The sequence below is a fragment of the Variovorax palleresanus genome (assembly GCF_051144945.1).
GTDB lineage: Bacteria > Pseudomonadota > Gammaproteobacteria > Burkholderiales > Burkholderiaceae_C > Variovorax > Variovorax paradoxus_S.
This window is the reverse complement of the sequence record NZ_JBJNVP010000002.1, coordinates 445,139-557,398: the sequence shown is the minus strand read 5'-3', so window position 1 is coordinate 557,398 and position 112,260 is coordinate 445,139. Positions and strand designations below refer to the sequence as shown.

General features: G+C 67.4%; 96 protein-coding genes, 1 tRNA gene and 2 pseudogenes (2 of these 99 only partly in view). 42 read left to right on the top strand and 57 right to left on the bottom strand.

Features of this window, described 5'->3' with window-relative positions:
- From ACJ7Z0_RS06385 to ACJ7Z0_RS06355, 7 genes are all read left to right on the top strand, one after another.
- Positions 1-1,640, top strand: partial view of a DNA repair ATPase gene (locus ACJ7Z0_RS06385; RefSeq protein WP_434789156.1) — the 3' end only. 3,610 nt of this gene lie to the left of the window's left edge; 1,640 of the gene's 5,250 nt are visible here — the last part of the coding sequence; the start codon falls outside the window, past its left edge; its stop codon occupies positions 1,638-1,640.
- Between the two features lie 6 nt (positions 1,641-1,646).
- Positions 1,647-2,378 carry a phospholipase D-like domain-containing protein gene (locus ACJ7Z0_RS06380; protein WP_434789155.1) on the top strand — a complete coding sequence of 244 codons (732 nt, stop codon included), beginning with the start codon at positions 1,647-1,649 and terminating at the stop codon, positions 2,376-2,378.
- Positions 2,378-3,151, top strand: coding sequence for a magnesium transporter CorA family protein (locus ACJ7Z0_RS06375; RefSeq protein WP_434789154.1), 774 nt, complete (start codon positions 2,378-2,380; stop codon positions 3,149-3,151). Before ACJ7Z0_RS06380 ends, ACJ7Z0_RS06375 begins: the two co-directional genes overlap by 1 nt.
- Before the next feature lie 105 nt (positions 3,152-3,256).
- Entirely contained in the window at positions 3,257-4,432 is a 1,176-nt protein-coding gene (locus ACJ7Z0_RS06370) for a CaiB/BaiF CoA transferase family protein (protein ID WP_434789153.1), read from the top strand.
- Positions 4,433-4,434: 2 nt separating this feature from the next.
- Positions 4,435-5,418, top strand: coding sequence for a hydroxymethylglutaryl-CoA lyase (locus ACJ7Z0_RS06365; protein WP_434792618.1), 984 nt, complete (start codon positions 4,435-4,437; stop codon positions 5,416-5,418).
- The gene (locus ACJ7Z0_RS06360; protein ID WP_431130482.1) at positions 5,415-5,795 is read left to right on the top strand and encodes a VOC family protein; all 381 of its coding nucleotides are present in this window, start codon (positions 5,415-5,417) and stop codon (positions 5,793-5,795) included. The genes ACJ7Z0_RS06365 and ACJ7Z0_RS06360 overlap by 4 nt, the downstream gene beginning before the upstream one ends.
- 47 nt (positions 5,796-5,842) lie before the next feature.
- On the top strand, positions 5,843-6,838 hold the full coding sequence (locus tag ACJ7Z0_RS06355) for a Bug family tripartite tricarboxylate transporter substrate binding protein (protein ID WP_434789152.1): 996 nt from the start codon (positions 5,843-5,845) through the stop codon (positions 6,836-6,838).
- Between the two features lie 20 nt (positions 6,839-6,858).
- On the opposite strand, the gene ACJ7Z0_RS06350 is transcribed toward ACJ7Z0_RS06355, so the two are convergent.
- Both ACJ7Z0_RS06350 and ACJ7Z0_RS06345 read right to left on the bottom strand, forming a co-directional pair.
- On the bottom strand, positions 6,859-7,005 hold the full coding sequence (locus tag ACJ7Z0_RS06350) for a hypothetical protein (RefSeq protein WP_434789151.1): 147 nt from the start codon (positions 7,003-7,005) through the stop codon (positions 6,859-6,861).
- Positions 7,006-7,153: 148 nt separating this feature from the next.
- The gene (locus tag ACJ7Z0_RS06345) at positions 7,154-7,720 is read right to left on the bottom strand and encodes a LuxR C-terminal-related transcriptional regulator (RefSeq protein ID WP_307576419.1); all 567 of its coding nucleotides are present in this window, start codon (positions 7,718-7,720) and stop codon (positions 7,154-7,156) included.
- A 102-nt stretch (positions 7,721-7,822) separates the two neighbouring features.
- On the opposite strand from ACJ7Z0_RS06345, the gene ACJ7Z0_RS06340 reads away from it, so the two are divergent.
- Together ACJ7Z0_RS06340 and ACJ7Z0_RS06335 are read left to right on the top strand one after the other, a co-directional pair.
- On the top strand, positions 7,823-8,626 hold the full coding sequence (locus ACJ7Z0_RS06340) for a CoA transferase subunit A (protein WP_434789150.1): 804 nt from the start codon (positions 7,823-7,825) through the stop codon (positions 8,624-8,626).
- Position 8,627: 1 nt separating this feature from the next.
- Positions 8,628-9,266 (top strand): 3-oxoacid CoA-transferase subunit B, encoded by a 639-nt coding sequence (locus ACJ7Z0_RS06335; RefSeq protein WP_055805780.1) that lies wholly within the window; start codon positions 8,628-8,630, stop codon positions 9,264-9,266.
- An 84-nt stretch (positions 9,267-9,350) separates the two neighbouring features.
- Here the strand turns inward: ACJ7Z0_RS06335 and ACJ7Z0_RS06330 are convergent, their stop codons facing one another.
- Entirely contained in the window at positions 9,351-10,517 is a 1,167-nt protein-coding gene (locus tag ACJ7Z0_RS06330; protein WP_434789149.1) for a pyridoxal phosphate-dependent aminotransferase, read from the bottom strand.
- 15 nt (positions 10,518-10,532) lie between these two features.
- The gene (locus ACJ7Z0_RS06325; RefSeq protein WP_434789148.1) at positions 10,533-11,495 is read right to left on the bottom strand and encodes a LysR family transcriptional regulator; all 963 of its coding nucleotides are present in this window, start codon (positions 11,493-11,495) and stop codon (positions 10,533-10,535) included.
- 139 nt (positions 11,496-11,634) lie between these two features.
- Here ACJ7Z0_RS06325 and ACJ7Z0_RS06320 point away from each other — a divergent pair, with 139 nt between their 5' ends.
- The 4 genes from ACJ7Z0_RS06320 to mmsB are packed head-to-tail and all read left to right on the top strand — an operon-like array spanning position 11,635 to position 16,401.
- Complete coding sequence (locus ACJ7Z0_RS06320) at positions 11,635-13,158, top strand: CoA-acylating methylmalonate-semialdehyde dehydrogenase (RefSeq protein WP_307576426.1); 1,524 nt, start codon at positions 11,635-11,637, stop codon at positions 13,156-13,158.
- Positions 13,159-13,171: 13 nt separating this feature from the next.
- Positions 13,172-14,326, top strand: a complete 1,155-nt coding sequence (locus ACJ7Z0_RS06315) for an acyl-CoA dehydrogenase family protein (RefSeq protein ID WP_434789147.1) — start codon at positions 13,172-13,174, stop codon at positions 14,324-14,326.
- Positions 14,327-14,354: 28 nt separating this feature from the next.
- Positions 14,355-15,470 carry an enoyl-CoA hydratase/isomerase family protein gene (locus ACJ7Z0_RS06310; RefSeq protein WP_434789146.1) on the top strand — a complete coding sequence of 372 codons (1,116 nt, stop codon included), beginning with the start codon at positions 14,355-14,357 and terminating at the stop codon, positions 15,468-15,470.
- A gap of 31 nt (positions 15,471-15,501) precedes the next feature.
- Positions 15,502-16,401 (top strand): 3-hydroxyisobutyrate dehydrogenase, encoded by a 900-nt coding sequence (mmsB, locus tag ACJ7Z0_RS06305; RefSeq protein WP_434789145.1) that lies wholly within the window; start codon positions 15,502-15,504, stop codon positions 16,399-16,401.
- A gap of 12 nt (positions 16,402-16,413) precedes the next feature.
- Here mmsB and ACJ7Z0_RS06300 read toward each other — a convergent pair whose 3' ends face one another.
- Both ACJ7Z0_RS06300 and ACJ7Z0_RS06295 read right to left on the bottom strand, forming a co-directional pair.
- On the bottom strand, positions 16,414-16,569 hold the full coding sequence (locus ACJ7Z0_RS06300) for a hypothetical protein (protein ID WP_434789144.1): 156 nt from the start codon (positions 16,567-16,569) through the stop codon (positions 16,414-16,416).
- Between the two features lie 33 nt (positions 16,570-16,602).
- The gene (locus tag ACJ7Z0_RS06295; protein ID WP_434789143.1) at positions 16,603-17,529 is read right to left on the bottom strand and encodes a LysR family transcriptional regulator; all 927 of its coding nucleotides are present in this window, start codon (positions 17,527-17,529) and stop codon (positions 16,603-16,605) included.
- A gap of 101 nt (positions 17,530-17,630) precedes the next feature.
- Between ACJ7Z0_RS06295 and metE the strand changes: the two genes are divergently transcribed.
- The 4 genes from metE (at position 17,631) to ACJ7Z0_RS06275 (ending at position 22,017) form a co-directional block, all read left to right on the top strand.
- Positions 17,631-19,985 carry a 5-methyltetrahydropteroyltriglutamate--homocysteine S-methyltransferase gene (metE, locus tag ACJ7Z0_RS06290; protein WP_434789142.1) on the top strand — a complete coding sequence of 785 codons (2,355 nt, stop codon included), beginning with the start codon at positions 17,631-17,633 and terminating at the stop codon, positions 19,983-19,985.
- 117 nt (positions 19,986-20,102) lie between these two features.
- Positions 20,103-20,903 carry a hypothetical protein gene (locus ACJ7Z0_RS06285; protein ID WP_434789141.1) on the top strand — a complete coding sequence of 267 codons (801 nt, stop codon included), beginning with the start codon at positions 20,103-20,105 and terminating at the stop codon, positions 20,901-20,903.
- 285 nt (positions 20,904-21,188) lie between these two features.
- Positions 21,189-21,527, top strand: coding sequence for an alpha/beta hydrolase (locus ACJ7Z0_RS06280; protein WP_434789140.1), 339 nt, complete (start codon positions 21,189-21,191; stop codon positions 21,525-21,527).
- 214 nt (positions 21,528-21,741) lie between these two features.
- The gene (locus ACJ7Z0_RS06275; protein ID WP_431130538.1) at positions 21,742-22,017 is read left to right on the top strand and encodes a DUF4242 domain-containing protein; all 276 of its coding nucleotides are present in this window, start codon (positions 21,742-21,744) and stop codon (positions 22,015-22,017) included.
- Positions 22,018-22,058: 41 nt separating this feature from the next.
- On the opposite strand, the gene ACJ7Z0_RS06270 is transcribed toward ACJ7Z0_RS06275, so the two are convergent.
- The 3 genes from ACJ7Z0_RS06270 to ACJ7Z0_RS06260 form a co-directional block, all read right to left on the bottom strand.
- Positions 22,059-22,529, bottom strand: a complete 471-nt coding sequence (locus ACJ7Z0_RS06270; protein WP_434789139.1) for a cupin domain-containing protein — start codon at positions 22,527-22,529, stop codon at positions 22,059-22,061.
- A gap of 63 nt (positions 22,530-22,592) precedes the next feature.
- Positions 22,593-22,952: a group I truncated hemoglobin gene (locus ACJ7Z0_RS06265; protein WP_434789138.1), complete on the bottom strand. Its 360-nt coding sequence runs from the start codon at positions 22,950-22,952 to the stop codon at positions 22,593-22,595.
- A gap of 118 nt (positions 22,953-23,070) precedes the next feature.
- Positions 23,071-26,148 (bottom strand): helix-turn-helix transcriptional regulator, encoded by a 3,078-nt coding sequence (locus ACJ7Z0_RS06260; protein WP_434789137.1) that lies wholly within the window; start codon positions 26,146-26,148, stop codon positions 23,071-23,073.
- A gap of 254 nt (positions 26,149-26,402) precedes the next feature.
- Here ACJ7Z0_RS06260 and ACJ7Z0_RS06255 point away from each other — a divergent pair, with 254 nt between their 5' ends.
- Genes ACJ7Z0_RS06255 through ACJ7Z0_RS06240 form a run of 4 tightly spaced genes read left to right on the top strand, consistent with a single transcriptional unit; the run spans position 26,403 to position 30,450 of the window.
- On the top strand, positions 26,403-27,062 hold the full coding sequence (locus tag ACJ7Z0_RS06255; protein ID WP_434789136.1) for a DUF3348 domain-containing protein: 660 nt from the start codon (positions 26,403-26,405) through the stop codon (positions 27,060-27,062).
- Entirely contained in the window at positions 27,055-29,145 is a 2,091-nt protein-coding gene (locus tag ACJ7Z0_RS06250; protein ID WP_434789135.1) for a DUF802 domain-containing protein, read from the top strand. Before ACJ7Z0_RS06255 ends, ACJ7Z0_RS06250 begins: the two co-directional genes overlap by 8 nt.
- A complete protein-coding gene (locus tag ACJ7Z0_RS06245) occupies positions 29,145-29,804 on the top strand; it encodes an OmpA family protein (RefSeq protein ID WP_431130550.1) in 660 nt (219 codons plus the stop codon). Before ACJ7Z0_RS06250 ends, ACJ7Z0_RS06245 begins: the two co-directional genes overlap by 1 nt.
- Positions 29,805-29,808: 4 nt before the next feature.
- Positions 29,809-30,450: a DUF2894 domain-containing protein gene (locus ACJ7Z0_RS06240; protein WP_434789134.1), complete on the top strand. Its 642-nt coding sequence runs from the start codon at positions 29,809-29,811 to the stop codon at positions 30,448-30,450.
- A gap of 11 nt (positions 30,451-30,461) precedes the next feature.
- On the opposite strand, the gene ACJ7Z0_RS06235 is transcribed toward ACJ7Z0_RS06240, so the two are convergent.
- The 7 genes from ACJ7Z0_RS06235 to ACJ7Z0_RS06205 form a co-directional block, all read right to left on the bottom strand.
- Positions 30,462-30,773: a chaperone modulator CbpM gene (locus ACJ7Z0_RS06235; protein ID WP_431130554.1), complete on the bottom strand. Its 312-nt coding sequence runs from the start codon at positions 30,771-30,773 to the stop codon at positions 30,462-30,464.
- A 2-nt stretch (positions 30,774-30,775) separates the two neighbouring features.
- A complete protein-coding gene (locus ACJ7Z0_RS06230; RefSeq protein ID WP_434789133.1) occupies positions 30,776-31,738 on the bottom strand; it encodes a DnaJ C-terminal domain-containing protein in 963 nt (320 codons plus the stop codon).
- Positions 31,739-31,786: 48 nt separating this feature from the next.
- Positions 31,787-32,428, bottom strand: coding sequence for a histidine phosphatase family protein (locus ACJ7Z0_RS06225; protein WP_434789132.1), 642 nt, complete (start codon positions 32,426-32,428; stop codon positions 31,787-31,789).
- A gap of 11 nt (positions 32,429-32,439) precedes the next feature.
- Entirely contained in the window at positions 32,440-33,015 is a 576-nt protein-coding gene (locus ACJ7Z0_RS06220; RefSeq protein ID WP_434789131.1) for a glutathione S-transferase family protein, read from the bottom strand.
- Between the two features lie 39 nt (positions 33,016-33,054).
- Entirely contained in the window at positions 33,055-33,693 is a 639-nt protein-coding gene (locus ACJ7Z0_RS06215) for a CDP-alcohol phosphatidyltransferase family protein (protein WP_431130562.1), read from the bottom strand.
- A gap of 108 nt (positions 33,694-33,801) precedes the next feature.
- A complete protein-coding gene (locus ACJ7Z0_RS06210) occupies positions 33,802-34,338 on the bottom strand; it encodes an SRPBCC family protein (RefSeq protein ID WP_434789130.1) in 537 nt (178 codons plus the stop codon).
- A 37-nt stretch (positions 34,339-34,375) separates the two neighbouring features.
- Entirely contained in the window at positions 34,376-34,714 is a 339-nt protein-coding gene (locus tag ACJ7Z0_RS06205) for an ArsR/SmtB family transcription factor (protein WP_434789129.1), read from the bottom strand.
- Between the two features lie 168 nt (positions 34,715-34,882).
- On the opposite strand from ACJ7Z0_RS06205, the gene bla reads away from it, so the two are divergent.
- Positions 34,883-35,776: a class A beta-lactamase gene (bla, locus tag ACJ7Z0_RS06200; RefSeq protein WP_434789128.1), complete on the top strand. Its 894-nt coding sequence runs from the start codon at positions 34,883-34,885 to the stop codon at positions 35,774-35,776.
- Positions 35,777-35,788: 12 nt separating this feature from the next.
- Here the strand turns inward: bla and ACJ7Z0_RS06195 are convergent, their stop codons facing one another.
- The 6 genes from ACJ7Z0_RS06195 to ACJ7Z0_RS06170 form a co-directional block, all read right to left on the bottom strand.
- A complete protein-coding gene (locus ACJ7Z0_RS06195) occupies positions 35,789-37,090 on the bottom strand; it encodes a UDP-N-acetylglucosamine 1-carboxyvinyltransferase (protein ID WP_434789127.1) in 1,302 nt (433 codons plus the stop codon).
- A gap of 26 nt (positions 37,091-37,116) precedes the next feature.
- Positions 37,117-37,557 carry a helix-turn-helix domain-containing protein gene (locus ACJ7Z0_RS06190; protein ID WP_431130572.1) on the bottom strand — a complete coding sequence of 147 codons (441 nt, stop codon included), beginning with the start codon at positions 37,555-37,557 and terminating at the stop codon, positions 37,117-37,119.
- A gap of 94 nt (positions 37,558-37,651) precedes the next feature.
- Positions 37,652-38,272: a PAQR family membrane homeostasis protein TrhA gene (trhA, locus tag ACJ7Z0_RS06185; RefSeq protein WP_434789126.1), complete on the bottom strand. Its 621-nt coding sequence runs from the start codon at positions 38,270-38,272 to the stop codon at positions 37,652-37,654.
- Positions 38,273-38,399: 127 nt separating this feature from the next.
- Positions 38,400-39,812 carry a GTPase/DUF3482 domain-containing protein gene (locus ACJ7Z0_RS06180; protein WP_434789125.1) on the bottom strand — a complete coding sequence of 471 codons (1,413 nt, stop codon included), beginning with the start codon at positions 39,810-39,812 and terminating at the stop codon, positions 38,400-38,402.
- Entirely contained in the window at positions 39,809-41,230 is a 1,422-nt protein-coding gene (locus ACJ7Z0_RS06175) for a DUF2868 domain-containing protein (RefSeq protein WP_434789124.1), read from the bottom strand. The genes ACJ7Z0_RS06180 and ACJ7Z0_RS06175 overlap by 4 nt, the downstream gene beginning before the upstream one ends.
- Positions 41,231-41,656: 426 nt before the next feature.
- Positions 41,657-42,277 (bottom strand): TetR/AcrR family transcriptional regulator, encoded by a 621-nt coding sequence (locus tag ACJ7Z0_RS06170; RefSeq protein WP_434789123.1) that lies wholly within the window; start codon positions 42,275-42,277, stop codon positions 41,657-41,659.
- 73 nt (positions 42,278-42,350) lie between these two features.
- On the opposite strand from ACJ7Z0_RS06170, the gene ACJ7Z0_RS06165 reads away from it, so the two are divergent.
- Positions 42,351-42,779, top strand: a complete 429-nt coding sequence (locus ACJ7Z0_RS06165) for a VOC family protein (protein WP_434789122.1) — start codon at positions 42,351-42,353, stop codon at positions 42,777-42,779.
- Between the two features lie 275 nt (positions 42,780-43,054).
- Here the strand turns inward: ACJ7Z0_RS06165 and ACJ7Z0_RS06160 are convergent, their stop codons facing one another.
- Positions 43,055-44,911: an ABC transporter ATP-binding protein gene (locus ACJ7Z0_RS06160; RefSeq protein ID WP_434789121.1), complete on the bottom strand. Its 1,857-nt coding sequence runs from the start codon at positions 44,909-44,911 to the stop codon at positions 43,055-43,057.
- Positions 44,912-44,941: 30 nt separating this feature from the next.
- Positions 44,942-45,883 (bottom strand): LysR family transcriptional regulator, encoded by a 942-nt coding sequence (locus ACJ7Z0_RS06155; RefSeq protein ID WP_434789120.1) that lies wholly within the window; start codon positions 45,881-45,883, stop codon positions 44,942-44,944.
- 100 nt (positions 45,884-45,983) lie between these two features.
- Between ACJ7Z0_RS06155 and ACJ7Z0_RS06150 the strand changes: the two genes are divergently transcribed.
- Both ACJ7Z0_RS06150 and ACJ7Z0_RS06145 read left to right on the top strand, forming a co-directional pair.
- Positions 45,984-46,814: a DODA-type extradiol aromatic ring-opening family dioxygenase gene (locus ACJ7Z0_RS06150; RefSeq protein ID WP_434789119.1), complete on the top strand. Its 831-nt coding sequence runs from the start codon at positions 45,984-45,986 to the stop codon at positions 46,812-46,814.
- A gap of 28 nt (positions 46,815-46,842) precedes the next feature.
- Entirely contained in the window at positions 46,843-47,730 is an 888-nt protein-coding gene (locus ACJ7Z0_RS06145; protein WP_434789118.1) for an alpha/beta fold hydrolase, read from the top strand.
- Between the two features lie 34 nt (positions 47,731-47,764).
- Here ACJ7Z0_RS06145 and ACJ7Z0_RS06140 read toward each other — a convergent pair whose 3' ends face one another.
- A complete protein-coding gene (locus ACJ7Z0_RS06140; RefSeq protein WP_434789117.1) occupies positions 47,765-48,784 on the bottom strand; it encodes a Bug family tripartite tricarboxylate transporter substrate binding protein in 1,020 nt (339 codons plus the stop codon).
- On the bottom strand, positions 48,781-49,779 hold the full coding sequence (locus ACJ7Z0_RS06135; protein ID WP_434789116.1) for a Bug family tripartite tricarboxylate transporter substrate binding protein: 999 nt from the start codon (positions 49,777-49,779) through the stop codon (positions 48,781-48,783). The genes ACJ7Z0_RS06140 and ACJ7Z0_RS06135 overlap by 4 nt, the downstream gene beginning before the upstream one ends.
- Before the next feature lie 166 nt (positions 49,780-49,945).
- Here ACJ7Z0_RS06135 and ACJ7Z0_RS06130 point away from each other — a divergent pair, with 166 nt between their 5' ends.
- The 7 genes from ACJ7Z0_RS06130 (at position 49,946) to ACJ7Z0_RS06100 (ending at position 58,247) form a co-directional block, all read left to right on the top strand.
- Positions 49,946-51,397 (top strand): FAD-dependent oxidoreductase, encoded by a 1,452-nt coding sequence (locus ACJ7Z0_RS06130; RefSeq protein WP_434789115.1) that lies wholly within the window; start codon positions 49,946-49,948, stop codon positions 51,395-51,397.
- Positions 51,398-51,470: 73 nt separating this feature from the next.
- Positions 51,471-52,313 (top strand): IclR family transcriptional regulator, encoded by an 843-nt coding sequence (locus ACJ7Z0_RS06125; protein WP_434789114.1) that lies wholly within the window; start codon positions 51,471-51,473, stop codon positions 52,311-52,313.
- Positions 52,314-52,356: 43 nt separating this feature from the next.
- A complete protein-coding gene (locus ACJ7Z0_RS06120) occupies positions 52,357-53,652 on the top strand; it encodes an aconitase X (protein WP_434789113.1) in 1,296 nt (431 codons plus the stop codon).
- 205 nt (positions 53,653-53,857) lie between these two features.
- Entirely contained in the window at positions 53,858-54,307 is a 450-nt protein-coding gene (locus ACJ7Z0_RS06115) for an aconitase X swivel domain-containing protein (RefSeq protein WP_434789112.1), read from the top strand.
- A complete protein-coding gene (gene ilvD / locus ACJ7Z0_RS06110; protein WP_434789111.1) occupies positions 54,304-56,004 on the top strand; it encodes a dihydroxy-acid dehydratase in 1,701 nt (566 codons plus the stop codon). Before ACJ7Z0_RS06115 ends, ilvD begins: the two co-directional genes overlap by 4 nt.
- 117 nt (positions 56,005-56,121) lie before the next feature.
- Positions 56,122-57,255, top strand: a complete 1,134-nt coding sequence (locus ACJ7Z0_RS06105; RefSeq protein WP_434789110.1) for a porin — start codon at positions 56,122-56,124, stop codon at positions 57,253-57,255.
- A 14-nt stretch (positions 57,256-57,269) separates the two neighbouring features.
- Positions 57,270-58,247 (top strand): Bug family tripartite tricarboxylate transporter substrate binding protein, encoded by a 978-nt coding sequence (locus tag ACJ7Z0_RS06100; protein WP_434789109.1) that lies wholly within the window; start codon positions 57,270-57,272, stop codon positions 58,245-58,247.
- Between the two features lie 14 nt (positions 58,248-58,261).
- On the opposite strand, the gene ACJ7Z0_RS06095 is transcribed toward ACJ7Z0_RS06100, so the two are convergent.
- Complete coding sequence (locus ACJ7Z0_RS06095) at positions 58,262-59,221, bottom strand: aldo/keto reductase (RefSeq protein ID WP_434789108.1); 960 nt, start codon at positions 59,219-59,221, stop codon at positions 58,262-58,264.
- An 89-nt stretch (positions 59,222-59,310) separates the two neighbouring features.
- Positions 59,311-60,657: a M20 metallopeptidase family protein gene (locus tag ACJ7Z0_RS06090; RefSeq protein WP_434789107.1), complete on the bottom strand. Its 1,347-nt coding sequence runs from the start codon at positions 60,655-60,657 to the stop codon at positions 59,311-59,313.
- 126 nt (positions 60,658-60,783) lie between these two features.
- Here ACJ7Z0_RS06090 and ACJ7Z0_RS06085 point away from each other — a divergent pair, with 126 nt between their 5' ends.
- Positions 60,784-61,683, top strand: a complete 900-nt coding sequence (locus tag ACJ7Z0_RS06085; RefSeq protein ID WP_434789106.1) for a LysR family transcriptional regulator — start codon at positions 60,784-60,786, stop codon at positions 61,681-61,683.
- Between the two features lie 6 nt (positions 61,684-61,689).
- Here ACJ7Z0_RS06085 and ACJ7Z0_RS06080 read toward each other — a convergent pair whose 3' ends face one another.
- Positions 61,690-62,814, bottom strand: a complete 1,125-nt coding sequence (locus ACJ7Z0_RS06080) for an ABC transporter substrate-binding protein (RefSeq protein WP_434789105.1) — start codon at positions 62,812-62,814, stop codon at positions 61,690-61,692.
- A 124-nt stretch (positions 62,815-62,938) separates the two neighbouring features.
- On the opposite strand from ACJ7Z0_RS06080, the gene imuA reads away from it, so the two are divergent.
- The 4 genes from imuA (at position 62,939) to ACJ7Z0_RS06060 (ending at position 69,441) form a co-directional block, all read left to right on the top strand.
- Positions 62,939-63,754, top strand: a complete 816-nt coding sequence (imuA, locus tag ACJ7Z0_RS06075) for a translesion DNA synthesis-associated protein ImuA (protein ID WP_434789104.1) — start codon at positions 62,939-62,941, stop codon at positions 63,752-63,754.
- The gene (locus tag ACJ7Z0_RS06070) at positions 63,723-65,072 is read left to right on the top strand and encodes a Y-family DNA polymerase (protein WP_434789103.1); all 1,350 of its coding nucleotides are present in this window, start codon (positions 63,723-63,725) and stop codon (positions 65,070-65,072) included. The genes imuA and ACJ7Z0_RS06070 overlap by 32 nt, the downstream gene beginning before the upstream one ends.
- Positions 65,065-68,427 carry an error-prone DNA polymerase gene (locus ACJ7Z0_RS06065; protein ID WP_434789102.1) on the top strand — a complete coding sequence of 1,121 codons (3,363 nt, stop codon included), beginning with the start codon at positions 65,065-65,067 and terminating at the stop codon, positions 68,425-68,427. Before ACJ7Z0_RS06070 ends, ACJ7Z0_RS06065 begins: the two co-directional genes overlap by 8 nt.
- 75 nt (positions 68,428-68,502) lie before the next feature.
- The gene (locus ACJ7Z0_RS06060; protein ID WP_434789101.1) at positions 68,503-69,441 is read left to right on the top strand and encodes a hypothetical protein; all 939 of its coding nucleotides are present in this window, start codon (positions 68,503-68,505) and stop codon (positions 69,439-69,441) included.
- Here ACJ7Z0_RS06060 and ACJ7Z0_RS06055 read toward each other — a convergent pair.
- The 21 genes from ACJ7Z0_RS06055 to ACJ7Z0_RS05955 all read right to left on the bottom strand — a co-directional run bounded on the left by ACJ7Z0_RS06055 (position 69,438) and on the right by ACJ7Z0_RS05955 (position 100,801).
- The gene (locus ACJ7Z0_RS06055; protein WP_434789100.1) at positions 69,438-69,974 is read right to left on the bottom strand and encodes a 2'-5' RNA ligase family protein; all 537 of its coding nucleotides are present in this window, start codon (positions 69,972-69,974) and stop codon (positions 69,438-69,440) included. The two genes, ACJ7Z0_RS06060 and ACJ7Z0_RS06055, sit on opposite strands and share 4 nt — an antisense overlap.
- Positions 69,975-69,983: 9 nt before the next feature.
- Positions 69,984-70,193: a hypothetical protein gene (locus ACJ7Z0_RS06050; protein WP_434789099.1), complete on the bottom strand. Its 210-nt coding sequence runs from the start codon at positions 70,191-70,193 to the stop codon at positions 69,984-69,986.
- Positions 70,194-70,275: 82 nt separating this feature from the next.
- On the bottom strand, positions 70,276-70,878 hold the full coding sequence (locus ACJ7Z0_RS06045) for a hypothetical protein (protein WP_434789098.1): 603 nt from the start codon (positions 70,876-70,878) through the stop codon (positions 70,276-70,278).
- A 35-nt stretch (positions 70,879-70,913) separates the two neighbouring features.
- The gene (locus ACJ7Z0_RS06040) at positions 70,914-71,198 is read right to left on the bottom strand and encodes a hypothetical protein (protein ID WP_434789097.1); all 285 of its coding nucleotides are present in this window, start codon (positions 71,196-71,198) and stop codon (positions 70,914-70,916) included.
- Positions 71,195-72,745 carry a mannose-1-phosphate guanylyltransferase/mannose-6-phosphate isomerase gene (locus ACJ7Z0_RS06035; protein WP_434789096.1) on the bottom strand — a complete coding sequence of 517 codons (1,551 nt, stop codon included), beginning with the start codon at positions 72,743-72,745 and terminating at the stop codon, positions 71,195-71,197. The genes ACJ7Z0_RS06040 and ACJ7Z0_RS06035 overlap by 4 nt, the downstream gene beginning before the upstream one ends.
- 49 nt (positions 72,746-72,794) lie before the next feature.
- Complete coding sequence (locus ACJ7Z0_RS06030; protein ID WP_434789095.1) at positions 72,795-73,586, bottom strand: LuxR C-terminal-related transcriptional regulator; 792 nt, start codon at positions 73,584-73,586, stop codon at positions 72,795-72,797.
- 82 nt (positions 73,587-73,668) lie between these two features.
- Complete coding sequence (locus ACJ7Z0_RS06025; protein WP_434789094.1) at positions 73,669-74,916, bottom strand: glycosyltransferase WbuB; 1,248 nt, start codon at positions 74,914-74,916, stop codon at positions 73,669-73,671.
- Complete coding sequence (locus ACJ7Z0_RS06020; protein ID WP_434789093.1) at positions 74,913-76,178, bottom strand: lipopolysaccharide biosynthesis protein; 1,266 nt, start codon at positions 76,176-76,178, stop codon at positions 74,913-74,915. Before ACJ7Z0_RS06020 ends, ACJ7Z0_RS06025 begins: the two co-directional genes overlap by 4 nt.
- 33 nt (positions 76,179-76,211) lie before the next feature.
- Positions 76,212-77,144, bottom strand: a complete 933-nt coding sequence (locus ACJ7Z0_RS06015) for a hypothetical protein (protein ID WP_434789092.1) — start codon at positions 77,142-77,144, stop codon at positions 76,212-76,214.
- Between the two features lie 2 nt (positions 77,145-77,146).
- Complete coding sequence (locus tag ACJ7Z0_RS06010) at positions 77,147-78,127, bottom strand: hypothetical protein (RefSeq protein WP_434789091.1); 981 nt, start codon at positions 78,125-78,127, stop codon at positions 77,147-77,149.
- Positions 78,124-79,248 carry a glycosyltransferase gene (locus ACJ7Z0_RS06005; protein WP_434789090.1) on the bottom strand — a complete coding sequence of 375 codons (1,125 nt, stop codon included), beginning with the start codon at positions 79,246-79,248 and terminating at the stop codon, positions 78,124-78,126. Before ACJ7Z0_RS06005 ends, ACJ7Z0_RS06010 begins: the two co-directional genes overlap by 4 nt.
- 8 nt (positions 79,249-79,256) lie before the next feature.
- Positions 79,257-80,588, bottom strand: coding sequence for a hypothetical protein (locus ACJ7Z0_RS06000; RefSeq protein WP_434789089.1), 1,332 nt, complete (start codon positions 80,586-80,588; stop codon positions 79,257-79,259).
- A 45-nt stretch (positions 80,589-80,633) separates the two neighbouring features.
- Positions 80,634-81,611 carry a GDP-L-fucose synthase family protein gene (locus ACJ7Z0_RS05995; RefSeq protein WP_434789088.1) on the bottom strand — a complete coding sequence of 326 codons (978 nt, stop codon included), beginning with the start codon at positions 81,609-81,611 and terminating at the stop codon, positions 80,634-80,636.
- A gap of 63 nt (positions 81,612-81,674) precedes the next feature.
- Entirely contained in the window at positions 81,675-82,337 is a 663-nt protein-coding gene (locus ACJ7Z0_RS05990; protein WP_434789087.1) for a sugar transferase, read from the bottom strand.
- A complete protein-coding gene (locus ACJ7Z0_RS05985) occupies positions 82,334-84,622 on the bottom strand; it encodes a polysaccharide biosynthesis tyrosine autokinase (protein WP_434789086.1) in 2,289 nt (762 codons plus the stop codon). Before ACJ7Z0_RS05985 ends, ACJ7Z0_RS05990 begins: the two co-directional genes overlap by 4 nt.
- Before the next feature lie 61 nt (positions 84,623-84,683).
- Positions 84,684-85,871, bottom strand: coding sequence for a polysaccharide biosynthesis/export family protein (locus ACJ7Z0_RS05980; RefSeq protein ID WP_434789085.1), 1,188 nt, complete (start codon positions 85,869-85,871; stop codon positions 84,684-84,686).
- Between the two features lie 33 nt (positions 85,872-85,904).
- A complete protein-coding gene (locus tag ACJ7Z0_RS05975; protein WP_434789084.1) occupies positions 85,905-86,849 on the bottom strand; it encodes an alpha/beta hydrolase family protein in 945 nt (314 codons plus the stop codon).
- Positions 86,842-87,660 carry a serine aminopeptidase domain-containing protein gene (locus ACJ7Z0_RS05970; RefSeq protein ID WP_434789083.1) on the bottom strand — a complete coding sequence of 273 codons (819 nt, stop codon included), beginning with the start codon at positions 87,658-87,660 and terminating at the stop codon, positions 86,842-86,844. Before ACJ7Z0_RS05970 ends, ACJ7Z0_RS05975 begins: the two co-directional genes overlap by 8 nt.
- The gene (locus tag ACJ7Z0_RS05965; protein ID WP_434789082.1) at positions 87,657-88,376 is read right to left on the bottom strand and encodes a 4'-phosphopantetheinyl transferase family protein; all 720 of its coding nucleotides are present in this window, start codon (positions 88,374-88,376) and stop codon (positions 87,657-87,659) included. The genes ACJ7Z0_RS05970 and ACJ7Z0_RS05965 overlap by 4 nt, the downstream gene beginning before the upstream one ends.
- Before the next feature lie 6 nt (positions 88,377-88,382).
- Positions 88,383-93,383, bottom strand: a complete 5,001-nt coding sequence (locus ACJ7Z0_RS05960) for an amino acid adenylation domain-containing protein (RefSeq protein ID WP_434789081.1) — start codon at positions 93,381-93,383, stop codon at positions 88,383-88,385.
- On the bottom strand, positions 93,380-100,801 hold the full coding sequence (locus ACJ7Z0_RS05955; RefSeq protein WP_434789080.1) for an amino acid adenylation domain-containing protein: 7,422 nt from the start codon (positions 100,799-100,801) through the stop codon (positions 93,380-93,382). Before ACJ7Z0_RS05955 ends, ACJ7Z0_RS05960 begins: the two co-directional genes overlap by 4 nt.
- Positions 100,802-102,019: 1,218 nt before the next feature.
- On the opposite strand from ACJ7Z0_RS05955, the pseudogene ACJ7Z0_RS05950 reads away from it, so the two are divergent.
- Positions 102,020-102,286: pseudogene (locus ACJ7Z0_RS05950) on the top strand (integrase core domain-containing protein); the annotation flags it as partial.
- Positions 102,287-102,518: 232 nt separating this feature from the next.
- Positions 102,519-103,289 carry a TIGR04325 family methyltransferase gene (locus ACJ7Z0_RS05945; protein ID WP_434789079.1) on the top strand — a complete coding sequence of 257 codons (771 nt, stop codon included), beginning with the start codon at positions 102,519-102,521 and terminating at the stop codon, positions 103,287-103,289.
- A gap of 490 nt (positions 103,290-103,779) precedes the next feature.
- On the opposite strand, the gene ACJ7Z0_RS05940 is transcribed toward ACJ7Z0_RS05945, so the two are convergent.
- From ACJ7Z0_RS05940 to ACJ7Z0_RS05910, 7 genes and pseudogenes are all read right to left on the bottom strand, one after another.
- Positions 103,780-104,592 (bottom strand): methyltransferase, TIGR04325 family, encoded by an 813-nt coding sequence (locus ACJ7Z0_RS05940; RefSeq protein ID WP_434789078.1) that lies wholly within the window; start codon positions 104,590-104,592, stop codon positions 103,780-103,782.
- A 44-nt stretch (positions 104,593-104,636) separates the two neighbouring features.
- Positions 104,637-104,897, bottom strand: a complete 261-nt coding sequence (locus ACJ7Z0_RS05935; protein WP_434792617.1) for a copper-binding protein — start codon at positions 104,895-104,897, stop codon at positions 104,637-104,639.
- 169 nt (positions 104,898-105,066) lie between these two features.
- Positions 105,067-105,357: pseudogene (locus ACJ7Z0_RS05930) on the bottom strand (tyrosine-type recombinase/integrase); the annotation flags it as partial.
- Positions 105,358-105,416: 59 nt separating this feature from the next.
- Positions 105,417-105,836: an integrase arm-type DNA-binding domain-containing protein gene (locus ACJ7Z0_RS05925; protein WP_434789077.1), complete on the bottom strand. Its 420-nt coding sequence runs from the start codon at positions 105,834-105,836 to the stop codon at positions 105,417-105,419.
- A gap of 221 nt (positions 105,837-106,057) precedes the next feature.
- Positions 106,058-106,131: transfer RNA gene (locus ACJ7Z0_RS05920), tRNA-Gly, on the bottom strand.
- 464 nt (positions 106,132-106,595) lie between these two features.
- Entirely contained in the window at positions 106,596-106,871 is a 276-nt protein-coding gene (locus ACJ7Z0_RS05915; protein ID WP_431130664.1) for a hypothetical protein, read from the bottom strand.
- 169 nt (positions 106,872-107,040) lie between these two features.
- Positions 107,041-107,862, bottom strand: coding sequence for a ferritin-like domain-containing protein (locus tag ACJ7Z0_RS05910; protein ID WP_434789076.1), 822 nt, complete (start codon positions 107,860-107,862; stop codon positions 107,041-107,043).
- Positions 107,863-108,117: 255 nt separating this feature from the next.
- Here ACJ7Z0_RS05910 and alaS point away from each other — a divergent pair, with 255 nt between their 5' ends.
- The 3 genes in view from alaS to ACJ7Z0_RS05895 are tightly spaced (at most 60 nt apart) and all read left to right on the top strand, a layout consistent with a single transcriptional unit that may run on beyond the window.
- The gene (gene alaS / locus ACJ7Z0_RS05905; protein WP_434789075.1) at positions 108,118-110,742 is read left to right on the top strand and encodes an alanine--tRNA ligase; all 2,625 of its coding nucleotides are present in this window, start codon (positions 108,118-108,120) and stop codon (positions 110,740-110,742) included.
- Complete coding sequence (locus tag ACJ7Z0_RS05900) at positions 110,742-111,773, top strand: 2-dehydropantoate 2-reductase (RefSeq protein ID WP_434789074.1); 1,032 nt, start codon at positions 110,742-110,744, stop codon at positions 111,771-111,773. The genes alaS and ACJ7Z0_RS05900 overlap by 1 nt, the downstream gene beginning before the upstream one ends.
- A gap of 60 nt (positions 111,774-111,833) precedes the next feature.
- On the top strand, positions 111,834-112,260 hold the start of the coding sequence (locus ACJ7Z0_RS05895; protein WP_434789073.1) for a D-amino acid dehydrogenase. It continues 833 nt past the right edge of the window; only the first 427 of its 1,260 coding nucleotides appear in the window; the start codon lies at positions 111,834-111,836; its stop codon lies beyond the right edge, outside the window.

Genomic DNA, 112,260 nt, shown 5'->3' with positions numbered 1-112,260 from the left:
AGCGCACCCGCGTCAATGCAGCGCTCGACCGCACGGTGGAGGGCCTTCGCGGCGAGCATCCGCGCGTGGCCGAGGGCCGCGTGACGCTGAACCTCAACGACTTCTGGCGCCGCTTCCTGTTTCATGCCGCGCACGCCGTGCCGGGCTACGAGGCGCTGCACAGCCTGCGCCACGAACTGCTCGAACGGGAGCGGGCTCGCCTCAAGCTGAGCCAGTTCCAGGCCAAGCCGCTCTCGACCTTCGTGCGCAACCAGCTGATCGACGAGCTCTACCTGCCCATCATCGGCGACAACCTTGCCAAGCAGATCGGCTCGGCGGGCGCGGGCAGCCGCACCGACCGCATGGGCTTGCTGCTGCTGATCTCGCCGCCGGGCTATGGCAAGACCACGCTCATGGAATACGTGGCGGACCGGCTCGGCCTGATCTTCGTGCGCATCAACTGCCCGGCGCTGGGCCATGGCGTGACCGCCATCGACCCGGCCAATGCGCCCAACAGCGCCGCGCGGCAGGAGCTGGAGAAGCTCAACCTCGGCCTCGCGATGGGCAGCAACGTGATGCTGTACCTGGACGACATCCAGCACACCAGCCCCGAGTTCCTGCAGAAGTTCATCGCGCTGGCCGACGGCACGCGGCGCATCGAAGGCGTGTGGAACGGCGAGCCGCGCAGCTACGACATGCGCGGCAAGCGCTTCGCGATCGTGATGGCGGGCAACCCGTATACCGAGTCGGGCGACGTGTTCAAGATTCCGGACATGCTGGCCAACCGCGCCGACATCTACAACCTGGGCGACGTGCTTTCGGGCCGAGAGGCGGCGTTTGCGCTCTCGTACATCGAAAACAGCCTGACCTCCAACCCCACGCTGATGCCGCTGGCCTCGCGCGATCCCAAGGACGTGCAGCTGCTGGTGAAGATGGCGCAGGGGCACGAGATGCCGAGCAGCGCGCTCTCGCATGCCTACAGCGCGGTCGAACTGGAAGAAATCAAGGCGCTGCTGCAGCGACTCTTCCGTGCGCGCGACCTGCTGCTCAAGGTCAATCTCGCCTACATCGAATCGGCCGCGCAGCAGGAGGCCTACCGCACCGCGCCGCCGTTCAAGCTGCAGGGCAGCTACCGCAACATGACCAAGCTCGCAGGCAAGATCACCGCGCTGATGCGCGACGACGAGCTCGATGCGCTGCTGCGCGACCACTACCGCGGCGAGGCGCAAACCCTGACCACCGGCGCCGAGGAAAACCTCTTGCGGCTCGCCCAGCTGCTGGGCAGCCCGACGCCCGAGGAAAGCGCGCGCTGGACGTCCATCTGCGAAGAGTTCGTGCGAAAGCGAAAGCTCGGCGGCGACGACGTCGACGGCAGCCAGCGCATCGCCAGCAGCATGCTCGACGTGGCGCGCGCGGTCGATGCGCTCAAGCCCAAGCCCGAGCCGGTTGCCGAAGGGCCGAACGAAGGCCAGCGGCTGGCCGATGCCATGCTGCAGATTGCCGTGACCTACCGCGAGCTGATCCTGCCGCTGGTGACCGCCACCGAACGCCGGCTCGAACTCGACCGTTCGATACGGCAGGACATGGAGCGCCTGGCCGCCGAGGTGCAGGCGACCCGCGCGGCGCCCAGGCGCGCGCCCAAACCCGAGCAGGACCACTGAGACAACATGCAGGCATCTTCATCTTCCGTTCTCGAGCCGCAGGCGGCGCTGCCCGAGCTGCTCGCCCAGCTCGATGCCACCATGGCCGATGCGCGCCTGAGCGACGACGAGCGCCGCGTGCTGGTCCACACCCTGCGCGAGGCCTCGCCACCCGAAGACGGCTTGCGCCAGCTGCGCAACCGTGCGTTCGACCTGGTGCGATCGCGCACCACCGACCCCGAGCAGCTGGCCCTGCTCAAATGGCTCGAAGGCGTGGTCCGCTCGATCGACACCGGCCGTTCGCCCGATTCGGTTGCAGTGCGTTCGCAGGCCTTCTTCAGTCCGGGAACGGGCTGCCTGCAGGCGATCAACCAACAGCTGAAGGCCGCGAAGCGGTCGGTCGACCTGTGTGTCTTCACGCTGTCGGACGACCGCATCACCACCGAGGTGCTGGCCGCATACCGGCGCGGGGTGGCGGTGCGCTTCATTACCGACAACGACAAGGAATTCGACCGCGGCAGCGACGTGGGCCAGCTGCGCGCGGCTGGAATCCCGGTTGCGGTGGATCGCACCGAAGCGCACATGCACCACAAGTTCGCGATCTTCGATGGCGCGAGGCTGCTCAACGGCAGCTACAACTGGACCCGCAGCGCCTGCGACTACAACGAGGAAAACCTGGTGCTGAGCAATGATCCCTCGCTCGTTCGCCGCTTTGCGGACGAGTTCGACACCTTGTGGAAAGAACTGCAGGCCGCCTGATGCCAAGAAGAATCGACTACGACTGGGAGCTGCCGCCCGAAATGCAGCAACGGCTGGGAGGCGCCAGCTACGGCGCACAGCGCGTCATCCACGAGCAGGGCCACCTGATGGTGATCCTGCACGAGCCGCCCGCCGGTGCCGGCGCGGAGCGCAAGCCCGCAGTGTTCTTGCGCAAGCCGGACGGCGCATGGTTCCACAAGGGAAACAACCCTGGCGAACGGGCCTTTGCCAAGCTGCTCGAAAGCTATCGCACGGCGCTGGGCACCTTCGAGGCCAGGCACGCGGCTGCTGAAACTTCAGAGGATCTGTTCCAGGTTCTCGGCCCGCTCATCCCGCTGACCCGCGCCGCCATGAACATGCAGGCCGCGTTGCAGGCGGCGCGCGATGCCGTCAAGGACGACCTCATGCTGATCGACCTGCGCGATCTGGCGGTAGAGATCACGCGCGGCCTGGAGCTGCTGCTGGCCGACACCCGCATGTCGCTCGACTACCGGCTCGCGCACGCAGCCGAGGCGCAGGCACGCTCGACCCGCGAAGTCAGCCGCGCGCAGCACAAGCTCAACACCATTGCCGCGCTGACCTTTCCGCTCATGGCCGTCGGCGCCGCATTCGGCATGAACCTGCACAGCGGTATGGAGAACATGCCAGTCTGGATGTACTGGGCGATCTTCGCGGGCGGTCTCTTCCTTGGCGTCTTGCTGCGCGGCTGGGTCAAGGCACCGGAGGCTCCGCCGCTGCCTGCCGCCAAGTCATCAGCGGCAAAAAGAAAATAAGTTCCCGGGCCTTCGCGTTTTGCGAAGCCTTGCTGCCGTCAGAGCAATTCCGGCGAACGCGATCTGTTCTTAGAGTTGGGGCATTCCCACAGGAGACAGACGCAGATGAACGCACTCGAAGGCCTCAAGGTGCTGGAGCTCGGCCAGCTCATCGCCGGACCGTTCGCCGGCAAGACGCTTGCGGAGTTCGGCGCCGACGTGATCAAGATCGAACCCGCGGGCGTCGGCGACCCGCTGCGCAAGTGGCGGCTGCTGCGCGAAGGCACCTCGGTGTGGTGGGAGGTGCAGTCGCGCAACAAGCGCTCGGTGTGCCTGGACCTGCGCAGCGCCGAAGGCCAGGAGGCGGTGCGCGCACTGGCGCTCGAAGCCGACGTGCTGATCGAGAACTTCAAGCCCGGCACGCTCGAAGGCTGGGGTCTGGGCTGGGAGCAGCTGCACGCGCTCAACCCCCGGCTCATCATGCTGCGCATCTCGGGCTACGGGCAGACCGGCCCCTACCGCGACAAGCCGGGCTTCGGCGTGCTCGGCGAATCGATGGGCGGGCTGCGCTACCTGAGCGGCGAGCCGGGCCGGGTGCCGGTGCGCGTGGGCGTCTCGCTCGGCGACACGCTGGCCGCACTGCATGGCGTGATCGGCGTGCTCACGGCGCTGCACCACCGCACGGCGCATGGCGGGCAAGGGCAGTTCATCGACGTGGCGCTCTACGAGTCGGTCTTCAACGTGATGGAAAGCCTGCTGCCCGAGTACGACGCCTTCGGCGCGGTACGCGAGCGTGCCGGCAGTGCGCTGCCCGGTATTGCGCCGACCAATGCCTACAAGTGCAGCGATGGCCACTACGTGCTGGTGGCCGGCAACGGCGACAGCATCTTCCGCCGGTTGATGCGGGCCATCGAGCGCACGGACCTGGAGAGCGATCCGGAACTGGTGCACAACGACGGCCGGGTGCGGCGCGTGGAAGAGATCGACGCCGCCATCGAAGCCTGGACGCTGCAGCGCAGCCGTGACGAGGTGCTGGCGGTGCTCGATGCGGCCGGCGTGCCGGTCGGGCGCATCTACACGGTGGCCGACATCGCCACCGATCCGCAATACCTGGCGCGGCAGATGATCGTGGAGACGAGCACCGCCGACGGAGAAATGCTCAAGGTGCCCGGCGTCGTGCCCAAGCTCAGCGCGACGCCAGGGCGCATCGCGCACCCCGCGCCGCGGCTCGGCGAACACACCGGCGATCTGCAGGGCGCGGGCTGGCCGGTGCGCCGTGGCCAAGAAAGCGAGGCCGTATGAGTATGAAAGAAGGCAAGGGCAAGCGGCTCTTCATCAACGAAGTAGCCACCCGCGACGGCTTTCAGATGGAAAGCCGCTTCATTCCGACCGACGACAAGATCGCGCTGGTCGACCGTTTGAGCACGCTGGGCTACGCCAAGATCGAGGTGACCTCGTTCACCTCGGCCAAGGCGATTCCGGCGCTGCGCGACGGCGAAGAGGTGATGCAGCGCATTGCGCGCCGGCCTGGCGTGGTCTACACCGCGCTGGTGCCGAACCTACGCGGGGCCGAGCGCGCACTGGAGAGCCGCATCGGCGAATTCAACGTCGTCATGTCGGTGAGCGAAACCCACAACCTCAGCAACCTGCGCATGACGCGTGAGCAGTCGTTCGCGCAGTTGGCCGAGGTCATCGCTTTGGCCAGGCAGGCCGGCGTGCCCGTGAACGTCTCGCTCTCGTGCGTGTTCGGCTGCCCCATGGAAGGCGAAGTACCGGTGGCTGCAGTGCTGGAATGGATCGACCGCTTCGCGGCGCTGCGGGTGCAGGGCATCACGCTGTGCGACACCACGGGCATGGCGTTTCCCACGCAGGTGCAGGCCCTCTGCGAGGCCGTGATGGCAAGGCACCCCGGCCTGCAATGGACCGCGCACTTTCACAACACGCGCGGCATGGGGCTGGCGAACACGGTGGCGGCGGTCGAGGCGGGCATCGAGCGGCTGGACATGTCGCTGGGCGGCATCGGCGGCTGCCCCTACGCACCCGGCGCCACCGGCAACGTGGCCACCGAGGACGTGGTGCACATGCTGCAATGCATGGGCTACGACACCGGCATGGATCTCGAAGGCCTGATCGGCGCCGCGTCGGAGCTCGAGGCCCTGGTGCAGCACGACTTGCCGAGCCAGGTCGCCCGTGCCGGACATCGGCTCACGCGGCATGCGCCGCCGCCGGATTTCAACGACATCGCGGCGCGTGCGCATGCGCGCCGCGGCAAGGAGCTGAACGCATGATCGACCATCTGGACCACCTGGTGCTGACCACCACCGACGAAGAGGCCTGCACCCGCTTCTATGTCGATGCGATGGGCATGGCGCTGGAGACTTTCGGCGCCAACCGCAAGGCCTTCCGCTTCGGCAACCAGAAGATCAACCTGCACGTGAAGGGCCACGAGTTCGAGCCCAAGGCGCAGCTGCCCACGCCGGGTTCGCTGGACCTGTGCTTCATTGCGAGCGTGCCGCTCGAGGACGTGATCGCGCGGCTGAAGGACAAGGGCGTGCCGATCCTCGAAGGCCCGGTGATGCGCACCGGCGCCACGTCGCGCATCCGCTCGGTCTATATGCGCGACCCCGACCTGAATCTCATCGAGATATCCGAGCTGGCGCCCTGACGGGCCGGCCGGGAAGACAAGCTGCAAAAAACATCGGAGACAAAACCATGAAACCCATTCATCGCATTCTGGCCACCGCAAGCCTTGGCCTCGCACTCACGGCCTCGGCTGCTTCCGCGGCCTCCGCTGCCGGCGCCGACACATGGCCCGCCAAGCCGATCACCTTCATCGTGCCCACCGCACCCGCGGGGTCCACCGACATCATTGCGCGCATGGTGGCCGACCCGCTGCAGCGCGCATTGGGCCAGCCCATCGTGGTCGACAACAAACCGGGCGCCAGCGGCAACATCGGCACCGAGGCCGTGGCGCGCGCCGCGCCCGACGGCTACACGCTGCTCATGCAGTATTCGGGCTACCACGTCGGCAACCCCGCGCTCTTTCCGCAGATCAAGTGGAACCCGACCAAGGACTTCGTGCCCGTGGCGCTGGTGATGCGCGCACCGCACGTCGTCGCGGTGAGCGGCAAGCTGCCGGTCAGCTCGATGAAGGAGCTGGTCGAATACGGCAAGAAGAAGAAAGAGGGCGGCCTGTTCTACGCCTCGTCGGGCAACGGCTCCATCCAGCACATCGCGGGCGAGCTGCTGTCGCGGCAGGCAAAGCAGCCGATGACGCACGTGCCCTACAAGGGCTCGGGTCCAGCCATCAACGACCTGATCGCGGGCAACGTCGACATGTTCATCACCACGCCGCCCTCGGTCATCGGCCACTTCGCGGGCGGGCGCATCAAGCCGCTGGCCTACACCGGCAGCAAGCGCCATCCGTCGATGCCCGACGTGCCGACCTCGGCCGAGGCCGGGCTCCCGGGCTACGAGGTCGAATCGTGGTTCGCGGTGTTCGCACCGGCAAAGACACCGCCCGACGTCGTTGCCAAGCTCAGCGCCGAGATCAAGAAAATCGTCGAGAGCGAGCCGTTCCGCAAGAAGGTGGACGAGCAGGGCGCCTTCGCCACCTACATGGACCCGGCCGCATTGGGCAAGTTCGTCGACCAGGAACTGGCGGCCTGGGCGAAGGTGATCAAGGCGGCGGACATCAAGCCAGAGTGACCCGGCTTGGCCGTAACGCGCTACGGCTTGACGCCGAGCACCGAGAGAATGATGGCTGCCAAGGTCAGCGTGACTGGCAGTCGGTGCGACGCCAGGGCTTGCACCCGCGCAATCGACAGCTTCGACGCGAGAAACAGGTTCTTTTCGGAATGAAGAGGTGTGGTCATATCGATACTCCTGAATGGCAGCGGGCGACTTGCCCGCATGCCTCAAAGATAGTCATCGCAAGGCACCGCGGCACGGGCCTTTGCGCGACACCGCGTTTCCGTTTTTGCAACGATCCCCGCGGAACCAGGTCAGAGTAGCTGCGAAGAATTAGCCGGCAATGAGCTTCTGCACCAGCTCCGCCGTGGTCGCCGCCGCGTACTTGCGCATCAGCCGCGCGCGGTGCAACTCCACCGTGCGGTGGCTGATGCCCAACGCCTTGCCGATCTCCTTGGACGTGAGCCCGCGCATCACCTGCGCCGCCACCTCGCGCTCGCGCGGCGTGAGCTCGGCTTTGACCGCGCGGCGCGATCCCAGGTCTTCGAAGGTCCAGATGCCGGCCTCGTGCGGCGCGGCCCGGTTCATGGCGTGGCCGGTGACGTGGCACCAGAAGGTTTCCCCGGCAATGGCGCCGTGCAGGCCGCCCAGGCGCTTCATCATGCGGTTGTCGGCATAGCGGCCGCTGGCGTTGAGGAAGGGCTCCATGCGCTTGCCGATACGCTCGAACTCGGCCACGCTCGGGTAGAGAATGCTGAACGAATGCCCGACCAATGCAGAGGGCGTTGCACCGAAGATCTCGCACACCCGCTCGTTGCAGGCCACGATGGTGCGGTTGCGCGAAACCACCATGCCCACGGGGGCATGTTCGAAAGCCAGGCGGTAATCGATCTCCTGCATCGGGGGTCACCATTACGAAATACTACGTATATGAGTACGTAGTATCGTTCAAGGCTCTTCAAAAGCTTTCGCCAACTCTCCACCATCCATCAAGGAGCCCGAGTGAACAAGATTTATCCCTCCGCAGACGCGGCACTCAAGGGGGTCGTGGCCGACGGGCAGACGCTCGCGGTCGGCGGCTTCGGCCTGTGCGGCATTCCCGAGGCGCTGATCGATGCGCTGCACGACTCCGGCGTCAAAGATCTCACCTGCATCTCCAACAACGCGGGCGTCGACGGCTTCGGCCTCGGCAAGCTGCTCGAGACGCGGCAGATCAAGAAGATGATCGCGTCGTACGTGGGCGAGAACAAGGAGTTCGAGCGCCAGTACCTCGCGGGCGAGCTCGCGCTGGAGTTCACGCCCCAGGGCACGCTGGCCGAAAAGCTGCGCGCGGGCGGCGCGGGCATTCCGGCCTTCTTCACCAAGACCGGCGTTGGCACGCAGGTGGCCGAGGGCAAGGAGCTGCGCGAGTTCGACGGCGAAACCTACGTGATGGAACGCTCGCTGGTGCCCGACGTGGCACTGGTCAAGGCCGACGTGGCCGACAAGTCGGGCAACCTGCGTTTTCGCCTCACGGCGCGCAATTTCAACCCCGCCGCCGCCATGGCCGGCAAGATCTGCATCGTCGAAGTCGAGAAGATCGTCGAAGTGGGTGAACTGGCCCCAGACGACATTCACTTGCCGGGCATCTACGTGCACCGCATCGTGCTGAACGCCAAGCCCGAGAAGCGCATCGAAAAGCGCACCGTGAGCGCGGCCGCCCCGACCGATGCGGCCGCCGCCAAGGTCGAAGCGCAGGCCGCCATTGCGCAGGCCGCCGCCGGCAGTGAAGTGCCCGCCCCCGTCAAGAACAACAAAGGAGCCTGAGATGCCCTGGACCCAAGACCAAATGGCCGCGCGTGCGGCGCAAGAACTCGAAGACGGCTTCTACGTGAACCTGGGCATCGGCATTCCCACGCTGGTGGCCAACTTCGTCGGCGACAAGGAAGTGTGGCTGCAAAGTGAGAACGGTATGCTGGGCATCGGCCCGTTCCCGACCGAAGACCAGGTCGACGCCGACCTGATCAACGCCGGCAAGCAGACCGTCACCACGCTGCCCGGCTCGGCCATCTTCGGCAGCCACGACAGCTTCGCGATGATCCGCGGCGGCAAGATCAACCTCTCGATCCTCGGCGCGATGCAGGTCAGCGTGCAGGGCGACCTCGCCAACTGGATGATCCCCGGCAAGATGGTGAAGGGCATGGGCGGCGCCATGGACCTGGTGGCCGGCGTGAAGCGCGTCATCGTGCTGATGGAGCACGTGGCCAAGAAGAAGGACGGCACCGAGGACCTGAAGATCCTCGAGAAGTGCACGCTGCCGCTGACCGGCGTGGGCGTGGTCGACCGCATCATCACCGACCTGGCCGTGATGGACGTGGTGCCTGAAGGCCTCAAGGTGGTCGAGCTTGCGCCGGGCGTGAGCTTCGATACGCTGCAGGCGAAGACGGGGGCCAAGCTGATCCAGTAGGCCGTACGCACTGCGACGACATCGACAAGGGCCGCTCTCGCGGCCCTTGTCGTTGGGGGAGGGCACTGTCTTTTCGCGCCGAGCTCACGCGCCCAGTGCGGCCCGCACCTTCTCGCCGAGCCCGCGCAGGCGCTCGACCGGTTCGTTGGAGAACACGAAACGCAGGTATTGCGTGCCGTGCGTTTCGCCCCAGCCTTTCATCGCGGTCGCGCACACACGTGCCTTCAACAGGCGTTCGGACAACGCCTGCCCGTCGATGCCGAAATCGCTGGTACGCAGCAGCAGCGACCAACCGCCGCCCGGCACGCCGACAGGGAGGCCCCGGAGTTCGTCGAGCACCGTGTCGCGCCGCCGTTCCAGTTCGGCCACATAGGGTGTGAGCGTGTTCGCCGACTGTTCGAGCGCCGTCGCCACCGCATCCTGCGCAATGCCCACCGGCACTACCACGTTGGCGAGCGACACAGCCACCAGGTCGGGCATGTACGCCTCGGGCGCGATGGTCCACCCGACGCGCCAGCCGATCATGCGCAGCTCCTTGGCCGACGAGCCCACTGTGATCGTGCGCTCCGCCATGCCGGGAAGACCGGCCGGATGAATCACCCGGCGGCCGTCGAACAGCAGCCGCTCCATGGCGGTGTCGAGGATGAGCGTGAGGTCGTGCCGCACGCACAGCGTGGCAATGGCGCGCCAGTCGTCTTCGCCCAAGTAGCCGCCGGTCGGCATCGAGGGCGACATCAGCAGCATCACGCGCACGCGCGGGCCGATGGCGGCCTGCAGCGCTGCGCGATCGAGCTTCCATTCACCGCCGGGCGTGAAGACGAAGGGCACGTACTTCGGCGTCCCACCTGCGAGCCGGATGCGATTGAGCAGCCCCGCGTAGGTCGGGTCGGTCACCAGCACCTCGTCGCCCACCTCGACCGTCGCGAGCAGCGCGTTGAGGATGCCCGAGAGGCCGCCCGCCGAGATCACGCAGTTGCGCGCGCTGTAGTCCACCCCCGAGAGCGCCGACACATGCCGCGCGGCAACCTCGCGCAGGCGCGACTGGCCGACGAAGGGCAGGTAGCTGTTGTCCGCATCTTCCGAAGCGGCGCGCACGGTGCGCGCGATGGCCTCGGGGTCCGGCGGAATGTCGACGTCGAGGTTTTCGAGGCGGAGAAAGGGCGGCCCGTCCGCATCGTCGGCAATGGCGCCCATGCGGTCGACGCCGATGCCTGCAATGTGTTCGAGCCTTGCGGGACGATGGCGTGGCATGCGATCTCCTGGTGGCTACAGACCCTGCTTGCGTGGGCGCGGCGACCGTGGCGGCGCGCCGTGCCTGTCTTCGGATTCTTCCGCATTCTGCGGCAACAGCAGCAGCGGCTGCTGGGCCTGCGCCGTCTCGCGCAGGAAGCTCCACACGGCCTGCATGCGCACCAGGTGCTTGGTCTCGGCCGGCATCGACATCCAGAACGTGCGCGTGAAGTTCGCCTGGCCCTCCAGCACCGGGCGCAATGCCGGGTCCCGCTCGGCCACGAAGGCCGGGAGCACCGCAATGCCGGCGCCCGCCACCACCGCCTGGTGCTGGGCGAGCACGCTGGTGCTGCGCAGCGCAAAGGCGTCGGGGCGATGCAGTTCGTCGAGGTACTGCAGTTCCTTGCTGAAGAGCAGGTCGTCCACGTAGCTGATGAAGGTGTGGCCGCGCAGGTCTTCGCGCGTCTTGATGGGCTTGTGCGCGGCCAGGTACTCCTTCGACGCGTAGAGCCGCAGCGTGTAGTCGGTGAGCTTGGTCACCACCACGGCGCCGCGTGCCGGCCGCTCCAGCGAAATCACGATGTCGGCTTCGCGGCGCGACAGATGCACCAGGCGCGGCATCGCCAGCAGGTCGATGGTGAGTTTGGGGTGCTGCTGCGCAAACCGTGCAAGCTGCGGCGCCAGCACCACGGTGCCGAAGCCTTCGGTCGCGCCGATGCGGATCAGCCCCGACAGGCCCTCCTGCGAGGCCGGCGCGGTGCTTTCCACCGCCCGGAACGCGCTCTCCATGGCCTCGACCTGCGGCTGCAGCTTGCGGCCCGCTTCGGTGAGCCGGTGGCCGCCCGCCTCACGCGAGAAAAGCGGCGCGCCCACTTCCTTTTCGAGCGCCTGGATGCGCCGCGCCACCGTGGTGTGATCCACCTCCAGCCGGCGCGCCGCGCTCATCAGCGTGCCCGAGCGGGCCAGCTCCAGAAAGTAGCGAAGGTTGTCCCAGTCCATGTGCGTGCGTCCCGTGGCGTTGGCTCTGCATTTTTGCAAAGCGATAGCGCATATTTGTCTATTGTCATGGCAAATCTGCAAAGCTAGGATGCGGCTTGAACCTGCCATCCAGGCCCGTATTCACAGGAGACAAAACCCCATGGACGCCACCACCACCCCCAAGACCCAGGTCGCCACCGTCAAGCTGTTGATCGGCGGCAAGTTCGTCGAATCGAAGACCACCGAATGGCGCGACATCGTCAACCCGGCCACGCAAGAGGTGCTGGCCCGCGTGCCCTTTGCCACGCAGGCCGAACTCGACGCCGCCGTGGCCTCCGCCAAAGACGCCTTCAAGACCTGGCGCAAGACGCCCATCGGCGCGCGCGCCCGCATCTTCCTGAAGTACCAGCAGCTCATTCGCGAGAACATGGGCGAACTGGCTGCCATCCTCACGGCCGAGCAGGGCAAGACGCTGCCGGACGCGGAGGGCGACGTGTTCCGCGGCCTCGAAGTGGTCGAGCACGCATCGAACATCGGCAACCTGCAGCTCGGCGAGCTGGCCAACAACGTGGCCAACGGGGTCGACACCTACACGCTGCTGCAGCCGCTGGGCGTGTGCGCCGGCATCACGCCGTTCAACTTCCCGGCCATGATCCCGCTGTGGATGTTCCCGATGGCCATCGTCACCGGCAACACCTTCGTGCTGAAGCCTTCGGAGCAAGACCCGATGGTGACCATGCGCCTTTGCGAGCTGGCGCTCGAAGCCGGCATTCCGCCCGGCGTGCTGAACGTGGTGCACGGCGGCGAAGCCGTGGTCAACGGCATCTGCGACCACAAGGACATCAAGGCGATCAGCTTCGTCGGCTCGACCAAGGTCGGCACGCACGTCTACAACCGCGCCACGCTGGCCGGCAAGCGCGTGCAATGCATGATGGGTGCGAAGAACCACGCCATCGTGATGCCCGACGCGAACAAGGAGCAGACCCTCAACGCACTGGCGGGCGCGAGCTTCGGTGCGGCGGGCCAGCGCTGCATGGCGGTGTCGGTGGCGGTGCTGGTGGGCGAGGCCCGCAACTGGGTGCCCGAGCTCATCGAGAAGGCCAAGACGCTGAAGATCGGTGCCGGCACCGAGAAGGGCGTGGACGTGGGCCCGCTGGTCTCGTGCGCTGCTTTTGAGCGCGTCAACGGCCTCATCGAACGCGGCGTGGCCGACGGCGCCAAGCTCGAGCTCGACGGCCGCAAGCCTACGGTGCCCGGCTACGAGAAGGGCAACTTCGTCGGCCCGACGATCTTCTCGGGCGTGAAGCCCGGCATGACGATCTATGACCAGGAGGTGTTCGGGCCCGTGCTCTGCGTGGCCGACGCCGAGAACATCGACGAGGCGATCGAGCTGATCAACAGCAACCCGAACGGCAATGGCACGGCCATCTTCACGCAGTCGGGTGCCGCGGCGCGCCGCTTCCAGGAAGACATCGACGTGGGCCAGGTCGGCATCAACGTGCCGATTCCGGTGCCGGTGCCGATGTTCTCGTTCACCGGTTCGCGTGCTTCCAAGCTCGGCGACCTGGGCCCCTACGGCAAGCAGGTCATCATGTTCTACACGCAGACCAAGACCGTGACGGCACGCTGGTTCGACGACAGCACCGTGTCCCATGGCGTGAATACGACCATCAGCCTCAAGTAAAGAAACCGGGCGAATGGACTTCGAACTTTCAGAAGAGCAGCGCGCCTTCGCGCAGAGTGCGCGGGATTTTGCACAGGCCGAATTCGCGCCGCATGCAGCGCGGTGGGATGCGGAGGCCATCTTTCCGAAAGAGGCCATCGCCAAGGCCGGCGAACTGGGCTTCTGCGGGCTCTATGCGCCCGAGCGCGTCGGCGGCCTCGGCTTGCCGCGGCTCGACGCGGCGCTGGTGTTCGAGGAGATGGCCGCGGTCGATCCGTCGACCACGGCCTTCATCACGATCCACAACATGGCCACGTGGATGCTCGGCACCTGGGCGACCGATGCGGTTGCCAAGCAGTGGGGCGAAGACTTGACGAGCGGGCGCAAGCTCGCTTCCTACTGCCTCACCGAACCGGGCGCCGGATCGGATGCGGGCTCGCTCAAGACGCGCGCCGAGCTGCAGGGAGATGAATACGTCATCAACGGCGGCAAGGCCTTCATCTCGGGTGCGGGCGCGACCGACATGCTGGTGCTCATGGCGCGCACGGGCGGCGGCGGCGCGGGCGGCATCTCGGCCTTTGCGGTGCCGGCCGACGCGCCGGGCGTGAGCTACGGCAAGAAGGAGCACAAGATGGGCTGGAACAGCCAGCCCACGCGCACCATCAACTTCGACAACGTGCGCGTGCCGGCCGAGAACCTGCTGGGCAAGGAAGGCGAGGGCTTTCGCATTGCCATGAAGGGGCTCGACGGCGGGCGCATCAACATCGCGACCTGCTCGGTGGGCGCGGCGCAGGGCGCGCTCGATGCGGCCCGCCGCTACCTGCACGAGCGCCAGCAGTTCGGCAAGCCGATCGCGAGCTTTCAGGCCTTGCAGTTCAAGCTGGCCGACATGGCAACCGAGCTGGTCGCGGCGCGGCAGATGGTGCGGCTCGCGGCAAGCAAGCTCGATGCGGGCCATGCCGATGCCAGCACCTATTGCGCCATGGCCAAGCGCTTTGCGACCGATGCAGGCTTCAACGTGTGCAACGACGCACTGCAGCTGCACGGCGGCTACGGCTACCTGAGCGAGTTCCCGCTGGAGCGGCTGGTGCGCGATACCCGCGTGCACCAGATCCTCGAAGGCACCAACGAGATCATGCGCGTGATCGTTGCGCGAAAATTGCTGGAAGGGGACAGCGACATCCGCTGAAACCCCGCATCCAGAACCTCTCAAGACAATGACCGACTCCGTAGTTCTCTTCGACGAAATCAAGACCGCCGGCGGCCAGCGCTTCGGCGTTGCCACGCTCAACGCACCGGCCTCGCTCAACGCGCTTTCCGTGGACATGGTGCGCCTGCTCACGCCCAAGCTGCGCGAATGGGCGGCCGACAATGGCATCGTCGGCGTGCTGCTGCAGGCCGCGGGCGAGAAAGCCTTCTGCGCCGGCGGCGACTTGCGCCAGCTGTATCAAACCCTGCTTGAATGCGGTCCCGCACGCAACACCTACGCCGAAGATTTCTTCCGCGAGGAGTACGAGCTCGACCACCTGATCCACACCTTTCCCAAGCCCTTCCTGTGCTGGGGCCACGGCATCGTGATGGGCGGTGGCGTGGGTCTGATGTCGGGCTGCTCGCACCGCGTGGTCACGGCGCAGAGCCGCATCGCCATGCCCGAGATCGCCATCGGCCTGTACCCCGATGTGGGCGGAAGCTGGTTCCTCCGGCGCACGCCCGGCCGCACGGGCCTCTTCCTGGCGCTGACGGCTGCGAACCTCAATGCGGCCGATGCCATCTTCTGCGGATTGGCCGACGTGCTGGTGCCGCACGAGCGCAAGGGCCAGGTGCTCGAAGCGATTGCGGCCGCACGCTGGAGTGGGGACCAGAAGACCGACCGCGCCGAACTCTCGCGCATTCTTGCGCGCGCCGGTGAGGGCGCCGCAATGCCGGCCTCGAAGGTGCGCGAGCACTACGACACCATCAACGCGCTGATGGCCGGCGACGACCTGCTCGACATCGCGAAGCGCCTGCGCAACCTGCAGAGCGACGATCCGTGGCTGCAGTCCGCGTCCAAGACCTTCATGAAGGGCGCCCCGAGCTCGGCCGCGCTGAGCTTCGAGCTTTGGCAGCGCGTGCACCGCATGTCGCTGGCCGAGGTGTTCCGGCTCGAATACTGGGCCTCGCTGGGCTTTTGCGCGCACAAGGACTTTGCCGAGGGCATCCGCGCGGTGCTGATCGACAAGGACCGCAATCCACGCTGGAACCCCGCCACCATCGAAGAGATCACGCCCGCGTTCATCGAAGACCACCTGCGTCCGCGCGGAGAGATGCCCGCGGAACTGGCTGCGCTGGCCTGAGCCTCTTCACAAATACAACGGAGACAAGCAAATGAAAATCGCATTCATCGGACTCGGCAACATGGGCGGCCCCATGGCGCTGAACCTGCGCAAGGCGGGTTACGCAGTCAAGGCCTTCGACCTCTCGGGCGAGGCCTGCAAGAAATACGCTGCCGAAGGCCTGCCCATTGCCGCATCGGCTGCCGAATCGGTGGCCGATGCAGACGTGGTCATCAGCATGCTCCCGGCCAGCGCGCACGTGGAAGGCCTGTTTCTCGGCAGCGCGGGCAAGCCGGCGCTGCTCGACAGCATTCGCGCCGGCGCGCTCGTGATCGACAGCAGCACCATCGCGGCCGCCACCTCGCGCAAGGTGGCCGAGGCGGCCGCCGCCAAGGGCATTGCAATGATCGATGCGCCGGTTTCCGGCGGCACGGGCGGCGCGATTGCCGGCACGCTGACCTTCATGGTCGGCGGCGAAACCGACGACCTCGACCGCGCGCGTCCGGTACTCGAGAAGATGGGCGCCAACATCTTCCACGCGGGCGGCATCGGCGCGGGCCAGACCGCGAAGATCTGCAACAACATGCTGCTCGGCATCCTGATGATCGGCACATCCGAGGCGCTGGCGCTGGGCGTTGCCAACGGGCTCGATCCCAAGGTGCTGTCCGAAATCATGCGGCGCAGCTCCGGCGGCAACTGGGTGCTCGAAAAGTACAACCCGATGCCCGGCGTGATGGAAACCGCGCCCGCATCGAAGAACTACGCGGGCGGATTCGGCACCGACCTGATGCTCAAGGACCTCGGCCTCGCACAGGAAAACGCCACGGCCGTGCGTGCAGCCACGCCGCTCGGCGGGCTGGCGCGCAGCCTCTATGCGGCGCACAGCCTCGCGGGCCATGGCGCGCTCGATTTCTCAAGCGTGCTGAAGCTGGTGCAGAAGTCGTCGTCCTAGCGTCTCTAGCCTCTAGCCGAACAGCGCGTCGTTGGCCCACAGAAGGGCCAGCACGCCCACGAACAGCAGCAGAAACACGACCCATGCGCGTGTGAACGCCTGGGTCTCCGTGACCTCGGCGGGAGCCGTTTCGGGCGGATTAGGGGCGCTGGGCGTGTGTGGGTTCATTCCCGACTGTACCTTGCGGTCGCGGCCGCCGCGTCAGAGCAGCTCGATGCCCGGCAAACTCTTGAAGCAGCTCTCGCGCGTGATGCGCACGAAGTCCGCCAGCCACGGCTGGCCCGAAGTGCCCTGCGTGCAGGCCATGTAGAGCCGCCCCGTCAGGCCCTTGCTGCTCACGCGCCGCGCCGTCACGTAGCCGCGGTCCAGATAGTTCTGCACTGCCCAGAGCGGCAAGGTCGCCACGCCGCGGCCGCTGGCCACCAGCTGCAGCATTGCGACCGTGAGCTCGGTCGTGCGCCGGTGCGCGGGCTCCACGCCGGCCGGTGCCAGCACCTGCCGCACGATGTCGAGCATCTCGTCCGGCACCGGGTAGGTGATGAGCGTCTGGTCGGCAAAATGGCGCGCCGTGAGATGCGTCTTGGCCGCGAGCGCATGGTCGTTGGCAAGCAGCGCGACGATCTCGAAGCGGAACAGCGCGTGGTAGTCCACCGTCTCGTCGGGGTCCTCTTCGGAGACGATCGCCACTTCGGCGCGGTTCTGCATCACCAGCGCGATCGGGTCGGGGTGAAAGCCCGAGACGATGTCGAGTTCGATCTCCGGCCAGCGCTGGCGGAAGGCGTCCATGGCCGGCATCAGCCAGTCGAAGCAGGTGTGGCACTCGACCACGATGCGCAGCTGCCCGCTGCGTCCCAAGGCAAGCCGCGCCACGTCGCGCTCGGCTTCTTCCACCAGCGGCAGCGCGGTATCGGCCAGCTGCAAGAGCCGCAGCCCGGTGGTGCTGAACTGCGGCGGGACCGACTTTCGCTCGAAGAGCTGTGCGCCGTAGCGGTCTTCGAGCAGCTTGATCTGGTGCGACAGCGCCGATTGCGTGAGGTTGAGCAATTGCGCCGCGCGCACCAGGCTGCCGGTGTCGCGCAGCGCAACGAGCGTGCGCAGGTGGCGTATCTCGAGGATCGACTGCAACATGAATGAATTTCAAGTGAAAGGGCAAAACGTTTCGTTTGAATCATATGCCCCAAAGCCCGACCATTGCGGATTCTCAAGATACAGCGACCGGATTACCTGCAATGACCACCCGCATCCACACCCTCGGCTTTCCGCGCATGGGCGCCAACCGGGAACTCAAGTTCGCACTCGAAAAGCACTGGCGCGGCGAGATCGACCGCGCCGCGCTCGAAGCCGTCGGCGAACAGCTGCGCGAACGCCACTGGCAGGCCCAGCGCGACGCGGGGCTCGACTACGTGGCCGTGGGCGACTTTGCGTACTACGACCAAGTGGCCAACCACATCCAGCTGCTCGGCTGCGAACCCGAGCGCTTCGGGTTCAAGGGCGACGAGCCCGAGTTGTCGCGCTACTTCAAGATGGCGCGCGGCGTGGAAGACGAGGCCGACCACGTGCACGATGTCAGCTGCAACCACGGCCACGAAGGCACCTTCGCGCTCGAGATGACCAAGTGGTTCGACACCAACTACCACTACCTCGTGCCGGAGTTCACCGCGGCCACGCAGTTCAAGCTCGCATCGACGCGGCTGTTCGACGAAGTGGCGCAGGCGCAGCAGGCCGGGCATGCGGTCAAGGCCGTGCTGCTCGGGCCGCTGAGTTTCCTGTACCTCGGCAAGGAAAAAGAAGCCGGCTTCGACCGCTTCTCGCTGCTCGACGCATTGCTGCCCGTGTATGAAGAGGTGCTGAACCGCCTCAAGCAGCAGGGCGTGGAGTGGGTGCAGATCGACGAGCCCATCCTCGGCCTGGACCTGCCCGATGCCTGGCGCAACGCCTTCGAGCGCGCCTACTGGCAACTGGCTCGCAGCGCGCCCAAGCTGTTGCTGGCCACGTACTTCTCGCCGCTCTCGGACAACCTGCGCCTCGCCTGCCAGCTGCCCGTGGCCGGCCTGCACGTGGACGCCGTGCGCGCGCCGCAGGATCTGACCGGCGTGGCCGACTGGCTCTCCGCACACAAGGTGCTGTCCGTCGGCATCGTCGACGGCCGCAACATCTGGCGCACCGACCCCGACGCGGCGCTGGCCACGCTGCGCCCGGTGGTCGACAAGAACCGCGGCGAGCTGTGGATTGCGCCGTCCTGCTCGCTGCTGCATGTGCCGTTCAGCCTGGCCGCCGAAAACAAGCTCGATGCGGAACTCAAGTCATGGCTCGCCTTTGCAATCGAGAAGCTCGACGAGCTGCGCGTGCTGCGTGCCGTGCTCGACGGCCGCGAAGGCTCGGTGGCCGAAGAACTCAAGGCCGCGCGCGCGGCAGTGGCCGCGCGGCGCAGCAGCCCGCGGGTGCACCGCGTCGACGTGGCACTGCGGCTGGCACGCAGCGTGGCCGGGGATGACCAGCGCACGTCCGCATTCGGTCGGCGGCAGTTGGTGCAGCGCGCGCGCTTCGCATTCCCCGCGCTGCCCACCACCACTATCGGCTCATTTCCGCAGACCAAGGAGATACGCGCCGCGCGTGCCACCTTCAAGCGCGGCGAGCTCGATGCAGCAGGCTACCGCGAGAAGATGCGCGCCGAGATTGCACTGGCCGTGCGCAAGCAGGAAGAACTGGGCATCGACGTGTTGGTGCACGGCGAAGCCGAGCGCAACGACATGGTCGAGTACTTCGGCGAACAGCTCGACGGCTTTGCCTTCACCGCCAACGGCTGGGTGCAGTCGTACGGCTCGCGCTGCGTCAAGCCGCCGGTCATCTTCGGCGACGTGGCGCGCCCCGCGCCCATGACCGTCGAGTGGACTGCTTATGCGCAGAGCCTCACCAAGCTGCCGATGAAGGGCATGCTGACCGGGCCGGTCACCATCCTGCAATGGTCCTTCGTGCGCGACGACCAGCCGCGCAGCACCACCTGCGAGCAGATTGCCTGGGCGATCCGCGACGAGGTGGTGGACCTCGAGGGTGTCGGCATCGGCATCATCCAGATCGACGAGCCCGCGATCCGAGAGGGCCTGCCGCTGCGCCGCGCCGGCTGGCCGGCCTACCTGAAGTCGGCCACGCGGGCCTTTCGCATCAGCGCCTCGGGCGTGCGCGACGAGACGCAGATCCACACCCACATGTGCTATTCGGAGTTCAACGACATCCTGCCGGAGATCGCGGCCATGGATGCCGACGTGATCACCATCGAGACCAGCCGTTCCGACATGGAGTTGCTGCGCGCGTTCGGCGGATTGGGTGGCGAGAACGATGCGGGCGGCTTCCGCTACCCGAACGAGATCGGCCCCGGTGTGTACGACATCCATTCGCCGCGCGTTCCCACGGTGGAAGAGATCGTGCGCCTGATGCGCAAGGCCTCCGGTGTGGTGCCGCTCGAGAACCTCTGGATCAATCCGGATTGCGGCCTGAAGACCCGCGGCTGGCCCGAGACGGAGGCCGCGCTGTCGAACATGGTGGCGGCTGCGAAGCTGCTGCGCAAGGAATTGGCGACCGCCTGAAGCCCGGGGCGGGAGAGGGCGGCCATGGCAAGCGCCAATCAATAATGGCGCATGGTTGCCTTTTCAGTTTCACCGAGACGCTTCTTCCTCGCACCCGTCGTTCTTCTCCTGTCGTTGTTGCTCGCACCCGTCATGGGCTGGGCGCAAGACCGTGCCCAGGCCCTGCTGCAGTTCGAGGGCGTGCAGGCGCGCTACCAGGCGGCCTATGCGCCGGGGGCAGTGTCGCGCGATGCGCGCCAGCTGCTGGAGCCCTCCGACCAGGCCATTGCCGACAAGGCGCTCCAGTCGCTGGACGCGGCTGCTGCGCGGTCGTTCGACGTGGCCGCATCCGTTGCGGCAATCCAGCAGGAAGTGGCGGCTGCCGGCAAGGGCGGCGCGGCGCCGGGCCCGCAGGTGCAGGCCGCCGTGGCCCGGTTCTCGAAGCTGCGCGCCGACTACGCCGCGATGGACGACGCGGGCAAGCTGGAGTTCTTCAACCGTGAGCGCGCGAAGCTGGCCGATCCCGCACGCACGGAACTGCTCGAGCGCATGGCCGTGGCCGACGTGCGCGAAGTCGATTTTTCGAGCCAGCTGCTGCTGAGCTCCGTCGTCAAGCAGCTGGCGCGCGGCAACGCGAGCCAGTTCACTTCCTTGCCCGACCGCACGCTCGACATGGCCGTCGACACGCTGTGGTCGCGCGGCGTCACGTCGCCGCGCCCGCGCAACCTGCTGATCGTGGCGCGCGAGTTCGAAAAGCAGGTCACGCAGGCGTTGCTCGCTGCCCTGCCGGATGCGGACGTGGCCGCCTTGCTCGCATGGCGCAACGATGCGCAGGCCGCGGCCGAGCGCGAAGCACTGGTGGGCAGCTACCGCGCCGAGGTCAAGGCAAGCGGCGCCGTGGCGATCCGGACGCTGGTGCGCGGCTGGCCCCGCTCTTGACCGCCGCGCGCGCAGTGGCGTACTTGTCAGGCGCCAAGGCATAGGGCGAACGCCGCATTGCAGGGCGCGGTGGCTGGCATGCAACGTGCATCGCTGTGCTGCGCGATACTCGTCGCCTGGACGAAGACCCATCGCTCGTGATGAGCACTTTCGCCCTCCCGTCCAGAAAGTTCCCCGTCATTGTTTCAGTTTCATGAACACTGCGATTCGATTGGCTAGGGTTTTCCCTGCTAATTGAGGCGCAAACTTCGAGGCATCCAAAGCCCGATCAAGAAGGAAATTGAAATGAAGACCTCGAACATCCTCGCCGCCGCCGCTCTCTCCCTGCTCGCCGCCGCTGGCGCCCACGCAGAAACCTACGAAGGCGTGCAGCCCCTGAGCGCCGGCTACAGCCGTGCCGACGTGGCACCGCAAGCCGCAGCCGCCGCCCGCGAAGGCAACGCCTACAGCGACGCTGCTTCGGCCGTCGTGGCTCCGGTGCTGGCTTCGGCCGACCGCGCCGAAGTTCGCAACGAAGCCGTTGCCGCCGCGCACGCACCCGGCCAGAATCTGCGCCGCGAAGCCTTCGCAGGCAGCGTGATCCCTTCGCAAGCTCGCAGCTTCACGCGCCAGGCCGGCCTGTAATCAGGGCAGGCTCGGGAACAGCGGCAGCACGCCGCTTGCCCCAGCAACAACAAAAAGCCGGACGGTGCCCAAAGCGCCGTACGGCTTTTTGCTTTTTGGCGCGAAGCATGGGTAGATGGCAGGGTAGTACGAATGGCCAGGCGGGGGAAACACATGCAACGCCTGGCGCCTGCCCGTCCTACGATGTCAGCCTCACCCGTACGAAGGAGTTGCCATGCCTCTCTATCTGATCGAACGCACCTTTGCCGATGCACTCGAGGTCTCGCCCGAGGGCGCGGCCAGCATCATGCGCATCAACGACGACGTCGGGGTCCGCTGGCTGTATTCGTTCTTGAGCGCCGACAAGAAGAAGACCTACTGCCTGTACGAGGCGCCCAGCGCAGAGATGATCCGCGAGGCGGCGCAGCGCAACGGGTTGCCGGCCGACGTGGTGATCGAGGTCGACGAGCTGCGCCCGCCTGCGGTGCAGGCCGAGGCCGTTGTGGTCTGAACCGGCAGCGAGCGGCCCTGCGCCGCTCGTTTGCTCTCCGGCTATTTCGACCGCGGGTCGTCCGCCGGATTGACGTAGGTGACGCCCCACGGGCCGGTGCCGTGAAGCTGCACCACGGTTTCCTCCTGGGTCCATGCAAAGTGCGGCGTCTTGGCCTGCAGGATCATCATGCCGCCCGTGGCCACGGGCATCGACTTTTGCATGTCGAGCTTGTCGCCCACGCCCATGTGGAAGGTGCCCGAGAGCACGGTCACCCGCTCGACGGCCGGATGCCAGTGCGGCGGAATCCGGTAGTTGGCCGGCACTTTGATGCGCACCGTGAAGGGCACGGCCTCGCTCATCGGTCCTTCGAGCACCGCGAGTTTTGCGCCCGGCGGCAGCGAGGGAACGTCGGCCCATTTCAAGTCGGCGGCCGAAATCATCCGGTGGTCAGCGGTCTGGGCCCAACTCGTCGCGATGGCCGCTATCAGGGTGGCTCCGATCGCCCAGGCAGCAAATGGTTGGCGTGTCATGGTCTTTCCTTTCCAGTTCACCGGCGAGCGCCGCCGGGGCGCGAGCGGGAGGCGGGGCTTTCTCTACAGCCGCACCACGTCGCCCTTCAATGAATAAAGAATGGCGACCACCTCGTTCTTTTCGGCCTGGTCGTAGCCGTTCTTGGACATCGCCGCCAGGATGTCGTCGATTGCGGCGACCAGTTCCTGCTCGTTGATGTTCATGCCCTTGTGCGCCGTCACCAGGTCCTTGCCGGTGTAGCACTGCGGGCCACCGCTGCCGGCGCAGAGGAACTCGACCACGTGGCGCTCCACCTCGGGGCGGTTGCTGTTCGCGAAGCGGGAACGAATCAGCGGGTTGTTGTAGTGGTTCTCGACCACGTCGGTCACGAGCCGCTGGATGCGCTCCTCGCCGCCGAGCCGTTCATAAAGGGTTGCGGGCATACGAGACACTCCTTCTGGTTTGCCGACCCGGCGGCGCCGGGCCTGGGACAGACCATAGGACGGCCGGCGCGGCCGCACATCGCCCGAATTGACCATTTGGGCCGCGCGCGGCCAGTGGCTAGCGGCCGGCAGCGGACGCCGTCGAGCCTTCGGACGCCACGCGATGGCGGTGCGCCCAGGCCGCGGCCTCGGTGCGGCTGCGGCAGTCGGTCTTGGAGAGGATGTGGCGCACGTGGTGGGCCACCGTGTGCGGGCTGATGAACAGCCGCTGCGCGATCGCCTGGTTGCTGTGGCCGGCACTGAGCAGCCGCAGCACGTCGACTTCGCGCGGGCTCAGGCCCTCGGGCGCCGCAGGTGATCGAGCGGCGCCTTCGAGTTCGCGCTGCAGCGCCTCGCAGCGACGGGCGAGGCCGGCCATGCCGAGCTCGCGACCGATCGAAAGCGCCGCTTCCAGATGCGATTTGGCGGCCGCCTCATCGCCGCCGCGCCGGGCCAGCCACCGTGCCCATTCGAAGCGGCTGTGCGCGAGCCAGGGCCGGCTGCCGCCTTGCTCGTCGAGTGCGGCCGCGGCCGCGAAATGGAGCGCGGCGCTCTCGTCGTCTCCCGCCAGTGCGGCCAGCATGCCGCGGTAACGGTCCACGGCGCCAAAGCAGGCAATGTTGGTGCCGGTGACCACGTTGCGCCCGGCATAGGGCTCGAGCAGCTGGTAAAGCGTTGCCGCGCGCGGCAGATCGCCCAGGCGGGCGCAGACCTCGGCGGCAAAGACGATGTTGGTCAGCCACATGCCGTCGCGCGCAATGCCCGCAAAGTCGTCGGCCGCCAGCGCTTCGTAAGCCTCGCGGGCGGGCTCGTGCAGTTCGAGCTCGGCGCAGATCAGCGCGAGGCCGGGCTGCCACAGGCTGTTGCGCGGCACGCGGCCGACCAGCCCGCGCAGCACCGGCAGCACCTCGCCGAGCCGGCCCTGCTGGCGTCGCAGCACGAAGATCTGCAGGCTGTAGGCACCCTGCGCATTGCCGGACAAAAAGCGCTGCCCGAGCGTGAAGGTCTCGCCGGCCAGCCGTTCGGAATCCGCGAAGCGGCCTTCGTACGCAGCAAGCAGGGTGAGGCTGGCCAGGCCCATGGCCTGCATGAAGGGCTGGCGGATCGCGTCCGCCACGCGCGCGTGCACCTGCGCCAGCGAGCGCGCTGCGTCGAGCGCGCCTTTCTCGACCAGGTCGCCAAAGTACCAGCCGGTGAGCGAGTCGACCCATTCGAGATGTCCGGCGTGTTCCGCCACGTCGAAGGCTTCGCGCGCGCAGCGCAGGCGCTCCTCGAGCTGCCCCGGATCGCCGCGCGCCGGCAGGATCGCGGCCAGGGCCTTGAACAGCGGCCGCGGCATCGCCAGTTCGCGCGCCAGTGCCACCGCGCTGCGCTGCGCCGCATTGGCCTCAGGCTGTCGGCCGCAGAAGATGCAGGCGCGGCACAGCGCGGCGAGCAGGTCGACGCGCAGCGCGGCATCGAAGCGATCGGCCGCCGCGAGCGCTTCTTCGAGCAAGGCCGCCGCCTGTTCGCCCGGACCGCTGATGCGCCAGCCGTTGTTCTCGAAGCCGAGCGCGGCCTGCGCAAACAGCCCGGCATCGCCGAGCGCGCGCGCCAGCGTGGCGGCCTCCAGAAAGGTGGCGGCGGCGGCATCGTTTTCGCCGGCATGCGTCTGCACCGCGCCAAGAGCGAGCAGCAGGGCGCCGTGCCGCGCGCGCTCGGCCGGCAGCCAGCGCTCCTGCAGCTGCAGCGCGAGCCGGTAGCAGCGCAAGGCCTCTTCGTACGCCATCACCGCGACGGCCCGCGCGGCGGCGCGCTGCGCAATGTCCAGCGCGCGCGCCGGGCTGCCCACGGGCAGTGCCGCGGCCGCGTGGTAGGCCAGCTGCGCCAGCACCGCGTCGGGATCGGCGGCATGGCGCGCCTCGAGCGACTCGGCAATGCGCCCGTGCAGCGCGACGCGCCGTGCCGCGGGCAGCTCGTCGTAAAGCACTTCGCGGATCAGCACGTGGCTGAACTGGTACTGAGGTCCGGGCGGCAATATCTCGATGATCCGGTGCGACAGCGCTTCGTCGAGCCTGGCCAGCAGCTCGGCCTCGCTGTCGGCGCCGGCCAGCTCGGCCAGGAGCGGCAGGTCGAAGGCGCGGCCGATGCAGGCGGCAATCGCGAGCAGCGCACAGCAGGGCGCCGAGAGCCGGTTGAGCCGCTGGCCGATCACCGCGCGAATGCCGCCGGGCACGGTTTCGACCAGCGCCGCGGCTGCGTGCGGGTCGGTTCCGTACGGGCCCTGCAGCAAGAAGCGCAGCGTCTCCACCAGGTACAGCGGATTGCCCTCGGTGCGGCGGTGCATGGTCGCAATCACCGCGGGCGGCGGCGTCACGGCGCTGGCCGCTGCGACCATCCGCTCGGTTTCCTCCAGGCTCAGGCCCGGGAGCGGCAGTCGGCAGAACTGCCGCGTGTTCAACAGTTCGGCCAGCGTTGCGGCCAATGGGTGCTGGCGCGACAGATCCGCCTCGCGGTAGGAGCCGAGCAGCACGATGCGGCTCTCGCCGAGCTCTTGCGCAATGAAGGCCAGGAGCCGCAGCGACGAGGCATCGGCCCAGTGCAGGTTGTCCAGGATCAGGAGCAGCGGCCGCAGCGTTGCCACCTGACGCCAGAAATGCGCCACCGCGGCAAACAGGCGAAAGCGCGCCTGGTCGCCTTCGCCGATGGCCGGCACCGCGGTGCCTGGCGGCAGACGCTCGGCGAGTTCGGGTGCAATCTCGACCGCCGCGGCGGCGTCCCGACCGAGCAGCGCCGGCAGGCGCTCGTCGCGGCAGGCCCGCAGGCAGGCCTGCATGGCGCGCGTCCAGGGCAGGAATGGCGGCGCGCCGGGTTCCTCGAGGCAGCGGCCCCACAAGGTCAGCATGCCGCGCCGCACGGCCAGCGTTGCCACCTCTTGCGCCAGCCGGGTCTTGCCGATGCCGGCCTCTCCGCTGACCATGATCACGCGGCCACGCCCGGCCAGAGCACCGCCGAGCGCATCGTGCGCCACCTGCAGTTCGCCGCGGCGTCCCACGAAGGGCTCGGTCGCGCCCGCTACCGCGGGGCTCGCCACCGGCGCGGCGCCACAGGCCGGGCATGGCGCGTCGGCGTGCAGGCAAACGCGCCCGCAGCGATGACAAGCGATCCGATCCTGCATGGCCATGCCGCTCCTCGAGCTTTTCCGGCCATGGGGCCGGCATGTAACGAGTCTGCACGCGGTAAGCGCTTGTAGGGCTTAGGACTTACGCCACGCCGCGTGGAAGACTGCTGCCGAAGCGCGGAGCCTGAACCCAAAAAACGCCTGGTTACCGACCGCTGCGTTACCTGAAGTTTCACCGGGGCAGGGGCAGCCGGGCAGAGCTTCCGGGAGGGGTGGCCAGTGTAGACTGCCAGGTTTTTCGTTCTGGCGGTATGGCGCAAGTTTCACAGCGCACAGTTTTCAACGGTTCGGCGCTCGTTCGCTTGCTTTCCCGACTGGCCGATACGGGCGTCCGCGAACCCCGGCAAGCCACCGCGGATCGATTGAGCCAGTGGTTCGGCTGGACCGATGCCATTTCGCTGTCCGCGGCGCTGGAGGGAGTTCCGGCGGCTGCTTCTTCCCGGCAACGGGCTTTCGCGAACGCCGAGGAGCGGGAATGCGCCCGTGCGCGTACCGCGCTCGCCAATGCCATCGCAGAAGACGGCGCTGCCGCGGCAGCGGCCGACTTCGCGCCGTTCCGCCGTCGCTACTTTGCACTGCAGCAGGCCATGGAGGCGGGCATCGGCCCCCTGCGCGGGCGCCTGCGGGCGACGCTGGCGGCCAGGTCGCCGGCCATGGCCCGGCTGGCCGCCGTGGACGTGGTCATGGAGCAGGTTCTGGCTGCGCGCGAGCACAGCCTGCTGGCAGGCGTGCCTGCGCTGCTCGAAAAGCATTTCACCCGCCTGGGCGTCGAACCCCAGGCCGGCGAGTGGCTGCATGTGTTCCGCAAGGACATGAAGAACGTGCTGCTCGCCGAACTGGATTTCCGATTTCAACCGATCGAAGGGCTGCTCGAAGCCCTTCGCATGAGGCAACCAGAGTGCCATGAATAGATTTCTTCACTACGCTGTTTTTGCCGCGGGCCTGGCCGTCGTGTGCTGGGTTGGCGCGGGCTACGCCGGGTCGCATCCATTGGCGCTCATCGTCACGATGATCGTCGGCGCGTTCTACGTCATGGGTGCGCTGGAGCTGCACCGGTTCCAGCAGGCGACGTCCACCTTGAGCCGCGCCGTGGCCGACCTGTCCGCCGCTCCCGCGGACCTTGGCGCATGGCTCGGCCAGCTTCATCCGTCGCTGCGCAACGCGGTGCGCCTGCGCATCGAGGGCGAGCGTGTCGGCTTGCCCGGCCCGGCGCTCACGCCCTACCTGGCCGGACTGCTGGTGCTGCTGGGCATGCTGGGCACATTCCTCGGCATGGTGGTGACGCTCAACGGCACAGGGCTGGCGCTGGAGACCGCGACCGACCTGCCGGCCATCCGTGCCTCGCTGTCGGCTCCCGTCAAGGGCCTGGGGCTGGCGTTCGGCACCTCCGTGGCCGGCGTGGCCGCCTCGGCGATGCTCGGCCTTGCCTCGGCCCTGTGCCGGCGCGAGCGGCTGCAGGCCGGACAGATGCTCGACAGCAAGATCGCGACTGCGCTGCGTGTCTACTCCGAGACGCATCGGCGAGAGGCGTCGTTCCAGTTGCTCGAGCAGCAGGCGCAGATGATGCCCCGGCTGGTCGACCAGCTGCAGGCGATGATGGCCACGATGGAGCGCCAGGCCCAGGCCTTGAACGAGCGGCTCGTCACCGGCCAGGTGCACTTCCACACCCAGGCCGAGGCCGTGTATGCCGGGCTCGCCTCGTCGGTCGACCAGTCGCTGAAGCAGAGCCTGACCGAAAGCGCCCGCATCGCGGGCGCCACCATCCAGCCGGTCGTCGAAGCCACCATGGCGGGCATTGCACGCGAGACGGCTTCCTTGCACGACACCGTCGCACGCACCGTGCAGCAGCAGCTGGACGGCCTCTCGGGCCGCTTCGAGGCCGCCACGTCCAGCGTGGCCGACACCTGGAAGGCCGCGCTCGCCGAGCACGAGCGCACTTCCGAGGCGCTGGCCAAAGACTTGCGCGCGTCGCACGACCGCTTTGCCGAAACCTTCGAACAACGTTCGGCATCGCTGGTGGAAGGCGTGTCCGCCCATCTCGAAAGCACGGTGGGCAGCGTGTCGGACACCTGGGGCAATGCGCTCGCGCAGCATCAGCGCGTGAGCGAAAAACTGTCGGAGGACGCGCACCAGTCCTTCGCGGCGGCGGCGGCAGGCTTCGAGCAGCACGCGGCATCGCTGCTGCGCACCGTGGACCAGGCGCACGTCAACCTTCAGACGCAGATCGCGGCACGCGACGAGCAGCGCCTGTCGGCCTGGACGCAGGCGCTGGCGGCCATGGCCACGTCGCTGCAGCAAGAGTGGCGGCAGGCGGGCGCGCACGCGGAGGGCCAGCAGCAACAGCTTTTCCAGACCCTCGCACAAACCGCCCGCGACATGTCGGCGCAGGCGGAAGCCCACGCGAAGACCACGGTGGCCGAAATCGCCCAGCTCCTGCAGGCCGCGTCCGACGCGCCGCGCGTGGCGGCCGAAGTGGTGGCCGAGCTGCGCCAGAAGCTTTCCGACAGCATGGCGCGCGACAACGCGATGCTGGAAGAACGCAGCCGCATCATGGAAACGCTGGGCACCCTGCTCGACGCCGTGAACCATGCCTCCACCGAGCAGCGTTCGGCGGTCGACGCGCTGGTCGGCGCGTCGGCGGATGTGCTGGAGCGAGTCGGCAGCCGCTTCACCGACAAGGTCGAGGCAGAAACCGGAAAGATGGCCGGCGTTGCCGCACAGATCACCGGCAGCGCCGTCGAAGTGGCGAGCCTCGGCGAAGCCTTCGGTCTTGCCGTGCAGCTGTTCAGCGAATCGAACGACAAGCTGGTGGCCCATCTGCAGCGCGTCGAAGGCGCGCTCGGCAAGTCCATTGCGCGCAGCGACGAGCAGTTGGCCTACTACGTGGCGCAGGCGAGGGAAGTCATCGACCTCAGCATCATGTCGCAGAAGCAGATCGTCGAGGACCTGCAGCAGATTGCCGGCCGGCAGCAGGCCGTGGCGAGCGAAGCGTGATGCGGGACGACCTCGACGCCGGCCTGGAGCCGAGCGTGCCGGTGTGGGCAGTCTTCGGCGACCTGATGTCGGGCCTGGTCGGCGCCTTCGTGCTGATTCTGGTGGGAGCGCTCGGCATGCAGCTGGACCTCGCGGCAAAGCTGCAGGCAGAGGTGCAGCAGCGCCAGGCCGAAACGCAGCGCCGGGAGGCGCTCGAGCAGGCGTTGGCAGGGCCGCTCGCGGCGGGCAGGGTCACGCTCACCAACGGACGCATCGGCATCAGCGGCAGCGTGCTGTTTGCCTTCAACTCGGCCGACCTGCAGCCCGAGGGCCGCCAGGTGCTCAAGAGCCTGGCCGCGCCCGTGGCCGCCTACCTCCGCGCGCGTGACGAGGTGCTGATGGTGAGCGGCTTCACCGACGACCGGCAGATGCGGCAGACGAAGGAAGGCAACCGGCCGTTCACGGACAACTGGGAACTCTCGGCCCAGCGCGCCTTGACGGTGACGCGCGCGTTGATCGAAGAAGGCATTCCTTCGTCCTCGGTGTTTGCCGCGGCCTTCGGCTCCGAGCAGGCGGTGGCGTCCAATGCCGATGCCGAAGGACGGGCAAAGAACCGGCGCGTCGAAATGGCCCCCACGCCCCGCCAGCAGACCGGCGCCGGCGCGAAGGCCCGTGAGTAGTTGCATGGACGACCCCATGGCGATGCTCGACGCGTGGCGTGCGCGCGGCGAGCATCGCGTGGACCCGGTGCGCTTTCGTTTCATCGAGGCGATGGCCAGGCGAGCGGCCGAGCACCAGGGCGATGCACGGCGCATCCTCGATGACAAGGTGGACAGCCTGCTCGCGGCGTATCGCGAGCGTCTTGAAAAGCGCGCGGGCGTTGTTCCCGCGGTGCCGCGAGATGCGGGCTCGAAGCAGGCCGCACCGCCTGCTCGCGGGCCGCTCGCCGAGCTCGTCGAGCACATCGCACGGCAGTCGCCGTTGCAAGCCGAAGGTCAGCCCGCAACAACCGATGCCGCGCCCGCTTCCGAACTGAAGACGCTCCGGTATTTCAGGAGCACCTGGTCGCGGCTCAGCGCAGACCGGCGGCTGACGCAGTCATTGGCGAAGGTGCCGGACAACGCCGGCCCGCTCAACTCACATCACCTCGTGCATCGGTCGCTGATGCTGATGCATGAGCTCTCGCCCGAATATCTGAACCGGTTCATGTCGTACGTCGACACGCTGTTGTGGGTCGACCAGTTGAACGGCAGCAATGCCCCGGCCGCGGCAAACACCCCGCGCGCCGAAAGCCAGAAGAAGACGGCGCGCGGCAAATCCGGCTGAGGCCGGGCCGGTCAGCGCAAGCCGTGCGCGCGGATCACCGCTTTAAGCCGCCGCACTTCGTGCTGCAAGTCGAGAATCAGCGCGGCCGCATCGAGGCCCACGCCGAAGTCGCGCTCGAGCCTGCGCGCCTCCAGGGCGCATTGCAGGTCGCTGCTCGAGAATTGCCACCGCTCGGGTGGCGCCTCGGTGGCGGTGACTTGCACGATGCCGACTTCGACGAGTTGCACCACCCATTCGGTGTCTGCGCCGCAGGCATGGGCCAGCTCGCTCGCGGCAAGCGGCTGCGACGCGCTGATGGCTGTTGTGACGGAAACGGTCGCCATGCTCACACTCCCAGATGCTGGCGTGGGTTGAACGAAGCCGACGCTTGTGCGAGCTGCTCGTAGGCCTTGCGCGTGGCCTCCGCGGTGGCGGGGGGCAAGGCAATTTCCAGCAGCAGGTACAGGTCGCCGGGCTGCTTGCCGCCAAGCCCGCGGCCCTTGAGCCTGAGCTTGAGGCCGCTGCGCGCATTGGGCGGCACGGTCACCTCGACCGCGCCCCCGGTGGGCACGGGCACCGTCACCTGCGCGCCGAGCGCGGCCTCGGTCGGTGTGACGGGCAGCGTCATGTAGATGTCGCGTTCTTCCACGCGGTAGAGCCTGTGCGGTGCGATGCGCACCTCCAGGTACAGATCGCCGGCGGGCTCGCCGCCGTGGCCGGGCATGCCCTGTCCGGCCAGCCGGATGAACTGCCCCGGATGCATGCCGGGCGGGATCTTGACGCTGAGCGTGCGCGTCTTGAACGCGGGCCGGCCGTGCGCATCGATTTCTTGCGACCGCAGCGTGATCTCGCGCTCGGCGCCGTTGAGTGCGTCTTCGAGCGAGATCTCGATGGCCGCGTGATGGTCTTCGCCGCGTGCGCGGTAGTTGTGCCTTGCCGCGCCGCGCCGTTCGGCCTCGCCGAAGAGCGATGAAAAGAACTCGCTGAAATCCGCGTGGTCGGCCGGGCCCTGGTTCGGGCCGCGGTGAAATTCGAAGCCCGTGTCCCAGCCCGGCGGCGGCTGGAAGTCGCCCTCGGGATGGCCGCCGCGCGCCACGCGGTCGGCCAGTGCGTCGTAGGCGGCGCGCTTTTCCTTGTCGCGCAGCACGTCGTTGGCTTCGTTGATGTCGCGCATGCGTTTCTCGGCGTCGGCTTCCTTGCTGACGTCGGGGTGGTACTTGCGCGCAAGCTTGCGATAGGCCTTGCGCACCTCGTCGTCGGACGCGGTGCGGTCGATGCCCAGGGCGCTGTAGTAGTCCTTGAATTCCATGGCGGTCTGTGTGGGGGTGAACGCCGAACAGTACGCGCCCGGTCTTTGTCAGGCCAGGGCTGAATCGCCGTCGGCATGCCGCAGCAGCGGTGTTACGGTCCATGTGGGGCCGCCGCGCGAAAAACGCAATGGCTGCGCATTGCCGAGCAGGTCGAGGTCGATGGGCACACCGAGCAGCGCGGCCAGCGCATAGAGCGTGCCGCCATGGGCCACCACCAGCACCGGCGCGGGCTCTGCCAGCGCCGCATCGAGCGCAAGCCGCTTGCGGGCCACGAACTGCGCAAGGGTTTCGCCGCCCTCGGGTTCGCAGGCCCAGTCGATGTTGGCCGACGAGGTTCCAATGAGCGCACCGAAGTTGCGTTCGCGCAGGGCCGCCTGGGGCGTTGGCGCGAGGCGAAGGACTGCGGCCACGGTGTGCGCCGTATCGTGCGCGCGCCGCGCGTCGCTGCAGACGATGGTGCGGATCGGCTCTCCCGCCAGCAGCTGGGCAGCGCGGGCCGCCTGCTGCAGCCCGAGCTCGCTCAGCGGTTCGTCCACGGCCTGGAAGATGCGCTGCGCATTGCGGCCGGTCTGGCCATGGCGCAGAAAGTAGAAGTGGTCGCAGGCCGGCGAGAGCGGCTGCTCGGCGGCGATGCGGACCAGCTGGTCGAGGCCGGCGGTCGCGCCGTGGGGAAAGGGTGCCTGTGACATGGGGGTGTGCTTCAACCGAACTTCATGCCCTTGGGGCGTGCCTGCAGGCGGTCGATGTAGGCATCGATCTTGGCCCGGTTGGAGCGTCCGCCGAATGCGCGGTGCCAGATGAACATGGAGCCGATCATCACGTCGGCCGCGGTGAACTGCGCGCCGAAGAGATAGGGGCCGTAGCCCAGTTCGCGCTCCACCGCGTCCTTGGCGTGCTCGAAATCGGTCCAGCCGCGCGCGCTGTTGTTGCTGTGCAGCCCGAGCAGGCTGTCGCCCATCGAAGGCTCGAGCTGCGCCGTCGAATAGACCATCAGCGACAGGTAGCGGCCACGCTCGGGCGAGCCCACGGGCGGCGCCAGCCTGGCCTCTGGAAACTTCTCGGCCACGTACATGCAGATGGCCGCATTCTCGAAGACGCGGGTGCGGCCGTCGACCAGCGCCGGCAGCTTGCCGGCGGGATTGATCTTCAGGTAACCGGGCTTCTTGTGCGCCTTCTCCCGGATGAGGGTGGGCACGATTTCGTAGTCCACGCCGGCTTCGTCGAGCATCCATTTCGCGATCTGCGCGCGGCTGTGCGGATCGAAATACAACTTCATGAGGAGGTCTCCTTTCATTGGACCGGCACCGAGGCCGGGTCAGAGCTTGGGAATGCGCAGCGTCTTGCTGATCATCAGCGTGCCCGACAACGCAAAGAGCAGCGTGAGTGGATGCAGCTGCCAGGGGCCGAGCGTCCAGGCGCCGCCCCACACCGCGTCGCCGATGCGGCCTTGCCAGGCTGCAAGGGCCAGCACGCCGACCAGCACCACGCTGGTCGGAATGGGCGTACCTTCGAAGTACTTCACCTTGTCGGCACCCGCGGAAAGCGCCTCGGCCGTGACGTTGTAGCGCGCGAGCCGGCTCACGCCGCAGCAGACGAAATAGATCAGCAGCACGCAGTCCCAGCCGCCGTCCAGGCCCGCTGCAAAGGCCAGCGCGGCGGGGGCCACGCCGAAGGAAATCACGTCGGCCAGCGAATCGAGTTCGCGTCCCAGCGCGGAGTGCGTTTGCCGCCAGCGCGCGATGCGGCCGTCGAACACGTCGAACACGAAGGCCGCCGGTGCGAGCGCCGCCGCCCAGAAGAATTGTCCGAGCGACTGGCTGGCCATGAACGCCATGGCAAGGAACACCGCCCCCACGCCGCAAGCCGCGTTGCCGAGCGTGAATACGTCGGCCAGGTGAAAGCCCCGGATCATCGAGAAATGCTTGCGGGCCGGTGCGGGGGGAGGGGTGGTCATGGGCGTGCTTCGGAGTCGGCGAATGCTCCGCACCTTAACGCAAGCCGGCCCGCTTGCCTGTAGTCGCCATCCGACTCCGCAAGCGGTCGGCCAGGCGGGTCTGGCGGCTCAGGCCGGAAGCTGGGCCTCGTAAGCCTTTTCGAGCTCTGCGTGGCGGGTCCAGAACCCCCTGGGCTTGCGCTGGTGCAGCACGTCGTCGAGCACGTCGAGGTGGGCATGCCAGCCACTGGCGACGCTGAGCGTTTCCTTGCGGTCGGGCAGGCGGCGGTGCGTGAGCACGAGGTGCGTGGCATCGCCCTCGGGCGTGAACTCGAAGCTCACTTCGGAAGCCGTGGCGCTCTCGCTGCCCCAGCTGATGGTCAGGCGCTTCAGCGGTTCGATGTGGATGACCCGCGATGTCTCGGAGATGGGGCTGCGGCAGGCACTGAAGCGGTTGGGTGCCACTTCGCCGGAAAGACGGGTGTGGTCGAAGCGCAGCTCGAAAACGCCGCCGCTCTCATGCGCCATGGTGCCGCCGGCGAGCCAAGCCGCGCGCTTGTCGGGTTCGACGAAATAGGCCCACACGCGCTCGATGGGCGCGGGCAGGGTGCGCTCCATGCGCAGTGTGCCGGGTTCGATCAGGGTTCCGAGGCCGTTCTTGGTCATTGCTTGCTCCTTGGCAGAAGGGAAGAAAGGAAGGTCTTCACTGACGGGATGCCTCGCGCCGCAGCTCGCGCTCCAGCGCGTCCAGATGGTTGTTCCAGAAGCCTTCGTAGTACCGCAGCCATGCGTTGGCCGATGCGAGTGCCGCCGGCTCCAGCCGGCAGACATGTGCGCGCCCCTGCACGGTGCGGGAAACCAGCCCGGCGCGCTCCAGCGCCTTGACGTGCTTCGATGCGCCCGCGAACGACATGCGAAACGGCGCGCCGAGTTCGCCCACGCTGCATTCGCCCTGCGCCAGCAGCTGCAGCATCGTGCGGCGCGTGCTGTCGGACAGGGCGTGGAACACGGCGTCCAGCCGTTCGTCGTCTAGTTCAACCATAAAGTTGAATATAGATGCGGCCTGTCAATTATTCAACCAGATAGTTGAATGAATTGCGCGGTTACACCCGATACAGGCGAGACGCGGTTGCATGGCCTGGCGCTGGAGCCTGCGCGATGCCGCTCCTACGATTCCTCTCGTTCCATCCACTCGCTGACAAACAAACAAATGAAATCCTTTGCCAATCGCCGCACCTTCCTCGTTGCCGCTTCCGCATTGCCCCTGGCCAGCGCCTGCACTGCCTGGTCCGCGAAAGGGCCGCAGGCCACATCGGCCGAGGCAGAGCTCGCGGCGCTCGAAAGCTCCGTGGGCGGCCGGCTCGGCGTGGCCGCGTTCGATACCGCCACCGGCGCGCGCGTGCAGCACCGGGCAACCGAACGCTTTCCGCTGTGCAGCACCTTCAAGACGATGCTGGCCGCGGCCATCCTCGAGCGCAGCGCCCGCGACAGCGGCCTGCTGGAGCGCCGCGTGAGCTACGGCAAGAGCGACATCCTGCCCAATTCGCCCATCACCGAAAAATTCCTGGGGCAGGGCATGACGGTCTCCGCGATGTGCGCCGCCACCATTCAATACAGCGACAACGCGGCGGCCAACCTGCTGATGAAAATTCTCGGCGGGCCATCGGCGGTCACTGAATACGCGCGCTCCATCGGCGACCAGGCCTTCAGGCTCGATCGCTGGGAGACCGAACTCAACAGCGCCATTCCGGGCGATCCGCGCGACACCACCACGCCCGAGGCCATGGCCGCAAGCCTGCAGCGGCTGGTGCTGGGCGACGCGCTTGGTGCAGCGAAACGCAGCCAGCTCGAAACCTGGCTGCTGGGCAACACCACCGGCGCCACGCGCATTCGCGCCGGCGTGCCGGCCGACTGGAAGGTGGGCGACAAGACCGGCGCGGGCTCGTACGGCACCGTGAACGACACGGGCGTGCTGTGGCCGCCGGCCGGCGCGCCGCTGGTGCTGGCGGTGTACCTGACGTTTCCGACACGCAAGGATGCGGAATACCGCAACGATGTAATCGCATCGGCGGCGCGCATCATCGCGAAGGCGCTGCGGGCCTGAGCCCGGCGGCGCCTACTCTTCGCTCGTCCACTCCACCTGCGCGCCCAGGCTGCGCAGGTTCTCGGCGAAGCGGGGGTGAGCCCGGCGGATGGGCGTGGCGTTGCGGATTTCGGAGCGGCCTTCGATGCTGGCCGCCACCATGAAGAGCGCAATCGCCACCCGGATGATGTAGGGGCTCTCGACCACGGCCGGCGTGAGCGGGCTGCCGCCGAAGCTGATGAGCCGGTGCGGATCCGAGGAAAAAACGTGGGCGCCGAACTTCGACAGTTCGCCGGTCCATCCCAGGGCGCCGTCGTAGACCTTGTTCCAGAACATCGCATTGCCCTCGGCACGCACGCCCAGCGCAATGAAGATGGGAAGCAGGTCGACCGGAAAGTAGGGCCAGGGCGCGGCCTCCACCTTGGTGAGCACGTTGCTGGTGAAGGGCGTCTGCACCTTCAGCGGACCGGCGCAGCTGGCGCGCGACCAGCCGTCTTCGTGCGCGATGGTGACGCCGAACTTGGCGAAGGTGCGGTCGATCAGCGGAAAATTCTCGGGCGCGCTGTTGCGCACGACCACGTCGCCGCCCGTGATGGCGCCCAGCGCCAGGAAGGTGGTGATCTCGTGGAAGTCTTCGTCGAAGCGAAACTCCCCGCCGCGCAAGGCATTGCCGCCATGCACCGTGAGCCGCGAGGTGCCGATGCCTTCGATGCGCACGCCCAGCATGACCATGAAGCGGCAGAACTCCTGCACGTGCGGCTCGGACGCCGCGTTGGTGAGCGTGGAGGTGCCTTTGGCCGCCGCAGCGCACAGCACGAAGTTCTCGGTCGTCGTGACGGAGGCGTAGTCGAGCCAGTGCTCGGTGGGTGTCAGCGGTCCGTCGCACCGAACCAGGAGCGAACCGCTGGCGCGTTCCACCTGGCCGCCGAAGCGGCGGAACACGTCCACATGGGGATCGATCTCGCGCACCCCCAGCGTGCAGCCCTTGACGTTGTCCTCGAGCCGCGCAATACCAAAGCGCGCGAGCAGCGGGGGCACCAGCATGATCGACGAGCGCATTTCCTCCGGCAGGCGGTCGCGCGCGGCGTCGAAAGCCGTTTCGCGGTGGTGCAGATCGAGCGTGCCGGTGGCGTGGTCCATGCGCGCCTCGCTGCCCAGGCTGCGAAAGATGTCGAGGATCTTGCGTACGTCGGTGATGTCCGGCACGCCATAGAGGCGCAGCGGCTCGTTCGTGAGCAGCGTGGCGCACAGCACGGGCAGCACGGCGTTCTTGTTGGCGGAAGGGGTGATGCGGCCGCGAAGCGGCGTGCCGCCGTGCACGATGAGGTTGGACATGGGGGAATGCGGGGCCTGGAGCGCTTTCAGTCCGCGCCCAGTTGCTCCGCCGCTTCACGCGGCCGCAGTCCGCGCACCGATGCCAGGCCTTCGAGCTGCGCCTTGCGGGGACGGGCCTTGCCCTGTTCCCATTTGTAGATGGTCTGGCCGGTAACACCCACCAGCTTGCCATAGGCGGCAGCCGAAAGGCCGAGCTTCTCGCGGTGCGTGGCCAGGCGGCTGGCGCTGAAGCGGCGCGCCGGTCCCGAGTCGCCTGCTTCGTCGGCATCGGCGCCGGGGGAGACGCGCGCGGACACCTTGGTGGCGCGCCGCAGTTCCTTTTCCAGTTTTTCGACCTGCCGGCGCAATGCGGCGATGGAAGCACGATGGAGCGTGGATGCTTTTTTCAGCGTTTCGATCTCTGTGCGCACCTCCTTGCGGGCAACACGGGAAATCTCGGCTTTGAGGATGGAGGCGATATTTGGCATGGGCGCATTTTGCACATCTCTTGGGACGTATTGCCTTGGGAGATACGGCAACACGTGCCTGCATCCCTTGAAAGCGCGGGCCGGCTGACTGCCGTCAGAGCACGAAGCAGCCCACGGACACGAAGTGGCTCGCGGTGCCCGCAAGCACGAACAGGTGCCAGGTGCCATGCGCATGCCTGAAGCCCCGCCGGTTCCGGTAGAACACCGTGCCCACGGTGTAGAGCACGCTGCCGGCCAGCAGCCAGGCCAGGCCGCCGCTTTCCAGCCGCGCGGCCAGCGGCACTGCGGCCAGCACGCCGAGCCAGCCCATGCCGATGTAGAGCGCCAGCGGAGGCTTGGATGCTGCGCCGTCGGCCTGCAGCAACTCGCGGCAAATGCCGAAGAGCGCGGCGCTCCATACGGCGGCAAGGAGCAGCCAGCCCCACAAGCCATGCAGCGTGACCAGTGCGAACGGAGTGTAGGTACCCCCGATCAGCAGATAGATGGCGCAGTGATCGGCCCGTTCCCAGAAGCGCTTCCGGCGCCCGCGTGTGCTGTGGAACAGCGTGGACGCCGCATACAGCACCACCGCGGAGAGCGAGAACACCAGCGCGCCGGCAATCCGGGCGGGGTCGCCGGTGGGCACGGTCTTGGCAAGCAGCAGGGCCGTGGCCAACAGAGAGAGCAACAGGCCGAGCAGATGGGTGTAGCCGTTGAGCCGTTCGCCGGGGTACATCGAGTCGGGAGTGCAGTCTTGGTTATGGAGGGCAAAGGCCAGCGGATGCTAGGTTTGCCTCATGACGGCGCGGTGACCGCAGCCCGGGCCTGCGTGCGCGACCCGCGAACGCCGAACGCCGCGGTGCTCAGGCCTCGAAGGCGTCCTGCAGCGTGCGCGCGATATCGGCCGCGAGCGCATCGCGCTGCGGCGCGGGGCGCCAGAAGGTCCGCGCTGCCACCCCGGCCGACTCCCACTCCGGATGGCTGCGCGCGGGCCGTGCCGCGCGCACGGCGGCGGCCGTGGCGCGCGTTGGCGCGTCCTGCGTCGCGCTCGTCTCGGCTGCGATGCGCCCGGTGGCCGCATGCCCGCGCCGCTCCAGTGCCCGCGCGAGTTTCAGCTGCCATGCCACCAGCGCAAAGAGCACGCCGTCTTCCACCGTGAGCTCGTGCACATTGCGCAGCCTGTTCGCCAGCTTGCGCCCGAAGGGACCCCAGCCCTGCGACACCGCGCCGCCGATGGCGCCGCCCACCGCGGCACCGGTGCCGAGCGAAATGCCGGCCACCGCCAGGTCCGCCACTACGCCCACGGCCGCGCCGATGACCGCGCCCTTGCCGAGCCGCAGGCCCGCTTCCTTCATGGCTTCCGGGCTGAAGAAGTCCAGCGTCCAGCGGCCTTCGATGAGCGGCAGCGGCGCCTCGCCGGCATCGTTCTGGCGGAAGCCGTAGAGCGCGAGCAGGTCGTCGGTGCAGCGCTGCGCCTTGTCGAATACCTCCTTCTGCAGCGCCGCGACGAACGCCTTCCGGCGCGCCGTGTCGGCGAACTCTTCGGCCGGCATGCTGCGGCGCAACGCGGCGGCGTCGATCAGCAGCCCGGCAATGCGCGTGCAGGCCGCGCGGCGGCGTTCGGCGGCCTCGGCGGTCAATGAATCCACCACGCCGCGCAGCAGTTCGCGCCGGTCGCGCAGCAGGGTGGAGAGATCGTTGTACAACTCGCGCTCCGCCCCCACGAAAGGCGCTGCGGCATCGAAGCTCACCTGCACGTGCAGGCCGTAGGCCGACAGCAGTTCTTTCCAGGCCGGCTCGCGGCTGGCCGCGTCGCGCACGAAGTTCAGCACCGGCATCACGGGCCGGGCGCAGGAGTTGAGCAGCTCGATCTCGTCGCGGAACTTGGGCAGCACCGGCTCGCGCACGTCGATGACGAGAAACGCCGCATCGATGTCGAGCATGGTGCGCAGCACCTTGGCCTCCTGCTCGAACACGCCGTGGGCTTCGGGGCCCTGCAGGAACAGCCGGATGCGCTCGGGCGGCGTGGCCTGCGGGTCCAGGCCCGCCAGGTGCTCGCGAAGCGCCACCGCGTCTTCGAGCCCCGGCGTGTCGAAGAAGCGCACCGCCGGCTGGCCGTTCACTTCGAGATCGACCGACTCCACGTGGCGCGTGGTGCCGGGGCGCTGCGACACTTCGCCGAAGCTGGCCCGCCGCGTCAGCGTGCGCAGCAATGAGGTCTTGCCCGCGTTGGTGTGGCCGACAACGGCGATGCGGATGGCGTGCTGTGTCGTCATGGTGTGGCGCCAAGGCCCTGCAAGGCATCTTCGAGTTGGTGCGTGGCCGCAACGCGCGGCAGGCCGGTGCCCTGCAGCCAGTCGATCCAGCGTTGCGATGCGGCGGCGTCCGCTGTGCTGTTCGCGGAAGTGCCCGCCGAAGTGGCCAGCCACAGTCGGCATTCGCCGCAATGGGCCAGCAGGTCGCGCAGGAAGCGTTCGGTACCGCGGTCGGGGCTCGATGCCGCATGGCACACGAGCAGCACGGCACGCGGGCGGGCCTCTGCCAGCCGGTCGAGAAGGGCGCGGCGTGCGAGTGCGCTGCCGTCGATGTGCTGCATCTCGGTGGTCGCATCGGCGTGCAGGCCCTCGGGCGGCCATGGCGCATCCGGAGGCAGTTCGAAGCCGACGACGAACAGGGTGTCCTGCAGGTCCGAAGGCGCCAGCCCGTCAGGCGCGATGCCCGGTGCCCGTCCCGGATCGGCATCGACGATGGCGGGTGGCGCCAGCGCGGCAAAGCGCGCCTTCAGCTTGCGGTAGTAGGGCTCGCTCCAGTCGGGCTGGAGCGCAGCCCGGCGCCGGTGCCACACCACGGCGCTCAGCAACACGAGCGCAAGCCGCGGCAGCAGTCCGTACACGACGATGCAGCCGGTGAGCCACAGCGCCCACGCGCGCTGGCCCGCGGCGCCGGGAGTGGCCGAGAGCACGGCCTGTGCATCGGGAACCCGAAAGCCCATCTGCGCCGGGGCCCAGCCCAGCACCTGCACGGCGCGCACGAAAAAGGTCGGGTCGAGGATCGTCGTTTCCCAGTTCAGCGTGTAGCTGCGGAATGCCAGCGCGAACAGCAGCGCGGCCAGCACCACCGCAAAAGAGAGCGACCAGATGCCGTGGCTCACGAGCCCGAAGGCCCAGGGCAGCAGCCTGGCGCGCGTCAAGAGCCCGGTGGCGGCGCGCACCAGCACCGGTGCCTGGCCGCGCTTGCCGCCGGCGACACGTGCAGTGAGCGACAGCCAGATCCAGCCGAGCGAGCTGGTGTTGAAGGAACCGAGCGGCAGCCAGAAGCCGACCAGCCAGAACAGCAGCGTGAGCAGGTGAATGCCCAGCAGGCTCACGAGCGCGACGATCACGTTGATGTGCCGTTCGCCGCCGCCGACCACGTTGCCCGCGAGCCCCAGGCCGGCAATGACGACGAGCGCGACCAGGCCAAGCAGCACCCACGGGCCCCATTGGCGCGTGCGCGCCAGTTCGGATTGCAGCCCGATGCGTTCGCCCAGCTGAAGCGCGCGCGCCGTGATGCGTGAGTGTTCGTCAGGTGTGCGCGAGGCGGCGATGCGCATGGCCTGCGCATCGTCGAGTGGACCTTTCTCCTCGGTCCATCGGATCGCCTCGGTGATGACCGCGTCCGGAAAAGCAGATTCGCGCAACGCGGTGTTGGTCAACAGGGTCCCTTCGCAAGTGGCGCTCCGCGATGAGCGGGGCGCGCGAATTATGCCCGGCGCCCTGCGAAGGACTCTATGAGAACGACGGGAAAAGGGACTGCGACCGATCCCTTTCGTGGAACACCGCGGAACCGGCTTTGCCGGGCCGCTGGTGTTGCCCCCGGCGAGGGGGAAGGAGAAGCGACACGAAGTGCGCGAAGCCTGGGGGAGTGGCTGGGCTCAGCGCAGGCCGAAGAACGAAAGCACGGCCACGACCACCACGACCAGACCGACGATGTAAATGATGGAATTCACGCGAGGACTCCTCGTTGTTGACGACAGCTTCAGCATCGCGCCCAGGGAATCCGGTTGCTGTCGGCGAGGGGCGGCCTGTGCTGTAGGACTCGCGAAGACCCGGGCGAGCGCCTGCGCCGTGCCGGCATCGCCTCAGGGAGCGGCCTTGCGACTCGGTGCCGGGCCCAGCGCCTTTTCAAGCAGCCAGCGCATCGCGGAGCCAACTTCTTCCGCATTGGCGCCCGCATCGATCTCCAGCGCCGCCCGGTCGAAGGCCGCCGAAAGTAGCCGGGCGAGCGCGTCGAGCGAAACCTCGTCCTTGCCGACCTTGGCTTTTTCCAGCCCCTGGCGTAGCGAGTTGGCCGAGGTGGCTTGGTCGATGGCCATGATTTCCGCGAGGCCCAGCACGGCGGGGCCCTCGATGAGCAGCAGCCGCGTGCGGCCCGGCGCGGTCATGGTCTTCAGGTAAGCCTTGCTGCCCTCGAGCAGCGCTTCGCGCGGCGTGAGTTGCCGGGGCGCGGCCGCTTCGATGTCTGCCGCCACGGCTTCGGCCTCGCGCACCAGCGCCTGCCTGAACAGATCGCGCTTGTCCACGAAGTGGTGATACAGGGCGCCACGGGTGATGCCGGCGGCAACGGCAATCTCGGGCGTCGAGGTTTCGCCATAGCCCTTGCTGACGAACAGGGCGCGCGCCGCGTCGATCAGCGCAAGGCGGGTGGTTTCCGTGCGTTCGCGGTTGGTTCTGGACGGAGAGGGGGCGACTGATTTTGGCATTTACATACAGGCTGTCTGTAGATTAATATCTGACTTACATGCAGTCTGTATGTTAATTGAAAGGACCGACACCATGAAAGTGACGAGCTACTACCCGGTGATCATGACCAACGACGTGGCCGCAACAGCCAGCTTCTATCAGGCGCATTTCGGATTCACGCCACTGTTCACGAGCGATTGGTACGTGCATTTGCAGCTGGCGGGCGACTCCGCGGTGAACCTCGCCGTGCTGGACGGCCGGCACGAGACGATTCCCGCATCCGCGCGCGGTCAGGTGGTGGGCGGCATGCTGCTCAATTTCGAGGTGGACGACCCCGACGCGATTCACGACCGCCTCGCGGCGGCCGGGCTGCCGATTCTTCTTGCACTGCGCAACGAGGACTTCGGTCAGCGTCACTTCATTACCAGCGACCCGAACGGTGTGCTGATCGACATCGTCAAGCCGATTCCGCCGAGCGCGGAGTTCGCAGCGTCGTACGAGGCCGGCGCATTGCCCAACTAGGGCCTGTTCACACTACTAACGGAGATCGCGTTGTTCGGCAAAGGGGCTGGCTGCAAGGCGCCCGTGCGCAGCAAGGCTTGCGCCTTGCAAGCGCGGGCAACGCCGCAGACGGCCCCTTTGCCGAACAACCCGAAGGGAAGGCATGCCAAAGCGGCCAACTCCGCGTTGCACTCCTTGCGTGTGCCGACGCACACGCATCGTCGTGCGCCTTGATTTGTCCGCTTTGGCATGCCTTCGCGACTCCGTTAGTAGTGTGAACAGGCCCTAGGCTGCGCTCAAGCCCGCAGCGCCTCGTCTTCTTCGAGCGAATCGCCCAGAAAGCCGCCGCTCTGGTGTGCCCACAGCCGTGCATAGAGCCCGCCTTGCGCCATCAGCGAGCGGTGGTCGCCTTCTTCCACCACGCGGCCTTCGTCGAGCACGATGAGCCGGTCCATCGCGGCGATGGTCGACAGGCGGTGCGCGATGGCGATCACGGTTTTGCCTTCCATCAGCCGGTAGAGGCTCTGCTGGATGGCGGCCTCCACCTCGGAGTCGAGCGCGCTGGTGGCCTCGTCGAGCAGCAGGATCGGCGCGTCCTTGAGCATCACGCGCGCAATGGCCACGCGCTGGCGCTGTCCGCCCGAGAGCTTGACGCCTCGTTCGCCCACATGCGCTTGGTAGCCATGCCGGCCGCTGGCGTCGCCCAGCGTCTGGATGAAGTCGTGCGCTTCGGCGCGCTTGGCGGCCGCTTCGATCTGCGCCTGTGTGGCGTCGGGCCGGCCATAGGCGATGTTGTCGGCCACCGAGCGGTGCATGAGCGAGGTGTCCTGCGTCACCATGCCGATGTGGCTGCGCAGCGAATCCTGCGTCACGTGGGCGATGTCGCGCCCATCGATCAGGATGCGGCCACTCTCCAGGTCATGAAAGCGCAGCAGCAGGTTGACCAGCGTCGACTTGCCCGCGCCCGAGCGGCCGACCAGGCCGATCTTTTCGCCGGGCCGCACCACCAGGTTCAGGTCGTCGATGACGCGGCGGCCCGCATCCGCATAGCGGAAGCTCGCGTGCTCGAAGCGCACCTCGCCGCGCGGCACTTCGAGCACGCCGGCATCGGGCGTGTCGAGCACGGTGCGCGGGCGCGACAGCGTCTTCATGCCGTCCTGCACGGTGCCGATGTTCTCGAACAGGCTGGTCATCTCCCACATGATCCAGTGCGACATGCCCTGCAGACGCAGCGCCATCGCGGTGGCCGCGGCCACCGCGCCCACGCCCACCGTGCCGTTCGACCAGAGCCACAGCGCGGTGCCGGCCATGCCCGCGGTCAGGCCCATGCTGAGCGTGTGGTTGACGATCTCGAAAGCGCTCACCAGCCGCATCTGCCCGTAGCCCGTGTACATGAACTCGCGCATCGCCTCGCGCGCAAAGCCGGCCTCGCGCTGCGTGTGCGAGAACAGCTTGACGGTGGCAATGTTGGTGTAGGCGTCGGTCACGCGGCCGGTCATCAGCGCGCGCGCATCGGCCTGCGCCTTGCCCACCTTGCCCAGCCGCGGCACGAAGTACATCAGCGACACTGCATAGAGCACGAGCCAGACGATGAACGGCAGCACCAGCTGCGCATCGAGCACGCTCACCAGCACGATGATGGTCACCACGTACACGCCCATGGCCACCACCACGTCGGCCAGCACGAAGAGGGTGTCGCGCACCGCGAGCGCGGTCTGCATCACCTTGGCGGTGATGCGGCCCGCGAACTCGTCCTGGTAGAAGGCCATGCTCTGGCCCAGCATCACCCGGTGAAAGTTCCAGCGCAGGCGCATCGGCAGGTTCACCGCCAGCGTCTGGTGCTTGACGATGGTCTGCAGCGCCACCACGCCGATGCTGATCACCAGCAGCGCGGCCAGCCACAACAGCGTGTCGCCGCGCTCCGCCCACAGTTTCGACGGCACCTGGCCGCCGAGCCAGTCGACGATGCGGCCGAGCACCGCGAACAGCAGCGCCTCGAAGGTCGAGATGGCGGCAGTGAGCGCCGCCATGACGCCCATCTTGAGACGCAGGCCCTGGGTGCAGGCCCACAGGAAGGCGAAGAAACCCGTCGGTGGCGGCGCCGGTTCGGCGGCGGGGTAGGGGTGAAGCAGTTTTTCGAAGAAGCGGAACAAGGCGGGCGATCTCCAGGCGGATTGGCGACTTTAGCCCGGGCTGGCATGTCCTTGCCCCGAAAGGGTGCGTTTCGCGGCGGCCGGTGGCTGGCCGCCCAGCCGCTCGCCGAGAAAGTCGATGAAGCTGCGCAGCTTGGGCGCCATGTACTGGCGGCTGGTGTACACCGCAAACAGCGTGACCGGATGCGGGGCGTGGTCGGGCAAGAGCCGCACCAGCCGGCCCTCTTCCAGGTCGTCGTCGATCAGCCATTCGGGCAAGAACGCAATGCCCATGTCCGCGCGCACCGCGTGCAAGGTGAGCGTGGTGTCGTCCGAACGCATCGCGGGCGTGAGCCGCAGCGGAAACATCCGCCCGCCCGGTCCCTTGAGCGAGAGGTTGTCGAGGTTCACGTAGCTCGGCACGATGGCGCCGAGCCGTCCCACGTCGGCCGGCAGCGTGGGGCTGCCCATGCGGCGCAGGTAGGCGGGCGTGCCCGCCAGATGAAAGGGCACGCGGCACAGCGGCCGCGCGATGAGCGCCGGGGAGGGCTCCTGCGTGGCGCGCAGCGCGAGGTCGTAGCCGTCGGCTGCGAGGTCGACCTTGCGGTTCTCCAGGTGAATGTCGATCAGCACTTCGGGAAAGCGCTCGCGGTAGTCGGCCAGCACGCGCGCGAAGCGCGGCGTGGCACACCACACCGGCGCGCTCACCTTGAGCTGGCCGCGCGGCGCCTCGCTCTTCTGGCCGATGGCCGCCTCGGCGGCATCGAGCAGGTCGAGCGCGCGCCGGCTCTGCCCGTACCAGGCGGTGCCCGCTTCGGTCAGGCTCAAGTGGCGGCTCGAGCGGTGCAGCAGCCGCGCGCCGAGCGATTTTTCGAGCTGCGCCACGTGCTTGCTGGCCATTGGCGGCGACATCGACAGGCGCTCCGCCGCGGCCACGAAGCTGCCCGATTCGACGACCTCTCGAAACACGCGCAGGCTGGTCAGGCGGTCCATGGAAGATTTCCTGTGGAGAAATGAATCGATGCATCCTAGCCTGTCGATTTCTTTCCAGGAAATGTCTACAGTCGATGCAACGCTTTCAAGGAGCATCGACTTGACCCACGACGACAACACCTCGCGCCTGCCCACGTATTTCATCTCCCATGGCGGCGGTCCCTGGCCCTGGATGCAAAAGGAGATGGGCGGGGTCTACGACCGGCTGGCCGTGGCGCTGGCCGACATGCCGCGCCAGATCGGCCGCACGCCCAAGGCCATCCTCATGGTGTCGGCCCATTGGGAGGCGCCGGTCTTCACGGTGCAGGGCAACCCGCGCCCGCCCATGATCTACGACTACGGCGGCTTTCCCGCCCACACGTATGAAGTGCGCTACGACGCGCCCGGCTCGCCCGAACTGGCGCAGCGCGTGCAGTCGCTTCTTGCCGCCGCCGGGCTGCCCGCGGCCATCGATCCCGAACGCGGCTTCGACCACGGCATGTTCTCGCCCATGAAGGCGATGTACCCCGACGCCAGCGTGCCGGTGGTGCAGCTGTCGCTCAAGCGCGGTCTCGATCCGGCGGAGCACCTGGCGCTCGGCCGCGCGCTCGCGCCGCTGCGGGACGAGAACGTGCTCATCGTGGGCAGCGGCCTCAGCTATCACAACCTGCGCAACTTCGGGCCGCAGGCGCATGGCGTGTCGAAGGCCTTCGGCGACTGGCTCGACGACACCGCCGTGCAAGCGGCACCGCAGGCGCGCGCGCAGCGGCTGCAGGAGTGGGCCTCGGCCCCTTCGGCGCGCATGGCGCATCCGCGCGAGGAACACCTCATTCCGCTGATGGTGGCCGTCGGCGCGGCCGAGCAGGAGCCCGGCGAACGCGTCTATCACGAAGACGATTTCATGGGCGGGCTGGTGGTGTCGAGCTACCGCTTCGGCGCTGCCGCCAGCTGAAAAGGCGGCGGGTTGGCAGAATCGGGCGATGCCTTCCATTCCCGATTCAGATTCAACGTCGAGTTCAGATACCGAAGCCCGCCTGCTCATCGAACGCATTGCCGCGAGCGGCACGCGCCATGACGTGGTGCACGGCGGCGTTCGCGTTTGCTGGCGCCGCTTCGGTGCTGAAAAAAGCGCCCAGCCGCCGCTGGTGCTGCTGCACGGCGGCCATGGCAGCTGGATGCACTGGCTGCGCAACGTCGAGGCGCTGTCGGCCGAACATTCGCTGTGGCTGCCCGACATGCCGGGCTTCAACGATTCCGATGCGCCGCCGCGCGCAGCGCCCGGCGACGATCCGCTCGGGCCGCTGCTCGACGCGCTGGGCGGATCGCTCGATCAGCTGATCGGCGTGGGCACGCCCATCGATCTTGGCGGCTTCTCCTTCGGCGGACTCACCGCCGCGCGCTTTGCGGTGCGGCGCGGCGCCATCCGGCGCCTGGCGCTCGTGGGCAGCGGAGGCCACGGCACAATGCGGCGCATGTCGGTGGAGATGAGCAACTGGCGTGCCGCGCCGAGCCGCGAAGAAGAACGCGCCGCGCTGCTGCACAACCTGGCCGCGCTCATGCTGCACGACAAGGCCGCCATCGACCTGCTGGCCTTCGAGATTCACGACATCTCCTGCCACGGCACGCGCTTTCGCAGCAAGGACGTCTCGCAGGCGGGCGGGCTGCAGGCCGCGCTCGATACGCTCGGCGGACCGCAATTGCTGCTGTGGGGCGAGTACGACGTCACCGCCGATCCGAGGCCGCTGGTGGCACAGCTCACGGCCGGCCATCCGCAGCGCGAAGGCGTGGTGATCGACGGGGCAGGGCATTGGGCGCAGTACGAGCGCGCCGAAGAATTCAATCGGCGGCTGCTGCGCTTCCTGGCCTGAGCCTCGAACCTCGAGCCTCGAGCCTCGAGCCTCGCTATTGCTTCGCCAGCCCCAGCTTTCGGATCATGTCGCCCCACTGGTCGTAGGTTGCACGCGTGAGCTCGGCCAGTTGCGCGGGGCTCGACGACTCCGCCTCATAGGCGCCCTGGCGGAAGAAGTCGCGCGTGGCGGGCATCGCCAGCACCTCTGCGAGCGCGCCGTTGAGCCTGGCGACGACCGGCGCAGGCATGCGCGCGGGCCCGTAGAAGCCCAGCCAGCTCGGCATGTCGACGCCGCTCACGCCTTGTTCGGTCATCGTGGGCACGTCGGGCAGCATCGCGCTGCGTTTCGGCGCCGCCACCGCCAGCATGCGGACCTTGCCGGTGGCGGTGTTCTGGATGGCGTTGGGCGCCGCATCGAAGTAGTACTGCACGCGGCCCGCGAGAAAATCCTTCGCGGCATCGGCGCCGCCCTTGTACGGCACATGCACCACGTCCAGCCCCGCCTGTTGTGCAAAGGCCTCGCCGTAGATGTGCGACGAGGTGCCGGTGCCGAAGGAGGCATAGCTCATCTTTCCGGGGTTGGCCTTGATGTGGGCCACCAGCTCCCGCACGTTGCGCGCCGGCACGCTGGCGTGCACCGTCAGTACCAGCGGCCCGCGCGCGCCGAGCGAGATGGGCGTGAGGTCCTTGAACGGGTCGTATCGCACCTGCGCCAGCGTCTGCGGGTTCTGCGCCACCACGGAAGAGGGCGCGTACATGAAGGTGTAGCCGTCGGGCGCGGCGCGAATCACTTCTTCCGTGGCAAGGATGAAGCTCGCGCCCGGCCGGTTCTCGACGATCACCGGCGTCTGCAGCACCTCGCCGAGCTTGTTGGCGACGAAGCGCGCCTGCGCATCCGAGGCGCCGCCCGCCGCGAGGCCGAGCACGATGCGGATGCTGCGTCCCTTCTCGGGGAGCGGCGCGGGCCCGGCGGCGAGCGCGGCCAGCGGCCATGCGGCCGCGCCAAATGCGAACCCGAGCCCGAGCCACGCGGCAGCACGCCGACGGGCGATGGAGGAAGGCAAACGGTTCATTGCCTGGCCAGGCCGACCTGCTGCACCATGGCGCCCCAGCGCTCGTAGCTCGAACGCGTGATGCCGGCAAACTCCTCGGGCGTGCTGGCCCCGGCTTCATAGCCGCCGCTGCGGTAGAAGTCGCGCACCTGCGGCATCGCCAGCACCTGCGCCAGCGCGGCGTTGAGCTTGGCAACCACTGGCGCGGGCATGTGCGCCGGCCCGTAGAAGCCGAGCCAGCTCGGCAGGTCGAGCCCCGTCACGCCTTGTTCCGCGAAGGTCGGCACGTCGGGCAGCGCGGCAATGCGCGCGTTCGCTGCGATGGCCAGGATCTTCACCTTGCCGGTCCCGGAGGTGATGACGGCCGACGAGGCCGAATCGAACATGTACTGCACGCGGCCGCCGATCAGATCTTTTGCCGCGTCCGAGCCGCCCTTGTACGGAATGTGCACCGCGTCGATGCCGGCCTTTTTCACGAAGGCCTCGCCGTAGATGTGCGATGAAGTGCCCGCGCCGAACGACGCATAGCTCACCTTGCCGGGGTTGGCCTTCACGTAGGCGACGAGCTCCTTCACGTTGCTGGCGGGCACGGTGGTGCTCACAGACAGCACCAGCGGCCCGCGCCCGCCCATCGAAATGGCGGTGAAGTCCTTGAAGGGGTCGTAGGGCACCTGGGAGAAGGTGTGCGGGTTCTGCGCCATGGTCGACGAGGGCGCGTAGAGCAGGGTGTAGCCGTCGGGCAGCGCGCGCGCCACCTCGCTTGCCGCGAGCATGGTGCTGGCACCGGGCTTGTTGTCGACGATCACGCCGGTGCCCAGCACCTCGCCGAGCTTCTGCGCCACGATGCGCGCCTGCGCGTCGGTGCCGCCGCCGGCCGTGAAGCCCACCACGATGCGGATCGGCTTGCCGCCGCGCACGGGAAAGTCTTGCGCCAGGGCCGGGGGCGCCAAGCCCAGAAGGGCCGCCGCGCCGAGCGCCGCGCCAAACGCACGGCGGGTGCCGCAGGGTTTCTTCATCGATGTCTCCGTTGGAAATGTTCTTCTTATATTGATTTAGAAAATCATAAAAATCCACACACTCTAGGGAATACCCCGAAGAAGTGCCTCTTTGCGACTTTTGTGTTTGACAAAATGAACATTGAAATCAAAATACGAAGAAACAAGCCATCCAAGACACTCATCCATGAAAACTGTCGTCCGCACCGACGAGCGCATCCTGTCCTCCGACATCTTCGACCGCGACAGCCGCGTCAAGCGCCCTGACCACGGCACCTGGGCCGAGCCCGGCAAGAGCATTCCGGTCTACCACCGCTGCGGCGTGCTGGTGGTCGGCGGCGGTCCTTCGGGCACGGCGGCCGCAGCCGCTGCGGCCCGCGCGGGCGCCGACGTGGCGCTGCTCGAGCGCTACAACCACCTGGGTGGGCTTTCCACCGGCGGCCTCGTGATCTGGATCGACCGCATGACCGACTGGGAAGGCAAGCTCGTGATCCGCGGCTTTGCCCAAGAGTTGTTCGATCGCCTGCCCGCCGACGCCATCGCCGGCCCGGCGCGCGAAGACTGGGGTTCGCAGGACGCGGCCAAGGCCGCGCACTGGTCGCAGCGCACGGCCGCGTACCACGGCGTGGTCACCTGGTCGCCCACCATCGACCCCGAGCGGCTCAAGCTCTTGTCGCAGGAGATCGTGCTGGAGCGCAAGGTCAAGCTCATCTATCACTCGTGGGCGGCCATTCCCATCGTGCAGGACGGCGCGGTGAAAGGCGTGGTGTTCGAGAGCAAGGAGGGCCGCATGGCCATCATGGCCGACGTGGTGGTCGACGCCACCGGCGACGGCGACCTGTTCGCGCGCGCCGGTGCGGCCTACGTGAACGACATCGAGGAGGCCGACGTGCACCACTGCATGAACACTTCGTGGCTGTTCGGCGGCGTGGACATGAACCGCTGGATCGAATTCAAGGCCGGCCAGCCCGAGGCCTTCACCGCCTTCATGGCGGGCGGCCGCGAGCAATGCGGCCTGTTCGAGCGGCCCTTCGTCTCGTGGCGCAACGACGTGGCGCTGTTCATGGGGCCGCGCCAGTCGGGCTATTCGGCGCTCGACGTGGACGACCTCACCGCCGTGGAAGTGCGCTCGCACCGCGCGATGGCCGCGCACCTCGACTACTTCCGGGCTCATGCGCCCGGCTTCGAGGACGCCTACCTGATGCTGAGCGCACCGCAGATCGGCGTGCGCCATGCGCGGCGGCTCACCGGCGTGGGCGCGGTGCTGCGCAGCCAGTGGCCCGACGGCGTGGCGCTGGCCGACGAGGTGGGCGTGACGCCGGCGGTGTCGCCGAAATTTCCGAACATCTCCATTCCCTACGGCGCGCTGGTGCCGCAGCAGCTCGACGGGCTCCTGGCCTGCGGGCGCCACATCTCGTGCGACCGCAATTCGCACGGCTTCATGCGCGAGATTCCACAATGCTGGATCACCGGCCAGGCCGCGGGCGTGGCGGCGGCGCTGGCGTCGCAAGGCGGCATCGCGCCGCGCTTCGTCGATGTGGGCGCGCTGCAGTCGGCGTTGCTGGCTCAGGGCGTGTACCTGCGCGCCGGCGCCGGGCAGGGCACGCATGCGCCGGCCACGGCCGAAGCCAGTGCCTGAACGGCTTGCCATGAACCCGGCCAGCCTCCTTTCGAGAGCCTCTACATTGGAGCGTCTTCCAAAGGGTTCCTCCATGTCCACTGACAAAAACGACACCTTGTTTCCCGCCTCCGAAGCCGCCGACACGCGCGGCGACCGCTCCGACACCGTGAGCGCGCTGGAGCGCGGCATCTCGGTGTTGCGCTGCTTCAGCGAAGAGCGTCCCGTGCTGGGCCATGCCGACATCGCACGCATGACCGGCATTCCGCGCCCCACGGTCAACCGGCTCGTCGCCACGCTACTCTCGTTGGGCATGCTCAAGGCCGCGCAGCTTGCCGACCGCTTCATGCTCGGGCCCGGCGTGGTGTCGCTCTCGCGCGTGTTCCTCGGCAGCCTCGACGTGCGGGCCGCCGCGCGGCCCAGCATGCAGGCGATGGCGGAGGAGGTGGGTGCCTCGGTCTACCTGGCGATACGCGACGGCATGGAGATGGTGCTGATCGAAGCCTGCCGGCCGCGCTCGTCGATGCTCTCGGCGCGGCTCGACGTGGGCTCGCGTGCGCCGCTGGCCAATTCGGCCCTGGGCCGCGCGTACCTTTCGGCACTGCCGGAGGCGCAGCGCAACCAGCTGATCGACTCGATGCGCCTCTTGCGCGGCCCCGAGTGGGACAGCATCGCGCCCGGCATGACGCGCGCCATCGGCGAAGCCAGGCGGCTGGGCTACTGCCTCTCGCTCGGCGAATTCCACCGTGAAATCAACTCGGTGTCCGTGCCCCTCATCGGGCCCGACGGCGAAGTGATGGCGCTGAACGGCGGCGGCGCCGCCTTCGTGTTCACCGAGGAGCGCCTGCGCAACGAACTCGCACCGCGCCTGCACGACATCGCGCTCACCATCGCGCGCGACATCGGCGGCCACGTGCCGACCCCCTTGCCGGGCTAGCCCGGCCGACCCCACCGACAGCACAAGAACGGAGACACAGGTCATGCACCTGAGCGATGAAGAAAAAGCCATGATGGACGGCCAGGGCGGACCGGCCGTGCAGAAGGCGATGGACCTCCTGATGCGGTACGGCGAAGCGCTGGGCGCCGAGCGGCTGGTGGAGACGCGCAACGTCTGCGCCACCATCACCTCGACCACGCCTTTCCAGCGCGACTTCGCGCTCGCCAAGGGCGGCGGCATGGACGCGGTGTTCTCCGAGTTCAGTCTCGACAGCCAGGAGACCGTCGAGATTCCGAAGTTCAAGGTCTTCACGAGCCACCTGCAGCTGGGCTTCGACCCCGGCCAGCCCGAGCGCATGGGCGTGAGCGAGGAGATCGTGCAGTTCTACAACAAGAGCGAGCGCCATGCGGCCGGCCTCGGCGCGCAGATCATGAACACCTGCACGCCCTACCAGGTGGGCAACATCCCGACGCGCGGCGAGCACTGCGCGTGGATGGAATCGTCGGCGGTCGTTTATTGCAACTCGGTGCTGGGCGCGCGCACCAACACCGAGGGCCGCGAGAGCACGGGCGCGGCGATGCTCACGGGCCGCATTCCGTACTGGGGCTATCACCTCGACGAGAACCGCCATGCCACGCACGTGGTCGAGCTCGACGTCGAAGTGGAATCGGTGCAGGACTGGGGCCTGCTCGGCTACTACATCGGCGAGCATGTGCAGGAGCGCGTGCCGGTGGTGCACAGCCGACGCGGCATCGCCCGCGTGCCGAATTTGCCGAGGCTCAAGCACTTCGGCGCGGCGGCCTCGTCGTCGGGCGGCGTGGAGATGTACCACATCGCCGGCATCACGCCCGAGGCGCTGACGCTGGAGCAGGCGCTCGGCGGAAGGACGCCGGTCGAGGTGCTGCGCTTTGGCGAGGCCGAGCGCCGCGCCACCTACGAGAAGATCAACGCCACCGGAAAAGACGCCGAGGTGCAGTACGTGATGCTGGGCTGCCCGCACTACACCATCGAGCAGATCTGGGAGGCCGCGCAGCTCATCGAAGGCCGCAAGGTACACCCGGATTGCGAGCTGTGGATCTTCACGCCGCGCGCCATCAAGTCGCTGGCCGACCGCAACGGCTACACGAAGATCATCGAGGACGCGGGCGGCATCCTCATGACCGACAGCTGCTCCGCCATGAGCCGCGCCGTGCCCAAGGGCACCAGGACCGTGGCGCTCGACTCGGCCAAGCAGGCGCACTACCTGCCCGCGATTCTCGGTGTGCAGGCGTGGTTCGGCAGCACGGCGGAATGCGTCGATGCGGCGTGCACCGGGCGATGGAATGGAGGCATGCAATGAGCTTCACGCTTGCGTTGTCTTTCTCCCTCCCCCTCTGGGGGAGGGCAGGGGTGGGGGCATGCGGCGCATCCATCGCGCGCTCTGCCCGCCCCCATCCCGACCTCGGTGCAGGCAGCCAGAGGCTGCCGCTCTTCGGGCTGTCCAGTTCCGCGCAGGCGGAACTGGAGCCGCAGCCCTCAGCCCCAGCGGGGGAAGGAGAAAAACCATGAGCGCGATCGCACACACATCCACTCTGGTCATCCGCGGCCGCAAGGTGGTCGGCGGTATTGCCGAAGGCGAAGCACTCGTCACGCGCGACCGCATCTCGGGCTGGGGCGGCATCGATCCGCGTACCGGCACCGTCATCGAGACGCGGCACGAGCTGCGTGGCCAAAGCTTCGCGGGCAAGGTGCTGGTGTTTCCGGGGGCCAAGGGCTCGTCGGGATGGTCGGCCATGTTCCACATGACGCGGCTCATGAACTCGGCGCCGGCGGCATTTCTGTTCAACGAGATGACGACCAAGATGGCGCTCGGCGCCGTGGTCACGCACTCGCCATCGATGACCGATTTCGAACGCGACCCGCTCGAATGCATAGAGACCGGCGACTGGGTGCGCGTGGACGCCGACCGCGGCCTGATCGAAATCACCAAGAAGAAATCCGGAGACCGTCCATGACCCGCCCCCTGCGCAGCAACTTTCCGCGCGGCTCCTATCTCTGGTCGGTGCGCAACGCGCACTGGCGCGCGCTCGGCATTCCCGAGGAAGACTGCGAGAAGCCGAAGATCGCCATCGTCAACAGCTCCTCGGAACTCGCGGCCTGCTTCAGCCACCTGGACCGCGTGGCGGTGGAGGTGAAGGCCGCGATCCGCGCCGCCGGCGGCGTGCCCTTCGAGATTCGCACCGCAGCGCCCAGCGACTTCATCACCGGCGCGGGTGCGCGCGGCGCCTACATGCTGGGTGCGCGCGACCTGGTGACCAACGACATCGAGGTGGCCGTGGAAGGCGCGCAGCTCGACGGCATGGTTTGCCTCACTTCGTGCGACAAGACCGTGCCGGGCCAGCTCATGGCGGCGGCGCGGCTCAACATTCCGACTCTGCTCGTGCCCTGCGGCTACCAGCCCAGCGGCGAGTACCGCGGCCGGCACATGGACATCGAAGAGGTGTTCATCGGCGCGATGCATGCGGTCACCGGCAAGCTGCCGGTGGAAGAGCTCGTGGGCATGAGCCGCGAGGCGATCCGCGGGCCGGGCGTGTGTTCGGGCCTGGGTACGGCCAACTCGATGCACATCGTCTGCGAAGCGCTCGGCATGGCCCTGCCGGGCAGCGCGCCGGTGGCGGCGCTGAGTCCGAAGATGATGGCCGATGTGCGCGCCGCGGGTACGCGCATCGTGCAGATGGTGTGGGACGACCTGAAGCCGCGCGACATCCTCACGCCCGGCGCCTTTGCCAACGCGGTGCGCGCGGTGCTGTCCGTCGGCGGCTCGCTCAACACGGCCAAGCACCTGCAGGCGGTGTCGACCGAAGGCGAGTGCGGTGTCGATGTGTACGGCCTCTTCGAAAGCCTCGGCCCCACGACGCCGGTGCTGGCCGGCGTGCGGCCGATCGGCGAGCACAGCATCGAAGCCTTCGAGGCGGCAGGCGGTTGCCGCGCGCTCATGAAGCAGCTTGCACCCTTGCTCGACACCGGCGCGCTCACCGTCACGGGCGCTGCGGTGGCCGACAACCTGCGCGGCGCCGAAGTCGCCGACGCCGAGGTGATCCGCCCCATCGACCGCCCGGTGGCGCCGCATCCCGCCATCGTGCTGCTGCGCGGCAACCTCGCGCCCGAATCGGGCCTGATCAAGACCGGCATCGCCCCGCGCAAGGTGCGCAGCTTCACGGGACCGGCGGTGTGCTTCTGGACCTCGGACGCGGCCATCGCGGCGCTGAAGAAGGGCGAGATCGTGCCGGGCCAGGTGGTCGTGATGCGCGGCGCCGGAGCCTGCGGCGGCCCGGCCATGGGCGGCGGCGCCTCGCGCGTGGTGTTTGCCATCGACGGCGCGGGTCTGGGCGACCAGGTCGCGATCCTGACCGACGGACACCTCTCGGGCCTGGTCTGCAAGGGGCTGGTGGTGGCCGAGGTGTCGCCCGAAGCCGCGCTCGGCGGGCCGCTCGGGCTGGTGCGCGACGGCGACGTGATCACCATCGACCTCGACCAGCGCCGCCTCGACGTTGCGCTGACCGATGCCGAACTCCATGCGCGCCGCGCCGACTGGCAGGCACCGCCGCCGGCCTTCGACACCGGTTGGCTGCAGCAGTACCGGCGCAACGTGAGCCCGCTGTCGAAGGGCGCCGTGCTCGTGCGCACCGAACGACCCGAGCCTTCGAGCTAAGACCTTTTTCACGCCGGTTTTCGCCAACCGGTGCGGACCCTCGTCCGCACCCGGTGGCGCAGCCCTGCGCGCGTTCCCGAGTTTTTAACCAAGAGAAGAAGCAGGAGACAAGAAACCATGAAGAAAATTTTGATGGGGCCGGCGCTGGCGCTGGGGCTTGCAAGCAGCGGCGCGGCGCATGCGCAGTCCAGCGTCACCGTGTTCGGGGTGACGGACCTCGGCATCCAGTACACCAACGGCGATGGCGGCGGCTCGGTAAAAGCGCTGTCCAACGGCGGGCTCTCGACCAGCCGGCTCGGATTCCGCGGCACCGAAGACCTGGGCGGCGGCCTGCGCGCGGGCTTCTGGCTCGAGGGCAGCCTGAACCCCGACACCGGTACCGGCCGGCCGAGCAACAGCAACAACCAGGCGAGCGGCGCGGGCACGGCGGGGCCGATCACCTTCGACCGCATGTCCTTCGTGAGCCTGTCGCACCAGAGGTTCGGCGAGCTGCGCCTGGGCCGCGACTTCATCCCGACGCACTACAACAGCATCTACTTCGATCCCTTCAACGCCAACGGCGTGGCGCGCGCGGGCAACCTCACGTTCGCGGGCGCGGGCACCGGGCCATTGCCCACGGCCATCACCGGCAGCAACACCGTGAGCTACTGGCTGCCGGCCGGGCTCGGCGGCTTCTACGGCATGGCGATGATCGGCACCGGGGAGAACGACTCCACCGCGCCGAACCGCGACGACGGCAACTTTGCCGGCGCGCGCTTCGGCTTTGCCTCGGGCGCATTCGACATCGCGGCGGCCGTCACGCGCACGCACTTCAACGCCACCGCCGCCATCGGCAACTACACGCACGCCAACATCGGCGGCTCGTGGGATGCGGGCTTTGCGAAGTTCTTCGCGCTCTACAACAAGGTCACGGTGAAGCTCGCCGCCGGCACGGTGCGCAAGAACACCGCCGAGATCGGCGCGCACATTCCGGCCTTCGAGGTCGGCCGCATCCGGTTGAGCTACGCCTATCTGGACGACCGCAGCGACGAGAGCCTGCGCAACGCCAACGGCATGCCGCGCAACCGCGACGATGCGCGCCAGTTCGGCATCGGCTATGTGCACAACCTCTCGAAGCGCACCGCGCTCTACGGCACCTATGCGCGGCTCATGAACGGCGGCCAGGCGCGCTACGTCGTCAGCGGCGGCGTGGCACCGGCAGGCGGACGTCGCTCGTCGGGCTGGGAGCTTGGTGTGCGGCATCTCTTTTGAGAAGGAGCAACGACATGCGACGCAGAAACCTCATCACCCTGGCGGCCCTCGCGGCCGGCGGCACGCTGGCAGCGCTGCCCGGCGCGGCGGCCTGGAGTGCCGCAACCTATCCGGAAAAGCCGCTGCGCCTGATCGTGGGCTTTGCGGCCGGCGGCGGCGCCGACGCGCTCACGCGCATCATCGCGGAGGGGCTGTCGAAGCAGCTCGGCCAGCAGGTGATCGTGGAGAACCGACCCGGCGCCGATGGCGTGCTGGCGGCACAGGCCACGTCGTCCGCAAAGCCGGACGGCTACACGCTGCTGATGGGCACCAACACCGCGATGGTGGCCGCGCCCACGCTGCGGCCGACACCGCCCTACGACCCATTCAAGGCCTTCACGCCGATCAGCTCGGCCGGCCAGTTCTCGATGTTCCTGGTAGTGCCGGCCAGCCTGCCGGTGAAGAGCGTGAGCGAGTTGCTGGCCATGGTGGCGGCCAAGCCCGGCACCTACAACTCGGCATCGAGCAACAGCGCCTCGGAGCTGGCCATGCTGCAGCTGCTGGGCGAGCGCAAGGTGGTCAACGCGCGCTACAAGGGCGACATGCAGGCCATGACCGACCTGCTGGGCGGGCAGATCCACATGATGTTCACCACCGGCACGCTGGCGCCGGGCTTCGTGAAGGAAGGGCGCATCCGCGCGCTGGTCACGCTGCTGCCGCAGCGCAGCGCCTTGCTGCCCGACGTGCCCACGGGCAGCGAGTTGGGGTTGGGCAAGCTCACCATCACGCCGTGGGCCGGCTTCTTCGGGCCGCCGGGGCTGCCGCAGGCCATCACCGACAAGCTCTCGCAGGAGCTGCAGAACACGCTGAAGCGGCCCGACGTGCATGCGCAGCTGGTGCAGCAGGGCTTCGAGGGCTACGGCATGAGCCCCGCGAAGTTCGCCGAGTTCTTCCGCGCGCAGTACGAAGCCTTCGGCGCCACCGTGCGGCAACACAACGTGAAGTTCGAATAGGCCGCAGTGGCGGCTCAGAGCCCGATCGAGCGCGCATGGCTGCGCCAGAACGCCGCATCCGGAAACGAGCCCGCGCCGGCCGCGGCGTTGTCGGCCATGTGTTCGGCGCGGCTGGTACCGGGGATGGTGCAGGTCACGGCCGGGTGGCTCAGCACGAACTTCAGCAGCACCTGCGCCCAACTCGCGCAGCCGATCTCGCCGGCCCATGCGGGCAGCGGCTGGTCCCGCAGCCGGCGCAGGAGGCCGCCACCGCCGAAGGGCATGTTGACGATCACCGCCACGCCGCGCTCGGCCGCGAGCGGCAGCAAGCGCTGCTCGGCCTCGCGCGCGTCCAGTGAATAGTTGATCTGCACGAAGTCCAGCTTCTCGGCGCGCAGCACGGCCTCGACCTCGTCGTAGGCCGACGCGGTGTAGTGCGTGATGCCGATGTAGCGCACCCGGCCTTTGTCCTTCCAGCCGCGCAGCGTGGCGAGATGGGTTTTCCAGTCCATCAGGTTGTGCACTTGCATCAGGTCCATGCGCTCGGTGCGCAGCCGCGCGAAAGACTGCTCCATCTGCGCGATGCCGGCTTCGCGGCCCGAGGTCCAAACCTTGGTCGCAAGAAAAGCCTTGTTCTCGCGCTGCTTCGATGCGGCCAGCAGCTCGCCGGTGGTTTCTTCGGAGCGGCCGTACATCGGCGAGCTGTCGATCACCTTGCCACCGGCGGCAAAGAGAGCGTCGAGCACGCCGGGCAGGCGCTTGTATTCGTCGGTGCCGGGGCGCTGGTCGAAGCCGATCCAGGTGCCGCAGCCGACGACGGGCAGGGCTTCCTGGGTGGAGGGAATGGGGCGAGTGTTCATCTTCGTCTGCTGCATGGGCTGGGCGGGCTGCCGTTGCGCGAAGGATGGAAGAACGGCGCCCGCCGGCAGCACCGCGAGGAGCCGCAGGAACAGGGCGCGGGTGAGGTGCGCAGGGGGCGGGCCGGTGGGCGTCATCGAACGGCCGCGCCGCCGGGGTGGCGGCACGGAACGTTCACCATATCACCGCGCCGCCGGATTCGCCGTTTCAGGGCGTACGGAGCAACTCAGTTGCCGCCGCCGGTGCTGGCGGCGGGCCGGTTCATGTAGGCGAGCGTGCTGCCCACCAGCGCGCGAACGCCCACCCGCAACGTGGACTCGTCGATCACGAATTCGGGCGAGTGGTTGGGCGCGCCGCTCTTGTCGCCGAACGGCGAGGCGTTGAGTTGCCAGAACACCACGGGAATGTTCTTGCCGAACGAGCCGAAGTCTTCGGAGCCCATGCTGGGCTGCGACTCGCGCGCCTTGCCCGCCCCGGCCGCGGTTTCGAGCGCCTGCGCCACCGACTGCGTGGCCGCGGGATCGCTCACCAGCACCTCGTAGCCGGTGTCGATGGTCACCTCGGCGGTCAGGCCGTGGCTCTCGGCGATCTTCTGCGCCTTCAGGCGGATGCTGTCGTGCGCGACCTTCTGGTTCTTCTGCGACAGCGAGCGCACGGTGCCGGCGATCTCCGCGGTGTCGGGCAGGATGTTGACGCGGTTGCCGCTTTGCAGCAGCCCCACCGTCACGACCGTGGGGCCGTCGAGCGGGTCGATCTGGTGGCTCACGATGTTCTGCAGCGCCAGCACGATCTCGGCAGCCGCAAGGATGGGCTCCTTGGCGGTCCACGGCGACGAGCCGTGGCCGCCCTTGCCCTTGAGCGTGATCTTGAAGGCGTCGCCGCTGGCCATGATGCCGCCGCGGCGGTAGCTGATGGTGCCCGAGGGGGCGCGCGCGTTGATGTGCTGGCCCATCACGACGTCGACCTTCGGGTTGTCGAGCACGCCGGCCTTGACCATGGCGGGTGCGCCGCTCGGCACGGGGCCCGGGCCTTGTTCCTCGGCGGGCTGGAACAGGAACACGACGGTGCCGGGCAATTCCGCACGCATCTTCGAGAACGCCTGCGCGGCCCCCAGCAGCATGGCGACATGGGTGTCGTGGCCGCAGGCGTGCGACACCGGCACCTCGCTGTTGAGCCAAGGCGCCTTGGCGGTCGACCTGAAGGGCAGCTCGTTGCGCTCGGCGACCGGCAGTGCGTCCATGTCGGCGCGCAGGGCGACCACCGGCCCCGGCTTGCCGCCGCGCAGCACGGCCTTGATGCCGGTCTTGGCGATGCCGGGCTGCACCTCGATGCCGGGCATCTTCGCGAGTGCGGCTGCGATGTAGGCCGCGGTCTGCACCTCCTGGTAGGAGAGCTCGGGGTGCTGGTGGATGTGCCGGCGCCATTCGATCACCTGCGCCTCGGAGGCATCCGCCAGGGCGAGCGCGCGCGTGGCCAGGGCATTGCCGTTGTCCGCTGCGGTCTGGGCGAAGGCGCCGGTGTTCAGCAAGCTGCCGGACAGCACCAGCAGGGCAAGTGGGGAGCGGATGTTCATGATGGCTCGTGCAAGGAAAAGTGAAAGGACCGCGGCGCACCTTAACGAAAGCCGGGGTGAAGGAAAAGATCCGAAAAACTCCAGAGCGATCAAAATATCTGATCACTCGCTCGCCACGCTTTTTTCATGAACCTGCGGCATCTGAAGATCTTCGAAGCGGTCGTCGAGGCCGGCAGCATCCGCGCCGCGGCGCGCGATTCCACGCTGACGCAGCCCGCCATGACCTACGCCATCCGCGAGCTGGAGCAGAGCGTGGGCGCGCAGCTGCTCGTGCGCAGCGCCAAGGGCGTGGTGCCGACCGAGATCGGGCATGCGCTCCTGCGGCGGGCGCGTCTCCTGTCCAACGAGGTGCGCCGTGCCGAGGAAGAGATCGCCCAGCTGCGCGACCGCGCGGGCGGCCTGCTGCGCGTGGCCTTCAGCTCGTTCGCGCTCGAGCAGCTGCTGCCGACGGCGCTGCTGGATTTCCGGCGGCAGTGGCCGGGCGTGGCGCTCGAACTGCAGGAACTCAGCGGCGCCGACGTGAAGGGGCTGTGGGACCGCGGCGATTTCGATTTCGCGATCCTCGGCGAGCTGGAGCCCGCGGCCGATGACGGTCTCGACCGGGAAGTGCTGCTCAGCTTTCCGCTGGCGGCCATCGCGCGTGCGGGCCATCCGCTGGCACGGTTGCGATCGATGGCCAGGCTTCAGGGGGCGATGTGGGTCGTGCCGCCGTACGGCGCCGAGCTGCTGAAACGAAACTTTGCTGCCCTGGAGATGCCGCCGCCGCGCGACATCGTGATCTGCCATTCGTGGCAACTGGGCGCGACGCTGGTGCGCAAGGCCGATGCGCTGACGCTCGCCTCGGCGTCCCTGTTCACGCGGTCGGCGACGCGCTGGGGGCTGGTCGCGTTGCGGCTGGCGGACAAGCTGCCCAATGCGCATGTCTCGCTGCTCATGCGCGACCGCGCCTCGCTCACGCCCGCGGCCCGCGCGTTCTCGCAGGCACTGCGGGCGGTGGCGCACACGGTGCAGCCGCCCGGGCGCTGAGCGGCCTCAGCGCAGGTAGCGCCCGTCGGCCTTGAGCATCGACAGTTCGGAGAAGGTCAGGCCGCGATGTTCGCCGGGCCGGTACGACACGGCAATGCCGCCGATGTCGAGCGTCCGGAACGACTCGAGACCCTTGTGCAGCGAGTCCGGCGTGGGGTTCGGTCCGGCGCGCTTCAGTCCCTCGACCATGACCTTGGCCGCCACGTAGCCTTCCAGGCTGGCATAGCTGAACTCGGTCGCGCCGATTTTCTTCATGGCTGCCTGGTACTCGGCAATCACCGGCATCGCGCTGTTCCAGGGGTAGGGCACGACCTGCGAAATGACCACGCCGGCCGCGTCTTTCTTGATGTCCTGGAACAGCTTCTGCCCGTTCAGGAGCGAGAACGAGTAGAAGGCCGTCTCGCCGCCCGCGGCGCGGTAGGCCGAGATGAACTTGGCCGCCACGTCGTTGGTGGCCGACAGCACCACCGCCTTGGGCTTGAGCTTGGCCAGTTCCACGGCGCGTTCGGCGGCGTCGGAGCCATCGTTCTTGATGGCCACGCTGCCGACCAGTTTCTCGCCGCGCTCGGCCACGAACTTCTGCGTGCTTTCCAGCGCCGAACGCGCGCCGGGGTTGTCGTTGTGCGCAAAGCCGATGCGAGAGAGGCCGATGGTGAACAGGTGGTTCACGATGCGGTTGTATTCCTCGTCGTAGCTGATGCGCAGCGGAAAGCCGTACTCGGAGGGCTTCACCACCGGCGCCGCGCCGGTGTACGGGCCAACCACGGGAATCTTGAGCTCGTTGGCCGCCTTCAGCGCGCCGACCGACGACGACGTGCCGATGGGCATGAGGATGCCGATGGCGCCCTCCTTGACGAAGGTCTTGACGTTCTCGGCGCCCTTGGCGGGGTCAAAGGCGTCGTCGAGTTGGCGCAGTTCGACCGGCCGGCCGTTGACGCCGCCGGTGGCGTTCAGTGTGGTGAAGAAGGCACGGATGCCGATCAGGGGTTCGGTCGACAGGGACGCCAGCGGCCCGGTCTGAACGTAGGTCTGGCCGATCAGGAGCTTGGTTTGCGCCTGCGCGGCAGGCGAGAGTCCGAGGACGAAGGCGGCGAGGGCCGAAGCCAGTAGATGAATCTTTGTGTATTTCATGGTCACAAATTGTTAACAGACCATATTAAGAGGCGAGGCTCTTTGGGTAAATCCATCTTTACCCTCTCTTTCCCTGGTGCGGCCCATGAAAATACTGTATAAAAATACAGTTAACAATCACATCATGGGCCTCCCTTTCCTCGACTCCTTTTCCGCTGCCGCCGGCCGTGGCGTCTGGCACGCCGACGAACTCGGCCTGGCCGACGCGCAGGTCGTCGCCACCGGCCATGCCGCGCTGGACGCGGAGTTGCCGGGCGGCGGCTGGCCGGTCGGCGCCATGACGGAGCTGCTGCAAAGCACGCCCGAGGCGCATGTCTGGCGGCTGCTGCTGCCCGCGCTGGCGCAGGCGGTCCAGGCGCGCGGCGGGCCGGTGGTGCTGATCGGCGCACCTTACGAGCCTTGCGGGCCGTCGCTGGCGGCGCAGGGCCTGCCGGTAGAGGCGTTGATGTGGGTCAGGAGCGATGCCCCGGCCTCGCGGCTGTGGGCCTGCGAGCAGGCGCTGCGCTGCGCGGACGTGGCGGCCGTGCTGGCCTGGCTGCCGCAGGCCCGGGTCGGCGAACTGCGGCGGCTGCAGCTGGCGGCGGCGCAGCACGAGGTGCTGCTTTTCGTGTGCCGGCCCGAATCGGCCGCGCAGGGCGCCTCGCCGGCGCGGCTGCGGCTTCAGGTGGAAAGCTGCGCGGCCGACAGCTCGCAGATCGAGCTGCGCATCCTCAAGCGCCGCGGCCCGCCGCTGGCCGCGCCGGTGATGCTGCCCGCGCGCAACGAGCGCATGGCCGCCTTGCTGGCCGCCGCACGGCTGCGCCGCAAGCTGCGCCTGCAGCAGCAGGGCACGGTGGTGCCGGTGGGCGAAGCGTCGTCGTCGGCCACGGTGGTGCGCATCGACGCGTGGAAGGAGAAGGGGAACGGGAATGCACTGGATCGCATTACGGTGGCTGCCTGAATCCGACGCGCCTGAAGCGCCAGCCCTGCCCACGCCCGAAGCGCTGGGCTGGTGGGCGCTGCAATACACGCCGCACGTCGCCTGGCAGGACGAAGCGCTGATGCTCGAGGTTTCGGCCTGCGAGCGCCTGTGGGGCGGGCGGCTTCAGCTGATGCGCCAGCTGGTCGCCTCCAACCCCGCGCCCGACGTGCGCATGCTGGGCGCGCAGGGTGCCACGAGCCTGGTCGCGCTGGCCCGGCTGCGCCTGTTCGAGCGCAACGAAGACCGGCCCAAGGACATTCCGGCCGGCCTGCCGTTGGACACGCTGAGCGCCGCGCGCGAGCACCTCGATCTGCTCGCGCGGCTCGGCTGCCGCACCTGGGGCGAGGTGGCGGCCCTGCCGCGCGGCGGCCTCACGCGGCGCTTTGGCGCGGCGTTGCGCGAGGCGCTCGACACCGCCTGGGGCCTGCGCCCAGAAAGCCACAGCTGGCTCACGCTGCCCGACGTGTTCGAGCAGAAGCTGGAACTGCCCGCGCTGGCCGAGACCGCGCCCGAGCTGATGTGGTCGGCCAACCGCCTGCTCTCGGCGCTGCAGATCTGGCTGCGCGCGCGGCAGCGCGGCGCCCGCGCGCTCGAGCTGCAATGGACGCTCAACCTCAAGCGCTTCAACGGCGTCAACCTGCCGCCGCACCAGCAGGTCACCGTGCGCACGGCCGAGCCCACGCAGGACATGGCGCACCTGCGCCGCCTGCTGTCCGAAAAGCTCGCCCTCGCCACGCTCGCCGCGCCCGCCAGCTGGCTCCGGCTGCGCACGCTCGAAACCGATCCGTGGGCCGGCGCCAGCACCAGCTTCCTGCCCGAGGACAACCGCAAGGGCGACAAGCTGCACGAGATGGTCGAGCGGCTCAGCGTGCGGCTCGGACCGCAGCAGGTGGTGGTGCCCGCGGCCGAGGCCGACCACCGGCCCGAGCGCAAGCAGGCCTGGCGGCCCGCGCTGCAGAAGGACAAGGCGCCGCCGGACAAGGCCCGCAAGGAAGCCAAGGCCCGGGCCTCGCAGCCCGATGCCATCTACCCGTCATGGCTGTTGCCCGAACCCCTGCTGCTCGAGATGGACGGCGAGCGCCCCTGCTATCGCGGACCGCTAGGCAAGCTGGTCGGGCCGCAGCGCATCGAGGCCGGCTGGTGGGGCGGCAAGGAAGACGGCGGCCAGCCCGCGATGCGCGACTACTACATTGCCGAAAGCCCCGAAGCCGGCCTGGTGTGGATCTTTCGCGAGCGGCCCTCCGCGCGGTTTTCCCAGGGCGAAGTGCGCTGGTACCTGCAGGGGCTCTATGCCTGACCTGAGCGAAAAGCAACTGCGCGGGCGCAACTCGGCCGAGGTGCATGCGCTGCCGCAGCGGGCGCTATCCAAACCGGGGCTGCCAAGCCTGCCGGACTATGCCGAGCTGCACTGCCTCACCAACTTCAGCTTCCAGCGCGGCGCCTCGACGCCCGAGGAAATGGTCGAGCGTGCCTACCAGCTCGGCTACACGGCCCTGGCCATCACCGACGAATGCTCGGTGGCGGGCATCGTGCGCGCGCACGTCTGCCTGCGCGACCTGCCGGCCAAGCTCGACGAATACGAGCGCAAGCACCCCGACGAGCCGCCGATTCCGCGTAACCCCGGCTTCAGGCTGCTGTTCGGCAGCGAGTTCCGCTTCGAGCGCTTCAGGCTCGTGGTCATCGCGAACGGCACCGAAGGCTGGGGCAACCTTTGCGAGTTCATCACCGCCGCGCGCAACACCGAGCTGCCCAAGGGCGAATACCGCGTGAGCTGGGAAGGCAGCGACGTGGCTTCGCTGCAGGACTGCCAGGTTCTTTTCGTGCCGCATCGCATGCCGGGCAGCGCCATGGATGCCGCCACGCTGCATGAAGACCTGCTGGCCGCCAAGGCGTTCTACGGAGAAAACCTGTGGCTGGCGGTCGAGATGCTCAACGAGCTCGACGACGACCTGTGGTTTGCCGCACTCTTGCAGGCGAGCGAGCAGACCGGCGTGCCGCTGGTGGCGGCCGGCGACGTGCACATGCATGCCCGATCGAGCAAGCCGCTGCACGACGTGCTCACGGCCGTGCGCGAAGGCAAGACCGTGGCCGAGTGCGGTTTTGCGCTGCAGTCGAATGCCGAGCGCCATCTGCGGCAGCGGGTGCGGCTGGCCGAGCTCTATCTTCCCGACATGCTGTCGAACACGCTGGTGGTGGCCGAGCGCTGCCGGTTCGATCCGGAAGTCATCCGCGAGAACTACCAGTACCCGCTCGAAACCGTGGGCAGCCACGAGACGCCGGCCCAGACGCTGGTGCGCAAGACATGGGAAGGCGCGCAGGAGCGCTACCCCAACGGTGTGCCCGCCAAGGTGCGCGAGCAGGTGCAGAAAGAACTCGACCTGATCCTCGAGCTCAAGTACGAGATGTTCTTTCTCACGGTGGAAGACATCGTGCGCTTCGCGCGTTCGCAGCACATCCTCTGCCAGGGCCGCGGCTCCTCGGCCAATTCGGCGGTCTGCTTCTGCCTGGGCATCACCGCCATCGACCCTGAAAAAGGCCACCTGCTGTTCGAGCGCTTCCTGAGCCGCCACCGCCACGAGCCGCCCGACATCGACGTCGACTTCGAGCACCAGCGGCGCGAGGAGGTCATCCAGTACATCTACGAAAAATACGGCCGCGAGCGCGCGGCCATCGCGGCCGTCGTCATCTGCTACCGCGCACGCAGCGCATTGCGCGACGTGGGCAAGGCAATGGGCATCGACGAACGCCTGATCGACGAATTCGCCAAGGACCATTACTGGTTCGACGACACCGTGCTGGGCGAGCAGTTGTTCAAGGCGGCCGCGCGCGTGGGCGTGGAGGAAGACGAGCTCAGGCTGGTGCAATGGATCGAGATGACGCAGCGGCTCAAGGGCTTTCCGCGCCACCTGAGCCAGCACGTGGGCGGCTTCGTGCTCACGCACACCAGGCTCACGCGGCTGGTGCCGGTCGAGAAGGCGTCCATGAAAGACCGCTCCGTCATCCAGTGGGAGAAAGACGATCTCGAAGCCATGGGCATGCTCAAGGTCGATGTGCTCGCGCTCGGCATGCTCAGCGCCATCCGCCGCGGGCTCGACCACATGAACCGCTGGCGCGGCTCGGTGGTGCAGATGCACCACATTCCCAACGACGACCAGAAGGTGTTCGACATGATCTGCGACGCCGACACCGTCGGCGTGTTCCAGATCGAGAGCCGCGCCCAGATGTCGATGCTGCCGCGCCTGAAGCCGCGCACCTATGAAGACCTGGTGATCGAGGTCGCCATCGTGAGGCCCGGTCCCATTCAGGGCGGCATGGTGCACCCCTATCTCAAGCAGCGCGAGCGCGTGGACAAGGGCTTGCCGATCCACTACGAGAAAGAAGAACTGCGGCCCGCACTGGCGCGCACGCTGGGCGTGCCGATCTTCCAGGAGCAGGTGATGCAGATCGCGATGATCGCGGCCGATTTCACTGCCGACGAGGCCGACCAGCTGCGCCGCGCCATGGCCGCATGGAAGCGCAAGGGCGGCCTCGACAAGTTCCACGGCAAGCTCGTGCAAGGCATGGTCGGCAAGGGCTACAAGGAGTCGTTCGCCGAAGCCATCTTCAAGCAGATCCTCGGCTTCGGCGACTACGGCTTTCCCGAAAGCCACGCCGCGAGCTTTGCGCTGCTGGTCACCGTGAGCAGCTGGCTCAAGAACTACGAGCCCGCCTGCTTTTTGGCGGCGCTGCTCGACTCGCAGCCCATGGGTTTCTACAGCCCCTCGCAGCTTGTGCAGGACGCGCGCCGCCATGGTGTCGAGGTGCGGCCGGTCGACGTCACGTGCAGCGAGATGGACACCACGCTCGAAGCCCGCAGCCCTGATGCGCCGCGCGTGCCGCCCGGCACCGATGCGCGCTATGTCGAACAGCGCCTGGGCAACGAGAACCAGCCCGCGGTGCGGCTCGGCCTGCGCCGGATTTCGAGTCTCGGCGAAGCCGGTGCCAAGCGCCTGCTCGAAGCGCGCGCACAAGCGCCGTTCACCAGCACCGAAGACCTCGCCCTGCGCGCCGAGCTCGACGGCAAGGACATGGCGGCGCTGGCCGCCGCCGATGCGCTGATGTCGCTTTCGGGCCATCGGCGCCAGCAGGTGTGGGACGCCACCGCGCAGCGCCGCGCGCCCGCCTTGCTGCGCGGCGTGCCCATCAACGAAGAGGCCCTGGAACTGCCGGCCGCGCCCGAAGGCGAGGAGATCGTCGGCGACTACGCCGCGCTCGGCCTCACGCTGCGCCGCCATCCGCTCGCGCTGCTGCGTTCGCGCCTCGCGCGCATGAAGCTCATGAGCGCCGAAGAGCTGCGCGCGCAGCCCAGCGGCCAGACGGTGCGCGCCTGCGGCATCGTCAAGGGGCGGCAGCGCCCCGGCACCGCCAACGGCACCATCTTCGTCACGCTCGAGGACGAGACCGGCAACGTCAACGTCATTGTCTGGAGCCATGTCATCGAGGCCTGGCGCGAGCCGCTCTTGAAGTCGCACCTGCTGGCGGTGCAGGGCACCTGGCAGCGCGACGACGACAGCGGCGGCAAGGTGCAGCACCTGATCGCCACCGGCTTCAAGGACCTGACGCCGCTCATGGGCCGCCTGGCGCAGAGCAACACCAGCCGCGATTTCCACTGAGAGACACGGGAATGAATGCAACCGATCGTTCCATGTCTCGCGCGCACCACGACTTTTCGCTAACCTGTTTCTCCCATGTCCGCACTCGCCCTTGTTGATCACGTCGCTGCCGGTCCGATCGGTCCGCCGCCGCCCGCGCCCGACGTGCCGATTCCCATGCCGCCGCCACCGCCGGTCGGCCCACCGCCCGAAGGCGATCCGCCGCCGGTCGAGCCGCCGTTCACCGACCCTGGATTTCCGCCGCCTGTGAAAGAGCCGCCCATGCAGCGCGCCGGCACGGTGCCGTTCGGCAAGCTGCACGCGCGGCGGCTGCGCGAAATCTACCGTTCGGCGGGCTGGCCCTGCTGCGACGCCATCGAGGTCGAACTGCTCGCGGGCGGGTTCCTCGAACGCGTGCGCACTTCGCACGGCCACGAAACCTTGCGCGTGACCGATGCCGGCATTGCACGCATCGCCACCACGCTCACCCTCAACCGCGCGGCGCTTTCGCCGCATGAAGCGTTGGTCGAACGCGTAGCGCGCGAGATGACGCGCGGCGGGCGCATCGCCTGGCGCGGCCTCGGCCTGCGCGCGCGGCTGCAGCCGCTCGAAGAGGGCGGCAAGGCGCGCTGGTGCATTGCCAGGCCCGACGTATTCTCGATCCGCAATACCAGCGTCGAAGCCTATGCGCACCCGATCGTGCACGAGGTGAAGGTGAGCCGCGCCGACCTGCTGGGCGATCTGCGCAAGCCCGACAAGCGCGCGGCCTACCTCGACCTGGGCGGCGAGTGCTGGTACGTGCTGGGCAACGACGCGCGCGGCCGATGCATTGCATCACCCGACGAGATTCCGGCCGAGTGCGGTGTGCTCGTGCTCGAAGGCGAGCGGCTGGTGGTGGCGCGCGCCGCCGTGCACCGCGCCTTCGAGCGCATTCCGTTCGGCGTGTGGCTGGCGCTTGCCAAGGCCCAACCCATTGCGGGCTTCGACGACGATGCGCAGGACATGCTCGGCGAGCTGGGGGCCGGCCAGGCTTAGCGCAGCATCGGATAGGTCGCCAGCGGCTCGTGGTGAAAAAAGTTGCCGCGGTGCGAGCGAATCAGTTTGAACTCCCGCACCTTCCACCGGATGGGTGCAAGGCACAGCGGCCGCGCGGCGCGCTCGGTCTGCCTGGCGATGGTGACGTGCGGCGTCCAGTCCTTGGCGGATGCCGCGAGGCCCATTCTGTGCAGCGTGCGCACGATGTCGTTCCGGAGCGCGCGCAAGCATTCATTCTCGGCAGGCTGCACGACCGAAACGTCGTTGCGCCAGGTGCATGAACTGTCGAGCGTGAGTTCCAGCGGCCGCCTCGGCACTTCGGCCAGCGCCTCGCGCAGCAGCTGCTCGACGGCGCGGCCGCGATCTTCAAGGCAAAGCAGCGTGAGGTGCAGCCGATGGCCGGGCGGAAAGTAATGGCCCACGGGCCACCACCATTCGGCGCAATGCGCCTTGATGGCGGCTTGCACAGCCGCATCGGGAAACAGCGCAATCAGGAACTCGCGCTCTCGCAGCGGCCAGGACTGCTCGTTCATGGCGCTCGCTCAATCGGCCGGCGGCCACCATTGCCCGGCCGTCGTTCGGATGATGCGTGCCGCCTGAAGGCGGATGTCGCTGCCCTCGCGGTCCTTGTCGGAAACCACGCGAAAGGGCCAGGTCGAAATGCGGCCCGCATGCTGGCGCGGTTGCGGATGCCGCAACGGCGAAAAAAACAGGATCCGCGCGGAGGGCGCGGGCGGGCTGGCGGTGGTCATGGTGTCGCCTCGAATGTTGCTCTTGGAGACGAGTCATTCTAGAGGAAACACTGTATGAACGTACAGTCTATTTGCGCCCTGGTCAGATGTTGAGAAAGGGCGGCGAGGCCCTCGGCATGTCGGGCCCGCTGCGCAGGTTTTGCGCGATGAACTCGCGCGCGATGGCATCGACGTCGGCCGGTGCCGGCGTGGCAAAAGACATGCGGTATTTCAGCAGCCGGCCGTTGCGCGCCGTGAGATACGTGAACGACTCGTAGCGCTTGCCGGTGGCGGCGTGCAGCACGCGAAAGCTCACGCGGCGAAGGGTCTGGTCCTCGATCCTCACGTCGCTCACGGGGCCGACTTCCACCTTGGCATAGACGCCGTTCGTGCCGGCGAGCCGGACCTCGTTGACGCTGGCCTTGAAATGCTCATCGAAGCGCGGGTCGTCCACGCCCGGCATCCAGTTGCTTTGCTTCAGGTCGTACACATACACGTCGACCCAGCCCACCCGGCTTTCGTAGCGATGGCTGATGCCCAGCCCCGGTTGCCGCGCCTCGTACGAGGTCGAGCGCACGTACTGCCAGTACACCGTGCCCGTGCGGGGCGCCGCCGCGGCCGATGGCGCGGTGGTGGTCGTGGAGGGCGGTGCGGCGCAGCCCCCCAGGAGGGCGGCAATCAGCAAGGCAGGCCAGAGCTTCGTCATGGAGGTCTGCCTGGTGAGGACGGGACGTCCAGCCGTCAGTCGAGCCGTACTTCGAAATACGCTTCGTCGGCTTCGCCCAAGGCGCGAAAGCCGGCCGTCTTGGCGGCTTCGTAGGCCTTGGCCCAGCTTGCCGCCAGGGCGATCTCGTCCTTGGTGAGTTCGTTGGCGCTCGACTCGCTGGCGTTTTCGAAGGCTTTCAATGCCGGCCTCACGCCATCGCCCAGCAATTTGTCGAGTTCGCGCCGGAAGCGCGCCTCTGCTGCGGAAATGACTTCGGCCGGTGCATCGGGAAAATCGATCAGGTTCACTGTGTAGCTCATGGCGCGGATGCTACGTGATGGCGATGGGGCGTGCCGTTTATCGCAGGCTGCTTGGCTTCGGCCCCGGCTCCGATCCCGGCAGCTGCAGCGGCGATGGACGGCAGCGGCACCGGCTCCGCATCGCCGCGCGTCTTGATTCCGGGGCAGCGGTCGTAGGTGTCGTCGAAGCGCACGATGTCGTCTTCGCCGAGGTAGCCGCCGGTCTGCACCTCGATCACTTCCAGCATCGTCTTGCCGGGATTTTCCAGCCGGTGGATGGCGCCCAGGGGCAGGTAGATGGACTCGTTCTCCCGCACCAGGGTGACCTGCCCGTCGCAGGTCGCCTTGGCCGTGCCCTTCACCACGATCCAGTGCTCGGCGCGGTGATGGTGCATCTGCAGCGACAGCTTGCCGCCAGGATTGACGGTGAGCCGCTTCACCTGGAAGCGGTCGCCGAAGTCGAGCCTGTCGTAGGCTCCCCAGGGCCTGACCACGCGCCTGTGTTCCGTCGCTTCGACCTGGCCTCCCAGCGTGAGCATGCGCACCACGTCGCCGACCTGCTGGGCGCAGTCGGCGCTGGCCACCAGCACGGCATCGGGCGTGTCCACGATGATCAGGTTGTCGGTGCCCAACGCCACCACCGGCCGATACGGCGCATGGATGAAGGTATTTTTCGATCGCAGGGTGCTGGCCCTGCCGCTCAACCGGTTGCCCGTGTCGTCCGCCGGATGCAGCGCGGCCACCGCGTTCCAGCTGCCGACGTCGCTCCAGTTGCCGTTGAACTTCACGACCGAGATGCCCTGGTGCTTTTCGAGCACCGCATAGTCGATGCTGTCGCTGCGGCAGGCCTCGAAGGCCTCGCGGTCGAGGCGGTCGAAGCTTCCGTCGCTCGAAAGAGCGGCGGTGGCGCCTTCGCAGGCCTGCAGGATGTCGGGTGCGTGCGCGCGCAGCGCAGCAATGAACACGCTGGCCTTGGCCAGGAAGATGCCGGCGTTCCAGCAGTAGCCGCCGTGCAGGATGAGCGTTTCGGCCACGTCCGCCGTCGGCTTCTCGACGAAGCGCACCACGGCCCGGCTGTGGCCGTCGGCCGACACAGCGCCCACCTCGATGTAGCCGTAGGCCGTGCTGGCAAAAGTGGGCGACACGCCGAAGGTGACGATCTGCCCGGCCAGCGCGGCCTCGACGCCGCTGCGGATGGTCTCTGCAAAAAGATCCGTATCGGGAATGTGATGGTCGGCCGGTGCGAACAGCAGCAGGTCATCGTTGCCGGCGAGCAGCGCGGCCGCGGCCATGGCGGCCGCCGTGTTGCGCGCCACCGGCTCGAGAATCTGCCGGCCTGTGGCGCCGGCCTTGTCCACCGCCTCGCGTACCAGGAAGCGATGGTCTTCCGACGCAATGCAGGTGATGTTCCTGTTCAGGCTGGCGAGGCGCTCCAGCGTGAGTTGCAGCAGGCTCTTGTCGCCGATCAGCGGCGCGAACTGCTTGGGAAGCGTCTTGCGCGAGAGCGGCCACAGGCGCGTTCCGCTGCCGCCGCAGAGCACAACGGGATGGATGGTGGGGGTGTTCACGGTGTCCGTCCTTCCTTCTTCGTTGCTTGTTTTCAAGCGATGCGACCGGTCAGAGCTGCCCGGTGTGCGTGGCCAGGCTCACCGCCTGGGCGCGCGAATGCACGTGCAGCTTCTTGTAGATGTTCTTGATGTGGGCGTTGACCGTCTGCCCCGAAATGCCCAGTCTCAAGCTGATCTCCTTGGACACGTAGCCGCGTGCCACGCAGCGTAGCACCTCGCGCTCCCGCGCCGTCAGCGTCGCCTCGCGCACCGGTATTTCCATGGCCGGCGGTTCGCCGCCGCTTTGCAGGTTCATTCGCGTCAGCAGCCGGCGCGCCAGCTTGGGCGTGATGGCGGCGCCGCCGTTGACCACTTGCAGCACGGCCTGGGCAAAGCTCTGGAGCCAGGCGTGCTTGAGCAGGTAGCCGGTGGCGCCGAGCTCCAGCGCGTGAATCACGTGGGCGTCGTCCTCCAGCGCCGAGATCACGATGATTTCGCAATGGCGCTGCAGCTTGCGGGCCTCGCGGATCAGGTCGAAACCCGACCCGTCGCCCAGCCGCAGGTCGACCATCAGCACATCGAATTCGTGGGTCGCCAAGAGTCGGCGGCCGTCGCGGACACTGCCGGCTTGCCCCTCGAGCTGGATGCGCAGGTCGGACAGCAGTTCCTGCGCGATCACGCGTCGCATGAACTCGTCGTCGTCGACGAGCAGCACGCGCACCGGCGCGTCTTCCTGCCCGGTCAGAAAGTGCGGCCACAACGGCTCGGCCGGCGGGCAGACGCCCGACGAGTAGCTCGTGCGGCGCTCGGGCGCACGGCCGAAATCCGAAACGCCGGAAGGATTCGAGGTGCTGTCGGACATGTGGAGTACCCAGGTAGTAGTTGTAGGGGGTGCGTATGGGTCGCGACGTGACGATTGGGTGTGGTGTGGAGGAGGTGCGCTCTCAGTCCGCGAGACAGCGCAGCAGCTCCTTCTCCAGGCGCAGCAGGATGGCGTTTCGATCCAGCTCGGTTTCGGCGAAAGAGCGGCCGGCCGCGCCCATGGCTTCGCGTTGCGGACGCGACGCGGCGAGCCGGGCAATGGCATCGGAGAGCGCATCCGGATCGCCGGGCGCCACCACCAGTCCGCGGCCGGCCACCACGTTGCTCAGCTCGGTGCCCTCATGGGCCGTGACGATCACGGCCTTGCCGCTCGCGAGCATGCCGCCCAGCTTCGACGGCATCACCAGGTCGGCCGCGTCGGCACGCTGCGGCAGCACGTGGATGTCGGCCATGCCGAGCAATTCGTTGAGCCGCTCGGCCGGTTGAAGATCGAGAAAATGAACGCGGTCCAGGTTGGCGCAGGCGGTCTTCAGCGGCTCGCGGCTCGGCCCGTTGCCGCAGAGCACGAAGTGGATGTGCCCGGCCGTGGACAGTTGCCGTGCCGCATCGGCCAGGAGTTCGATGCCTTGCTTGTTGCCCAGGCTGCCCGCATAGAGCACCACCACCGCGTCGGTCGGAATGCCGAGCATGGTGCGGTAGCCGTTCACCGGCTCGCCCGTTTCCGAGGCGCCTGCCGGGTGCGGGTAGATCGAGCGCACGTCTACCCAGTTGGGAAGCAGCACCAGCCGGGTCTCGTCGATGCCCTTGTCCCTGGCCCGCTCGATCATGGCGGCGGAGATGGTCGAGACCCGGTTGAAGCGGCTCAGCAACCAGCGCTCCACCGAGAGCGCAAAGCGCCGCACCCGCGCGCCTCGCACCAGGCCCAGGCCAAAGGCGGCGTCGACCTCGTAGTCCTGGATGTGCAGCCACGACTTGATGCCCAGCATGCGCGAGAAGAAGAGCACGGTCGGCGCGCAGAAGAGCGGCGGCTCGACCACGAAGACAAGGTCCGGCCTCCAGCGGATCTGCGCAAAGAGGAGCGGCATGCTGGACAACATGAACGAGAAGAGGTGGGCCATGCGGGCCAGCGCACGCGGCCGCGCCGGCACCCATGTGGGAGCGCGCCAGACCGTGATGCCGTCGCACACCGTCTTGCGGTAGGCCCACGCCGAATGTCCTTCGAACGGCGCCCAGTGCGGAAAGAAGGGCGGCGACGCGATCACGCGCACATCGTGCCCCTTGGCATGCAGCCACTGCGCCATCTCGCCCGAGTACTTTCCGATGCCGACCAGCTCGGGCGTGAAGTTCATGGAATAGAGAAGAATTTTCATGACTGCTTTGTGGAAGAACCGCGAATCAGCCGCACGAGCGGAAAGAAGCCGAGCAACGCACGCATCCGCACCTCGTAGAGGACGAGATCGGATACGGTGGCAATGAAGAACACGTAGTGCGGCTTGCCCGGAAAGATCGCGACGACGACCCCGTACGACAGCAGCCGCAGCGCCACCTCGGCCAGCGCCCAGTACCCGAGCGTGCTCACCGGCGTCTTGAGCGCGAGCAGCATCTCGTGGTGAACCGTGTAGGTGCGCAGCAGAAAGTAGGGCGCAATGCACAGGAAGATCTCGAGTGCCTGGGGACCGACCTTCAGCAGCGGCGCGGCAACCGTGATCAGCACCGCGAGCGCCGCAAAGAGAACGCAGCCCAGCAAGAACGAGTGCTTTGCCAGCTGCAGCTGCGAGCCATCGGAATTGCTGGCATCGCTGCCCAGCATGGCGCGCGTCTTCGTGTAGAGAAAGGCCTGCACGAACTGCGATGGTGCCTCCGCCAACAGGAAGGCGATCTTGAATGCGCCCACGTACCCGAGCGGCATGAAGAAAGCCACCACCAGCAGGTCCGACTTGCGAAGCAGGAACATCAAGAGCGAATAGACGGTGGCGCTGCCCTGCGACGACAGGCCGAGCGCGGCACTTCCACGCGGCGGCCCGGCGGCCCAGCCCGCGTGCATGCAGGCCGCGCCCACCACCAGGAAGGCCAGCAGGTTGATGAGCAGCAGGTGCGTGACGCGCAGCTCGAAGCCCAGCGTGGCGAGGGCCGCGACCCCCAGCACCAGGATGGTCGAACGGATGCCGGCCTCCAGGTTGAGCAGGCCCGCGTGGCCAAGGCCGCGGCTGTACGAAAGACGCAGGCTGATGAACGCGAAGACCGCGAGCGTTGCCACGATCAGTACAAAGGGCACGTCGCCTATGTCCGTGCGCTGGAGCGTGAGGATGGTGGCAATCAGCAGCACGGCGAGCGGAAGCCCGATGGCCAGCGTGCGGACCACGTCGCCGCGGCGCACGCCTGGCGGCACGGTGGCTGCATTGCGCGAGAACAGCAGCGCGCTGCCCAGCGTTCCCACCACCAGCGCCACCTCCAGCACCGACTGGTAGATCGAGTATTGGCCGAAGTCCGCGGGCGAGACATACGCCGCCATCAGAAAGACCGCCAGGAAGCCCGACAGGTAGACGTAGAGCCGCGAAGCCAGCGCCCCCAGGCCGCGAAGCTGCACCGTGCGCATTCCGGCGACGCTGAAGGTGCGGTGGAGCGGGTTCATGGCCGTGCGTCGGTTGCGCTGTTCAACCCGATGTCATTCGGGCGCCGAGGCGTCCGCGAGGCGGCCGCCGTCCGGCGTGCGCTGCGCGATCAGGCCGCGCCCGAAGGCCCAGTTCTTGAGGCGCCGCGCCACCCGCAGCACGTACGTGAGCAGCGCGACCATTCGCACGCGGCCATGCAGCGCGTGCGACATCGCCAACTTCGCGCTGCCCTGGAAGTGCAGTGCCAGCGCGGTCACCAGCTCGCCTCCGGTCGTGACGAGGCAGGGCTGTCCATCGACGAACTCGAGGCGCTTGGCGCCCCCGCGAACCTGGAACTCGTTGTATTGCAGGTTGCGCCCGCCGTTGATGTTGTGGTCGATCACGCGCCCGCCGAACACCCGGTTGATGGGCGCCGCATTGCCGCTGGCCTGCGCCCAGAGATGGAGCAGGGTCATGTCCGACACGCCGCCGCGCACGCCGTGGCTGGCAAACCGCGCCGCGATGGCGCGCAACTTTCGGTGGCCGGCGGGCGTTGCATAGGTGTTGAGCACGAAGGCGATGAAGCGCTCCAGGCCCGCCGCGGTCCAGTAGCTGACGTGGGGCGATATCTGGCACGGATCCCAGCCATCGCGCGGTTGCATGAGCGAGCCGCAGAAATCCGCCTTGCCGACCACGCGCCGGATGTGCGCGCCGATGCCGCGGAACAGCAGCACGTCGCTGTCGATCAGCACGAACTCCTGGCAATCGGGATGGGCCTTGAGGTGTTCGGCCAGGAGGAAGTAGCGCCGGAAGCAGACCTTCTCGAACTCCGGCGTATTGCTCGACAGGTGCACATAGGTGCTGCACAGGCGCTCGTAGCCCGGGCCGCCGTCGGTGCCGGACAGCACGACGAGCGATTCTTCGGCCTGCGCCGCGGACTCGCGGCACAGCAACAGTGTCTTGTTCTGGCGATCTTCCACCACGATGAAGACGAGGGGGTTGTTCATGGTCATGGCCGGTGATGGGCGATGGATGCGAGGGTCCGGGGGCGAGGCGCGGTTGCGTTGCGGATCAGCGCCACGTGCGAGGGAAGAAAGCGGAAATCGGCGTCCAGCGGCAGGTCGAGCGTGAACAGCCCGCCGCGCGCATTGGCAACGGCGATCCAGCTGCGCACCTGGTCGGCCGTGAAGCGCGGCGGCGTCGGGCGGCCCCACGAGGCACCGAGCGGCGTCAGCACATGGAAGGTCAACCCCGCCTCTGTTCCGGCGGGCTGCGCCGGCGGCTGCATGAGCTCGCCGGCCATGAGGTTCTGGCATGGCGCCGCCTTGACGCTGAAGCGCTCGGGGCCTTCGCCGGCATTGAAGGCCAGCCACCGCTTCGTGCCCCCACTGTGCGCGGCGCCGCACAGCGCGTTCCAGCCCTCCGCCGACATGCCCTTGGTGTTGTAGACACCGTCGAACCACCAGCCGCTGGCCAGCGTGCCGTAGCGCTCCGACCAGTCGCGGATGACCGCCGCCCATCGGCCGATGAAGGGGGCCGGCGGCGGCTGCTGCTCCGAGATGTCGCCCAGGCACTCCATCAGGTACGGGTCGGACTGCGGCGCGCGGAACGGCAGGTACAGCACCAGCGCAATGCCGCGGGCGCGCAGCGCGCGGCCGATCTCGAGCGGCAGGTCGCGCGGCGGCCGGTTCGCGGCGCTTTGCGGGCACAGCTTCTCCAGCGTGGCATTGGGCGCGATGTACTGGCCGTTGTTCTGCCCGAGCGTCAAAATGAGATGGGACGCCCGCATCTGGCCGAGCGATTCCGCAAAGGCGTCGACGTCGAAGCGGGCGACATCGGCAATCGAATGCTTGTCGGGCAGGTAGTGCACCATCACGCCGAAACCGGCCGTGGCGGCCGTGGCGGCCGATGCCTCGGAGGCCGCCAGGGCCGCACACGGCAGCAGCCATGCCGCGAGCAGCCGGCGAAGAACGTGCGCGTGCCTCGTCATTGCACGGCCCTGGCGAGCGAGACCGCTTCCCGCTTCAGCGTGAGATAGCGCCTGGCCACGGTGCCCGGCGCGCAGGCTTCGGCATGCAGCCAGGCCGGCTGGGTCTCGCGGTGGTTGGCGAGATACTGCGACAGCTCGCCGAGATCGCAGGCCTCGCTGCCGACGAAGAAAGCGTAGCCGTTGAACAGCTCCCGGTGCACCGGAATGTCCGAGAGCAGGAGCGGCACGCCGAGCGTGGCGGCCTCGGCGGCCGAGAGATTGAAGCCCTCGAACGCGGAAAGCGAAATGAAGGCCGCCGCGCCGCAGTAGAGCTGGGTCAGTTTCTTGCGTGAGACCAGCCCCCGGTGCCGGATGCAGCGGCTGATTTCGGGCGCCATGGTGGCGGTCATTCTTTTCACTTCGGCCGCGCCGTTGCCGGTGATGTCCAGCCAGTCGACCAGGCCCTCGCGCTTCATGCGCTCGAAGAGCTTGAGCGTGCCGATGAAGTTCTTGTGCGGGTAGTAGTGGTAGGACGCGATCAGGTAGCGCTCGCCGATAGGCGCCGTGCCGGTCGGGGCGGTGGTTGCGGTTGCGGGTGCGGGTGCGGCCGGAGCTGTTGGAGTGGTTGCCCTCGTGGCATCCACCGGATTGAAGATGACCGTCGCGTGTTGGCAGCGCTTGAAGTGGCGTTCGAAATCGTGCTGGCTGCTGCGGCTGATGAAGACCACGTCGGCCTGGCTGTGCGCGGCGCGCCACAGGCACCAGTCGAGCCACAGGCGCTTGGTGCGGCTGAAATACTCGGGGTACACCTTGTACTGGAGGTCGTGGACGATCACGATCGAGTCGCGGTGGCGTCCGAACGGCGTGAACGGCAGGAAGTAGTTCGGGAACAGCGAGAACACCTGCTCCCCGGCAACCAGCGCCCGCAGGCGGTGATAGTTGTAGAGCAGTATCTCGACGAGGAACCGGCTGATCCGGAGGCGCCGTGCGGCGGCAAAGATGCGCGGATGCAGCTCGCTGACCGGCTGGATCCGGGTGCCCTTGCAAAGCTGCATTCTTTTCAACAGGAGATCGGCCACGTTCAGCACGCCGCCCGCGTCGCTGTTGAGCCGGATCGTGTCGTAGAACAGGTATTTGTACATGGCGAACCTCAGGTCGTGTGAGGGACGTACGGCGCTGCGGCGGGGCGTGGCCGGCGGAAGCCCGAACTCAAGACCCCGGCGAACGCTGCCGCTATGACCCCCGAGGCCGCGAAGGGTCCCCAACCCAGGATGGGGCCGCGCATGAAAGGCACGTACGCGGCCAGCAGCACCAGCGCGCAGAGATAGCTGCCCGACACCACGCCGCGCGGATCGACCAGCTTGTCCAGGTAGCGGGCGCAGGCCGAGATCAGAAGGCCGAGCAGCACCGGACCCGCCAGGCCGAAGTCGAAGAACGCAGTGGTGAACGGCGGCAGCGACAGGTTGGCCTGCGAGAAGTTGCCCAGGATGGAGGGCCATCCGAGCGGATCGAAATCCGGATACAGCTTCAGGTCACGCGGCAGGAAGAACGAGAAGGCCGACAGCAGGTAGCGCCCCCATCCGAGCTCGGGGTCCGGTCCGCGCTCCAGGATGCCGGCAACGATGAACATCGCGTCGAAGTCCTGGCTGTAGGGAAAGGTGGTGAGCGATTCTCCCCAGAAGCTGCCGCGCGACACCAGGTTCAGCACCGGGCCCAGCCCCGCGATGGCGCCGAAGAGCAGCAGTGCCAGCGTCCATCGACGGCCGCGGCCAAAGAGATGAATGAGAAGCGGCAGCAGGCCGATCAGCAGGATCTGCCTGGCCGTGTTGACCGGGTTCGCTGCAATGGCAGACAGCACCAGCGCGAAGCCCGCGGAGCACCAGGACCAGATCGTGCGGTGGCGCAGGGCATGGATCGCCAGCGCCACGAAGCACATCAGCACGATGAGTTTGGGCAGCGTGGAATAGAAAATGAAATCGATCGGAACGCTTTGTTCGTTCCCACCCACGTCGCCGCGCGCGATGAAGTTCAGGTCGGGCCGGATGAACAGCGTCGCGAAGGCCGCGAGGATGCCGCTCAAGAGCAGCAGCAGCGGGTGCGCCACGCCGGCCATCTGCGGTTCGGATAGTGGCGTCCGCGCAGGGAAGGACTGCACCAGCGGCTCGGGCGTGCCGAGCCGAGCGAGTTCCACACCCGCCATGTACAGCAGCAGCAGCGTCAGCGCCTGCGTGTGCGCCGGCGGGCTGATCACGCCCGCGTCCCAGAAGAAGACGTCGTCGGCGATCTGCATCGCCGGTGCCAGCGAGAAGTACGTGAGCACGGTGGCGTAGTGCAACAGCAGGAACACGCTGGCGCCCGGCGCGCGGAGCATCGCCAGCTGCACGACCGACAGCACGCACAGGACCGCGTAGCCCCAGGCCGGGTCGGCCCAGCCGCACAGGAACGCAGCCGCAATGCCGAACCAGAAGCAGAGTGTTCTCATGGCGTGCCTTGCAAATCGGTTGTGTGGAAGGGAAGAGCGCGCGGCTCAGGCGTGCGCAATCTCCTGGACGGGCCGCAGCGCCTCCTGGTAGTCGGCATAGGTGCGGCGAAGGCCTTCGGCCAGCGGCACCGTGGCGTGCCATCCCAGGCTGGCGGCGCACGACACGTCGAGCAGCTTTCTGGGCGCGCCGTCCGGCTGCGAGGTGTCGAACCGGATCCGGCCGCGGTAGCCGACGACCTCGCGGATCAGTTCCGCCAGCTCGGCGATCGACTGGTCCTGGCCCGCGCCCAGGTTGATGTGGGCGCACATCGGCGTGGTGTGCTGCTCGTACTCGGCCCGCGTCAGGTCCATCACCATGAGACAGCCGTCGGTCATGTCGTCCACATAGAGGAACTCGCGCTGGGCCCGGCCGGTGCCCCAGATGAGCACCTCGGGCGCGTCTTCCATCTTGGCGGTGTGAAAGCGCCGGATCAGCGCCGGCACCACATGGCTGTTCTCGATGTGGTAGTTGTCGCCCGGGCCGTACAGGTTGCACGGCATCACGCTGCGGTAGTCGATGCCGTGGGAGGCGCCGTACTGCCGGTTGTAGCTTTCGCACAGCTTGATGCCAGCGATCTTGGCGATCGCATAAGGTTCGTTCGTCGGCTCGAGCTTGCCACTTAGCAGCGCATGTTCGTGGATGGGCTGCTCGGTAAGCCGCGGGTAGATGCAGCTCGAGCCGAGGAACAGGAGACGCCTGACGTTCGCGAGGAACGCCTGGTGCGTGACATTGGCGGAGATCAGTAAGTTCTGGTAGATGAACTCCGCGGGATAAGTCATGTTGGCATGGATGCCGCCCACCTTGGCCGCAGCCAGGTAGACCTGATCGATCTGTTCGGTGGCGAAGAACCGGCGGACCGCCTCCTGGTCCAGCAGATCGAGTTCCTCGTGGCTGCGCGTGACGACCTCGTGCCCGAGGCCCCGCAAGCGCTTCATCAACGACTGGCCCACCATGCCGCGATGACCTGCTACGTAGATACGCATACTGTTCTTTCGGTTGAGGGTTGAGATGTCGAAAAAAGAGAAATGCAGTGGGCGGCGCGGTGCCTAGCTGGAGCCGTGCCCCCCGGCCACCACGCGAAAGGTCTTCAGCAGGATCACGATGTCCTGGTGGATGGAAAGCGTGGTGACGTAGTCCACGTCCATGGCCACCCGGCGGCGGTAGCTGACCTCGTTGCGGCCGCTGATCTGCCACAGGCCGGTGATGCCGGGCCGCACGGAGCAGTAGTGGTCCCAGTAGACGCCGTACAGCTCCTTCTGCGCGAACATGCAGGGGCGCGGGCCGACCATGCTCATGTCGCCCTTGAGCACGTTCCAGAACTGCGGCAGCTCATCCAGGCTGTACTTGCGCAGGAATGCGCCAAAGGGCGTGATGCGCGGGTCGTGGTCGAGCTTCTGGTACATCTCCCATTGCTGCCGGGCCGCTTCGTTCTCGCGCAGGTAGCGCTCCAGGACCATGTCGGCATCCGGCACCATCGAGCGGAACTTGTAGAAGCTGAAGACGCGTCCGTGCCGCCCGTAGCGCGGCTGCTTGTAGATCGCCGGGCTGCCGGAGGTCAGCATCACGCCGATCCATATCAGCGCGTACAGCCACCCGAAGAACAGGAAGAACGCGCTCGCCATCGCGATGTCCGCGAGGCGCTTGGTGCCCGTCAGCAGCGGCGAGTTGCCGCGCGGCTGCACGTGGGCGTTCGTTCGGATCGTGGTCATGATGGCGCTCCCGCACGCACGGGCGCGGGAAGCTCGGCCGGCGCGCCCGGGTAGTCATGCATCCGCAGCCGATAGCCGCCGAACCGGTAGCCCAGGCTGCCGTAGTAGCGCCGGCGCGTGTCAAGCGCATTCAGCACCACGCCCTGGAAACGCGCGCCTACGTTCCGCAGCACCTTCGCGCTTTCGGACAGGTCGCCCAGCTCGTTCTCGCCGGCGCGCGCCACCATCAGCAGCGTGCCCATGTACGTCGCCATCTCGGCGGTTTCCGACGCGAGCAGCATGGGCGGCGTGTCGATGATCACCGTGTCATAGCGCCCCGAAATCCGCTCGAGCAACTTCACGAAGGCGTTGCACGTAAGCAGGGCCGTCGGGTCCAGGTGCAGCGCGCCGGTGGTGATGACGTCCAGGTTGGGCAGGACGCTCCGGTGGATGGCTTCGTCGAGCTCGAGCGAGCCCTGGATCAGTTCCGACAGTCCGCCGCGGCGCCTGAGGCCGAAATGGGGTGCCAGGCTGCTGCGCCGCAGGTCGGCGTCGACGAGCAGCACGCGCCGGCCGCTGGAGGCGAGCACGGCCGCGAGGTTGGCCGACACGAAGGTCTTGCCGGCGCCAGGCGTGGCGCTGGAGATCATGATCCGGTTGTTCGGCGCTACGGGTACGGCGAACTTCAGCGCTGTGCGCAGCCGCCGCAGTCCTTCCAGGGCCGGGTCGTCGGGTTGGATCGCTGCCAGCAGATGCACGCCGGGGTCGCCGCTGCGCACGGCATCGTCCAGCACCTTCTGCCGGGAGCTGAGCGGAACGGTGCTGTAGACGGTCAGGCCGGTGTAGGCCTCGATCTCGGCCGAGCTGGCGATGGTGTTGCGCCACGACCTGCGCATGAAGGTCGAGGCCGCGCCGGCGAACAGGCCCGCAAGCAGTGCGAGCGCCATCGTGATCACGGCCTTTGGACGGATCTGCTTCTCGGGCACGACTGCGTGGTCGAGCACGCGGACGTTGCCGATCTTTCCTTCCTTCGCGAGACGCATCTGAAGCGAGCTGTTCAAGAGCGACACGTACAGGTCGGTGTTCACCTTGATGTCGCGCTGCATGCGCAGGGCGTTCTGCTGCAGCTGCGGCATGCGGCGGATGCGTTGCTCCACCGAGCCCAGCGCCTTCTTGAGCGAGGCGATCTGGGCGTCGATCGTCTGCACGCTCGGGTCGCGGGCGGTGAAGCGCTCGGTGAGCTCAAGCCGCTTCTGGGTCGCGTCGAAGAGCTTCGCCTGCAGCTCGACGTTCTGCGACAGCGCATTGCGCGCCTCGTCGTCCAGGCTGATCGTGCCGTTCTGGTTGCGGTACTCGTTGTAGGTTTCCTCGGACTGCTCCAGCTGTTGCTTGAGCTTGGGCAATTCCGAACCGAGGAAACTGAGCGCGCGCTGCGCCTGCGCGGTCTTCTGGTCGATGTTGGTCCGTACGTAGAGCCGCGCGACCTCGTTGAGCAGGTTCGCCAGCTGCAGCCGGTTGCCGTCGCGCCAGCTCACGTCCATGATCGAGGACTGCTTGCCTTTCTCGACCACGCGAAGGTCCTTCTGCAGTTCGAGCAGGGTGAGCTGCTTCGATTGGCGCACCAGCTCGAAGGCCGCGCCCGGCCGGCCCTCGATGGAGCCCACCAGGAGGTGGATCGCGCCGCGCGGCGTCTTCGCATCGAGCGGCGTGCCGACCTTTCCCTCCAGTGCCGCGTCGAGCTTGGGGTGGGTGAGGGTGTAGGCGCCGTCCGCCTTCACGGTCAAGAGGAAGCGCGTGCCTTCGAGATCGGCCGGCACGTCCATCTGCGCCACCACGATCTTCTCGGTGCCGCTGACGTAGCCCGACATGCCCACGAAGCCGGGCTCGGACAGCGTCTTCGAATGGCGCGCCAGCCAGGCGCCGACCACCGGGATGTAGTGTGGCTCTGCCTCGATGTACAGCTTGGTGTCCTCGATCGCCTGCTCGAGCACCAGGCGCGATTTCAGGATCTCCGCCTCGCCCGCGGTCGGCGTCTTGGCGTTCAGGGCGCTGCTGGCGGAGTCGCCGACCAGCGTGCCGCCCGAGCGATCGGAATCCTCGACCTGGATCAGCACGTTGGATTCGTACACGCGCGGGCCGAACATCGTGTAGGCCGCACCGATCAGCAACGCGACCGCGGTGATCTTCGCGATGTTCCATCGGTTGTCGATCAGCAGGTCGATATGTTCCCTGAGCCTGGACGGGGGACGGTCCGCGGCCGCCGGTTCGGAAGGAGCGGGAATCAGGGGTTGCCAGTGCGCATTCATAGGATCACCTTTTGTGGGTTGCCTGGACGGATGGGGCGAAGTGGGATGGCGCGGGGCTCGCTCAGCGACGGCTGGCGGTGCCTCCGAGGTTCACGACCTGCGCGGCGGGAAGAATCAGGCTGATCACCCGGTTCCATCGCACCAGCGGCACGGGGTCGATGTAGACCACGTCGCGTGGCTGCAGCTCGAAGCGGTCGGCCAGGGCCAGCGCCACGGGGTTCTTCGCGTTGAGATGGAACACCTCGGGCACGTCGCCGCGCGAATTGCGTATGACGTAGATCTGGCCGGGTTGCGAGGTGTTCAGCTCGGGGCCGCCGGCATCGCCCAGCGCCTCGTTCAGGCTCAGCCGGCCGTTGCGCATCAAGAGGGCCGATGGATTGCGGATCTCGCCCATCACATACACGCGGCTGTCTTCGCGGGTGCCCACGTGCACGATGTCGCCGCTCTGCATCGGGATGCGGCTCGCGTCGAAGCCGAAGCGCTGGAGCATCGGCAGGTCGAGCACATGAGTGCGCTCACCGCGTGTCAAGGTCACCCGCGAGCGGTCACCTCCCGCGTTGAAGCTGCCTGCGCGATTGATCGCCTCGGCCAGCGTCATCGGCACGTCGGTGAAGATCTGCAGGCCCGGGGTGCGGACCTCGCCCTCCACGTACACGCGCCGGCTGCGGTACGACTGCACCCTGACGCTCACCAGCGGGTCTTTCACGAAGGGTGAGATCCGTCGCGAGATGAGGTCGGAGGCGGCGCTTTCGGTCAGGCCCTCGACCTTCGTGCGGCCGATGTAGGGAAAGCTGATCTCGCCCTGGCTGTCGACGATGAAGCCGGGCGCCACGCTCACACCCGTCGGATCCGACTGCTGCGAGATGACCGCGCCCGCGTTGGGCATCAGCTCCGGATGGCGGTAGACCACGATGCCCACCACGTCCCCCGGCCCGATGGTGTAGGCCGGGGCCTTGCCGAAGAGCTGCCGCATCTCGGCCGGCAAGGCCTGCGGGCTCTGCGCGGCCATGGTGCGGATCAGCTCGGGCGTGATGGCCACGATCTTGGGTTGCCCGCTCCCCTCGGAGCCGGTCCAGCCCCCGTTGCCGGGATCGCTGAAACCCGGTATCCCGCAGCCCACCAGACACAGCGGCAGCAGCACGGCGGCGACGGCCAACCGGGTTCGGTTGCGAACGCGTGCGAACGGTGCAGCCGTGTCGGTCGGGACGCGTGCAACGCGCAAGGAACCGGCTTGATCGAGGTGTGCCATGGTGTGTCCTTTGCTCTTGGGGAAAAACTTGGCTTACTGGGATGCGTAGGCACCGCGCAGCGGGCGTTCGGCGGCCGCCGTTGCGGGGCTTGGGCTCGTGCAGGGGCTCGGGCTGGGGCGCTCCGCGCTGGCGCTGCGGGCGCATGCCATCGCCCAGTCGCCAACGGTTTGCATGTAGCGCACCTGCCCTTCCGCCGTGCAGAACGTGTGGTCCACGTTTCGCATGAACTGGTATTGCAGGGCTTTGGCGAACGGCTCGCGGCCGAGCGCGCCGAGCTGGTCGCGGTCGCGGTCGCACACGTGCAGCGAGCCCGAATACAGCAGCTGCAAGGCGACCTTCCGCTCGACCAGGCGATTCAAGGTGGCGCCGAACCATGCGGCCCTGATTTCGGGCGGCTGCCTTTCGGTGAGGAAACCGGGCAGCGGCTTTGCCGACGGATTGCCCGTCAGGTGGCGCAGCAGCCAGCGCTTGGCCTTGCCGGGGAAAGACGGGTGGGCGGGCGCCGCCAGGGCACGCCGCAGCGTGCGCTCCCAGCGGGCGCGGCGTTCCGGAAACGCAAAGCCGTCGAACAGCGAGAGCGCCACCACGCGGGTGTCTGCGGCGGCCGCCGACACGGCGTGCTCCACGCCGGAACACATGCCGACGATCACGAACTGCCGGATGCCCAGCATGCTTTCGAGCAGGTCCATGGCGGCCTGCAGGTCGTGCACCGAGCGGGTCTGCAGGTCGTGCGCCGAATCGAAGGCCTCGCTGTCGCCGACGCCGCCCAGGTCGAATCGCAGGCTCGCCATGCCGTTCGCCGCGAGCGCATGCGCGAGCTTGACGTTGATGCGGCGCGGCCCCACGCGATGGTTGGCACCCATGTTGAACATCAGGCAGGCGACAGTGGCGGGCACCTGCTGCGTGGGCGTGGTGACCATGCCCATCAGTGCGTTGCCGGCTCCGAACCGGACCGGGCTTTGCGTCGCGTCATTCATAGAGCGCACCCTGCAAGCGATTGAGCGCACCGGCCGGCACCATGGCGCTGTTGGGATAGGGGTCCGACGTCCAGTCGAGCCGGTGCTGGAAGTAGGCGAGCCGCACGGGCATGTGGCGCGACTGCTGCTCTGCGGCCCATTGCGCCGTGTGCTCGTCGCCGGGCGGCGTCAAGACCAGGGTGTCGTGCAGCGCCGTGAGCGGGAGCGATTCGGCCACCAGCGCACCGAGCTGCGAACGCAGCGTGGGCGAGAGCAGGGTGCCGAGAACCTCTTCGGGCATGGCGTCGGGCTCGCGTGCCAGGCTGCGGCGCCAGGCAAGATCGGGAATGCAGAAGGTCGTGTCGATGGCGGCCACGTGCTCCTCGCGCAAGGAACGCGCGTAGCGCCGCCCGTCGATCACCGGCTCCCACAGCACCAGCCGGGCCGGGTCGCAGCGCCCGTTGCGGGCCGCCAGCACGGCAATGGTCGCGCCAAGCCGCGCACCGACCCAGACAATGCGGCTTGCCGGCGCACGGCGGCGCAGCTCTTCGTGCGCGCAGCACAGGTCGCGCCGCCAGCCGTCGAGCTCGCCGTCGGTCTCGTCGCCCGGCGAATCGCCCGAGCCGTGAAAGTCGAAACGCAAGCTCGCGACACCCGCTCGTGAGAGACGCTCGGCCAGCACCTTGAACAGGCGATGGGTCCGCAGGCCTTCCTGTCCGAACGGCGGGCAGACGAGCACCGCGGTATCGCCGGGCTGCGCATCCTCCGCGGCATGGAAGATGCCGAAGAGCTGGCGCGAGGCCGGTCCGAACATGAAGGGGTGTGCAGTCACAGGTACGCCTCCGTCCCCGCGTGAGGCTCGCTGGCGTGAACGTGCGTCTGGCGCCATTCGGCGAGCGCGCCCACGCTGTCCGAACGGAAGGGCGCCGGCTGCAATGCGAGCCACAGGATGCGGCCCGCGACCGGCACTTCGACGCTGCGGCAGTCGGACTCCAGCCCGACCTCGAAGCATTCCGGCGGCACGATCAGCCCGAGGCCGATGGCCTTGAGGCACGCTTCCTTGCGCGTCCAGCAGGTCAGGAAGGCGCGGTTCTGCTCCACGGCAGGCAGGGCCGCAAGCGCTTCGCGTTCGGAGCGCGTGAAATGCCGCTCGGCGAGCTCGAATGCATCGGGGATCTCACGCAGTTGCTCGACGTCGACGCCCAGCGGTCCGCGGCCGCCGATGGCGATCAGGCCCAGCGCGCGGCTGTGGCTCAGCGAGAACCGCACACGCGACCGCCCCGCGAGCGAGGGCTTGCCGAAGGCGCTGTGGTTGAAGCGCAGCGCCTCGGCGTGCTCGCCCGTTTGCGCGGCCAGCGCGTGGCGCAGCGCCGCATGCGCAGCCACGTAGTGCCGGCGGTCTGCATCGAACTGCAGCCGCGCGGCGCGTTCGCGCTCCTCGTCGGAGAGGATGCTCTCGGCCTCGGGGCCGGCGTCTTCGTCCAGGTCGAGGTACCGGCATACCGGCGCATCGACGGAACAAAGGCCAAAGAAACCAGCGTGTCCCATGATGGATTACTCCTTGCGCAGCCAGTTGCCAAGGGTGCTCAGCAACCCTTCGCTCCGCGCTGCGCCTTTCAGGTTGCCGAGCGGCAACTTCTCGAGATCCGAGAGATCGGAGCCGTCTGGCCCCTGGTGCCCGGACGTCGCGATCTGGCCGAGGTTCTCGAACAGGTAGCGGCGCGAGTTCACGCGGTAGCCCAGCGTCTGTTCGGTCTGCTGGATCGCCCGCAGCACGAGCAGCGAATCTCCGCCAAGGTCGAAGAAGTTGTCGGTGGCGCGGATCTCGTTGACGTCGATCCCGATCACCGAGGCCCAGATCTGCGCGAGCTTGGCGTGCTCGGGGTTCAGCAGAGCGTCGTTGTTCTTCTGCGCAGTGGCCGCTCCGTTGCCCGGTGCCAAAGTCTTGATGGGGTCGATGGCGGCGAGCTTGCGCAGGTAGCCCGCGGTGGGCGAGCCTTCGGTGGTGGCGAGCTCCGCCAGCGTTTCCTTGGAGTGATCGACCACCCTGTACAGCACCTCGAGATAGCGGTCGCGCAGCTGCGCTCCGGTCTCGCGCAGGTAGATGTCGGCGTTGTAGATCAGCGCGCCTTCCATCCCCTGGGGCTTGTCGAGCAGCCAGACGCCGATGTCGTCGGTCGCGCCGCGCTGCATCACGTGCATCTGCTTGTTCTGCAGGGTGCCGATCGAACGCGGACGTTCGCGCGCATCCTGGAACGAGAACATCGCCTGGTAGGGGCCGACCGCGCGGATGTGGCTCTCCAGCCCGGACTGTGCCATCAGGCGTTCGAACGGAACCTGCTGGAAGTTCATCATCGTGAGCAGCTCCTGCTTCACGTAGCGCATGAAAGCCGGCAGGGAGAGGTTGAAATCGACCTCGAGCGAAACCGGCAGCACGTTGTTGAAGCAGCCCATCACGTCTTCGGTTTCCGGCTGCTGCCGGCCCCGGATCGGGTTCGCGATCACGATGGACCTGGAGCCGATGACCTGGCTCATGGTGAGCGCATAGACGCCGAACGTCAGCATGCTGAGCGTCACGTCCATGCCGCGCGCCACTTCGCGCAACTGCTGCGTCATGGCAGGCGTGATGTGGATCCAGTGCGCGCCGCCCTGACCGCTCTTGCCCGCGCGCCGCGGCATGTCCGTGTTGGGCAGGCGGGGCAGCGGCGCGCTGGCAAAGCGCTGGCGCCAGAACTCCAGCTGCTGCTTGCAAGCCGGCTCCTCCATCCATTTCTCGAGCCACTCGGCGTAGTCGCCGTGGGTGGTGGCAATGGGAGGCAGGCCGTGCGGCCGCCCGCGCTCCGCCGCTTCGTAGATGGCCGCGAGCTCGCGCTGCAGCAGGTCGAAGGACCAGCCGTCCCAGACCAGGTGGTGCGGCACGAAGATGAAGGCGTGGTCCTTCTCGGCCAGCTGGTAGAGCGCCATGTGCGCCATCGGCGCGCGATGGATGTCGAAGGGCTCGTCGGCCAGCTCCTGGACGCGCTCCATGAGCTCGGCCTCGCGCTGGTCCGCCGGCAGGCCACTCAGGTCGATCACGGGCAACGAAAACTCCACCTGCTCCGCAACGACCTGGGCCGGCTTGCCCGTGGCCGGGTCGATGCCCATGCTGGTGCGCAGCGAAGGCTGGCGGCGGATGATTTCCTTCACCGTGGCCTCGAAGCGGGCGGCGTCGAAATCGCCGATCAGCCGGCGCACCGAGGGCGCGTTGTAGACGGAGCGGCCGGGATACAGCTCTTCCATCAGGCGGATGCGTTCCTGCGACGGCGTGAGCGGCGCGGTCCTGCGGTTGAAGTTGCACGCAAGCGGCGCCTGCGCGCCCACGCCCGCACCCTGCAGCCCTTCGACCACCGTGGCCAGCCGCTCGGCCGTGGGCGCTTCGAACAGCGCACGCAGCGGCAGCGTGATCTGGAACTCGCGGCTCAGCATCGTGGTGAGGCGCGCAGCCAGCAGCGAGTGGCCGCCCATCATGAAGAAGTCGTCGCGCATGTCGAGGCCCGGCAGGCTCAGTACCTTCTCCATGGCCGCGAGCACCTTGGCTTCGCGTTCGTTGCGAGGGCCGGCACCGCGCTTCACCTCGTCGCGCGAGACCGCCTGCGGCGGCGGCAGCGAGACACGGTCGACCTTGCCGTTCGCCAGGGTGGGCAGCTCCTTGAGCGTGACCACGTGCTGGGGCAGCATGAAGGCCGGCAGGAACTCCCGCAGGTGCGCCATCAGCGCATCGAGATCGAAACTGGCGCCAGGGGTCAGCGCAAGATAGGCCACCAGCCGGACATCGCCGGGATGGTCTTCGCGCGCCACCACCACGCTGCGCGAGACGCCGGCGACTTCGCAGCAGCGGGCCTCGATCTCGCCGGGCTCGATGCGGTAGCCGCGCACCTTGACCTGGAAGTCGAGCCGGCCGAGATGCTCGATCAGCCCGTCGTTGCGCCAGCGTCCGCGGTCGCCGGAGCGGTACATCGCCTTGTTGACGCCGAAGATGCGGGCCGTGACGAAGCGCTCGGCGGTGAGTTCCGGGCGATCGAGGTAGCCCAGCGCGAGGCCGGCGCCCGCAATGCAGATTTCACCCGGCACGCCGATCGGGCAAGGCTGCAGGTCGGCGTCGAGGATCCAGATTTCCGTGTTGTCGACGGGCTGGCCGATGGACACGCCGCGCGACACGATCAAGTCGGGGTCGACGCACCAGGCCGTGGAGTACACCGTGGTCTCGGTCGGCCCGTAGCCGTTCCAGAGTTCCGTGAGCCGCTCGCACAGCGCAAACGCAAGGCTGGGCCGCAGCGGTTCGCCGCCGGTCCAGCCCCTGAAGCCCGGTGCGCCGGGCCATTGGGCGTCGAGCAGCAGCTGCCACATGCCGGGCGTGGCCTGCAGCAGGGTGATCTGTTCCTGCTCCAGCAGCTTGGACAGGCGGTTGCCGTCCATGGCCGTTTCGCGCTGCACCATCACGATCTGGGCCCCTGTGGCCAGCGGCAGCAGCAGGTCGGGCACCGCCATGTCGAACGACAGGGTCGTGACCGCGCCGATCCGGTCCTCCGCGTGCAGGCCCGACACCCGGTGCATCCACTGGAGCAGGTTGGCCACGGCGCGATGCGGCGCGTACACCCCCTTGGGCAGGCCGGTCGAGCCGGAGGTATAGATCACGTAGGCCCCGTCTTCGGGGCCCGCGTCGTCATCGCTCGGCGGCAACGCGTCGGCGGACTCCTGCTGCCATGCGGTGTCGCGGTCGATCTCGAACAGGCGGTCGCCCGGGTCGGCGCGCCAGTTGCGCGGCGCACCCACGACGTCCGACGAGGTCAGCAGCAGGCTGATCGAGGCGTCCTTGGCGTAGTGCTCGAGCCGGGCCTGCGGGAACGCGGGATCGAGAGGAACATAGGCGCCACCCGCCTTCAGCACGGCCAGCAGCGAGGCGACCATCTCGAGGCTGCGCTCCAGGCACAGCCCCACGCATTGGCCGCGGCGCACGCCGCGTGCGCGCAGTGCACGGGCCAGGCGGTTGGACTTTGCATCGAGTTCCGCATAGCTGCAGATCCGTCCGCCGTCGCGCACCGCGGGGCGGTCGGGTTGCAGCGGCACGCGCGCCAGGAAGCCGGCGTGCGCCAGCGGCGCTCCCACCAATGCGATGGGTGGCGGCTGCAGCGCAATCAGCGCCTGCGCGCCTTCGGCCGACAGCACCTCGAGGCGGCCGATCGCTTCATCCGGCGTGCGCGCGCCGGAGCGCAGCACGCACTCGAATATGTCGAGCCAGCGCTGCACGGTGGCGTCGTCGAACAGGCTGGTGTTGTACTGCGCCTCGATCTGCAACCCGCCATCGAGCGGCCGCAGGTTCAGGAACATCTCGGAGTTTTCATACTGGCGCGGGATCGTGTCCTGCACAACCTCGAGACCCGGGAAAGACTGCGCGCTGGTGGCGACGTCGGGGTCGACGTTGAACATCACGCTCACCAGCGGCAGCCGGCTCGGGTCCCGCTGGAGAGAAAGCTTGCCCAGCAGCGCGCCGTAGGTGAGCGCCTGGTGTTCGAAGGCGTCGAGCACGGCGGTGCTGCATTCGCTCATCAGGGCATCGAACCGCAGTTGGGCGGGTGCGGCGATGCGCAGCGGCAGCAGGTTCACGCAGTGGCCGACGAGGCCGGGCATGTCGCGTGCGAGCTGGCCCGAGGCCGGAATTCCGACCACGATGTCGTCCTGCCCCGTGAGGCGGTGCAGCGTGGCGACGAAGCCGCCGAGCAGGCCCGCGAAGAGGCTGGCGCCGGCCTTGGCGCTCACCGTGCGCAGGGCGTTGACGAGGCGGCGGTCGAGCAGGCGCTCGGCACGCCGCGAGCCGAAGGTGCGGGTGGCCGGGCGCGGATGGTCCAGCGGGAGTTCGAGCACGGGCAGGGCGCCGCCGGAGAAGCGTTCGAGCCAGTAGTCCACGTGCGGCTGCATGTCCGGATGCAGGGCTTCGGCCGCCTCTACCGCGGCAAAGTCGGAATAGGAGGCGGCGGGCTGGAGCGGGTGTCCGCCGCCCGTCTGCTCGGCATACAGTTGGCCGAGCTGTTCGGTGATGACCACCCATGACCAGCCGTCGCAGACCACGTGATGGGCCGACATGACGAGCTCATGCTCGTCACCGGTGAGCCGGCACAGCACGGCCCGGAACAGCGGGCCGTGTTCCAGCGAGAAAGGCGTGCACACCGCTTCGGCGTGCGCTGCCTCGAGCGCCTGCTCGCGCGCTTCGGGCGCGAGGCCGCTCAGGTCCTTCTGCTCCATCGGATCTTCGCCGGGCTGGCTCACCAGCATGCAGCTGCCGTCGGGCGAGATGGTGGCGCGCAGCGACTGATGGCGTGCGACCAGCCGGGCCACGGCACGCGCCATGGCATCCCGGTCCAGCGGGCCGCGAAGGCGCAGCAGCACCGATTCGTTGTAGGCCATCGAGGCTTCGGAGCTCAGCGTGGCGCCGAGCCAGATCTCGCGTTGCGATTCCGTCGTGGGAATCACGCATTCGATGAAACCGCTGGCGGCGGGAGGGCGAAGAACGGCGTTCATGCTGCGGCCTTTCCGTTGATGAGTTGATTGGGTGAGGAGGCGTCCGGCACGTACCAGAAGGGCTGGCCGTCGATGTCGCGGGCCAGCACCGAGCCGTCTTCTTCCTGGGCCTTGCGATAGTCGAACCCCGTGACGACGGTGGCCCTGCGCGGCAGGAAGCCGGACTCCTGCATCTCGGCCACGGATTCCTTGAACACGCGGCTGATGGTCGCGATGTCTTCCGCGCTGTGCGCGCTGGTCAGGAAGCAGGGGAAGTTGTCCAGGATGTGGACGCCGCGGCTGCGCATCATGGCGAACAGCAGGTCCTGCAGCGGATGGTCTTCGAGCCAGCTCACGCGCCACAGCGAGGCGAAGTGGCGCACGGCGACGGGCGCGCCCACCTCGACGCACCAGGCCGTGAGTTCGCCGGCCAATTCGGCGGTGCTCGTCGTGAGGCCCGCCTGCAGCGCCGGACCGGCTTCCTTCAGATGTTCGAGCGAGGCCTTGGCCGCGGCCAGCGCGAGCGGGTGCCGCACGAAGGTGCCGGCGAAATAGGTCACGCCGACACCCGGGATCGAATCGTCGCCGTACTGCCAGGCACCGCCGTCGAGCGCGTCCATGAAGGCGCGCTTGCCGGCGATCACGCCGACCGGAAAGCCGCCGCCGATCACCTTGCCGTAGGTGGCGAGGTCCGCGCGCACGCCGAACAGTTCCTGGGCGCCGCCCAGGGCGGTGCGAAAGCCGGTGATGACCTCGTCGAAGATGAGGCAGGCACCTTGCTGCGCGGTGATGGCGCGCACTTCTTGCAGGAACTCGCGCGGCTGGAAGTCGGGGCGGCGGCTCTGCACCGGCTCGACCAGCACCGCGGCAAGGTCGTCGGCGTTCTCGCGGATGAAGGCCAGCGCTTCGGCCGTGCCGTAGTCCAGCACGCGGATGTCGCCGAACATGCCGCTCATCACGCCCGGTGCGGCCGAGAGGCCCTTGCCGCCCTTGCCCGCGCGCACCAGCACTTCATCGAAAGTGCCATGGTAGGAGCCGGTGAACGCAACCACGGTGCTGCGCCCGGTGACCGTGCGCGCAATGCGCAGCGCGGCCATCACCGCTTCGGAGCCGGTGTTGCACAGGGCGGCGCGGTCGCAGCCCGTGAGTTCGCAGATCAGGCCGGTCACGTCGGCGGCCAGCGGATGCTGCGGCCCGATCTCGTAGCCGGCATCGAGCTGCTTGCGCACCGCTTCCTGCACGAAGTCGGGCTGCCAGCCGAACATATTCATGCCGAAGCCGTTGAGCGCATCGACGTATTCGTTGCCGTCCAGGTCCCAGAGCTTCGAGCCCTTCGAACGCTCGATGACGATCTGGTAGGTGATCTCCTTGGTCAGCGGCCGGAAGCCGTTGACCACGCGCGGGTCGGCCATGTGGGGGCGGTTTGCCGCGGTGAATTCCTTGCTCTTGCGGGTGCGCTCCACATAGCGCCGCATGAAGGTGGCCAGCCGGGCCTTCTGCCGGCCGCTCGGCTCCGCGGTGCGCTGGGTGTGAATGCGGGCGATGGCGCCGAACGCCTTGGTGACGTCGTAGCGCACCGGCTCCTTGGGCGCGCTGCCTTCGTCGGCGGAGGGCTGCGCGGCAGGGGCCGGCGCGGCCTGGGCCGGTGCGGCCGCGGCCGGCGCCGGCTGCAGGAGCACGGTGGACCTGGCAGGGGCCGCGTCCGCTCCCATGCTCGAGAGCAGCGCAAGCTGCTGCCGCATCAGTTCCATCTGCTGCGCGACCAGTTGCGCAAGCGGCGCGGCTCCGATGCCGTTGGCGGCAGCGGTTGCATTGATCGGCGACAGGTACGCGGTGGGCTGCACGGCGATGCCGGCTTGCGCCGCAGCCGGGACCGATGCGGGAACGAAGGCGGGTGATGCCACCGGCGCGGGTGCTGCGGCCACGGGTTCGGGCGGCAGGCTCTCCTGCAGGAATGCGGCGAGCGTGTCGAAGCAGCGGTAGTTCTCCATCAGCTGCCGAAAGCTGAGGTTGACCTTGAAGCGCTTCTTGATCTGCGTGGCAACCTGGGTCAGCGTGAGCGAATCCAGGCCGAGTTCGCCGAAGGCGGCGTGTCCGTCCGCCTGTGCCATGTCGGTGCCGGAGATGTCCTCGAACAAGGACCGCAGCCGCGCCCCCATGGGTTCGGCGGCTGGAGTGGACGCGGGAGAGAGAAGTGGCGCGGGCGCAGCAGCTGTCACGGTCGGCTCCAGGATGAGGGGTGGAACGAAGGGCGCAAGCGCAGGCTGAGGGGCAGCCGGCGCATCGATTGGCAGGGCGAGCGGCGCGGAAGCCAGGCTCGCTGAGGGGGCCGCGATGTCGACCCAGAAACGCTTGCGCTCGAAGGGATAGGTGGGCAGGCGCACACGCTGCGCGCCGGCCCGAACGGCAAGGCGGGACAGCTCGACGTCTGCGCCGCAGGTCCAGAGGCGGGCCAGGGCCAGCCGCAGCGTGCGGGCCTCGTCGGGCGGTTCGCCGTGCAGAAGCGACATCACTTCGCCCGCGCCGTGCTGGCGCACCAGCGTGGCGAGCGTGTTGCGCGGGCCGACCTCCACGAAGAGCGGCCGCGCCGCATGTGCCATGGCGCCGCGCACTGCCGGCGAAAACTGCACGGTGCTGCGCAGGTGGCGGGCCCAGTAGGCGGCGCTGGTGGCTTCCGAGTCTTCGAGCAGCCGGCCCGTGAGCGTCGAGAAGATCGGGATCGTGGGCGCATGCAGCGCCACTTCGCCGACCAGCGCTTCGAAGGGCGCAACGGCGGCGTCCATCATGGACGAGTGAAATGCGTGCGAGGTCTGCAGCGGGCGGGCTGCGATGTCGTCCTTCTGCAGCTCGGCCTGCAGTGCTTCGATGGCGTCGAAGGGACCCGCGACCACGCAGGCCTTGGGGCCGTTGTCCGCGGCAAGCGACAGCGACGGGCCGAGCCGGGCCGCAAGTTCGGTCGCGCCCATGCGCACCGACAGCATCGCGCCCGCGGGCTGGGCCTGCATGAGCGCGCCGCGGCGGGCCACCAGCCGGGCGGCGTCTTCCAGGCGCATCACGCCCGCCAGCACGGCGGCGACGAACTCGCCCACGCTGTGGCCGATGAGCGCATGCGGCCTTGCACCGAGCGACAGGAGCCGGCGTGCCAGCGCGTATTCGAGCGTGAAGATGGCGGGCTGCGTGACGGCCGTGGGCACCAGCGCCTGGGCGTCGGCGCCGAACATCCGCTCGCGCAGGTCGAAGTCCAGCGCGCCGCCGAAGGCCTTGATGCAGGTGTCGAACGCAGCGGCAAACACCGGGTCGTTCGCATGCAGGTTCTTGCCCATGCCGGGGTACTGGGCGCCCTGGCCCGGGAACATCAGCACCGGCTGCGGCGCGCGCGCATCGATGCGGCCGCTGACGCGCCACGGCCCGTCGTTGCCGCGCAGCGCGGCCACGGCTTCGGCCGCATCGCTGGCCACCACCGCGCGGCGGAAGGCGTGCGCCTTGCGGCCGACGCCCAGCGTGTAGGCGACGTCGGCCAGCGGCACCCCGGGCGTTGCATCGAGGTGCGCCGCGAGCTGCTCCGTCGCCACCGCCAGCGCGGCCTCCGAGCGGGCCGAGAGCGGCAGGACCTGCGGGCCCTTCGCGCACGTGGATGCGGGGCGCACCGGTGCTTCTTCGACGACGATATGCGCGTTGGTTCCGCCGACACCGAAGGAACTGACGCCCGCACGGCGCGGCGCGCCGGCGCGCGGCCACGGCTGCAGGCTGGGCGACACGTAGAAGGGCGTGCGCGCGAAGTCGATGGCCGGGTTGGGCGCGCTGAAGTGCGCGGTCGGCGGGATCACTTCATGGTGCAGCGAGAGGGCGGTCTTGATGAGCCCGGCGGCGCCCGCGGCCGTCACCATGTGGCCCACGTTGCTCTTGAGCGAGCCGAGCGTGCAGTAGCCCAGTGCGTCGGTGTGCTCGGCGTAGGCGCAGGTCAGCGCCTCGACTTCGACCGGGTCGCCCATCGGCGTGGCGGTGCCGTGCGCCTCCACGTACGAGATGCTGCGCGCGTCCACGTTGGCGGCCGCCAGTGCCGCACGAATCACCGCCGCCTGCCCGTCCACGCTGGGCGCGGTGAAGCTGGCCTTGCTGCCGCCGTCGTTGTTGACGCAGGCGCTGCGCAGCACGGCATAGATGGTGTCGCCGTCGGCCTGTGCGTCGGACAGGCGCTTCAGCAGGACCACCGCGGCGCCGTCGCTGAACACCGTGCCCCGGGCCTGCGCATCGAAGCTGCGCGTGCGGCCGTCGGGCGAGAGCATCGAGCCCTCCTGGTAGAGATAGCCGCTGCGCGTCGGGCAGGTGACCGATGCGCCGCCGGCCAGCGCCATGTAGCACTGGCCCGTGCGCAATGCATGGAAGGCGTGGGCCACGGCCACCAGCGAGGTCGAGCAGGCCGTGTGCACGCTCACCGCGGGCCCCGTGAGGTTGAGCCGGTTGGCCACCCGCGTGGTGATGTAGTCCTTCTCGTTGGCCAGCATCACCTGGAACTCGCCCACCGCTTCGATGAGGTCGGGCCGCGTGCTGACGTGGCGCTGGAAGTAGCTGGCGTTGTACATGCCGGCATACACGCCCACGGGGCCCGGCGCGGCGTCGGGCACATAGCCCGCGCGCTCGAGGCATTCCCAGCAGATCTCGAGAAACACGCGCTGCTGCGGGTCCATCAGCGCGGCTTCCTTCGGGCCGATGCCGAAGAAGGCGGCGTCGAAGTTCTCGATGCCCTCGATCACGCCGCGGGCCCTCACGTAGGCAGGGTCCGTGCGCAAGGCTTCGCTGACGCCGGCATCGAGCGTCTCGTCGTCGAAGAAGCTGATGGTGTCGCGGCCGGCGACGAGGTTGTCCCAGAACTGCTCGACGTCCGCCGCGCCAGGGAAGCGGCCCGCGGTGGCGATCAGTGCGATCGCATCCGAAAGGTCGCCGGTGTCGGCGGTGCGAGGCAGCGACGCGCGCGGCGCGGCGGCGGTGGGCATGGGCGATGCGGCTTCGCCCGAGGCCGGCTCCAGCTCTGCCGCCATGGCGCTCGGCGTCGGATGCCGGAAGAAGAGGGTGGTCGACAGCGGTTGCGCGCTGCCCTGCTGCAATTCGGCCAGCACCTGAAGCACCCGCAGCGAATCGCCGCCGAGATCGAAGAAGTTGTCGTGGCGCCCGACCTTGCCGATGTGCAACGCGCGCGCAAAGGCTTCGCACACCCGCTGCTCGGTGGCGTTGCGCGCCTCCTCGAACGGCTGCGCGAGTTCGGGGCGGTCGCCCACCGGTTCGGGCAGGGCCCTGCGGTCGAGCTTGCCGTTGGGCGTGACCGGAAGCTGGTCGAGCCACACCTGGGCGGAGGGCAGCAGCGCCGCCGGCAGCCGTGCGGCCAGGTGCGTGCGCAGCCCGTCCCACGAGATCTTGTGCGAGCGCGCGACGAGGTAGGCCACCAGGCGCAGTTGCCCGTCGGCATCGGGCCGTGCCACCACGGCGCAGGCCTGCACGGCTGGATGGGCCAGAATGGCCGTCTCGACCTCGCCGGTCTCGATGCGGTGGCCGTGGATCTTGACCTGCCCGTCGCGGCGCCCGATGAATTCGATCGTGCCGTCCGGCAGCCAGCGCGCCAGGTCGCCGGTGCGGTAGAGGTGCTCGCCCGCTTCGCCGAACGGATCGGGCACGAAGCGCTCTTCCGTCAGCTGCGGCTGCCGCAGATAGCCGCGTGCGAGGCCGTGCCCGCCGATGCAGAGCTCGCCGATCAAGCCCGTCGGCAGCAGCGCCATCGAAGGGCTCAGCACGCGCAGCACGGTGTCCTTGATCGGCCGGCCGAGCGGCACCGAACGCAGGTCGGCCGGCAGCGCGTGCGGGATGCGGTAGGTGGCCGCGAAGGTCGTGCATTCGGTGGGCCCGTAGCCGTTGCGGAGCGTGAGGCCCGGGAGTGCAGCCAGTGCGCGCCGCACGTGCGGCACCGAGAGCGCTTCGCCGCCGGTGATGAGATGCCGAAGGCCCGAGAGATGCCCCGGGTCGTCGTCGATCACGGCGTTGAACAGCGCGGCCGTCAGCCATGCGGTGTGCACGTCGTGGCGAGCGATGGTGGCGGCAAGGCCCGCGCCCGTGGGCACGCGCTCGCCGTGGATGACGCAGCAGCCGCCATTGAGCAAAGGGCCCCAGATTTCGAACGTGGCGGCATCGAAGCCGAGCGGTGCGGCGTGCAGCACGGCGCATCCCGGTGCCAGGTCGGCGTAGTCGACATCCACGACCAGGCGAAGGATCGCGCGGTGGCAGATCTCGATGCCCTTCGGCGTGCCCGTGGAGCCCGAGGTGTACATCACGTACGCCACCGATTCGCCGTCGATGGCCGGTGCGCGCCATGGGGCGAGTTCGGGAGGCGCGGCTTCATCGAGCAGCAGCAGTACGGCCCGGGACTCGGGCACGAGGTGGCGGTGCGCCGACGTGGCGATCACCTGGCGCGCGTTCGCTTCGTCGAGCATGTACGCGATGCGCTCCGGCGGAAAATCCGTCGGCACCGGCACATAGGCGGCGCCCGCCTTCAGGATGCCGAGCTGCGCGACCACGGCCTCCATCGACCGCTCGAGCACCAGGCCTACGCTGTCGCCCGCACCCACGCCCAGGTGCTGGAGGCGGTGGGCGAGCCGGTCCGACTGCTGGTCGAGCTCGCCATAGCTCATCTGCGCATCGCCCTCCGCGAGGGCGACGGCATCGGGCGCGGCAGCGGCCCGGCGGGCGAACATCTCGACCACGGTGAGGCTGCGGTCCAGCGGAGACAGCGCGGCGTTCCAGGTTGACAGCTGCTGCTCGCGGTCGGCGGCAGAGAGGGTGCGAATGTCGCCGAGGGGAGCGCCGGCGCGGTCCATCAGGTCGGCGGCGGTGTCGGCGATGGCCGCGAGCAATTGCGCTGCCATTGCCGGGTCCAGAAGGGTCGCCGCCGCGTCGGCATGAAGACGCGGCGTGCCCGAAGTGGTGGACAGCCAAAGACGGAGGGGGGCCTGGGGACCGGCGGTGCTGGCGTTGCCGCTCAGCCAGAGAGAGTTCGGTGTCGCCTCGGACGGGTTCGCAGCTGCTGTACGGCGGCGCTCGTCGAGCGTGGCCAGCCAGTTGCCGGCCGTCTGGGCGGGATCAAAGACGGCGGCAATCGCCGTTCGGCTCGCCGCCGGTTCCGATCCGGTGCTGCAAATCTCGTGAAGGACGGGCTCCGGCGTGCCGAGCCAGCGGGCCTGCAACAGGAGCCAGGCTGCTGCAAAAGGGGCATCGGGCAGCTGCGCCGAGGCACCGATCCACTCGGCCCAGCGCAGTGCACTTTCTGGTTCGATCTCCCATGCACTGCCGATCCGCTCGTCCGTTTTTTTTGAATTCAAGCCCGGTACCAATACATCTTCCAATGGAAGATGGAGGGGCGCGAATTTTGCCGGCAATGCGGATGGGGATTTCATAGGGGAGATGTAATAAGAAATGCATGCAATTGGATCGACAGCGATTTACAAATTATTAAGAAGAATGGATGTAGTACGTAGGTTTGTATTTCGCTGGCAATCCTAGAGACTTTGCTTGGGGCGGTGTAGGTGAAAACTTGTCAAGTTGCATTCCGGAAACGCTCGTTACATAACCGTACTACCTCAGATCGCTTGAATAGGGTAGCTAACGCCTTTACCGCGGAGTTGCGAGCCGAGCGCAGGCCCGGCGGGTCCGGGCTTTCCTATCTGCGCGGCATCGCTTTTTCACGGAAAGGCTTTTAGCCATGGGACTCACTGTAGAAATTGCGCCCCCCGCCCGCATGAGCGATGCGCCCCCTTTGGGAGGAGACAATCGCCCCCTTTCCGCGGTCCACAACCATGACAAAGCGCCTGCTGCTGCTGCGCGCGTCCGGCTCGGCGGGATTTGCCGGCGCGCAGGCGTGCGCCCCACCCGGGCGGTGACTCAAATTCGGTAGAGGAGGCGGGGGATGGCTAGATCCGATTTCGGGTATCGGAAGCAGGCGAGGCGTCCCTGACGGCTATTGGATAAGCGCCGTTTCCGCTGGGGCACGCGACGAATCCGGGTCTTGAGGCCTACTACCTATGGCCTATGAAGTTCGGCAATTGGGCGGTAGTGGATTTGTAATGAATTACCCAAACTCTGTAAGAGTTTTAAAAAATTCGGCAAGAAATCCGGGCGTCGTGTGATTCTCTGCAACAACTCGATTGATAGGCTGGGGTTTTTGTTGAAGGACGAGAAATGTTAGGTGATATTTTATTGCCCAATGTGACCGTCCTCGAACGTTCTGGAAGCTATCTATATTCGAAACTCGAACGGACCTCCGACGCGATCATTGCCAATGCCACCTATTTCGGCAACGCGCAATGGGCAGAGGGGTATCTGGATTACTGCCATCGTGACGCGCACTTCAAGAGCAGGTGGCTGGCCGCTGGCGGCGACTGGACCGCAAGGTGGTCATCGATCTCGGCTGCGGGCCGGGCAACACCTTTGCCAAGCTGGGCGGAAAGCCGAAGTTGCAAATTGGCGCCGAGGCACTGTCTGGCGTGGTGGGGCCGTGAAATGGAAATACCGCTCGGCAACATGCTGTCCGGGCGCCGGCCATCGATGCCGACCAGCGCGCTGTCATTGATGTGCGTGACTAGGCGGCGGGGCGATTCGTCACCGGCTGCTTGTGCCGGGCGTGGATCGAACTGGGCATCGAGCACAGCTTCACGCGGCCCTACCGGCCGCAGACCAACGGCAAGGCCGAGAGGTTCATCCAGTCCGCGTTGCGAGAGTGGGCCTACGGCTGGACCTACCAGAACTCAGCCCATCGAACCGATGCCCTGGCAAGCCGGCAGCACCACTACAACTGGCATCGCCCTCACAGCGGCATCGGCGACGTCGCGCCCATGTCCAGACTCAACTCGTCAAGAAACAACCTCTTGACGCTTCACATCTAGACAGGCGCCAAAGTCAACAATTTCTTCGCCTTGCGCGCAGCACAGTTCGAACTTGTGCATCTGACAGGGCCGTGGGTGATCCTCCTACCGAAACCCCGATGTGCCCGGGAAAACGCCTGCTCTCCACCTAGGAAGGAATCGCTAGGATTTGGAGGTCGCCGTGCTCGGCGCTGCACGCCTTCAAAAGCGTTGCGGAGTAGTGTGTTCTTTTAGCCAGAGAGGAAACCAGTTCATGCTTCCCGACCTGCTGCCCTTGCGTTACCGCATCCAAGCCTATCGGCGCAAGTTCCTGATCAATGAAACCGAGAACCTCTTCATGGGTTCGTTCGAGAGCTTTGCGGCCGCAGAGGCTGGTGCGCCAAATTCGAAGGCTGTCGGCTACAGCAACGCCAAGGCGGCTGGTGAGCTCTACAGCCATCAAATTTATTTCTACGACTATCCGGGCCTTTTCTGGCTCGGAAGATCGTTCGACGATGGTATGAGGCGCGTGTTTGATCTGGGTGGAAACGTGGGAATAAAGTATTACGCGTTTCGCCGTGTTCTGCCTTATCCCGATGACCTGCGCTGGACAGTCTGCGACGTCCCCGGCGTGGTGCAAACAGGGAAAGAGCTGGCCGTTCAGCGCGACGCGCCCGCCCAGATGGACTTCACCACCAATTACAGCGATGCAAGCGGCTGCGACGTGCTGTATGTCTCGGGCAGCCTGCAGTATTTGCCGCAGCGCATCTCCGAGATTCTGTCCCATCTCTTGGTAAAGCCGAAACGCATCGTGCTGAACGCGACGGCCGCGCACCCCGAACGCACGCTCTACACGATCAACAGCATCGGCATTGCGTTCTGCCCCTATCGCATCCAGCACGTCGAGGAACTGTGGGCCGAGCTCAGGGAGGCTGGCTACAAGCGCCGCGATGCCTGGCGCAACGAGGGCAAGCCAATCGAAGTGCCATTCGTCGAGGGTGGCGACAAGCCATACTACGTGGGCTGCTGCTTCGATTTGGCTTGATGTAGGTATCAGCTCTAGAAGACCGTAACTCCTTTCCCCGCTTGCGGGGAGGAATCTGCCGACATCAACATGCTGAGAGATGCGAGGCGCACCCGAGGTGCGGCGAGGGTGCTTACGCCTAAAGTCGTCCGGGCGGCGGTCGGTCGGGTCGTCTATAGATGCAGATGCGGAGGGCCGGAGATGCAGCCAACGGCTGAGTAGGGCAGCGGTGATTGCAACACCAATCAGCAGCGATCTTTGTCTTTGAGCTTCGCTACAACGCTGCTCATGGGCACGCTCGACAATCTCGCCGGTACGCCAGCCATCCTGGAAATCGCGAAACTGCCGGTAGAAATCAGCGCAGCCCGATAGACCGGCGGAGATCGCCACTCACAACAGAATGCGCCGGCACGATGATGCGATGCCTCATCTTCTCCCTCTCGACTGCGAACAACGCGCGTCCCGGTCCGTCAGGACTGGCCAGCGCGCATCGATGCTTGGCCTGCGCCGCTCAACTGGCAAAGTAAAGACCACTGAACGTCGGAGCGCAGCGCTCGGGAAACCCCGGCAGGTACAACGAACGCTCCTGAACCTGCCACTGGTCGCGCAGGGTGTAGCCCAGCGCTTCGATCTTCTGGATGAAGCTTTGGCGGTTGTAGACATGCAATGGCGCAAAGCAGCCGGCACCGATGTTCTGTGCCGTGACGTAGTCCTCGCCGTCGTAGAGGGGCAGTTTGTTCAGCAGGACATGCCGTGGCCGCCTCTCGCATTGTTGAAGCAGATCGCCGGGATGCGAATCCTCGAAATATTGCAGGGAGCCTGCAGCGATCCAGATGTCATTGCCGTCCAGCGCCGGTGCCAAATCGTCGGTAAAGCTCAGTCCATTGGCCTCGGACTGGCTGGCCAGTTCTCGTCCGATGGACGCGATCGCGGGGACTTCGACGACGCGCCAGGACAGCGCCGCAGGCATCTCGAAGTACCGGCGATAGGCGTGAAAGTGAACTCCGACCGAACCACCAATGTCGACTACCTTGGTGGCGCCGACTCTGAAGGCGCGTTCGAGCCACCACATTACTGGGTAGTCGTATGCAAACACCTTCTTTGTACGGACGTTCACGTACTCCTCCGCCAAAGCGGCATGGTCGAATTCCGGCCCGGTAGGCAGCCAGTCTCGCGCTTCCTCGAAACTGTTGAACACACCGAAGTAGCTGCCGAACCCGGCCTCTGAAAAAAATCGCTGGCGTCGCCAGCGCTGCAAGGCTGGTCGCGTGACCGGCCCCTCCAGGATTTGACGAACGACTTGCGACGCGCTGGAGTAAGCCATGTTTCCCTCCGTCCTTTCGATATCGACGCCTGCTTTGTATGCGATCAGCGGGCCGTTTCGATCTTCGTGACGACGATCTTACCGTCGATCTTTTCCGCCTGAAAGCGGACCTTGGCGCCGGTCTCGAGCTTGTCGAGCATGGCGTCGTCCTTGACTCCGAACACCATCGTCATGCCGGGCATGTTGAGGTTGTTGAGCGGACCATGCTTAACACCGCTCGATCTTGCGCGGACATACCGGCGTGCGGTGGCAGGCCTGGCAAGATTCGAAGCAGCGCCGCTTTTTCTGCCTCTGAAATGTTGGATTGAATTTCAAGACCCGAAGTCGGCAGCTTTATGAGCTTCTTTTGGAGCTAGGCGTAGTCCTCGGTCTCTCGCAGACTCGGGCAGATGGACTTGGCAATGAGCCGAGTGAAGTCCCGGACCGTTTGAAAGCATCGCATCAGGTCGCGGTGGGCTTGCCGCTCGGAGCTGGTCAAAATAGTTCCTCGACCATGATCGTTCTCGCCATGGCGCGAAACCCGTGAGCTGTCATCTCTGTGTTGTCGAAGCCCATGCGCCGCAATGCAGTGTTAACCGTGTTGTCGGACATTGGTCGCTCGGCCGTGAGCAAGCTGGGGAATACATAGCGGCCATGTCCCGTCAGCACCTGCATGCGCTTCAGCGATGCAACAGCCTGTGGGGCAAGCGGGACCATGTGGGGCTCGCCGTTGAGCTTCGCTTGCTTTGTTCGCTTCATTGAAGCGGCCAGAATGATGACTTGGCAATTTTCGACGTCACCCCATGCCCATTCCGTTCAGTTTGCTTTCCACTCGGCGTAAGGGATCAAGCAAAACGCTGGCTGTGATGTCCCGAAGCGGAAGTCCGCCTATCCAGGGAAAGAGATTGCTTTCCTGTAATCCGCAGCCACTTGGTGCTGTGCGCTTCGCTCCAGCCCTTGATTTTGACGGCGTGGAACTCGCGAGCCACCTTTCCGTAGGTTGTGACCGCGTTGACGCGAACGGCGGCCTTGTCGAGTCGACGGCGCTGAGTCGGATCAACTCCGGTCTGAAGGACCTTGCGAGCCTCATCGCGGCTGGCTCTCGCATCTTTGAGCCTGACGGTTGGGTAGCTGCCGATTGCGAGGCGCTTTTCCTTTCCATCGAACGAGTACTTCCAAAACCAACACTGCGAGCCGTTTGGTGCAGTTCCGAGATAGAGATTTCCTCCATCGTTAAACCGTGCTCGTCTCTTCTCGGGCGGCACGTCGCGTTCTTGCAGCTGAGTTCTGTGAGTCTAGGGGAACAGGAGAGGCATTTCGGAGTGAGGCATTTCGGAGTGAGTATGCCAATGTTCCCCGGCGTGTGCCCCGGAATCGCGTTGGATTCGTTCGGAAACAATCGGAAGACTTAGGAATCGCGGTCCTCTCTAAGTCTTTGACTATTAATGACTTTTAGGGAGCGCTAGGACCGGTTTGGACCTTTGATTGGAGCGGGTGAAGGGAATCGAACCCTCGTATGAAGCTTGGGAAGCTGCCGTTCTACCATTGAACTACACCCGCATTTTGCAACTCGCTGATGCACAACGAGCTTTCGGCCCCAAGTGCTTGATCGGCATAGGACGATCAACTTCTCGGCATCGATTGGTTTACCCGATCTCACCCCGATAGGCTTGGCACTTCAGCCTGGGTTTCGACATAGCTTTTTGAGGAAACTACGCTGCACCCACCGTCGAGGGGCATGCCTGCGCCAACGACGACAGCTGGGAGTATAGGTCCATGCTCTTCGATGTCCGCGCCATCAAGCAGCCGCAGCTTCGAGGAAATCGCCCAAGGGCTGCGATGCCGCTTTTACAGGCGCCGTGTCGCGGGGCAGGCGTAGCAAGGTTCTCCGGCGATGCGCACATGCTTTTCCACCGTCTTATCCACCGCAATGGTGGAGAACTCGCCCTCTGTGATGGATGCAGTGGATGGGGCACGGAGCAAAGTTGTACACATTTGGTAGTACATATCGGAAATAACTACTCTCACATCAATCGCAATCCCCCTGCGAATCGAACAAAGGGCTGCGCGAACGCTGGCGACTGGCCCACCGCCGCGATCTCAGCCAGGCCTTCTTCGGTGATGCGGGTCACGGTTGCTACCCTCTCCACGGCATGCCGCACCCGCGACTTGATGGTTGCGAACTCAGCCTCGATCAGGCCGGTGGCCAGAAGCACCGAGACCTGGCGGACTTCCTCCGGGTCGGTGACACGGACAGGCAGCTGCACCCGTTGCAGCCTCAACAGAAGAAATAGGGGCATTTGATTCTCCGATCCGGCTTGCGTAGACGCTTCTACTGCCGGCCATGGGGGTTGGTTGGTTTTAATGTGAATTTTTCGCATTTACCCAAACCCCTGCGTCGGGGAAAGTCGATCGCCCATGTAGGCCGCGCCGCCATCCCCTGCGTACCCAGTTTTCGAAGCCGGTCCGTCAGCGCAGAAACACGTGTTCCATGAACTGCCTGATCGGGTACTGGATCACGGTTTCCACCCTGGCCGGCAGTTCCAGCGGGCGCATCAGCATCTTGAGCGTGGCCCCGGGGCTGAGGTTGGTGCGCACCGTGCCGTTGATGCGCGCGCCCAGTTGCCGGATGTAAGCCGAATCGCAGGCCCGCTCGGGTGATCGGACGCGCACCGCGTGGCGAACGGCGCACTCGGCATCCTCGCTTTTGAGCTCCAGCGTGCGCCGGCCAATGATGCGCAGCACGCGGATCCGGCCCAATTTTTCTTCTTGCCGATAGCGCCGAAAGAATCGGTAGAAGTGCTTGTAGTGGCTGACCTCGTCGGCTGCGATGCGGCCCGCCAGGTCGCGCAGCACCGGCTCGCTGGTGGCGCGGGCCAGGGCCCGGTAGTAGCTGGCGGTGCCGGTCTCGACCACGCAGCGCGCGGCCAGTTCGAGTCCGCGCGTCGGGGAGAGGAGTTCGACCTTGCAGTAGGTGGCGTATTCCTCCAGAAAGCCGCGGTAGGCGGTTTCCCAGTCGAATTCGGGCCAGACATGGGACACATAGGCGCGCAGGGCCCGGCCGTGCTGCAGTTCCTCGGCTTCCCAGTGGTGGGTGAGCCAGGCCGTGACTTCGTCGTCGCCGCGGAAAAAGTCGACCAGGTTCTGTGTGTAGAGGTCCGACCCGCTTTCGATGAACGAGGCGGAAGCAACCAGGTAGAAAAGGTTCTCGTCCTGGCGGACCTCCGCTCGCGCAATGCGCGAAAAGTCCAGATCCTCGATCTTCCAGTGTGCCGCCTCTTGGCCTGCCATGCGTGCTCCTTGATTCACCTTTGAAACGAATAGGACGAAGCCCGGCGCATTTGGTTCTGCGTGCTAATGCTCATATCAGTTTCGGGATTCCGGGCGCCGGGCGGTGCCGCTCCCGGCTGCGGGGGCTGCGGCCCGGTGGCCAAACCTATAATCGTTTGTTCAAGCAAATCAAGCAGTCAGGTCGGTTCGACGCCGTGGTTTCGACGAGAGGGTCGCCATCGCCAGGCCGCCCTCGACAGCAGACGAAATCCAAAGATGAGCCAGCCCACATTCACGGTCGCGGACATTCGCAAGACCTTTCTCGATTTCTTCGCTTCCAAGGGCCACACGGTGGTGGCCTCCAGCTCGCTGGTACCGGGCAACGATCCCACGCTCATGTTCACCAATTCGGGCATGGTGCAGTTCAAGGACGTGTTCCTGGGCGAAGACAAGCGCCCGTACGTTCGCGCCGCCTCGGTCCAGGCCTGCCTGCGCGCCGGCGGCAAGCACAACGACCTGGAGAACGTGGGCTACACCGCGCGCCACCACACCTTCTTCGAGATGCTGGGCAACTGGAGCTTTGGCGACTACTTCAAGCGCGAATCGCTCAAGTGGGCCTTCGAGCTGCTGACCGAGGTCTACAAGCTGCCGGCCGAAAAACTCTGGGCCACGGTCTACATCGAGGACGACGAGGCCTACGACATCTGGACCAAGGAAATCGGCCTGCCGCCGGAGCGCGTGGTGCGCATCGGCGACAACAAGGGCGGCCGCTACATGTCGGACAACTTCTGGATGATGGCCGACACGGGCCCCTGCGGCCCGTGCTCCGAGATTTTTTACGACCACGGCCCCGAGATCCCGGGCGGCCCGCCCGGCAGCCCCGACGAAGACGGCGACCGCTACATCGAGATCTGGAACAACGTGTTCATGCAGTTCGACATGCAGCCCGACGGCTCGGTCAAGAAGCTGCCGGCGCCCTGCGTCGACACCGGCATGGGCCTGGAGCGCCTGGCCGCCATCCTGCAGCACGTGCACAGCAATTACGAGATCGACATCTTCGACGCGCTCATCAAGGCCGCGGCGCGCGAAACCGGCGAGAAAGACCTGGGCAACAACTCGCTGCGCGTGATTGCCGACCACATCCGCGCCACCTCGTTCCTGGTGGCCGACGGCGTCATTCCGTCGAACGAAGGCCGCGGCTACGTGCAGCGCCGCATCGTGCGCCGCGCCATTCGCCATGGCTACAAGCTGGGCCAGAAGAAGCCGTTCTTCCACAAGCTTGTGCCCGACCTCGTGAAGCTGATGGGCGACGCGTACCCCAAGCTCGTGGCCGATGAAAAACGCATCATCGATACGCTGAAGGCCGAGGAAGAGCGCTTCTTCGAAACGCTGGCCAACGGCATGGAAATTCTCGATGCCGCCCTGGCCGGCGATGCCAAGACGCTGCCGGGCGAAGTCGCCTTCAAGCTGCACGACACCTACGGCTTTCCGCTCGACCTGTCGGCCGACGTCTGCCGCGAGCGCGGCGTGAGCGTCGACGAGGCCGGCTTCACCGCCGCCATGGAAAAGCAGAAGGCCGCGGGCCGCGCCGCCGGCAAGTTCAAGATGGACCGCAACGTCGAATACGGCGGCGCGGGCAACGTCTTCACCGGCTATGACCACCTCGAAGAAAGCGCCAAGGTCGTGGCGCTGTACTTCGAAGGCGCAGCCGTGCAAGAGCTGAAAGAAGGCCAGCCTGGCATCGTGGTGCTCGACACCACGCCCTTCTATTCGGAGAGCGGCGGCCAGGTGGGCGACCAGGGCGTGCTGGTGGCCGAAGGCGTGCAGTTTGGCGTGGAAGACACGCAGAAGATCAAGGCCGACGTGTTCGGCCACCACGGCACGCAGACGCAAGGCACGCTGAAGGTGGGCGACACGGTCAAGGCCGCAGTCGACACCGCGCGCCGCGACGCCACCATGCGCAACCACTCGGTCACCCACCTGATGCACAAGGCCCTGCGCGAAGTGCTGGGCGGCCACGTGCAGCAGAAGGGCTCGCTGGTCGATGCCGACAAGACGCGCTTCGACTTCGCGCACAACGCGCCCGTCACGCACGACCAGATCCTCGAGATCGAGAAGCGCGTGAACGCCGAGATCCTTGCCAACACCGAGACGCATGCGCGCGTGATGGACATGGAGTCGGCCCAGAAGACCGGCGCCATGATGCTGTTCGGCGAAAAATACGGCGAGAGCGTGCGCGTGCTCGACATCGGCACCAGCCGCGAACTCTGCGGCGGCACCCACGTGGGCCGCACCGGCGACATCGGCCTGTTCAAGATCGTGAGCGAAGGCGGCGTGGCCGCCGGCGTGCGCCGCATCGAAGCCGTCACGGGCGCCAACGCGCTCAGCTACCTGCAAGACCTCGAAGCCACGGTGCAAAGCGTGGCCGCCACGCTCAAGTCGCCGGCCGCCGAGCTGCAGGGCCGGCTCACGCAGGTGCTGGAGCAGGTGAGGGCGCTGGAGCGCGAAGTGGGCTCGCTCAAGGGCAAGCTCGCGTCGTCGAAAGGCGACGAACTCCTGGCGCAGGCCATCGACGTCAACGGCATCAAGGTGCTGGCCGCCAAGCTCGACGGCGCCGACGCGAAGACGCTGCGCGACACCATGGACAAGCTGAAGGACAAGCTCAAGACGGCAGTGATCGTGCTGGCCGCGGCCGACGGCGCCAAGGTGCAGGTGGCCGCGGGCGTCACGAGCGACACGGTGGGCAAGGTCAAGGCCGGCGAGCTGGTCAACTTCGTGGCCCAGCAAGTGGGCGGCAAGGGCGGCGGCAAGGCCGACATGGCCATGGCCGGCGGCACCGATGCCGCGGGCCTGCCTGCCGCGCTCCAATCGGTGCAAGCCTGGGTCGCGGAACGCACCTGATGGCCGCCACCGAGGTGCTCGGCCCCCCTCCCGGCGAAGTGCTGGTGATGGGGGCGGGCACCATCGGTTGCTTCATCGGCGGCAGCCTGGCGGCGGCGGGTGTTCCCGTCACCTTCGTCGGCCGGCCACGCGTGCTGCGGGGCCTTGCGGAACATGGCCTCGTGCTGAGCGACCTCGAAGGCGGTACGCATCGCCTGCCGGCCGCCAGCCTTCGGTTCAGCGAGCAGGTGCCCGTAGGGGCCGCGCCGGCATTGGTGCTCCTGTGCGTGAAGAGCGGCGCCACGGCCGAGGCGGCCGCCGAGCTGGCCTTTGCATTGCCCGCGGGCACCACGGTCGTCTCGTTCCAGAACGGCATTTCCAACTGCGCCGCGGCCTCGCAAGCGGGGCCCACGCTCAGCCTGCTGCCCGGCATGGTGCCGTACAACGTGGCCGAGATCGGCCCGGGTGCCTTTCACCGGGGCACGGCCGGACGGCTGGCCGCCAAGGACGATGCCGCACTGCGGCCTTGGCTGCCGGTCTTCGAGCGTGCGGGCGTGCCGCTCGACCTGTACGCCGACCTGCTGCCGGTGCAATGGGGCAAGCTGCTGCTCAACCTCAACAATCCCGTCAACGCGCTGTCTGGCCTGCCGCTGCGCGATGAGCTGCTGCAGCGCGGCTACCGGCGCTGCTTTGCCGCGCTGATCGACGAGGCGCTGGGCGTGCTCGGCCGTGCCGGCATCGCGCCGGCACAGGTGGCCGCGGTGCCGGCGCAGCGGCTGTCCGCGGTGCTGCGGCTGCCCGACTGGCTGTTTCGCATCGTCGCGGCGCGCATGCTGCGCATCGACGCCAAGGCCCGCTCCAGCATGGCGGACGACCTGGCGCTCGGACGGCGCACCGAGATCGATGCGCTCAGCGGCGAAGTCGTGCGGCTTGCGCAAGACCATGACCTGGCCGCGCCGCGCAACGCAAGAATGTTCGCGCTGCTCGAAGACTGGCCGCGCGAGCCCAGGCGCTGGACGGCACGGCAATTGCAAGAAGCACTCGGCCTGTAGCGCGGGGGAGCCTGTACCCTCGGGGGCATTGTCGCGTGCGGCTTTCAAGGGGTTGTTCTCATGCAGGTTCTGATCCTCGGCAGCGGTGTCATCGGCACCTCGGTGGCGTACTACCTGGCGCGTGCGGGCCACGACGTGACGGTGCTGGAGCGCCAGCCGGCGCCCGCGCTCGAAACGAGCTTCGGCAATGCGGGCGAGGTGTCGCCCGGCTACTCTGCGCCATGGGCCGGGCCCGGCGTGCCGCTCAAGGCCATCAAGTGGATGCTCATGCAGCACAGCCCGCTGGTGATCAAGCCCATGCTCGATCCGGCCATGTGGCGCTGGGGCCTGTCGATGCTGTGCAATTGCACGCAGGCGCGCTATGAGCTCAACAAGGGCCGCATGGTGCGGCTCGCCGAATACAGCCGCGATTGCCTGAAGGCGCTGCGCGCCGACACCGGCATCCGGTATGACGAACGCGCGCTGGGCACGCTGCAGCTCTTTCGAA

Excerpts from the sequence above, each read along its gene's own strand:
- ACJ7Z0_RS06215 (WP_431130562.1), bottom strand. The coding sequence starts at position 33,693 with ATGACCACCCCTCCCCCCGCACCGGCCCGCAAGCATTTCTCGATGATC.
- ACJ7Z0_RS06375 (WP_434789154.1), top strand. The coding sequence starts at position 2,378 with ATGCCAAGAAGAATCGACTACGACTGGGAGCTGCCGCCCGAAATGCAG.
- ACJ7Z0_RS06310 (WP_434789146.1), top strand. The coding sequence starts at position 14,355 with ATGACCGACTCCGTAGTTCTCTTCGACGAAATCAAGACCGCCGGCGGC.
- ACJ7Z0_RS06235 (WP_431130554.1), bottom strand. The coding sequence starts at position 30,773 with ATGGCGACCGTTTCCGTCACAACAGCCATCAGCGCGTCGCAGCCGCTT.
- ACJ7Z0_RS06000 (WP_434789089.1), bottom strand. The coding sequence starts at position 80,588 with ATGAGAACACTCTGCTTCTGGTTCGGCATTGCGGCTGCGTTCCTGTGC.
- ACJ7Z0_RS06240 (WP_434789134.1), top strand. The coding sequence starts at position 29,809 with ATGGACGACCCCATGGCGATGCTCGACGCGTGGCGTGCGCGCGGCGAG.
- mmsB (WP_434789145.1), top strand. The coding sequence starts at position 15,502 with ATGAAAATCGCATTCATCGGACTCGGCAACATGGGCGGCCCCATGGCG.
- ACJ7Z0_RS06330 (WP_434789149.1), bottom strand. The coding sequence starts at position 10,517 with ATGCCACGCCATCGTCCCGCAAGGCTCGAACACATTGCAGGCATCGGC.
- ACJ7Z0_RS06040 (WP_434789097.1), bottom strand. The coding sequence starts at position 71,198 with ATGAGCTACACAGTGAACCTGATCGATTTTCCCGATGCACCGGCCGAA.
- ACJ7Z0_RS06270 (WP_434789139.1), bottom strand. The coding sequence starts at position 22,529 with ATGACACGCCAACCATTTGCTGCCTGGGCGATCGGAGCCACCCTGATA.
- ACJ7Z0_RS06265 (WP_434789138.1), bottom strand. The coding sequence starts at position 22,952 with ATGCCCGCAACCCTTTATGAACGGCTCGGCGGCGAGGAGCGCATCCAG.
- ACJ7Z0_RS06275 (WP_431130538.1), top strand. The coding sequence starts at position 21,742 with ATGCCTCTCTATCTGATCGAACGCACCTTTGCCGATGCACTCGAGGTC.
- ACJ7Z0_RS06260 (WP_434789137.1), bottom strand. The coding sequence starts at position 26,148 with ATGCAGGATCGGATCGCTTGTCATCGCTGCGGGCGCGTTTGCCTGCAC.
- ACJ7Z0_RS05965 (WP_434789082.1), bottom strand. The coding sequence starts at position 88,376 with ATGGGACACGCTGGTTTCTTTGGCCTTTGTTCCGTCGATGCGCCGGTA.
- ACJ7Z0_RS06335 (WP_055805780.1), top strand. The coding sequence starts at position 8,628 with ATGCCCTGGACCCAAGACCAAATGGCCGCGCGTGCGGCGCAAGAACTC.
- ACJ7Z0_RS06190 (WP_431130572.1), bottom strand. The coding sequence starts at position 37,557 with ATGCCAAATATCGCCTCCATCCTCAAAGCCGAGATTTCCCGTGTTGCC.
- ACJ7Z0_RS06370 (WP_434789153.1), top strand. The coding sequence starts at position 3,257 with ATGAACGCACTCGAAGGCCTCAAGGTGCTGGAGCTCGGCCAGCTCATC.
- ACJ7Z0_RS06230 (WP_434789133.1), bottom strand. The coding sequence starts at position 31,738 with ATGGAATTCAAGGACTACTACAGCGCCCTGGGCATCGACCGCACCGCG.
- ACJ7Z0_RS06165 (WP_434789122.1), top strand. The coding sequence starts at position 42,351 with ATGAAAGTGACGAGCTACTACCCGGTGATCATGACCAACGACGTGGCC.
- ACJ7Z0_RS06145 (WP_434789118.1), top strand. The coding sequence starts at position 46,843 with ATGCCTTCCATTCCCGATTCAGATTCAACGTCGAGTTCAGATACCGAA.
- ACJ7Z0_RS06220 (WP_434789131.1), bottom strand. The coding sequence starts at position 33,015 with ATGAAGTTGTATTTCGATCCGCACAGCCGCGCGCAGATCGCGAAATGG.
- ACJ7Z0_RS06100 (WP_434789109.1), top strand. The coding sequence starts at position 57,270 with ATGCGACGCAGAAACCTCATCACCCTGGCGGCCCTCGCGGCCGGCGGC.
- bla (WP_434789128.1), top strand. The coding sequence starts at position 34,883 with ATGAAATCCTTTGCCAATCGCCGCACCTTCCTCGTTGCCGCTTCCGCA.
- ACJ7Z0_RS05900 (WP_434789074.1), top strand. The coding sequence starts at position 110,742 with ATGGCCGCCACCGAGGTGCTCGGCCCCCCTCCCGGCGAAGTGCTGGTG.
- ACJ7Z0_RS05915 (WP_431130664.1), bottom strand. The coding sequence starts at position 106,871 with ATGCCCCTATTTCTTCTGTTGAGGCTGCAACGGGTGCAGCTGCCTGTC.
- ACJ7Z0_RS06350 (WP_434789151.1), bottom strand. The coding sequence starts at position 7,005 with ATGACCACACCTCTTCATTCCGAAAAGAACCTGTTTCTCGCGTCGAAG.
- ACJ7Z0_RS06280 (WP_434789140.1), top strand. The coding sequence starts at position 21,189 with ATGAAGACCTCGAACATCCTCGCCGCCGCCGCTCTCTCCCTGCTCGCC.
- ACJ7Z0_RS06090 (WP_434789107.1), bottom strand. The coding sequence starts at position 60,657 with ATGAACATCCGCTCCCCACTTGCCCTGCTGGTGCTGTCCGGCAGCTTG.
- ACJ7Z0_RS06060 (WP_434789101.1), top strand. The coding sequence starts at position 68,503 with ATGTCCGCACTCGCCCTTGTTGATCACGTCGCTGCCGGTCCGATCGGT.
- ACJ7Z0_RS06140 (WP_434789117.1), bottom strand. The coding sequence starts at position 48,784 with ATGAACCGTTTGCCTTCCTCCATCGCCCGTCGGCGTGCTGCCGCGTGG.
- ACJ7Z0_RS06205 (WP_434789129.1), bottom strand. The coding sequence starts at position 34,714 with ATGGTTGAACTAGACGACGAACGGCTGGACGCCGTGTTCCACGCCCTG.
- ACJ7Z0_RS06015 (WP_434789092.1), bottom strand. The coding sequence starts at position 77,144 with ATGAACAACCCCCTCGTCTTCATCGTGGTGGAAGATCGCCAGAACAAG.
- ACJ7Z0_RS05985 (WP_434789086.1), bottom strand. The coding sequence starts at position 84,622 with ATGAATGCGCACTGGCAACCCCTGATTCCCGCTCCTTCCGAACCGGCG.
- ACJ7Z0_RS05910 (WP_434789076.1), bottom strand. The coding sequence starts at position 107,862 with ATGGCAGGCCAAGAGGCGGCACACTGGAAGATCGAGGATCTGGACTTT.
- ACJ7Z0_RS06020 (WP_434789093.1), bottom strand. The coding sequence starts at position 76,178 with ATGAACCCGCTCCACCGCACCTTCAGCGTCGCCGGAATGCGCACGGTG.
- ACJ7Z0_RS06180 (WP_434789125.1), bottom strand. The coding sequence starts at position 39,812 with ATGACGACACAGCACGCCATCCGCATCGCCGTTGTCGGCCACACCAAC.
- ACJ7Z0_RS05940 (WP_434789078.1), bottom strand. The coding sequence starts at position 104,592 with ATGGCTTACTCCAGCGCGTCGCAAGTCGTTCGTCAAATCCTGGAGGGG.
- ACJ7Z0_RS05995 (WP_434789088.1), bottom strand. The coding sequence starts at position 81,611 with ATGCGTATCTACGTAGCAGGTCATCGCGGCATGGTGGGCCAGTCGTTG.
- ACJ7Z0_RS06195 (WP_434789127.1), bottom strand. The coding sequence starts at position 37,090 with ATGTCCAACCTCATCGTGCACGGCGGCACGCCGCTTCGCGGCCGCATC.
- ACJ7Z0_RS06250 (WP_434789135.1), top strand. The coding sequence starts at position 27,055 with ATGAATAGATTTCTTCACTACGCTGTTTTTGCCGCGGGCCTGGCCGTC.
- ilvD (WP_434789111.1), top strand. The coding sequence starts at position 54,304 with ATGACCCGCCCCCTGCGCAGCAACTTTCCGCGCGGCTCCTATCTCTGG.
- ACJ7Z0_RS06295 (WP_434789143.1), bottom strand. The coding sequence starts at position 17,529 with ATGTTGCAGTCGATCCTCGAGATACGCCACCTGCGCACGCTCGTTGCG.
- ACJ7Z0_RS05960 (WP_434789081.1), bottom strand. The coding sequence starts at position 93,383 with ATGAACGCCGTTCTTCGCCCTCCCGCCGCCAGCGGTTTCATCGAATGC.
- ACJ7Z0_RS06155 (WP_434789120.1), bottom strand. The coding sequence starts at position 45,883 with ATGGACCGCCTGACCAGCCTGCGCGTGTTTCGAGAGGTCGTCGAATCG.
- ACJ7Z0_RS06300 (WP_434789144.1), bottom strand. The coding sequence starts at position 16,569 with ATGAACCCACACACGCCCAGCGCCCCTAATCCGCCCGAAACGGCTCCC.
- metE (WP_434789142.1), top strand. The coding sequence starts at position 17,631 with ATGACCACCCGCATCCACACCCTCGGCTTTCCGCGCATGGGCGCCAAC.
- ACJ7Z0_RS06045 (WP_434789098.1), bottom strand. The coding sequence starts at position 70,878 with ATGACGAAGCTCTGGCCTGCCTTGCTGATTGCCGCCCTCCTGGGGGGC.
- ACJ7Z0_RS06225 (WP_434789132.1), bottom strand. The coding sequence starts at position 32,428 with ATGTCACAGGCACCCTTTCCCCACGGCGCGACCGCCGGCCTCGACCAG.
- ACJ7Z0_RS06005 (WP_434789090.1), bottom strand. The coding sequence starts at position 79,248 with ATGTACAAATACCTGTTCTACGACACGATCCGGCTCAACAGCGACGCG.
- imuA (WP_434789104.1), top strand. The coding sequence starts at position 62,939 with ATGGGCCTCCCTTTCCTCGACTCCTTTTCCGCTGCCGCCGGCCGTGGC.
- ACJ7Z0_RS06055 (WP_434789100.1), bottom strand. The coding sequence starts at position 69,974 with ATGAACGAGCAGTCCTGGCCGCTGCGAGAGCGCGAGTTCCTGATTGCG.
- alaS (WP_434789075.1), top strand. The coding sequence starts at position 108,118 with ATGAGCCAGCCCACATTCACGGTCGCGGACATTCGCAAGACCTTTCTC.
- ACJ7Z0_RS06010 (WP_434789091.1), bottom strand. The coding sequence starts at position 78,127 with ATGACGAGGCACGCGCACGTTCTTCGCCGGCTGCTCGCGGCATGGCTG.
- ACJ7Z0_RS06120 (WP_434789113.1), top strand. The coding sequence starts at position 52,357 with ATGCACCTGAGCGATGAAGAAAAAGCCATGATGGACGGCCAGGGCGGA.
- ACJ7Z0_RS06210 (WP_434789130.1), bottom strand. The coding sequence starts at position 34,338 with ATGACCAAGAACGGCCTCGGAACCCTGATCGAACCCGGCACACTGCGC.
- ACJ7Z0_RS06320 (WP_307576426.1), top strand. The coding sequence starts at position 11,635 with ATGGACGCCACCACCACCCCCAAGACCCAGGTCGCCACCGTCAAGCTG.
- ACJ7Z0_RS06070 (WP_434789103.1), top strand. The coding sequence starts at position 63,723 with ATGCACTGGATCGCATTACGGTGGCTGCCTGAATCCGACGCGCCTGAA.
- ACJ7Z0_RS06360 (WP_431130482.1), top strand. The coding sequence starts at position 5,415 with ATGATCGACCATCTGGACCACCTGGTGCTGACCACCACCGACGAAGAG.
- ACJ7Z0_RS06115 (WP_434789112.1), top strand. The coding sequence starts at position 53,858 with ATGAGCGCGATCGCACACACATCCACTCTGGTCATCCGCGGCCGCAAG.
- ACJ7Z0_RS06130 (WP_434789115.1), top strand. The coding sequence starts at position 49,946 with ATGAAAACTGTCGTCCGCACCGACGAGCGCATCCTGTCCTCCGACATC.
- ACJ7Z0_RS06125 (WP_434789114.1), top strand. The coding sequence starts at position 51,471 with ATGTCCACTGACAAAAACGACACCTTGTTTCCCGCCTCCGAAGCCGCC.
- ACJ7Z0_RS06315 (WP_434789147.1), top strand. The coding sequence starts at position 13,172 with ATGGACTTCGAACTTTCAGAAGAGCAGCGCGCCTTCGCGCAGAGTGCG.
- ACJ7Z0_RS06255 (WP_434789136.1), top strand. The coding sequence starts at position 26,403 with ATGGCGCAAGTTTCACAGCGCACAGTTTTCAACGGTTCGGCGCTCGTT.
- ACJ7Z0_RS05990 (WP_434789087.1), bottom strand. The coding sequence starts at position 82,337 with ATGACCACGATCCGAACGAACGCCCACGTGCAGCCGCGCGGCAACTCG.
- ACJ7Z0_RS05975 (WP_434789084.1), bottom strand. The coding sequence starts at position 86,849 with ATGAATGACGCGACGCAAAGCCCGGTCCGGTTCGGAGCCGGCAACGCA.
- ACJ7Z0_RS06025 (WP_434789094.1), bottom strand. The coding sequence starts at position 74,916 with ATGAAAATTCTTCTCTATTCCATGAACTTCACGCCCGAGCTGGTCGGC.
- ACJ7Z0_RS05945 (WP_434789079.1), top strand. The coding sequence starts at position 102,519 with ATGCTTCCCGACCTGCTGCCCTTGCGTTACCGCATCCAAGCCTATCGG.
- ACJ7Z0_RS06105 (WP_434789110.1), top strand. The coding sequence starts at position 56,122 with ATGAAGAAAATTTTGATGGGGCCGGCGCTGGCGCTGGGGCTTGCAAGC.
- ACJ7Z0_RS06030 (WP_434789095.1), bottom strand. The coding sequence starts at position 73,586 with ATGTCCGACAGCACCTCGAATCCTTCCGGCGTTTCGGATTTCGGCCGT.
- ACJ7Z0_RS06135 (WP_434789116.1), bottom strand. The coding sequence starts at position 49,779 with ATGAAGAAACCCTGCGGCACCCGCCGTGCGTTTGGCGCGGCGCTCGGC.
- ACJ7Z0_RS06065 (WP_434789102.1), top strand. The coding sequence starts at position 65,065 with ATGCCTGACCTGAGCGAAAAGCAACTGCGCGGGCGCAACTCGGCCGAG.
- ACJ7Z0_RS06085 (WP_434789106.1), top strand. The coding sequence starts at position 60,784 with ATGAACCTGCGGCATCTGAAGATCTTCGAAGCGGTCGTCGAGGCCGGC.
- ACJ7Z0_RS06325 (WP_434789148.1), bottom strand. The coding sequence starts at position 11,495 with ATGGACTGGGACAACCTTCGCTACTTTCTGGAGCTGGCCCGCTCGGGC.
- ACJ7Z0_RS06170 (WP_434789123.1), bottom strand. The coding sequence starts at position 42,277 with ATGCCAAAATCAGTCGCCCCCTCTCCGTCCAGAACCAACCGCGAACGC.
- ACJ7Z0_RS06345 (WP_307576419.1), bottom strand. The coding sequence starts at position 7,720 with ATGCAGGAGATCGATTACCGCCTGGCTTTCGAACATGCCCCCGTGGGC.
- ACJ7Z0_RS06365 (WP_434792618.1), top strand. The coding sequence starts at position 4,435 with ATGAAAGAAGGCAAGGGCAAGCGGCTCTTCATCAACGAAGTAGCCACC.
- ACJ7Z0_RS06380 (WP_434789155.1), top strand. The coding sequence starts at position 1,647 with ATGCAGGCATCTTCATCTTCCGTTCTCGAGCCGCAGGCGGCGCTGCCC.
- ACJ7Z0_RS06080 (WP_434789105.1), bottom strand. The coding sequence starts at position 62,814 with ATGAAATACACAAAGATTCATCTACTGGCTTCGGCCCTCGCCGCCTTC.
- ACJ7Z0_RS05980 (WP_434789085.1), bottom strand. The coding sequence starts at position 85,871 with ATGGCACACCTCGATCAAGCCGGTTCCTTGCGCGTTGCACGCGTCCCG.
- ACJ7Z0_RS06050 (WP_434789099.1), bottom strand. The coding sequence starts at position 70,193 with ATGACCACCGCCAGCCCGCCCGCGCCCTCCGCGCGGATCCTGTTTTTT.
- ACJ7Z0_RS06245 (WP_431130550.1), top strand. The coding sequence starts at position 29,145 with ATGCGGGACGACCTCGACGCCGGCCTGGAGCCGAGCGTGCCGGTGTGG.
- trhA (WP_434789126.1), bottom strand. The coding sequence starts at position 38,272 with ATGTACCCCGGCGAACGGCTCAACGGCTACACCCATCTGCTCGGCCTG.
- ACJ7Z0_RS06095 (WP_434789108.1), bottom strand. The coding sequence starts at position 59,221 with ATGACGCCCACCGGCCCGCCCCCTGCGCACCTCACCCGCGCCCTGTTC.
- ACJ7Z0_RS05955 (WP_434789080.1), bottom strand. The coding sequence starts at position 100,801 with ATGAAATCCCCATCCGCATTGCCGGCAAAATTCGCGCCCCTCCATCTT.
- ACJ7Z0_RS06355 (WP_434789152.1), top strand. The coding sequence starts at position 5,843 with ATGAAACCCATTCATCGCATTCTGGCCACCGCAAGCCTTGGCCTCGCA.